This window comes from Rhodococcus sp. NPDC003318, from assembly GCF_042879035.1.
Lineage (GTDB): Bacteria > Actinomycetota > Actinomycetes > Mycobacteriales > Mycobacteriaceae > Rhodococcus_G.
Genome location: NZ_JBIAOU010000003.1, coordinates 106,212 through 221,263 on the forward strand (window position 1 = coordinate 106,212; position 115,052 = coordinate 221,263).

General features: G+C 69.5%; 103 protein-coding genes, 4 pseudogenes and 1 riboswitch (1 of these 108 only partly in view). Of the genes and pseudogenes, 70 read left to right on the forward strand and 37 right to left on the reverse strand.

The features are described 5' to 3' along the window. Positions 1–135 precede the first annotated feature (135 nt). The gene (locus ACFYVR_RS07890) at positions 136–1,233 is read right to left on the reverse strand and encodes a CaiB/BaiF CoA transferase family protein (RefSeq protein WP_387471422.1); all 1,098 of its coding nucleotides are present in this window, start codon (positions 1,231–1,233) and stop codon (positions 136–138) included. A 137-nt stretch (positions 1,234–1,370) separates the two neighbouring features. Here ACFYVR_RS07890 and ACFYVR_RS07895 point away from each other — a divergent pair, with 137 nt between their 5' ends. Then, positions 1,371–1,748 (forward strand): VOC family protein, encoded by a 378-nt coding sequence (locus ACFYVR_RS07895; protein WP_387471424.1) that lies wholly within the window; start codon positions 1,371–1,373, stop codon positions 1,746–1,748. 29 nt (positions 1,749–1,777) lie between these two features. After that, positions 1,778–2,260 carry a DUF456 domain-containing protein gene (locus tag ACFYVR_RS07900; protein ID WP_387471426.1) on the forward strand — a complete coding sequence of 161 codons (483 nt, stop codon included), beginning with the start codon at positions 1,778–1,780 and terminating at the stop codon, positions 2,258–2,260. Positions 2,261–2,275: 15 nt separating this feature from the next. Here ACFYVR_RS07900 and ACFYVR_RS07905 read toward each other — a convergent pair whose 3' ends face one another. From ACFYVR_RS07905 to ACFYVR_RS07915, 3 genes are read right to left on the reverse strand one after another with little or no spacing between them, the layout of a single operon-like run. Beyond that, the gene (locus ACFYVR_RS07905; protein ID WP_387471428.1) at positions 2,276–3,475 is read right to left on the reverse strand and encodes an MFS transporter; all 1,200 of its coding nucleotides are present in this window, start codon (positions 3,473–3,475) and stop codon (positions 2,276–2,278) included. Then, positions 3,472–4,557 carry an LLM class flavin-dependent oxidoreductase gene (locus tag ACFYVR_RS07910; RefSeq protein ID WP_387471430.1) on the reverse strand — a complete coding sequence of 362 codons (1,086 nt, stop codon included), beginning with the start codon at positions 4,555–4,557 and terminating at the stop codon, positions 3,472–3,474. Before ACFYVR_RS07910 ends, ACFYVR_RS07905 begins: the two co-directional genes overlap by 4 nt. Positions 4,558–4,616: 59 nt before the next feature. Beyond that, positions 4,617–5,726, reverse strand: a complete 1,110-nt coding sequence (locus ACFYVR_RS07915; RefSeq protein WP_387471432.1) for an acyl-CoA dehydrogenase — start codon at positions 5,724–5,726, stop codon at positions 4,617–4,619. A gap of 441 nt (positions 5,727–6,167) precedes the next feature. Here ACFYVR_RS07915 and ACFYVR_RS07920 point away from each other — a divergent pair, with 441 nt between their 5' ends. The 11 genes from ACFYVR_RS07920 to ACFYVR_RS07970 all read left to right on the forward strand — a co-directional run bounded on the left by ACFYVR_RS07920 (position 6,168) and on the right by ACFYVR_RS07970 (position 18,794). After that, positions 6,168–7,685: an ABC transporter substrate-binding protein gene (locus ACFYVR_RS07920; protein ID WP_387471434.1), complete on the forward strand. Its 1,518-nt coding sequence runs from the start codon at positions 6,168–6,170 to the stop codon at positions 7,683–7,685. Between the two features lie 36 nt (positions 7,686–7,721). Continuing rightward, complete coding sequence (locus tag ACFYVR_RS07925) at positions 7,722–8,783, forward strand: ABC transporter permease (protein WP_387471436.1); 1,062 nt, start codon at positions 7,722–7,724, stop codon at positions 8,781–8,783. A gap of 2 nt (positions 8,784–8,785) precedes the next feature. Beyond that, positions 8,786–9,706, forward strand: a complete 921-nt coding sequence (locus ACFYVR_RS07930) for an ABC transporter permease (RefSeq protein ID WP_387472008.1) — start codon at positions 8,786–8,788, stop codon at positions 9,704–9,706. Then, positions 9,703–11,316, forward strand: a complete 1,614-nt coding sequence (locus ACFYVR_RS07935) for a dipeptide ABC transporter ATP-binding protein (protein ID WP_387471438.1) — start codon at positions 9,703–9,705, stop codon at positions 11,314–11,316. The genes ACFYVR_RS07930 and ACFYVR_RS07935 overlap by 4 nt, the downstream gene beginning before the upstream one ends. Before the next feature lie 5 nt (positions 11,317–11,321). Beyond that, on the forward strand, positions 11,322–12,569 hold the full coding sequence (locus ACFYVR_RS07940) for an acyl-CoA dehydrogenase family protein (protein WP_387471440.1): 1,248 nt from the start codon (positions 11,322–11,324) through the stop codon (positions 12,567–12,569). Then, complete coding sequence (locus ACFYVR_RS07945) at positions 12,566–13,804, forward strand: LLM class flavin-dependent oxidoreductase (RefSeq protein ID WP_387471442.1); 1,239 nt, start codon at positions 12,566–12,568, stop codon at positions 13,802–13,804. The genes ACFYVR_RS07940 and ACFYVR_RS07945 overlap by 4 nt, the downstream gene beginning before the upstream one ends. 10 nt (positions 13,805–13,814) lie before the next feature. Next, on the forward strand, positions 13,815–14,741 hold the full coding sequence (locus tag ACFYVR_RS07950) for an LLM class flavin-dependent oxidoreductase (RefSeq protein ID WP_387471444.1): 927 nt from the start codon (positions 13,815–13,817) through the stop codon (positions 14,739–14,741). Then, entirely contained in the window at positions 14,738–15,988 is a 1,251-nt protein-coding gene (locus tag ACFYVR_RS07955) for an acyl-CoA dehydrogenase family protein (protein ID WP_387471446.1), read from the forward strand. The genes ACFYVR_RS07950 and ACFYVR_RS07955 overlap by 4 nt, the downstream gene beginning before the upstream one ends. Before the next feature lie 91 nt (positions 15,989–16,079). Then, positions 16,080–17,108 (forward strand): aldo/keto reductase, encoded by a 1,029-nt coding sequence (locus ACFYVR_RS07960; protein WP_387471448.1) that lies wholly within the window; start codon positions 16,080–16,082, stop codon positions 17,106–17,108. A gap of 62 nt (positions 17,109–17,170) precedes the next feature. After that, the gene (locus tag ACFYVR_RS07965) at positions 17,171–18,193 is read left to right on the forward strand and encodes an aldo/keto reductase (protein ID WP_387471450.1); all 1,023 of its coding nucleotides are present in this window, start codon (positions 17,171–17,173) and stop codon (positions 18,191–18,193) included. A gap of 136 nt (positions 18,194–18,329) precedes the next feature. Next, positions 18,330–18,794, forward strand: coding sequence for a PPOX class F420-dependent oxidoreductase (locus ACFYVR_RS07970; protein WP_387471452.1), 465 nt, complete (start codon positions 18,330–18,332; stop codon positions 18,792–18,794). Between the two features lie 22 nt (positions 18,795–18,816). Here ACFYVR_RS07970 and ACFYVR_RS07975 read toward each other — a convergent pair whose 3' ends face one another. Then, positions 18,817–19,557, reverse strand: a complete 741-nt coding sequence (locus ACFYVR_RS07975) for an amidohydrolase family protein (protein ID WP_387471454.1) — start codon at positions 19,555–19,557, stop codon at positions 18,817–18,819. An 86-nt stretch (positions 19,558–19,643) separates the two neighbouring features. Further along, positions 19,644–21,011 carry an FAD-dependent oxidoreductase gene (locus ACFYVR_RS07980; RefSeq protein WP_387471456.1) on the reverse strand — a complete coding sequence of 456 codons (1,368 nt, stop codon included), beginning with the start codon at positions 21,009–21,011 and terminating at the stop codon, positions 19,644–19,646. A gap of 362 nt (positions 21,012–21,373) precedes the next feature. On the opposite strand from ACFYVR_RS07980, the gene ACFYVR_RS07985 reads away from it, so the two are divergent. Together ACFYVR_RS07985 and ACFYVR_RS07990 are read left to right on the forward strand one after the other, a co-directional pair. Beyond that, positions 21,374–21,790 carry a rhodanese-like domain-containing protein gene (locus ACFYVR_RS07985; protein ID WP_387471458.1) on the forward strand — a complete coding sequence of 139 codons (417 nt, stop codon included), beginning with the start codon at positions 21,374–21,376 and terminating at the stop codon, positions 21,788–21,790. Further along, a complete protein-coding gene (locus tag ACFYVR_RS07990; RefSeq protein ID WP_387471460.1) occupies positions 21,787–23,010 on the forward strand; it encodes an O-succinylhomoserine sulfhydrylase in 1,224 nt (407 codons plus the stop codon). The genes ACFYVR_RS07985 and ACFYVR_RS07990 overlap by 4 nt, the downstream gene beginning before the upstream one ends. 130 nt (positions 23,011–23,140) lie before the next feature. Here ACFYVR_RS07990 and ACFYVR_RS07995 read toward each other — a convergent pair. From ACFYVR_RS07995 to ACFYVR_RS08005, 3 genes and pseudogenes are all read right to left on the reverse strand, one after another. Beyond that, a pseudogene (locus tag ACFYVR_RS07995) lies at positions 23,141–23,921 on the reverse strand (SDR family NAD(P)-dependent oxidoreductase). 75 nt (positions 23,922–23,996) lie between these two features. After that, positions 23,997–24,851 (reverse strand): LLM class F420-dependent oxidoreductase, encoded by an 855-nt coding sequence (locus ACFYVR_RS08000; RefSeq protein WP_387471462.1) that lies wholly within the window; start codon positions 24,849–24,851, stop codon positions 23,997–23,999. Between the two features lie 92 nt (positions 24,852–24,943). Further along, positions 24,944–25,747: an HAD-IIA family hydrolase gene (locus ACFYVR_RS08005; RefSeq protein ID WP_387471464.1), complete on the reverse strand. Its 804-nt coding sequence runs from the start codon at positions 25,745–25,747 to the stop codon at positions 24,944–24,946. A 195-nt stretch (positions 25,748–25,942) separates the two neighbouring features. Between ACFYVR_RS08005 and ACFYVR_RS08010 the strand changes: the two genes are divergently transcribed. The 6 genes from ACFYVR_RS08010 to ACFYVR_RS08035 all read left to right on the forward strand — a co-directional run bounded on the left by ACFYVR_RS08010 (position 25,943) and on the right by ACFYVR_RS08035 (position 34,095). Continuing rightward, complete coding sequence (locus tag ACFYVR_RS08010) at positions 25,943–26,992, forward strand: LLM class flavin-dependent oxidoreductase (RefSeq protein WP_387471466.1); 1,050 nt, start codon at positions 25,943–25,945, stop codon at positions 26,990–26,992. A 39-nt stretch (positions 26,993–27,031) separates the two neighbouring features. After that, complete coding sequence (locus tag ACFYVR_RS08015; protein ID WP_387471468.1) at positions 27,032–28,519, forward strand: FAD-dependent oxidoreductase; 1,488 nt, start codon at positions 27,032–27,034, stop codon at positions 28,517–28,519. A 341-nt stretch (positions 28,520–28,860) separates the two neighbouring features. Beyond that, on the forward strand, positions 28,861–30,000 hold the full coding sequence (locus tag ACFYVR_RS08020) for an LLM class flavin-dependent oxidoreductase (RefSeq protein WP_387471470.1): 1,140 nt from the start codon (positions 28,861–28,863) through the stop codon (positions 29,998–30,000). Continuing rightward, positions 29,990–31,375: an NtaA/DmoA family FMN-dependent monooxygenase gene (locus tag ACFYVR_RS08025; RefSeq protein ID WP_387471472.1), complete on the forward strand. Its 1,386-nt coding sequence runs from the start codon at positions 29,990–29,992 to the stop codon at positions 31,373–31,375. Before ACFYVR_RS08020 ends, ACFYVR_RS08025 begins: the two co-directional genes overlap by 11 nt. Positions 31,376–31,487: 112 nt before the next feature. Beyond that, positions 31,488–32,702, forward strand: a complete 1,215-nt coding sequence (locus ACFYVR_RS08030) for an LLM class flavin-dependent oxidoreductase (protein ID WP_387471474.1) — start codon at positions 31,488–31,490, stop codon at positions 32,700–32,702. Positions 32,703–32,736: 34 nt separating this feature from the next. Next, complete coding sequence (locus ACFYVR_RS08035) at positions 32,737–34,095, forward strand: NtaA/DmoA family FMN-dependent monooxygenase (RefSeq protein WP_387471476.1); 1,359 nt, start codon at positions 32,737–32,739, stop codon at positions 34,093–34,095. A gap of 318 nt (positions 34,096–34,413) precedes the next feature. On the opposite strand, the gene ACFYVR_RS08040 is transcribed toward ACFYVR_RS08035, so the two are convergent. From ACFYVR_RS08040 to ACFYVR_RS08050, 3 genes are all read right to left on the reverse strand, one after another. Beyond that, positions 34,414–35,226: a type II CAAX prenyl endopeptidase Rce1 family protein gene (locus tag ACFYVR_RS08040; RefSeq protein WP_387471478.1), complete on the reverse strand. Its 813-nt coding sequence runs from the start codon at positions 35,224–35,226 to the stop codon at positions 34,414–34,416. A gap of 52 nt (positions 35,227–35,278) precedes the next feature. Further along, a complete protein-coding gene (locus ACFYVR_RS08045) occupies positions 35,279–37,651 on the reverse strand; it encodes a molybdopterin-dependent oxidoreductase (protein WP_387471480.1) in 2,373 nt (790 codons plus the stop codon). A 71-nt stretch (positions 37,652–37,722) separates the two neighbouring features. After that, positions 37,723–38,838 (reverse strand): NADH:flavin oxidoreductase/NADH oxidase, encoded by a 1,116-nt coding sequence (locus ACFYVR_RS08050; RefSeq protein ID WP_387471482.1) that lies wholly within the window; start codon positions 38,836–38,838, stop codon positions 37,723–37,725. Between the two features lie 176 nt (positions 38,839–39,014). After that, positions 39,015–39,109, forward strand: a riboswitch (SAM riboswitch). A 25-nt stretch (positions 39,110–39,134) separates the two neighbouring features. On the opposite strand from ACFYVR_RS08050, the gene ACFYVR_RS08055 reads away from it, so the two are divergent. The 9 genes from ACFYVR_RS08055 (at position 39,135) to ACFYVR_RS08095 (ending at position 48,999) form a co-directional block, all read left to right on the forward strand. Continuing rightward, positions 39,135–39,200, forward strand: coding sequence for a putative leader peptide (locus tag ACFYVR_RS08055; protein ID WP_387472010.1), 66 nt, complete (start codon positions 39,135–39,137; stop codon positions 39,198–39,200). Between the two features lie 108 nt (positions 39,201–39,308). Further along, complete coding sequence (locus tag ACFYVR_RS08060; RefSeq protein WP_387471484.1) at positions 39,309–40,949, forward strand: ABC transporter substrate-binding protein; 1,641 nt, start codon at positions 39,309–39,311, stop codon at positions 40,947–40,949. 3 nt (positions 40,950–40,952) lie between these two features. Beyond that, positions 40,953–42,026 (forward strand): ABC transporter permease, encoded by a 1,074-nt coding sequence (locus ACFYVR_RS08065; RefSeq protein WP_387471486.1) that lies wholly within the window; start codon positions 40,953–40,955, stop codon positions 42,024–42,026. Continuing rightward, positions 42,019–42,915 (forward strand): ABC transporter permease, encoded by an 897-nt coding sequence (locus ACFYVR_RS08070; protein ID WP_387471488.1) that lies wholly within the window; start codon positions 42,019–42,021, stop codon positions 42,913–42,915. The genes ACFYVR_RS08065 and ACFYVR_RS08070 overlap by 8 nt, the downstream gene beginning before the upstream one ends. Then, a complete protein-coding gene (locus ACFYVR_RS08075) occupies positions 42,912–44,528 on the forward strand; it encodes a dipeptide ABC transporter ATP-binding protein (RefSeq protein ID WP_387471490.1) in 1,617 nt (538 codons plus the stop codon). The genes ACFYVR_RS08070 and ACFYVR_RS08075 overlap by 4 nt, the downstream gene beginning before the upstream one ends. Next, positions 44,518–45,666 (forward strand): LLM class flavin-dependent oxidoreductase, encoded by a 1,149-nt coding sequence (locus tag ACFYVR_RS08080; protein WP_387471492.1) that lies wholly within the window; start codon positions 44,518–44,520, stop codon positions 45,664–45,666. The genes ACFYVR_RS08075 and ACFYVR_RS08080 overlap by 11 nt, the downstream gene beginning before the upstream one ends. A gap of 14 nt (positions 45,667–45,680) precedes the next feature. Then, positions 45,681–47,066: an NtaA/DmoA family FMN-dependent monooxygenase gene (locus ACFYVR_RS08085; protein ID WP_387471494.1), complete on the forward strand. Its 1,386-nt coding sequence runs from the start codon at positions 45,681–45,683 to the stop codon at positions 47,064–47,066. Next, positions 47,063–47,872: a DUF1684 domain-containing protein gene (locus ACFYVR_RS08090; RefSeq protein ID WP_387471496.1), complete on the forward strand. Its 810-nt coding sequence runs from the start codon at positions 47,063–47,065 to the stop codon at positions 47,870–47,872. The genes ACFYVR_RS08085 and ACFYVR_RS08090 overlap by 4 nt, the downstream gene beginning before the upstream one ends. Further along, entirely contained in the window at positions 47,869–48,999 is a 1,131-nt protein-coding gene (locus ACFYVR_RS08095; RefSeq protein ID WP_387471498.1) for an LLM class flavin-dependent oxidoreductase, read from the forward strand. Before ACFYVR_RS08090 ends, ACFYVR_RS08095 begins: the two co-directional genes overlap by 4 nt. A gap of 91 nt (positions 49,000–49,090) precedes the next feature. Here ACFYVR_RS08095 and ACFYVR_RS08100 read toward each other — a convergent pair whose 3' ends face one another. Both ACFYVR_RS08100 and ACFYVR_RS08105 read right to left on the reverse strand, forming a co-directional pair. Beyond that, on the reverse strand, positions 49,091–49,567 hold the full coding sequence (locus ACFYVR_RS08100) for a VOC family protein (RefSeq protein WP_387471500.1): 477 nt from the start codon (positions 49,565–49,567) through the stop codon (positions 49,091–49,093). A gap of 150 nt (positions 49,568–49,717) precedes the next feature. Next, on the reverse strand, positions 49,718–50,182 hold the full coding sequence (locus ACFYVR_RS08105; protein WP_387471502.1) for a C40 family peptidase: 465 nt from the start codon (positions 50,180–50,182) through the stop codon (positions 49,718–49,720). 341 nt (positions 50,183–50,523) lie between these two features. Between ACFYVR_RS08105 and ACFYVR_RS08110 the strand changes: the two genes are divergently transcribed. The 18 genes from ACFYVR_RS08110 to nuoN all read left to right on the forward strand — a co-directional run bounded on the left by ACFYVR_RS08110 (position 50,524) and on the right by nuoN (position 68,712). Beyond that, complete coding sequence (locus ACFYVR_RS08110; RefSeq protein ID WP_387471504.1) at positions 50,524–50,886, forward strand: YidH family protein; 363 nt, start codon at positions 50,524–50,526, stop codon at positions 50,884–50,886. A 106-nt stretch (positions 50,887–50,992) separates the two neighbouring features. After that, on the forward strand, positions 50,993–52,000 hold the full coding sequence (gene fgd, locus ACFYVR_RS08115; protein ID WP_387471506.1) for a glucose-6-phosphate dehydrogenase (coenzyme-F420): 1,008 nt from the start codon (positions 50,993–50,995) through the stop codon (positions 51,998–52,000). An 84-nt stretch (positions 52,001–52,084) separates the two neighbouring features. Next, positions 52,085–52,384 carry a WhiB family transcriptional regulator gene (locus tag ACFYVR_RS08120; RefSeq protein WP_387471508.1) on the forward strand — a complete coding sequence of 100 codons (300 nt, stop codon included), beginning with the start codon at positions 52,085–52,087 and terminating at the stop codon, positions 52,382–52,384. A gap of 27 nt (positions 52,385–52,411) precedes the next feature. Further along, on the forward strand, positions 52,412–52,807 hold the full coding sequence (locus ACFYVR_RS08125; RefSeq protein ID WP_387471510.1) for a hypothetical protein: 396 nt from the start codon (positions 52,412–52,414) through the stop codon (positions 52,805–52,807). A gap of 333 nt (positions 52,808–53,140) precedes the next feature. Then, a complete protein-coding gene (locus tag ACFYVR_RS08130) occupies positions 53,141–53,527 on the forward strand; it encodes an NADH-quinone oxidoreductase subunit A (protein ID WP_387471512.1) in 387 nt (128 codons plus the stop codon). 81 nt (positions 53,528–53,608) lie between these two features. Then, a complete protein-coding gene (locus ACFYVR_RS08135; RefSeq protein ID WP_387471515.1) occupies positions 53,609–54,163 on the forward strand; it encodes a NuoB/complex I 20 kDa subunit family protein in 555 nt (184 codons plus the stop codon). Continuing rightward, positions 54,160–54,891 carry an NADH-quinone oxidoreductase subunit C gene (locus ACFYVR_RS08140; protein WP_387471517.1) on the forward strand — a complete coding sequence of 244 codons (732 nt, stop codon included), beginning with the start codon at positions 54,160–54,162 and terminating at the stop codon, positions 54,889–54,891. The genes ACFYVR_RS08135 and ACFYVR_RS08140 overlap by 4 nt, the downstream gene beginning before the upstream one ends. Then, on the forward strand, positions 54,891–56,183 hold the full coding sequence (gene nuoD / locus ACFYVR_RS08145) for an NADH dehydrogenase (quinone) subunit D (RefSeq protein ID WP_387471519.1): 1,293 nt from the start codon (positions 54,891–54,893) through the stop codon (positions 56,181–56,183). Before ACFYVR_RS08140 ends, nuoD begins: the two co-directional genes overlap by 1 nt. Further along, positions 56,180–56,878 (forward strand): NADH-quinone oxidoreductase subunit NuoE, encoded by a 699-nt coding sequence (gene nuoE, locus ACFYVR_RS08150; protein WP_387471521.1) that lies wholly within the window; start codon positions 56,180–56,182, stop codon positions 56,876–56,878. Before nuoD ends, nuoE begins: the two co-directional genes overlap by 4 nt. Continuing rightward, positions 56,875–58,188 (forward strand): NADH-quinone oxidoreductase subunit NuoF, encoded by a 1,314-nt coding sequence (gene nuoF / locus ACFYVR_RS08155; RefSeq protein ID WP_387471523.1) that lies wholly within the window; start codon positions 56,875–56,877, stop codon positions 58,186–58,188. Before nuoE ends, nuoF begins: the two co-directional genes overlap by 4 nt. Then, a complete protein-coding gene (locus ACFYVR_RS08160; protein ID WP_387471525.1) occupies positions 58,185–60,608 on the forward strand; it encodes an NADH-quinone oxidoreductase subunit G in 2,424 nt (807 codons plus the stop codon). The genes nuoF and ACFYVR_RS08160 overlap by 4 nt, the downstream gene beginning before the upstream one ends. Next, positions 60,605–61,900: an NADH-quinone oxidoreductase subunit NuoH gene (nuoH, locus tag ACFYVR_RS08165; protein WP_387471527.1), complete on the forward strand. Its 1,296-nt coding sequence runs from the start codon at positions 60,605–60,607 to the stop codon at positions 61,898–61,900. The genes ACFYVR_RS08160 and nuoH overlap by 4 nt, the downstream gene beginning before the upstream one ends. Further along, the gene (gene nuoI, locus ACFYVR_RS08170) at positions 61,897–62,457 is read left to right on the forward strand and encodes an NADH-quinone oxidoreductase subunit NuoI (protein WP_387471529.1); all 561 of its coding nucleotides are present in this window, start codon (positions 61,897–61,899) and stop codon (positions 62,455–62,457) included. Before nuoH ends, nuoI begins: the two co-directional genes overlap by 4 nt. A gap of 77 nt (positions 62,458–62,534) precedes the next feature. Beyond that, entirely contained in the window at positions 62,535–63,347 is an 813-nt protein-coding gene (locus ACFYVR_RS08175; RefSeq protein ID WP_387472012.1) for an NADH-quinone oxidoreductase subunit J, read from the forward strand. After that, a complete protein-coding gene (nuoK, locus tag ACFYVR_RS08180; protein WP_387471531.1) occupies positions 63,344–63,643 on the forward strand; it encodes an NADH-quinone oxidoreductase subunit NuoK in 300 nt (99 codons plus the stop codon). The genes ACFYVR_RS08175 and nuoK overlap by 4 nt, the downstream gene beginning before the upstream one ends. A gap of 1 nt (position 63,644) precedes the next feature. Beyond that, positions 63,645–65,522 carry an NADH-quinone oxidoreductase subunit L gene (gene nuoL, locus ACFYVR_RS08185; protein ID WP_387471533.1) on the forward strand — a complete coding sequence of 626 codons (1,878 nt, stop codon included), beginning with the start codon at positions 63,645–63,647 and terminating at the stop codon, positions 65,520–65,522. 2 nt (positions 65,523–65,524) lie between these two features. Beyond that, a complete protein-coding gene (locus tag ACFYVR_RS08190) occupies positions 65,525–67,120 on the forward strand; it encodes an NADH-quinone oxidoreductase subunit M (RefSeq protein WP_387471536.1) in 1,596 nt (531 codons plus the stop codon). Further along, complete coding sequence (gene nuoN, locus ACFYVR_RS08195) at positions 67,117–68,712, forward strand: NADH-quinone oxidoreductase subunit NuoN (RefSeq protein WP_387471538.1); 1,596 nt, start codon at positions 67,117–67,119, stop codon at positions 68,710–68,712. The genes ACFYVR_RS08190 and nuoN overlap by 4 nt, the downstream gene beginning before the upstream one ends. A 63-nt stretch (positions 68,713–68,775) precedes the next feature. Here nuoN and ACFYVR_RS08200 read toward each other — a convergent pair whose 3' ends face one another. Then, positions 68,776–69,162: a hypothetical protein gene (locus ACFYVR_RS08200; protein WP_387471540.1), complete on the reverse strand. Its 387-nt coding sequence runs from the start codon at positions 69,160–69,162 to the stop codon at positions 68,776–68,778. Here ACFYVR_RS08200 and ACFYVR_RS08205 point away from each other — a divergent pair. Then, a pseudogene (locus ACFYVR_RS08205) lies at positions 69,152–69,499 on the forward strand (transglycosylase family protein); the annotation flags it as partial. The gene ACFYVR_RS08200 and the pseudogene ACFYVR_RS08205 overlap by 11 nt on opposite strands. Positions 69,500–69,615: 116 nt before the next feature. Here the strand turns inward: ACFYVR_RS08205 and ACFYVR_RS08210 are convergent. After that, positions 69,616–70,929 carry an ABC transporter substrate-binding protein gene (locus ACFYVR_RS08210; protein WP_387471542.1) on the reverse strand — a complete coding sequence of 438 codons (1,314 nt, stop codon included), beginning with the start codon at positions 70,927–70,929 and terminating at the stop codon, positions 69,616–69,618. Positions 70,930–70,993: 64 nt separating this feature from the next. After that, the gene (locus ACFYVR_RS08215; protein WP_387471544.1) at positions 70,994–72,505 is read right to left on the reverse strand and encodes an acetyl-CoA hydrolase/transferase family protein; all 1,512 of its coding nucleotides are present in this window, start codon (positions 72,503–72,505) and stop codon (positions 70,994–70,996) included. 160 nt (positions 72,506–72,665) lie between these two features. Between ACFYVR_RS08215 and ACFYVR_RS08220 the strand changes: the two genes are divergently transcribed. The 4 genes from ACFYVR_RS08220 (at position 72,666) to ACFYVR_RS08235 (ending at position 76,589) form a co-directional block, all read left to right on the forward strand. Then, entirely contained in the window at positions 72,666–73,133 is a 468-nt protein-coding gene (locus tag ACFYVR_RS08220; protein ID WP_387471546.1) for an FABP family protein, read from the forward strand. A gap of 62 nt (positions 73,134–73,195) precedes the next feature. Beyond that, positions 73,196–74,086, forward strand: a complete 891-nt coding sequence (locus ACFYVR_RS08225) for a patatin-like phospholipase family protein (RefSeq protein ID WP_387471548.1) — start codon at positions 73,196–73,198, stop codon at positions 74,084–74,086. Positions 74,087–74,506: 420 nt separating this feature from the next. Then, a complete protein-coding gene (locus tag ACFYVR_RS08230) occupies positions 74,507–75,712 on the forward strand; it encodes an acyl-CoA dehydrogenase family protein (RefSeq protein ID WP_387471550.1) in 1,206 nt (401 codons plus the stop codon). Between the two features lie 43 nt (positions 75,713–75,755). Further along, positions 75,756–76,589, forward strand: a complete 834-nt coding sequence (locus ACFYVR_RS08235) for a mycofactocin-coupled SDR family oxidoreductase (RefSeq protein ID WP_387471552.1) — start codon at positions 75,756–75,758, stop codon at positions 76,587–76,589. 34 nt (positions 76,590–76,623) lie between these two features. On the opposite strand, the gene ACFYVR_RS08240 is transcribed toward ACFYVR_RS08235, so the two are convergent. Then, positions 76,624–79,293 carry an ATP-binding protein gene (locus ACFYVR_RS08240; protein ID WP_387471554.1) on the reverse strand — a complete coding sequence of 890 codons (2,670 nt, stop codon included), beginning with the start codon at positions 79,291–79,293 and terminating at the stop codon, positions 76,624–76,626. Between the two features lie 354 nt (positions 79,294–79,647). Between ACFYVR_RS08240 and ACFYVR_RS08245 the strand changes: the two genes are divergently transcribed. From ACFYVR_RS08245 to ACFYVR_RS08265, 5 genes are all read left to right on the forward strand, one after another. Continuing rightward, positions 79,648–80,043, forward strand: a complete 396-nt coding sequence (locus tag ACFYVR_RS08245) for a nuclear transport factor 2 family protein (protein WP_387471557.1) — start codon at positions 79,648–79,650, stop codon at positions 80,041–80,043. 78 nt (positions 80,044–80,121) lie between these two features. Next, positions 80,122–80,649, forward strand: a complete 528-nt coding sequence (locus ACFYVR_RS08250) for a flavin reductase family protein (protein ID WP_387472014.1) — start codon at positions 80,122–80,124, stop codon at positions 80,647–80,649. A 254-nt stretch (positions 80,650–80,903) separates the two neighbouring features. Then, a complete protein-coding gene (locus ACFYVR_RS08255) occupies positions 80,904–81,707 on the forward strand; it encodes an SDR family oxidoreductase (RefSeq protein ID WP_387471559.1) in 804 nt (267 codons plus the stop codon). 115 nt (positions 81,708–81,822) lie between these two features. Next, positions 81,823–82,227: a VOC family protein gene (locus ACFYVR_RS08260; protein ID WP_387471561.1), complete on the forward strand. Its 405-nt coding sequence runs from the start codon at positions 81,823–81,825 to the stop codon at positions 82,225–82,227. Between the two features lie 53 nt (positions 82,228–82,280). Then, on the forward strand, positions 82,281–84,398 hold the full coding sequence (locus ACFYVR_RS08265; RefSeq protein ID WP_387471563.1) for a thiamine pyrophosphate-dependent enzyme: 2,118 nt from the start codon (positions 82,281–82,283) through the stop codon (positions 84,396–84,398). Between the two features lie 77 nt (positions 84,399–84,475). Here the strand turns inward: ACFYVR_RS08265 and ACFYVR_RS08270 are convergent, their stop codons facing one another. Next, a complete protein-coding gene (locus ACFYVR_RS08270) occupies positions 84,476–85,060 on the reverse strand; it encodes a TetR/AcrR family transcriptional regulator (protein ID WP_387471565.1) in 585 nt (194 codons plus the stop codon). Between the two features lie 73 nt (positions 85,061–85,133). On the opposite strand from ACFYVR_RS08270, the gene ACFYVR_RS08275 reads away from it, so the two are divergent. After that, positions 85,134–86,150 carry a hypothetical protein gene (locus ACFYVR_RS08275; RefSeq protein WP_387471567.1) on the forward strand — a complete coding sequence of 339 codons (1,017 nt, stop codon included), beginning with the start codon at positions 85,134–85,136 and terminating at the stop codon, positions 86,148–86,150. On the opposite strand, the gene ACFYVR_RS08280 is transcribed toward ACFYVR_RS08275, so the two are convergent. Together ACFYVR_RS08280 and ACFYVR_RS08285 are read right to left on the reverse strand one after the other, a co-directional pair. Continuing rightward, positions 86,102–86,806 carry a rhomboid-like protein gene (locus ACFYVR_RS08280; RefSeq protein ID WP_387471569.1) on the reverse strand — a complete coding sequence of 235 codons (705 nt, stop codon included), beginning with the start codon at positions 86,804–86,806 and terminating at the stop codon, positions 86,102–86,104. The genes ACFYVR_RS08275 and ACFYVR_RS08280 overlap by 49 nt on opposite strands. A 32-nt stretch (positions 86,807–86,838) precedes the next feature. After that, complete coding sequence (locus tag ACFYVR_RS08285) at positions 86,839–88,173, reverse strand: ABC1 kinase family protein (RefSeq protein ID WP_387472016.1); 1,335 nt, start codon at positions 88,171–88,173, stop codon at positions 86,839–86,841. A 238-nt stretch (positions 88,174–88,411) separates the two neighbouring features. Between ACFYVR_RS08285 and ACFYVR_RS08290 the strand changes: the two genes are divergently transcribed. Together ACFYVR_RS08290 and ACFYVR_RS08295 are read left to right on the forward strand one after the other, a co-directional pair. Then, positions 88,412–89,860: a DUF4185 domain-containing protein gene (locus ACFYVR_RS08290; protein ID WP_387472018.1), complete on the forward strand. Its 1,449-nt coding sequence runs from the start codon at positions 88,412–88,414 to the stop codon at positions 89,858–89,860. A gap of 31 nt (positions 89,861–89,891) precedes the next feature. After that, positions 89,892–90,377, forward strand: coding sequence for a hypothetical protein (locus ACFYVR_RS08295; protein WP_387471571.1), 486 nt, complete (start codon positions 89,892–89,894; stop codon positions 90,375–90,377). On the opposite strand, the gene ACFYVR_RS08300 is transcribed toward ACFYVR_RS08295, so the two are convergent. The 8 genes from ACFYVR_RS08300 to ACFYVR_RS08335 form a co-directional block, all read right to left on the reverse strand. After that, on the reverse strand, positions 90,292–91,026 hold the full coding sequence (locus ACFYVR_RS08300) for a hypothetical protein (protein ID WP_387471573.1): 735 nt from the start codon (positions 91,024–91,026) through the stop codon (positions 90,292–90,294). The two genes, ACFYVR_RS08295 and ACFYVR_RS08300, sit on opposite strands and share 86 nt — an antisense overlap. Positions 91,027–91,125: 99 nt before the next feature. Continuing rightward, complete coding sequence (locus tag ACFYVR_RS08305) at positions 91,126–93,072, reverse strand: ABC transporter ATP-binding protein (RefSeq protein ID WP_387471575.1); 1,947 nt, start codon at positions 93,070–93,072, stop codon at positions 91,126–91,128. After that, entirely contained in the window at positions 93,069–94,802 is a 1,734-nt protein-coding gene (locus ACFYVR_RS08310; protein ID WP_387471577.1) for an ABC transporter ATP-binding protein, read from the reverse strand. Before ACFYVR_RS08310 ends, ACFYVR_RS08305 begins: the two co-directional genes overlap by 4 nt. A gap of 150 nt (positions 94,803–94,952) precedes the next feature. Then, positions 94,953–95,399 (reverse strand): hypothetical protein, encoded by a 447-nt coding sequence (locus ACFYVR_RS08315; RefSeq protein WP_387471579.1) that lies wholly within the window; start codon positions 95,397–95,399, stop codon positions 94,953–94,955. Positions 95,400–95,435: 36 nt separating this feature from the next. Then, the gene (locus ACFYVR_RS08320; RefSeq protein ID WP_387471581.1) at positions 95,436–95,948 is read right to left on the reverse strand and encodes an alpha-isopropylmalate synthase regulatory domain-containing protein; all 513 of its coding nucleotides are present in this window, start codon (positions 95,946–95,948) and stop codon (positions 95,436–95,438) included. Positions 95,949–96,219: 271 nt separating this feature from the next. Further along, positions 96,220–97,227: an NAD(P)H-dependent glycerol-3-phosphate dehydrogenase gene (locus ACFYVR_RS08325; RefSeq protein ID WP_387471583.1), complete on the reverse strand. Its 1,008-nt coding sequence runs from the start codon at positions 97,225–97,227 to the stop codon at positions 96,220–96,222. Positions 97,228–97,320: 93 nt separating this feature from the next. Then, positions 97,321–97,959 carry a YdcF family protein gene (locus tag ACFYVR_RS08330; RefSeq protein ID WP_387471584.1) on the reverse strand — a complete coding sequence of 213 codons (639 nt, stop codon included), beginning with the start codon at positions 97,957–97,959 and terminating at the stop codon, positions 97,321–97,323. Between the two features lie 187 nt (positions 97,960–98,146). After that, positions 98,147–100,375, reverse strand: coding sequence for an MMPL family transporter (locus ACFYVR_RS08335; RefSeq protein ID WP_387471586.1), 2,229 nt, complete (start codon positions 100,373–100,375; stop codon positions 98,147–98,149). A 128-nt stretch (positions 100,376–100,503) separates the two neighbouring features. On the opposite strand from ACFYVR_RS08335, the pseudogene ACFYVR_RS08340 reads away from it, so the two are divergent. The 3 genes and pseudogenes from ACFYVR_RS08340 to ACFYVR_RS08350 form a co-directional block, all read left to right on the forward strand. Further along, a pseudogene (locus ACFYVR_RS08340) lies at positions 100,504–100,798 on the forward strand (cholesterol oxidase substrate-binding domain-containing protein); the annotation flags it as partial. Between the two features lie 48 nt (positions 100,799–100,846). Next, positions 100,847–101,005: pseudogene (locus ACFYVR_RS08345) on the forward strand (cholesterol oxidase substrate-binding domain-containing protein); the annotation flags it as partial. Positions 101,006–101,072: 67 nt separating this feature from the next. After that, positions 101,073–101,375, forward strand: coding sequence for a cholesterol oxidase substrate-binding domain-containing protein (locus ACFYVR_RS08350; protein WP_387472020.1), 303 nt, complete (start codon positions 101,073–101,075; stop codon positions 101,373–101,375). 21 nt (positions 101,376–101,396) lie between these two features. Here the strand turns inward: ACFYVR_RS08350 and ACFYVR_RS08355 are convergent, their stop codons facing one another. Further along, positions 101,397–101,912, reverse strand: coding sequence for an Lrp/AsnC family transcriptional regulator (locus tag ACFYVR_RS08355; RefSeq protein WP_387471588.1), 516 nt, complete (start codon positions 101,910–101,912; stop codon positions 101,397–101,399). Positions 101,913–102,026: 114 nt separating this feature from the next. On the opposite strand from ACFYVR_RS08355, the gene ald reads away from it, so the two are divergent. From ald to ACFYVR_RS08370, 3 genes are all read left to right on the forward strand, one after another. After that, complete coding sequence (ald, locus tag ACFYVR_RS08360; protein WP_387471590.1) at positions 102,027–103,115, forward strand: alanine dehydrogenase; 1,089 nt, start codon at positions 102,027–102,029, stop codon at positions 103,113–103,115. 109 nt (positions 103,116–103,224) lie between these two features. After that, positions 103,225–104,025 carry a crotonase/enoyl-CoA hydratase family protein gene (locus ACFYVR_RS08365; protein WP_387471592.1) on the forward strand — a complete coding sequence of 267 codons (801 nt, stop codon included), beginning with the start codon at positions 103,225–103,227 and terminating at the stop codon, positions 104,023–104,025. A gap of 70 nt (positions 104,026–104,095) precedes the next feature. After that, a complete protein-coding gene (locus ACFYVR_RS08370; RefSeq protein WP_387471594.1) occupies positions 104,096–104,710 on the forward strand; it encodes a ribonuclease H in 615 nt (204 codons plus the stop codon). A 61-nt stretch (positions 104,711–104,771) separates the two neighbouring features. Here ACFYVR_RS08370 and ACFYVR_RS08375 read toward each other — a convergent pair whose 3' ends face one another. The 3 genes from ACFYVR_RS08375 to ACFYVR_RS08385 all read right to left on the reverse strand — a co-directional run bounded on the left by ACFYVR_RS08375 (position 104,772) and on the right by ACFYVR_RS08385 (position 107,355). After that, positions 104,772–105,686 (reverse strand): amidohydrolase family protein, encoded by a 915-nt coding sequence (locus ACFYVR_RS08375; protein ID WP_387471596.1) that lies wholly within the window; start codon positions 105,684–105,686, stop codon positions 104,772–104,774. Positions 105,687–105,991: 305 nt separating this feature from the next. Then, positions 105,992–106,993, reverse strand: coding sequence for an oxidoreductase (locus ACFYVR_RS08380; RefSeq protein WP_387471598.1), 1,002 nt, complete (start codon positions 106,991–106,993; stop codon positions 105,992–105,994). A gap of 8 nt (positions 106,994–107,001) precedes the next feature. Continuing rightward, on the reverse strand, positions 107,002–107,355 hold the full coding sequence (locus ACFYVR_RS08385) for a VOC family protein (protein ID WP_387471600.1): 354 nt from the start codon (positions 107,353–107,355) through the stop codon (positions 107,002–107,004). A 93-nt stretch (positions 107,356–107,448) separates the two neighbouring features. Between ACFYVR_RS08385 and ACFYVR_RS08390 the strand changes: the two genes are divergently transcribed. The 3 genes from ACFYVR_RS08390 (at position 107,449) to ACFYVR_RS08400 (ending at position 110,425) form a co-directional block, all read left to right on the forward strand. Continuing rightward, a complete protein-coding gene (locus tag ACFYVR_RS08390; RefSeq protein WP_387471603.1) occupies positions 107,449–107,805 on the forward strand; it encodes an HNH endonuclease in 357 nt (118 codons plus the stop codon). Between the two features lie 310 nt (positions 107,806–108,115). Beyond that, on the forward strand, positions 108,116–109,003 hold the full coding sequence (locus ACFYVR_RS08395; RefSeq protein WP_387471605.1) for a diiron oxygenase: 888 nt from the start codon (positions 108,116–108,118) through the stop codon (positions 109,001–109,003). 12 nt (positions 109,004–109,015) lie between these two features. Further along, positions 109,016–110,425, forward strand: a complete 1,410-nt coding sequence (locus tag ACFYVR_RS08400) for a 4Fe-4S binding protein (RefSeq protein WP_387471607.1) — start codon at positions 109,016–109,018, stop codon at positions 110,423–110,425. 86 nt (positions 110,426–110,511) lie between these two features. Here the strand turns inward: ACFYVR_RS08400 and ACFYVR_RS08405 are convergent, their stop codons facing one another. The 4 genes in view from ACFYVR_RS08405 to ACFYVR_RS08420 are tightly spaced (at most 50 nt apart) and all read right to left on the reverse strand, a layout consistent with a single transcriptional unit that may run on beyond the window. After that, positions 110,512–112,233 carry a CocE/NonD family hydrolase gene (locus ACFYVR_RS08405; protein WP_387471609.1) on the reverse strand — a complete coding sequence of 574 codons (1,722 nt, stop codon included), beginning with the start codon at positions 112,231–112,233 and terminating at the stop codon, positions 110,512–110,514. Positions 112,234–112,256: 23 nt separating this feature from the next. Further along, positions 112,257–113,195: an MBL fold metallo-hydrolase gene (locus ACFYVR_RS08410; protein WP_387471611.1), complete on the reverse strand. Its 939-nt coding sequence runs from the start codon at positions 113,193–113,195 to the stop codon at positions 112,257–112,259. A gap of 50 nt (positions 113,196–113,245) precedes the next feature. Next, positions 113,246–114,163, reverse strand: coding sequence for an alpha/beta hydrolase (locus ACFYVR_RS08415; RefSeq protein ID WP_387471613.1), 918 nt, complete (start codon positions 114,161–114,163; stop codon positions 113,246–113,248). Positions 114,164–114,167: 4 nt separating this feature from the next. Beyond that, on the reverse strand, positions 114,168–115,052 hold the 3' portion of the coding sequence (locus ACFYVR_RS08420) for an FAD-dependent oxidoreductase (RefSeq protein WP_387471615.1). It continues 231 nt past the right edge of the window; only the last 885 of its 1,116 coding nucleotides appear in the window; its start codon lies beyond the right edge, outside the window; its stop codon occupies positions 114,168–114,170.

A 115,052-nucleotide genomic window follows, 5' to 3' on the forward strand; every position in this document is an offset into this window, starting at 1 on the left:
GCCCACACCACCCACCCCCTCCACCACCCCCGGCGGGGCCCCGGCGTGGTGTCACCCGGGGGTTTTTTCCCCCGTGGGGGGTGGTGGGGTGGGGGGGGGGGGCCCCCCCCACCCCCCACCACTGCGCGAAGCGCATCAGCGCCAGACGGTGTCGATGTCGGTGGCGGACTTCGCGGGCGCGGTGGGCACCTCGGTCTCGGACCGGGAGAACCGCGGAGCCGGGCGGTGCTGGGTGACACCGTCGAGTTCGATCAGCGAACCGCGCGCCGCGAGGTGCGCGTTCGACGGAGCCTCGGCGAAGGTGAGCACCGGGGACACGCAGGCGTCGGTGCCCTCGAAGATCGCCGCCCACTCGTCGCGGGTCCTGCTCAGGAAGGTCTCGGTGAGTGTCTTGCGCACCTCGGGCCACCCGGCACGATCGTTCTGCCCGGGCAGCGACGCCGGATCCAGTTCGAGCAGGCGCAGCAGTTCCGCGTAGAACTGCGGCTCGATGGCGCCGACCGCCATGTACCTGCCGTCGGCGGTCTCGTAGGTGTCGTAGTACGGGGCGCCGGTGTCGAGCATGTTCACGCCGCGTTCGTCCGACCACACGCCCAGGCCGCGGAAACTCCAGATCATGTGCGACAGCGCGAGGGCACCGTCGACCATTGCCGCGTCGACGACCTGGCCCTTGCCGGACGTCTGCCGCTCGACGAGGGCGGCGAGGATGCCGAAGATCAGGAACATCGAGCCGCCGCCGAAGTCGCCGACCATGTTCAGCGGCGGAACCGGGCGCTCGCCCTGACGGCCGACGGCGTTCAGCACACCGGTCAGCGAGATGTAGTTGATGTCGTGACCGGCGGCCTGCGCGAGCGGACCCTCCTGCCCCCAGCCGGTCATCCGGCCGTACACGAGCCGCGGGTTGCGGGCGAGCGCGACGTCGGGGCCCAGGCCCATCCGCTCGGTGACGCCGGGACGGAAGCCCTCGATCAGCACGTCGGCGCGTTCGACCAGCCCGAGGACCTTCTCGATGTCCGCGGCGTCCTTGAGGTTGGCCTCGACGATGCGGCGACCGCGCAGCATCTGATCGTGCGGGGCGTCGGCGGCCGGGATCAGCCCGGCGCGCTGGACGCGGATCACGTCCGCGCCGAGGTCGGCGAGCAGGGTCGCGGCGTGTGGGCCGGGACCGATACCGGCCAGCTCCACGATGCGGATGCCCGCGAGCGGGCCCTTCTTCTGGTTCTCTGCGGACACGGTTCTCCTCGATCTGTCGGGGCGGACAGCCGCCACTGAACAACCGTTAAGCTAACCCGTGGCCGTCGCCCCGTGTGCTGCGGGTCACCACAATGTGGACACTTGCCCTTCCCGGTGCCGCCGAGGACAGTGGATCCATGACGCTTCCCGAGCGACTCGTGGCCTTCGTGCCCAGCACGGACCTGGACGTCTCGTCGATGTTCTACGTCGACACGCTGGGCCTGACCCTCACCGAACGGACACCGTTCGCACTGGTCCTCGACGGCGGTGGGGGAGTCCCGCTCCGCGTCACCCTGGTGCAGTCCACGGCCGACGCCGGCTACACGGTGCTGGGGTGGCAGGCCGACGACCTCGACTCCACCGTCGACGGCCTGCGGTCCAAGGGTGTCGAGTTCGTCGACTACCAGGGCATGGACCAGGACGGGCACGCCGCCTGGACGGCTCCCGACGGCACCCGCATCGCGTGGTTCCGCGACCCCCACGGCAACGTGCTGTCGCTGCATCAGGAACCCTGAGCGGATTCTCCTGTGGCACAGTCTTCTTCGTGAGCACGGGTGGGGAGGTCCTGGTCGGGTTGGCGATCGCCGTCGGACTCGTCGGCGTCGTCCTGCCGATCCTGCCCGGGACGTTGCTGGTGCTCGGGGCGATCGGCGTGTGGGCCGTTGTCGAGAACACCGGCACGGGCTGGGCGGTGTTCGGGGCCGCGGCGGTGCTGCTGGTGATCTCCGGCGTCGTCAAGTACACCTGGCCGGGTCGGCGCATGCGCGACGCCGGGGTGCCGAAGCGGTCGATCGTGATCGGGGCGCTGGTCGGCATCGTCGGGTTCTTCGTGATCCCGGTGATCGGCCTGCTGATCGGATTCCTGCTCGGCACCTACCTGTCCGAGGCGCAGCGGCACCGCAGCCACCGCGAGGCGTGGCGAGCGACGGTCCACGCGACCAAGGCCGTCGGCCTGTCCGTTCTGGTGGAGCTGCTCGGTGCGCTGCTCGCCGCCGCGGTGTGGCTGGGCGCCGTGCTCGTGTCCTGACGCCGGTGCGACGGGTCAGGTGCCGGCGCGCTGCCGGGTCAGGGGCAGCATCGCCAGCGCGCCGCACAGGGCCACCACTCCGCACATGACCAGGAATCGCCAGTCGCCCAACCAGGTTGCGATCAGCGGAAGACCGGCCCGCGCCAGTGCCATCGGAACCGTGATGGAGGCGAGAACGCTGGCGAAGTGCGCGACACCGAAGCTGTCGGCCAGGATCGTCGGGCGCGCAATGACACTCACGCCCTGACCCAACCCCACCGCCGCGACACACAGCAGCGTGAGCGGAATCGACAGTCCCGCAAGCGGTAACAACAACAGGCCCGCCGCCTGCACCCCGAAGGCGAACGCCGTTGCCGGTGCGATCGGCACTCGGCGGGCGACCGTCGTCAGCACCAGCCGCGACAGGATTTGCAGGGCACCGACGGCGACCGGCACCGCGGTCGCCACCGCGGTGGAGTGCCCGACGTCGACGAGGTAGGTGATCACCAGCAACAGGAAGGCGGACGCCGAACCCGTCTGGGCTACGAACGCGACCAGCAGGAGCCAGAACCGTCGTTGCCGCAGTGCGGTGCCGATCGGCACACCGGTGCGCTCCTGAACACTACTCTGATGCGCCTCCCGCGACGGGATGGCCCACAGGTGTCCGGGCACCGAGGTGACGGCCAGTGTCACCGACAGGACCATCAGCGTGGTCCGCCAACCGAACTCGCTGTTCATCCAGCCCAGCAGCGGATACACCAGATACGTGGCGAGACCGGCGATCATCGTCACGGCCAGGATCGCCCGGTCGCGTTCGTGGGGATCGGTCGCGACGACCAGCACCGCGAACGCCGACTCGTAGGTCGACATCACCAGGGACAGGCCGATCAGTGCGAACGCCACGTACAGCAGCGCCAGCGACGTCACCTGCGACCACAACAGGACCGCGACCGCACCGATCACCGATCCGCCGGTCATCACCACACGTCCGCCGTGGCGGTCGAGGATGCGGCCGACGGGGATGGCGGCGAATGCCCCGATCAGTGTCGAGATCGTGGACGCGGCGGTGACGGCGGTACGCGACGTGCCGAGGTCGTCGGTGATCGGGACCAGGATCACCGGGAGGATCTGCACCATCGCGACGTAGCCGATCGTGCTGGTCACCGAGAACACGGCGACCAGCAGGCGCCGAGGTGTGGGAGCGAGGAGAACCGGGGTGGAGGTCTCCGCCGTCATCCGCGCAGCAGCGGCAACAACTCGTTGCCCTGGCGTTCGATCTCCCGCAGGTACGGGGTGTCGGACAGCACGAAGTGGGTGATCCCGAGATCTTCGTACTTGCGGAGCGACTTCGCGACGTCCTCCGCCGAGCCGACCAGCCAGGTTGTCGCCGCACCGCCACCTCCGTACCTGCCGGGGGCGGTGTAGAGGTTGTCGTCGAGAACGTCACCACGGGTCGCCAGATCCAGGAGGCGCTGCTGCCCGACCGCGTTCCGGCGGTGCGGGTTGGCTCCCTCCGCGGGATGAGGGTTCGTCGAATTCGCCTGCCGCGCCGCCATCTGCGCGACTGCGGCCTCGGCGTCCGCCCATGCCTGCTCGGTGGTGTCCCGGACGAATGTCGTGATTCGCAGACCGAATTCGAGCGGTGGATGCTCGCGACCGAGCTGGTCACTGAGCGCGCGGAGCCGCTCGATGCGCTCAGCGACACCGTCGAGCGGCTCACCCCAGAACAGCTGGACGTCGGCCTCGGCCGCGGCGACGTGCTCGGCCGCCGAGGACGCCCCGCCGAAGTACAGCTTGGGGTGGCGGCGGCCCTCGCGGGGCACGATTCGCGGTGCCACCGTGGAGTTCTCGACCCGGAAGTGCTCGCCGCGGAACGTCACGTTCTCCTCCGTCCACAACCTGCGCACCAGCTGGAGGAACTCCCGGGTCCGGGCGTACCGATCCGCCTGATCGCCCTCGGCGTCGCCGTACGCCGCGAGATCGTCCTTGCCGGAGACGATGTTGATCCGCAACCGTCCGCCCGTGAGGTGATCGAGTGTCGCGGACGCCGCCGCGAAATTGGCCGGGCGCCAGTACCCCGGCCGGATCGCGGCGAGTGGTTCGAAGGTGGTGGTGCGGGCCGCGAGTGCGGTGGCGACGGTGAAGGTGTCCGGACGTCCCCACCCGGTTCCGATCAGAGCCCCGGTGAAGCCGTGCTCCTCCAGGGCGAGCGCATGACGAGTGAGGGTGTCCAGGCTGTTGTGACCGTCGACCGTGTCGTCACCGCGGTGGCCGGGATCGGTCTGATTGGGGATGTACCAGAGGAATTCGGAGCTCATCGGTCTTCCTGATCGGTGTGGTGCAGGACGGCAGGGCGGGGCGCTGTCGGGCGGACCCGTCACAGTGCGAGTCGGGTGAGTTGCGCGTCGCGCACGTCGGAGGTCTGTCCCTGGACGAGGACGAAGAGCGCCGATCGTGCGTACAACTGTGCGGTGTCGTCGAGTCGGATGCCGTGGCCGGCGCGGGCGACGACGAGCGCCCTGGTCAACGTGGTCAACGCTTCTCCGCTGGCGGCTTTCGTCGCGAGCCTCTCGTCGATCCGGTGGCGACCGTCGCCGGCCGCCGCGGTCTCGTCCGCCAGCGCGTACGCCTGGATGCGCAGGCGTTCGAGGCGAGGGCGCCACACCGCGGCGACCTCCCGTGCCCGCTGGTTCCTCGACTGGTCGAGTTCGCGCAGTACGGCCTCGGCGAGGCCGAAGTGGTGCGGTCGGGCGTCGCTGGCGGTGCCGAGGTCGTTGCTGCGCCACACGGACAGGGGTTCGGTGCCGATGACGTTGCCGTCGGGGACGGTGACGTCGTCGAGGACGACCCGTTCCGTGCGGCTCCCGGCCACGGCACTGAGGTCCAGATGCTCGGCCCGGGTGCGGTCACCGACCGGGACCAGTGCGGTCACCACGGTGCGGGTGGACGATTCGACGGCCGCGACGGTCAGCACGGTGTTCAGTCCCCAGCCACTGACCCAGGAGATGGCGCCGGAGAACGTCCAGCCGCCGGGGACCCGGGTCGCGGTGATGTGGTGATCGGGGAACCGGCGGACGTCACTGATCGCGGCACCGAGAAGAACCCGGCCGTGCAGGATCTCGTGGCCGATGTCGGGAAGGTCGGTGCCCTCGGCGAGCGTCTTGGCGAGTCGGCCCACGATCGGAGCGTGCTGGGCCCAGACGAGCCAGGTGTTGAAGCAGGCTCCCGAGAGGATCTCGTGTAGCCTGCGGTCGCCGTCGCGGCCGACCTCCGCGCCGCCGAAACGCGCCGGTGCCGCGTGGTTGAGTAGGCCGAGTCGGGAGAATTCCGCGACCCGCGTCGCGTCGACGCCCTCGCGATCGGTCCGCAGGGCGGTCGGACGTAGGACGGAGTCGGCATAGTGGGCGACCCGGGACACGAAGGGGTGTTCGTCCGCGGCCGTCACCGCCTCGGCCGCTGTGGGGGCTGTGACGTCGGAGACTGTCATGTGGGCCCGGGTCCTCTCGGTGCGATGGTGCGACGGTCCGACGGCGGCGTGCAGGGCCGAGATGCCTGGCCGGTGGCCGGAATGCTGCGCGGTCGGTGCGGTGGATCGGTGGTTGCCCTGGCGATCCACGATGAAAATTACTGCACTGCACCCCGGTTGAGCACCGTTGGAATCAGGGTGAACGTAAGCGGTGACGAATTCCCGTCGGGGTGGTTAGCTTTGCTCGAGTTTGGCGTGACCGCGGCGCAGCGAAGTCTGCCCATGACCGTGGTCCTCGGCTCGTCGTTCGTCGAAATCCCCGAGAGAGGTCGATTCCCCTTGTTCGCCAACAAATTCCGCCGCACAGCCATGTCCTCGGTGTCGGCTGTCGTGATAGCGGCGTCGCTCGCCGCCTGCGGCGGAGGCGCCTCCTCGTCGACCACCTCGGACTCGGGTCCCCCGGTGTCCGGCGGAACCCTGACCTTCTACGACCCCGTCGAGTACGCCGCCTGGAAACCGACGAACTCACTCTGGTCCAACAGCCAGGTCACCAACAACCTCGCCGAGCGACTGGTGTGGCAGGACCCCGAGACCGGCGAGCTGAAGCCCTGGCTGGCCGAGTCGTACCAGGTCAGCGACGACCACCTGTCCTACACCTTCACCCTGCGAGAGGGCGTCACCTTCAGTGACGGCACTCCGCTCGATTCCGAAGTGGTGAGGCTGAACTTCGACCAGCACGGCGCGGGCGACCCGGCACGGGGGATCACCAAGGATCCGTTCTGGACCGACTACGCCGGTACCGACACCCCGGACCCGCGCACCGTCGTGGTCAGGCTCTCCAAGCCGAATGCCGGCTTCCTGCAGGTCTTCTCCAACTACCGTGCGAGCTCGATCCTCGGCCGGTCCACGGTCGAACGCGACCTCAACGGTCAGAGCGACCTGCGGAACTGGGTCGGCACCGGGCCGTTCGTGGTCGAGTCGGTGAGCGGCACCAGCGGCGTCACCCTCGAGCGCCGCGAGGACTACAACTGGGCACCCGAGGGCTCGGGGCACACCGGTCCGGCGTACCTCGAGCGGATCGTCTTCAAATCCGTTCCCGAAGCCGGAACCCGGGTCGGCGCACTGCAGTCCGGTGAAGCGCAGGTGGCCCGCAACGTCGCCCCGTACGACGAGGAGACGGTGACCGCCGGGGGCGGTGCCCTGGAGGCGTTCCCCGTGCAGGGGGAGACCAACGACCTGACCGTGCAGCTCTTCGACCCCCAGTCACCGGTCCAGGACAAGAACGTTCGACTCGCCCTGCAGGCGGCGACGGACCGCCGGGCGATCAACGAGACGGTGCTCTCACCGAGCTACGGCGTCCCGACCAGTGCCCTGGTCAGCGGTACGCCGCTGCGCGGGGACGCCACCGACTACCTCACCTACGACCTGGACAAGGCCAAGTCGCTGCTGGACGACGCGGGCTGGAAGCCGGGCGCCGACGGTATCCGGGAGAAGGACGGCAAGCGGCTGTCGTTCAACCTGCGCGTCGCACCGTACTACCAGGTGTCCCAGCCGGTTCTCGAGGTACTGCAGTCGCAGTGGCGCGAGGCGGGAGTCGAGGTGGACCTGACGAGCCCGTCGTTGACCGAGTACGAGTCGCAGCTCGCTTCCGCACCCGACTTCTACTTCAGTCAGGGTCAGACGTCGACGGCCGAGCCCGGAGTGCTCCGGACCGCGTACGGCAGTGACCGGCAGAACGTGACGAGGAACGTCGTGCCCGACCGCACCCTCGACGATCTCCTCGCGGCACAGTCGGCGGAGTTCGATCCGGATCAGCGCCAGAAGGCCGTGCAGGCGGTCGAGGACCGCATCTTCTCGGAGGGCTACTCGATTCCGCTGTACGACGAGACGCAGGTCTTCGGAATCGCGTCGAACGTCCACGGCTTCGCCACCGAGTCCACCGCGAGGTCGTGGCTCTACGACACCTGGATCTCCCAGTGACACCGGGACCACACGACTAGAAAGTGATCGTCAGCGATGCAGAACTACGTCCTCAAGCGGATCGGGCAGGCGGTGCTGGTCCTGTGGGCCGCCTACACCCTGTCCTTCCTGCTGCTGAGCGCGCTGCCTGGTGACGCGGTATCCAATCGTGTTCAGAACCCCGAGGCCCAGATCTCGCCGGAATCGGCGCAGGCGCTGCTCGACTACTACGGGCTCGACCGGCCCCTGTGGGAGCAGTACCTGAGCAGTCTGACCGCCGTCCTGAGGGGTGATCTCGGATACTCGCTCACCAACGGCACATCCGTGACCGAACTCCTCGGTGACGCGCTCCCCAGCACGCTGGCGCTCACCGGGCTGGCGCTGGTGTTCGGTGTCGTCTTCGCCGCGGCCCTCGCGATCGCGATCAACTACTCCCCGTGGGCGTGGCTGCGCAGCGTCGCCGGTGCGGTGCCCGCACTGTTCGGCTCCGTACCGACGTTCGTGATCGGTATCCTTGCCCTGCAGTTCCTTTCGTTCGGTCTTCATCTGATCCCGTCGACCGACGACGGCTCGTTCGTGGCGCTGTTGGCTCCGGCGGCGACGTTGGGGATCCTGATCTCGGCGCCGATGTCCCAGGTGGCGAGCACGTCCGTCGCCAAGGTGCGCGAGTTGCCCTTCGTCCACGTGCTGCACGCCCGCGGTGCCGGCGAGGGCTACATCTTCCGGCGCGGCGTTCTGCGGAACTCGTCGCTGCCGGTGCTGACGCTGCTGGGCCTGGCCTGCGGTGAACTGATCGCCGGATCGGTGGTGACCGAAGCGGTCTACGCCCGTCCGGGACTGGGCATGCTGACGGTGAGCGCGGTCAGCACCCAGGACCTGCCGGTGCTCCAGGGCGTCGTGCTGGTCGCGACGCTGGCCTACGTCTCGGTCAACCTCCTGGTCGACCTGGCGTATCCGTTCATCGACCCGCGCATCCTCGTCGCCGGGAAGACACGGCGCGCCGGCCTCGGCCGGGTGCGTCGCAAGGCCGTCCGGCCCGCCGTCGCGGGCAACCGCGAAACCGGTGCCCTCGCAGTCCCCGTCACGCGGGGGCTCCCGATGGAGGTGTCGATGCCGTGACGATCACTCCCGAATCCCTTGCCGCCGAGACCGACACCGGAACCCGGCCGGACCTCGCGCCCGAATCGGCGCCGGGTACCCCGTCGCGCGGACGGAACGCGTTGCGCCGGCTGGCCCGACACTGGGGTCTGGTGCTGTCGGTCGCGGTCTTCACGCTCGCGCTGCTGTGGGCGATCGTCCCCGGCGTCTTCACCAGCTTCGACCCGATCGCCATCGACAACGGCAGCAAACTGCTGCCGCCGTCCGCGGACCACTGGTTCGGCACCGATCTGCTGGGACGAGACCTGTACGCGCGCACCGTGTACGGAGCCCGGGCGTCGCTGCTGGGCGCCAGCATGGCGGTCGCGGTGGCGGTCGTGGTCGGGTCGGTGCTCGGCGCCGTGGCCGGATGGTTCGGCGGTGGTACCGACAGCGTGGTCATGCGGCTGATCGACGTGGTGCTCTCGATTCCGGGATTCCTGCTCGCCATCACGATCGTCGTGCTGTACACCGCATCGGTCGGCGGCGCCGGACTCGTGCCCGCCGCGATCGCCGTCGGACTGACCTCGGCGGCCACGTTCGCCCGCCTGATCCGCTCCGAGGTGCTCAAGGTGCGCGCCAGCAACTACGTCGAGGCCGCGATCACCAGCGGCGCCACGACCGCCACCATCCTGCGCCGCCACATCGTGCCGAACTCGCTGGCCCCGACGGTGTCGCTGATCGCGGTGCAGCTGGGCATCGCGATCATCTGGATCGCGTCCCTCAGCTTCCTCGGCCTCGGCGCCCAGCCGCCGGACCCCGAATGGGGCCTGCTGGTCTCCGACGGACGCAAGTACATCGCGACCCGGGGATGGCTCACGCTCTATCCGGCGCTGACCATCGTCGCCGTGGTCCTGGCGACCAACCACATCTCCCGCCACCTCGCGAAACGGAGCACGCGATGAGTACGAATCCCGTGCTGGCCGTCAGTGGCTTGACCGTCGGCTACCGCACCGACGGGGAACTGCGGCCCGTCCTGCACGACGTCACGTTCGATGTCGGCCCCGGCCAGGTGCTCGCGCTGGTCGGGGAGTCCGGATCGGGCAAGACCACGACCGGGCACGCGATCCTCGGGCTGCTCCCCGACAACGGGGAGGTGACCGGCGGGTCGATCACCTTCCGCGGACAGGACCTGACCGCGTTGGGGCGCAAGGGATGGCTGGACCTGCGGGGCCGCTCGGTGAGCTTGATCCCGCAGGATCCGACGGTCTCCCTCGACCCGGTCCGCCGGGTCGGCCACCAGGTGGAGGACGTCCTGCGGCTGCACACCGACCTCGACGCCGACGCTCGCCGCGAGCGGGTTCTCGAACTGTTCGAACTCGTCGGGTTCACCGACGTCGAACGCCGGTACCGGCAGTACCCGCACGAGCTGTCCGGCGGTATGCGGCAACGGGTCCTGGTCGCGGCAGCGGTCGCCACCGACCCGGACCTGATCATCGCCGACGAACCGACGTCCGGCCTGGACGCAACCGTGCAGAAGCAGGTCCTGGACCTGATCGACAGCCTCCGAGCGAGGTCGTCGACGAGCATCGTGCTGGTGACCCACGACCTCGGTGTCGCCGCCGACCGGTCGGACCTGATCGGGGTCATGCAGCACGGTCGACTGGTCGAGGTCGGTGCCACCGCCGAGGTCATCGCGAACCCGCAGCACCCGTACACGCGACGACTGCTGAGCAGCGTCCCGTCGCGGATGACGGTGCGGGACAGGACCTCTGCGGCATCGTCGACCCGCGAGACCGTCATCGAGGTGTCCGGACTGCGCAAGGAGTACGGCGACGTCCCCGCGGTCGACGACATCTCGTTCCACGTGCGGCAGGGTGAGACGTTCTCGATCGTCGGCGAATCGGGCAGCGGCAAGTCCACGACGGCGCGCATCCTGACCGGACTGACCTCCGCCACCTCGGGCCGGGTGTCGCTGCTGGGCACCGACATCACCGGCCTGAGCCGCCGCCGGTTCCGGCCGCTGCGACGCGACGTGCAGATCGTCTACCAGAATCCGTACTCGTCGTTCGATCCGCGGTTCACCGTCTTCGACGTCGTCGAGGAGCCGCTGCGGTCGTTCCAGAACGGTCGGCGGGAGCGGCGGGGGAACGCCGAACGGGTGGCCGCGGCCCTGGAAGCGGCGGCACTGCCCGCCGACTTCGCGCAGCGTCATCCGCGGGAGCTCTCCGGCGGGCAGCGCCAGCGGGTGGCGATCGCCCGGGCGCTGGTCCTCGAACCGAAGGTCCTGGTGCTCGACGAGCCGATCTCGGCTCTCGACGTCTCGGTCGCCGCGCAGATCGTCGAACTTCTGCAGCGACTGCAGGACGAGCTGGGTTTGACGTACGTCTTCATCTCGCACGACCTGGCGGTCGTGGCCTCGATCTCCGACCGGGTCGCGGTGATGCGGCAGGGACGCATCGTCGAACAGGGACCGGCCGACGAGGTCTTCTCCGCACCCCGGAACGAATACACGGTCGCGCTGCTCGATGCGGTCGCCGGCCGCCACCTGACCACCACTGGAGGACTCCCATGACGGCCGTGGATACACGCACGGTGCCGCCGACGGGCGGGCAACCGTCCACGCTCGACGAGGCCCTGGCCCGGATCCGGCGGATCTTCGCCGAGCTGGCCGAGGGTGCGGGCGAGCGTGATCTGTCCGGCGAGCACCCGTACGAGCTGGTGCAGCAGCTGGCCGACGCGGGATTCGGACGGTTGCGGGTGCCGCGCGAGTACGGCGGCTTCGACGTCGACCTGCAGACGCTGTTCGCCCTGCTCGCGGAGGCCGGTCAGGCCGACTCGAACGTGCCGCAGATCTGGCGCGGGCACTTCACCACCACCGAGATCCTGCGCCTGGAAACCGATCCCGACGTGCGCCGCACGTGGTTGCGGAGGGTGTCCGAAGGGGCGGTCTTCGGGAACGCGCAGTCCGAGCCGTCGGCGCAGGTCGCCGGGCTCGGCCCGGGGGAGGGCTGGGGTTCGATCACCACCGGCGTCCGGCGGACCGACACCGGTGACCGGGTGGTGTCGGGCACCAAGTTCTACTCCACGGGTGCACGATTCGCCGACTACATCCGCGCTGCAGTCGCGGACGGCGAGGGCGGACGCAGTTTCGTCGTCATCCCGGCACGCCATCCCGGTGTGGTCCACGTCGACGACTGGGACGGCATCGGACAACGCCAGACCGGCAGTGGAACAACAGTTTTCACCGACGTCCCGGTCGAGGACCACGGTGACGTGGGCAGGGCCGAGGACGCGGTGCGGGGCCTGAACTCGTTCGTGCAGATCGTGCATCTGGCCAACCTCGTCGGCATCGTGCGCAGCGTCGTCGCCGAGACGATCGACGTGGTGCGGAGTCGCACCCGCACGAGTCTGCACGCCCTCAGCCGGGACGCCACCGCGGATCCCGACGTCCTCGCGGTGATCGGAGACCTCCACGTCCGCAGGCGGACCGCGGAGGCCCTGCTCGCCCACGCGGTGGCGGGACTGGAGGCGGCCCACGCGGCCGGGACGGAGGACGCCTACGTCGACGCCTACGTCGAGACGTCCGCCGCGCAGCGGGGAGTCGTCGACGCGGTCCTCGACGCGGCGACCCACGCGTTCGACGCGGGCGGGTCGTCGACGGTCCGCGGCAGCGTCCACCTCGACCGGCACTGGCGCAACGCCCGCACCCTCGCCTCACACAATCCCGTCGTCTACAAGCCGCGGGTGATCGGCGACTACCTCGTCAACGCACATGGCCCGGTGTCCGGCTACTACGCCGGCCGGACCGGAAGGACACCATCGTGACCAGACAACTCCACCTGAACGTCAACATCCTGAACGCGGGTGTCTTCGGAGGCTCGTGGCGTTTTCCCGGCACCGACGCCCTGGCCAGCTACGGCATCGACCACTACACGTCGATCGCGAAGAAGGCCGAGCAGGCAAAACTCGACGCGGTGTTCCTCGCCGACGGGCCCCTGCTCGACCCGAGCATCCGGCACCGCACCGGAAACAACCTCGAACCGACCACCGTGCTGGCGCGGGTCGCCGCGCAGACCGAGGCGATCGGTCTGATCGGAACACTGTCGTCCTCGTACAACGACCCCGACGAGATCGCCCGCAGGCTCGGCGATCTCGACCACATCAGCGGCGGCAGGTTCGGCTGGAACGTGGTGACGACGGCGGGCCCGATCGCGGCCCGCAACTTCGGGCGCGAGGGCGAACCCGATCACGCACTGCGGTATCGGCGCGCGGCGACCCTGGTCGAACGCGTCGTCGCCGACTGGGCCGCGCGCACCGAACAGGTGTCCCCGCAGGGACGTCCGGTGGTGGTGCAGGCCGGGGGTTCCAGCGACGGCAGGAAGCTCGCGTCCCGGGTCGGCGAGGTGATCTTCTCCGCCGACCAGGACATCGACCACGCGCGGGCCTTCCGGGCCGAACTGCGCGACGGCGCACGACAGTTCGGCCGCAATCCCGACGACATCGTGGTACTGCCGGGGTTGTCGACGGTACTGGGCAGCACCGAAGCCGAAGCCAGGGAACGTCGCGAACTTCTCGACTCCCTCCTGCCCGACGCCTACGCGCGCGCCCGCCTCGCCGGCCAGCTCGGCTTCCCCCTCGACGGCCTCTCCGACGACGAACCGATTCCGGCCGAGCTGCTGCGTGATCCGGACCTTGCGGACGGCTCGCAGACCTTCTACCGGGTGGTGCGCGAGATCATCGAGAAGGAGAATCCGACACTCGGGCAGCTGCTCAAGAAGCTCTCCGGCGGCGGCGGACACCGGATCGTCGTCGGCACCCCGGAACAGGTCGCGGACGACATCGAGCGGTGGTTCCGGTACGGGGCGGCGGACGGCTTCAACGTGATGCCGGACGTACTGCCCTCCGGCTTCGACGATTTCGCCGACCACCTGGTGCCGGAGCTGCAGCGCCGCGGACTGTTCCGCACCGACTACGAGGGCACCACGCTGCGTGGGCACCTCGGACTGGGTCTGCCGAGCGCACCCGCGCCGGCGGACCGTCATCTCGTGAGCGCAGGATGAGGAGAAGTCGATGACCGTTCTGATCGAACTCGCGGTCGGCGATCCGCGCGCAGGTACGCGGCACGTGTCGCCGGCCGATGCCGACGCGCTCGCCGCGATCGCACAGGACCTGGGCGCCACCGGGTTGCGGCTCGTCGACCGGGCCGACAACCGGATCGCCGTGGACCCGTCGGTGGCCGCCGCGTATCTCGCAGGCCGACACCACGCGCTGACCTACGTGATCGACGCGGCGACCACCCACAACGCGCCCTACAACCTCGCGCGGCGCGTCCTGTCGTTCGACCGCGCCACCGGGGGCGGCGTCGGGCTGGTGCTCCGGCCCGGCAGCGGTGACGAGGTGAGCGACGCGGTCACCCCCGATCCGCACGCCGCGGACCCGGCCGAGCGGTGGCTCGAGTACGTCGACGTCCTGGCCGGACTGTGGGTGTCGTTCCCGCGTGAGGCACTGCTCGGTGACCAGGAGCAGGGTGTGGTCGCGGACGTCGAGCGCATCCGCCCGATCGACCACGCGGGCCGGTTCTACCGGGTCGCGGGGCCACTGGACGGACCGGCGTCGGTGCACGGCCGACCCGCGGTGATCGCCGCGGACTCCGCCGCACTGGGCTGGGACCGGGTCGCGGCGGTCGCCGATGCGGTGATCGTCGACGCCGACGACATCGCCGGTGCGGACGCCGCGTTGACGACCGCGCTCGAGGCGGTGGGTCGCCGCCGGTCCGACGTCGCGCTACTGGGCCGGATCGACGGTCGTGGCGACCCGGCAGTCCTGCGGGAGTGGGCGTCGGCGGCCGGAGTCGACGGATTCGTGCTGGCGCCGACCGGCGACGCCGCGAGCATCGCCGACACGGTGCGCCGTACCGTGCCGGCCGTCGCATCGCCGGCGCGAGGATCGCTGCACTCGGTGCTGCGCCGCCGCGAGCTCGCGGGAGTGCCCGCATGACCGCCGTGCACACGGAGGACACGAGCGTGCCGGTACCGGAGAACCTGCTGCCCGGGGAGTTCGGGTCGGCCGCACCGACGGTGTCCGGCATCCGGGCGTCCATCGCCCCGATCCTCGAACGGATCGGCGCCACCGCCAGCGCCCGGGAGGACACCCGGGACTACGCATTCGACGAGGTGCGGGCACTGGCCGCGCGCCGCATCGGGCTGACCGGCATCGCGCGCAGCGACGGCGGTGCCGGCGGTTCCGTGCGTGAGGTGGCCGATCTCGTCATCGACATCGCCCGGGCCGACTCCAACATCGCACAGGCCCTGCGACCGACCTTCCTGATCGCCAACCAGATCGCCGCCCGCAGCGAGGTCCCGCATCGCGCGGTGAACCTCGAGCGACTGCGCGGCGGGGCACTGTTCGCGGGCACCGGCAACGAACGCAACGGGGGCGCGAGCGGAAGCGTCTCCACGACGGCGCGCCGCGTCGACGGGGGATGGATCGTCTCCGGCCGGAAGTACTACTCGACCGGTGGGCTGTACGCGTCGTACTTCTCCTCGCAGGCCGTCACCGACGACGGCACGATCCTGCGATTCACCGTCCCCACCGACCGTCCCGGGCTCGAGCGGCTCGACGACTTCGACGCGGTCGGACAGCGACTGACGCAGAGCGGCTCCACCCACCTGCACGAGCTGCTGGTCCGCGACGACGAGGTCGTGGTGGCCGGCGAGGACCGGCCCGACAATCCGTGGGGCGGATCCTTCGCGCAGCTCTATCTGGCAGCGGTGCAGGCCGGGATCGCGGCCCGAGCACTGGACGACGCGGTCGGGTTCGTCCGGGAGAAGGCCCGCCCGATCAAGCACAGTTCCGCGTCGAGCAGCGTCGACGACCCGTACGTCCGCGAGACGGTGGGTCAGATCGGGGCGCGGGCACGGGCCGCGCGAGCGGTGGTCCTGGTGGCGGCCGAGTCGCTGCAGGACCTGCGCGGCACGACCGGCGAGGCCGCACGGCGCGCCGGTGCCGACGCGGCGGTGGCCGTCGCCGAGGCCGGGACGATCGCGATCGAGTCGGCGCTGACGGCCACCGAGCTCCTCTTCGACGTCGGTGGCGGCTCGATCACCAACCGGGACCTCGGATTCGACCGCCACTGGCGCAACGCCCGCACCGCGGCGAACCACAATCCGCGACAGTGGAAGGCGGCCGTCGCCGGTGCCTACCACCTCACCGGCGAGGAACCTCCCACCACCGGACTCTTCTGAACCCGGGCCGTCGAGCTCCGGCCTTCCCCACTTTCCGCTCGGCTCGGGCACTTCCGGCCGGCCACCCCGCACACGATCCGAAAGGACATCCATGACCATCGAGGTCACCCGCGTACTCGGGCGCACCGGAGTTCGGCTGACGCCGCTGACCCTGGGCGCCATGAACTTCGGCCGCTGGCAGGAGGAGGACGAGAGCCTCCGCATCATCGACGCCGCACTCGATGCGGGCATCTCGTCGATCGACACCGCCGACGTGTACGAGCAGGGCGTCTCGGAGCAGATCGTCGGCAAGGCGATCAAGGGCCGTCGCGAGAGCGTGTTCCTCGCGACGAAGTTCAACGGCCAGATCGGCACCGACCCGCGGAACGCGGGACACTCGCGGCGCTGGGTGGTCCGCGCCGTCGAGGACAGTCTGCGGCGCCTCGGCACGGACTGGATCGACCTCTACCAGGCGCACCGCCCCGATCCGCACACGAGCCTGCACGAAACCCTTCAGACGCTCAACGACCTGATCCACCAGGGCAAGATCCGGTACTACGGCACCTCGGTCTTCCCCGCGCACCTGCAGGTGGAGGCGCACTGGCTCGCCGAGAAGTACGGACTGATCGCCCCGCACACCGAGCAGCTGCCGTACTCGCTGCTGGTGCGTGGTGCCGAGCGGGAAGTCTTCCCGGTGGTGCAGAAGTACGGCGTCGGCGTCATCTCGTACGGCCCCCTCGCGGCCGGCTGGCTGTCCGGCAGGTACCGGATCGGCGGCGAGCAGCCCGAATCCGCACGTGCCGACCTCATCCCGGGACGATTCGACGTTGCGGCGCAGCGCAATCAGCGCAAGCTGGCGGCGGCCGACGCCCTGGCCCGCCTTGCCGAGGAGAACGGCCTGACCCTCGTCGACCTGTCGATCGCCTTCGCGCTGAACCACCCGGCGATCAGCAGCGTCATCATCGGGCCCCGCACCCAGGAACACCTCGAGGCCTACCTGAAGGCGGCGACGGTGGAACTGAGCGCGGACGTCCTCGACCGGATCGACGAGATCGTCGATCCCGGAACCCAATTCCTCGAACGCGACACCGGCCGCGACACCCCGTCGCTGCAGCCGGCCGCGCTGCGTCGCAACCCCTGATCCACCCCTGCTTGGCCACCCACCCACCAGCACGACCCACCACCGGAAGGGCACACCCACCCATGTCGTACGAACTGAACTACACCGCGGACCCCGACCGCTACACCAAGATCCCCTACCGCCGCACCGGCAAGTCGGGACTGGACCTGTCCGCGTTCTCGTTCGGTCTGTGGCAGAAGTTCGGCACCGACTACCCGTTCGAGACGCAGCGCGAAATCATCCTGCACGCCTTCGATCTCGGTATCACGCACTTCGACAACGCCGACCGCTACGGGCCGCCGCACCGGGCCGCGCAGAAGAACTTCGGCAAGGTGCTCGCCAAGGACCTGGCGTCGTACCGCGACGAGATCATCCTGTCGACCAAGGCGGGCAACCAGATCGGCCCCAGCCCGTACCTCAAGGGCGGCTCCCGCAAGTCGCTGCTGGCGTCCCTCGACCACAGCCTGCGCGACCTGGGCACCGACTACGTCGACATCTTCTACAGCCACAGCCCGGACGAGTCGACGCCGCTGGAGGAGACCGTCGGCGCACTGGTCTCCGCGGTGCAGCAGGGCAAGGCGCTCTACGTCGGCATCTCCAACTACAAGCCGGAGCGTGCGCATCAGGCCGCCGAGCTGCTGCGTGAGGCCGGTGTGCCGCTGCTGATCCACCAGCCGCGCTACTCGATCTTCGACCGCAGCATCGAACAGAACGGCCTGCTGGACGTCGCCGAGAAGGACGGCTTCGGACTGATCACGTATTCGCCTCTCGCACAGGGCCTGCTGACGAACAAGTACCTCGAGAGCATCCCGGAGGGTGCCCGCGCGGTGAACAGCACCTTCCTCTCGCCGGACGCCATCACCGAGACCTACCGGCAGCGCGCGGCCGAGCTGAACAAGCTCGCCGAGGCCCGCGGACAGTCGCTGGCGCAGCTGGCGCTGCAGTGGGTGCTCCGCCAGCCGGCAGTCACGTCCGCGCTGGTCGGTGCGAGCTCCACCTGGCAGCTCGACCACAACCTGAAGGCACTCGAGTTCCCGCCGCTGACGGACGAGGAACTCGCGATCATCGACGAGCACGGCGTGCACGGCACCGGGCTGAACCTCTGACCCGACCGATCTCCGACAGGCCGGCGGGCGCCACGGCGCCCGACCGGCCTGTCGGGCTGTCGGGGATACGCCGACGTGTCGCGCGTATCGGGGATACTCGGCGGGCACGTGCACACCGACCCGGGAAGGTGGACCCATGGCCCGCAAGATCGCGACGACGACCCGCATCGAGCGCGAGGAGATGCTCGAGTTCCTCCGGGGCCGCAGCAATGCCGTGCTGTTGACCACGCGCTCCGACGGCTCGCCGCAGCTCAGTCCCGTCACGTACGGCGCCGACGCCGAGGGCCGGGTGCTCGTCTCGACGTATCCCGACCGCGCCAAGGCGGTGAACCTGCGCCGCCGGCCGGCGGCGTCGCTGATCTCGCTCGGCGCCGACTTCAACGACGCGTGGATCCAGGTCGACGGCACCGCGGAGGTCGTCGACCAGCCCGATTCGGTCGAGCCGCTGGTGGAGTACTACCGGTCGATCGCCGGCGAGCACCCCGACTGGGACGAGTACCGCGAGGCGATGGTGACGCAGGGCAAGTCCCTGATCCGGTTGACGATCACCCGGTGGGGTCCGATCGCGACCGGCGGGTTCCCGCCGCACCTGGCCGGGTGACCGCAGGCCACGGCACGCGCCGTCAGATGCGGTAGAAGGTACGCGCGTTGCCGCCGAGGACCGCGGCCAACCCGTCGCCGACGGCCTCGGTGACGATGTCGAGATCGTTGCGTTCGAAGGCACGACGGGCCCGGGTGCCGGGAAGGTCGGTACCGAACATCAGCGCGGACGGGTTGACGGCGTGGATAGCCCGCAGCGCGTCACCGACGTCGTCGATGGTGGCGCGGCCGAATCCGGTCGCCTTCACCTTCGCGCCGCGGTCGACGAGATTGAGCAGGTACGGCAGGCCGCGGGTCGACATGCCGAGATGATCGATGCAGACGGCGGGCAGCTTCTTGAACACCGGTTCGAGGGACAGCAGCAGCGAGGCGTCGACGTAGAACTCGGCGTGCCACCCCACGAGTTCCCACGCCCGCAGTGCCTGCGTGGTCAGCAGTTTCATGTCGGTGGCGCTGCGGCGCAGGTTGAACCGCACGGCCCGCACGCCCGCGCGGTCGAGAGCGACGATGTCCTCGTCGGTCGCGTCCGGTTCCAGATGCGTGACGCCCACCCAGCCTGGGCCGAGGTCCTTCAGTGCCGCCACCAGGTAGTCCTGGTCGGTGCCCTGATAGGACGCGGTCACGACGGCACCACCGTTGACGTCGATGCCGAATCCGGCCACCCGGGAGCGATAGTCGGCGACCGTGAACGGCTCCGGCAGGTAGCCGTGGTTCGCGACCAATGGGAACCGCGGATCGATGATGTGCACGTGGGCGTCAAACACGGGTGAAGGATGCCTTGTCGATGACACGAGCGTGGCGCCCGGGGGTCCCGGACGCCACGCTCGTCAGATGAAATGCTGCGCGGAACCTACTGCTGGGACGCGCGGAGCATGTCCTCGCGCTCGACGACCTTGATGCGCTCGCGGCCGTGCGGTTCGCCGAGGCTGCGCTCGTGGGCGTCGAGCCGGTACCAGCCGTCCCAGGTGGTGTAGGGCAGGCTCTTGGACTCGAGGAACTCGATGATCGCGTTCTCGTCGGGGGACGTCGCGCCGGCGAAGTTCGGGGCGTCGGCGAGCAGGTTCGCGACGGTCTCGTTGGCGTCGCCCTTGGTGTGGCCGATCAGGCCGACGGGTCCACGCTTGATCCAGCCGGTGACGTAGGTGGCGTCGATGTGCTTGCCGTCGTCGCCGATGACACGTCCGGCCTCGTTGGGGACGGTGCCGGCCTGGTCGTCGAACGGCAGCGTGGCGATGTTCTGCGACAGGTAGCCGACGGCGCGGTAGACGGCCTGCACGTCCCAGTCGTTGAACTTGCCGGTGCCGCGGACGTTGCCGGTGCCGTCCAGCTCGGTGCGCTCGGTGCGCAGGCCGACGACCTTGCCGTCCTCGCCGAGGACCTCGGTGGGGGACTCGAAGAAGTGCAGGAACAGCTTGTGCGGGCGGTTTCCGACGTCGCGGATGGCCCAGTCCTGCAGGGTGTTGGCGACCATGTCGACCTGCTTGGAGTTGCGGCGCGCCTGCTCCGAGCCCTCGTCGTAGTCGATGTCCTCGGGGTCGACGATGACCTCGATGGTCGGGGAGTGGTCGAGTTCACGCAGCTCGAGCGGGGTGAACTTGGCCTGCGCGGGGCCGCGGCGGCCGAAGACGTGCACCTCGACGGCCTTGTTGGCCTTGAGTCCCTCGTAGACGTTCGCGGGGATCTCGGTCGGGAGCAGCTCGTCGCCGGTCTTGGCGAGGACGCGGGCGATGTCGAGGGCGACGTTGCCGACGCCGAGGACCGCGACCTTCTCGGCGTGCAGGGGCCACTCGCGCGGGACGTCGGGGTGGCCGTCGTACCAGGAGACGAAGTCGGCGGCGCCGTAGCTGCCGTCGAGGTCGATGCCGGGGATGTCCAGGGCACGGTCGGCGTTGGCGCCGGTGGAGAAGATCACCGCGTCGTAGAAGGCGCGCAGGTCGTCGAGGGTGATGTCGGTGCCGTAGTCGAGGTTGCCGAGCAGGCGGACCTGCGGCTTGTCGAGGACCTTGTGCAGGGCGGTGATGATGCCCTTGATGCGCGGATGGTCGGGGGCGACGCCGTAGCGGATGAGTCCGAACGGGGCGGGCATGCGCTCGAAGAGGTCGATGCTGACACCGCGGCCGGCGGCGGTGTCGGACTTCATGAGGGCGTCGGCGGCGTAGATGCCGGCCGGGCCGGCACCGACGATGGCGATCCGGAGCGGACGATTCTGGTCAGTCATCTCGAACGAACTACCTTTGCGGCTAGCGGACGGACGTTTCGGGTTCCTCGGGCCGGGCCGTAGTGACAGTGGCTGGAGCGACCAGCGACCGGACTGCGACGTGCGGCGCGTCCCCAGTTTACTGAGCCGTACCTAACTTGTGTGGAGCGGCCTGTGCCGGACCCTCCTCGATCCTCCGCCCCCGTGGGGGAGTCCGCTAGGGCATCTCGCCTTGAGGGGGCACAATCCGCGTTTGTGGCCTCGATGATTCGGGCACCCGCGGTCGACCGCCACCATTGCGATCACACCGATCCGAACCCTTGACGGGTTCGCGGCACCGCGGCGGCGTGAGGCACCCCGGGAGGTTGTGAAAAACTGTGCCCATGAGCTACGCCGGTGACCTCACCCCCCAGCAGGCATGGGACCTGCTACGCGAGCATCCCCAGGCCGTCCTGGTCGATGTCCGCACCGATGCCGAATGGCGTTTCGTCGGTGTTCCCGACATCTCCGAACTCGATCGCGAACTGCACACGATCGAGTGGGTGTCGTACTCCGGCGACCGCAACACCGCGTTCGTCGACCAGCTGCAGGCGGCCGGGATCGCCGGCGGCGACGGCGCCGAGGTCATCTTCCTGTGTCGGTCGGGTCAGCGCTCGATCGGTGCCGCCGAGGCCGCGACGGCCGCCGGCATCACCCCGTCCTACAACGTCCTCGACGGGTTCGAGGGCGGTCTCGACAGTGACGGTCATCGTGGCGGCGCCGGATGGCGTGCCGTCGGACTCGCGTGGAGGCAGTCGTGAGCAACATTCCCAGCGGCGGCGCCTTCTCCAAGGCCCTGCCCGACTCGATCCGCCCGGCCACCCTCGGCGTCCGCGGCGGACTGATGCGCTCCGGCTTCGAGGAGACGTCCGAGGCGATCTACCTCAACTCCGGGTTCGTGTACGAATCCGCCGAGGCGGCCGAGCAGGCGTTCACCGGCGAGATCGACCACTTCGTCTACTCCCGCTACGGCAACCCGACCGTGAAGATGTTCGAGGAGCGGCTGCGGCTGCTCGACGGCGCGGAGGGCTGCTACGCCACCGCGTCCGGCATGTCGGCGGTGTTCACCGCGCTTGGCGCCCTGCTCGGCAAGGGCGATCGCCTCGTCGCGGCGCGGAGCCTGTTCGGTTCCTGCTTCGTGGTGTGCAACGAGATCCTGCCGCGCTGGGGTGTCGAGACGGTGTTCGTCGACGGCGAGGACCTCGACCAGTGGGAGCAGGCCCTGTCGGTGCCGACCACGGCTGTGTTCTTCGAGACCCCGTCGAACCCGATGCAGACCCTCGTCGACGTCCGCAAGGTGTCCGAGATGGCGCACGCCGCGGGCGCGAAGGTGGTGCTGGACAACGTCTTCGCCACCCCGCTGCTGCAACGCAGCCTCGACCTCGGTGCCGACGTGATCGTGTACTCGGGCACCAAGCACATCGACGGTCAGGGCCGCGTCCTCGGCGGCGCCATCCTCGGTCCGCAGGACTACATCGACGGGCCGGTGCAGCAGCTGATCCGGCACACCGGCCCGGCACTGAGCCCGTTCAACGCGCACACCCTGCTCAAGGGGCTCGAGACGATGCCGTTGCGGGTGGCGCACTCCGTCGACAGCGCCCTGCGGATCGCGCGGTTCCTCGAGGCCGACGATTCGGTGCGCTGGGTCAAGTACCCCTTCCTCGAGTCGCATCCCCAGCACGAGTTGGCCACCTCCCAGATGAGCGGCGGCGGCACCGTCGTCACCTTCGAACTGGACTCGGCCGAGGGCGAGGGCAAGAAGAAGGCGTTCGAGCTGCTCAACAAGCTGCGCGTCGTCGACATCTCCAACAACCTCGGCGACTCCAAGACGTTGATCACCCACCCGGCGACCACCACGCACCGCGCGATGGGACCCGAGGGGCGCGCCGCGATCGGCCTGTCCGACGGCGTCGTGCGGCTCTCCGTCGGTCTGGAGGATCCCGAGGATCTGCTCGAGGACCTCGCCCAGGCGCTGCGCTGACGCCACCTTCCGCCGTGGTTCCCTGATGTCGCATCGGCTGTCGCCGAGCGAGCCGGTGTGACAATCGGGGACCTGCGGGGAGGAGTTCGAGCGGCGCAGCGCTGTCGTGGCCTGCCGAGCACCGTCGTGGCTACGGACACCCGGGTGTGACGACGGTCCTGCCGCCGTCCACGGTGAGGGTCGTTCCGTTGACGAACGACGCCTCCGGTGATGCCAGGAAGGCCACCGCCGCCACCGTCTCCTCCGGGGTGCCCATCCGTCCCAGCGGGGTCAGCTCCGCCCGGCGGACGTCGGACGAGGTGGTCCCGGCAGTCAGGGTCGAGCCGCATCGCGCGACGTAGTTCACCCGGACCCCGGACCGGCCGAATTCGTGTGCCAGAACGTGCGTCAGGGTCCGCAGACCGCCCTTGGCGACCGAGTACCCGACGACCGACGGATTCGCCTGGATCCCGTCGATCGATCCGACATTGACGATGCTGGCGCCCTCGGTCTTCCGGAGCAGCGGAAACAGTGCCTTGGCCACAACCAGCGGGCCCGTCAGATTCGCGCGAAGACTCCGGGTCGAAGGTCTCGATCTCGAGATCCTCGACCGTGGACACGTTCGCCACCAACTGGGCGTTGACCAGCAGGTCGCAGCGGTCGAGACCGGCGAGTCGGTCGGAAACGAGCGCGAGTCGGTCGATGTCGTCGAGCGCAGCGGTGACGGCGATCGCGTCGGCACCCTGGCTCCGGACCTCCTCGCACACCCGGTCCACCTGTTCGGCCGCGCTGTCGACCACGACAACCGTCGCCCCCGGGACCGCGGCGCGCAGGGATATCGCCCGACCGACCTCGATCGCACCTCCGACGACGACAGTCACGTTTCCCGGTTTCATATCCCACCCGTCACTCGTAGTTCGACTCGTTCGCATCCTGTGCGGACGACATCCGGTGCCGACGACCCCTGTGCCGACGACCTCCGGTGCCCCCTGTGCCGGCGACACGACTCAGTCCAGATGCGCCGCGATCTCGTCGAGGATCGGCAGCACAACGTCCTCGGTGGCGCTGGGCACGTCGACGAGGACGCGGGGGACGTTCATCTCTCGGTACCTGTCGAGGACGGCCCCGAGGTCCGGGCGAAGTGCCTGTCGAGCGGTCACCTGGATGTCGGCGGGGTCGCGGCCCGCTCGCTCGAATTCGACGGCGAGTTGTTTCAGATCGTCCTCGTACGTGTCGACGAGATCGGGTGACATGGGCATCCAGCCGTCCGCCCATCGTGCGATCCTGCGGAATCCGATCCGACCGGCTCGAACGCCCAACAGGATCGGCGGATGCGGGCGCTGGACGGGTTTCGGCCAGACCCAGCTGGGCGACAGCCGGACGTGCTTCCCGTCGTACGACGACTCTTCCTCCGCCCACAGGCTCTTCATCAGTGCGATCTTCTCCTCGACGACGGACCGTCTGTCGCGGGCGTCGAAGCCGTGGTCTTCGAATTCGGCGTCGTTCCAACCGAATCCGACCCCGAGCACGAACCGGCCTCGAGACATGACGTCCAGCGTGGCCACGGCTTTGGCATAGGAGATCGGATCGTGGCCGCCGGGCAGTGCCACGGACGTCCCGACGACCAGACCCGTCGTCGCCGCGACGAAGGTCAGGCCCACGAGGGGATCCCACAGTCGGTAGTAGCGTTCCGGCACACCACCGGCGCCGGGGTAGGCGGTTCCGGCGCTGGGTATGTGGGAGTGCTCGGGCACGAACACCGACTCGAATCCGCGTTGCTCCGCGGCGTGCGCGAAGTCGATCAGTGGCATGGAGATGTCGGTTCCGCCGTAGTGCAGTCCGACCTTCGTCTCGGTCCCCATGTCCGCCCTTCGCGTCGTGTCGCTGCGGTGACCGCAGCATAGCTAACGACGACGACTGGGTGATCAGAGTTGGCGAGTTCGGGTGTCGCGGTTCAGGCGAAGGGGTCGGCGGTGCGGCCGACGAGATCGGCGACGGAATCGAGCACCACCGTCGGTCGGTAGGGGAATGCCTCGACACTCTCCCGGGTCGAGATGCCGGTGAGCACCAGGATCGTCTGCAGCCCCGCCTCGAGCCCGGAGACCACATCGGTGTCCATCCGGTCCCCGATCATCAGCGTGTGCTCCGAGTGCGCCCCGATCGCCCGCAGCGCCGAGCGCATCATCAGCGGGTTCGGCTTGCCGACGTAGTAGGGCTCACGACCCGTCGCCCGGGTGATCAGCGCCGCCACCGAACCTGTCGCCGGCAGCGAACCGTCGCGGGACGGGCCGGTGGCGTCCGGGTTGGTGGCGATGAAGCGGGCGCCACGCTCGACCAGGCGGATCGCCGTGGTGATCGCCTCGAACGAGTAGGTGCGGGTCTCGCCGAGCACCACGTAGTCGGGGTCGTTGTCGGTCAGCACGTACCCGATGTCGTGCAGGGCGGTGGTCAGTCCGGATTCGCCGACGACGTACGCGGTGCCCTCGGGACGCTGGTTGCGTAGGAACGTCGCGGTGGCCAGCGCCGACGTCCAGATCGAGCGCTCCGGGATGTCGAGCCCGGACTTGAGGAGTCGGGCGCGCAGGTCACGCGGTGTGCGGATCGAGTTGTTGGTGAGGACGATGAACGGGGTGCCGGACTCCTGCAGTTCCGCGAGGAACCTGTCCGCGCCGGGAATCAGGTGCTCCTCGTGCACGAGAACCCCGTCCATGTCCATCAGGTACGTCCAGCCGGGTGTCTGCTCGTCGGTGTTCGCCATGCAGCCATTGTCCGTGCCCGGACGCAGGTGAGTCGGTTCCAACCCGCGAGGTGGTGGTCACGGTGGTCGCCGCGGGCAGTTCGAGTCACCTCGACCCGAAAAAAATCACGTCGAACCCAATGGGTGACCGGAGCTGTGTGGTGAGGGACAGTACTGTCCGAGTGCCGACCGTCGAGCCCGAAAGGCCCACTCCGCGTGAAGTTTCTGCTCCTGAGTCTGATCATCCACCATCCCGATCCCGTGACGGGTGAGTGGCTCGACCCGGCCACCCGGCTGAGGGAGGTCGTCGACACCGCCGTGCTCGCGGAGCAACTCGGGTTCGAGGGGTTCGCCGTGGGGGAACGTCACGAGCGGCCGTTCCTCTCCTCGGCGCCGCCGGTGGTGCTCGGCAACATCGCCGCCCGGACCAGCACGCTCGAACTGTGGACCGGCGTGACGACGCTGAGTCTGCTCGACCCTGTTCGCGCGTTCGAGGACTACTCGACGCTGGACAACCTGTCGGGTGGACGCCTGCAGCTGATGATCGGGAAGGGTAACGGCACCGCGCAGGCGGACCTCTTCCACGTCACAACGCAGGATCAGTGGGACCGCAATCGTGAAGGCTACGAGCTGTTCCGGGCCCTGTGGGAGAACGAGACCGTCACCTGGGACGCGCAGTTCCGGCCGTCGCTGGTCGATGCGGTGACCGTGCCGCGCCCGCTGCAGCCGCGATTGACGATCTGGCACGGCAGCGCCACCAGCCGCGACTCCGTCGATCTCGCAGCGAAGTACGGCGATCCGGTGTTCTCGGCGAACGTCACCCATCCGATCGACCCGTACGCCGAGCTGATCGACCACTACCGGCAGCGGTGGGAGGCGTACGGGCACGATCCGGCGGACGCCCGCGTCGGGGCAGGCACCGCCGCGATGTACGTCGCCCGCACGTCACAGGAGGCGGTGGAACGCTACCGGCCCCTGTTCGAGCAGCGACTGGGCTTCGCCCGCGAAACCGGACTGCCGGTCGTGTTCGAGTCGATCGAGGACTTCGTCGACCGCAGCTCCGCCCTGATCGGCAGTCCGCAGCAGATCGTCGACAAGGTGCTGCGCTACCACGACCGTCTCGGCCACGAGGTCATGCACCTGACCGCCGACCGCGGCGGGCTCTCGACCGCCGAGCATCGGGCGAGCCTGGAACTGTTCCAGGCCGAGGTGGCACCGGCGCTGCGAGCAGCGGTTCCTCACCGTGCGGACCTGCCGGTCGCCTGACCGGGTTTCCGGCACGCTACGGCCGGGCACCCCGCGCCCATGGTGTCGTTGTGGCTCGACCGGACGGAGCATCCGACGACCGACGCGTGGCGCCCCGGCGCCCGGGTCGACACCCTCGTCGTCGGGGCAGGGCTGACTGGGTTGACGACGGGGCTGCTGTTCCGGCGCGCTGGCGAGTCCGTCACGGTGCTCGAAGCGCGGCATGTCGGAGCAGCGACCACCGGTAACACGACGGCGAAGGTCTCGCTCCTGCACGGCACGAAGCTCTCACGGATCCGCGGCAAGCACTCCGCAGGCCTCGCCAGGGCCTACGTGGAGGCAAATCGCGAGGGACAGCAGTGGCTGCTCCGGTACTGCGCGGACCGTGGCGTCCCCGTTCAACGTGAAACCGCATACAGCTACGCCCTTTCCGGATCCGGGATGGACACGTTGCGGCGGGAGTTCGACGCCGGCACCGCCGCGGGCCTAGACCTGGAGTGGAGCGACGGGTCGGAACTGCCGTACCGGGTCGCGGGTGCCGTCGCGCTCGAGGACCAGGCGCAGGTCGACCCGCTGGACCTGCTGGTGGCGCTCGTGTTCGACCTCCGCGAACGCGGCGGAACCGTCGTCGAAGGGGTCCGCGTCCGGTCGGTTCACTCGTCGGGGGAGACGCTGCGGGTCGACACCGACCACGGGCCTCTCGAGGCCCGACGGGTGGTCCTGGCGACCGGAGTGCCGATCCTCGATCGCGGCGGATTCTTCGCCCGCCTGCATCCGATGCGGTCGTACTCGGCGGCATTCGACAACCTCGACAACGTCCCGCGCGGGATGTACCTGTCGGTGGAATCGCCCACGCGATCGCTGCGGTCCGTGCCGACGGTCGACGGTACCCGTCTGCTGGTCGGAGGAAACGGTCACGTCGTCGGGCGCGGCGGGTCGACGCGGCTGCGGGTCGACGACCTCGTCGCCTGGACGTCCCGGCACTTCCCCGGAGCCCACCTCACCCACAGCTGGTCCGCACAGGACTACCATCCGGTCGACGAACTGCCGTACGTCGGGCCGCTGCTACCCCGCGAACACCGCGTCCTCGTCGCCACCGGATACGACAAGTGGGGGATGACCAACGCGGTGGCCGCGGCACTGTCCCTGGCCGGTGGGGCCCTCGGCGGGCACATGGAATGGGCCGGTGCCTACGACGCGTGGAACCCGCGACTTCTCGCCGGAGCGGTGAACGCGGCGAAGCTGAACGGGGAGGTCGCCGTCGAGCTCGCGGCCGGCTGGATCCGCCCGCTCCTCCAACCGTGGCACGGCACTCCGGGGAACGGCGACGGGCACGTGCGGCCGTGTCTGGGCGCTCCGGAAGCCGTGTCCACGGTGGACGGCCACCAGCGGCGGGTCTCGGCGGTCTGCACACACCTCGGAGGCGTGGTGCGGTGGAACGACGCGGAGCAGTCCTGGGACTGCCCGCTGCACGGCTCCCGCTTCGCGGCCGACGGCCGTGTGCTCGAGGGACCGGCCACCCGAGACCTCGCACCACGAGAGCGCTGATGTGCCCCCGTCACCGGGCTGCTCGACCGGATGCGCGACGCGGTGAGCCATCGGGGTACCGAGAGATGACACGACGCGGGACGGCGCGGGCAGCGAGGGTTTCGATCGCGTTGAGGGAAAGGGTGTTCCGTCCGTCGGGTGGTCACTAACGTCGGCATCGACCATCCAGAGCGACCGAGAGACCCGGATCGACGACGTCGCAGCAACCCCCCGCGCCCCGCGGGAGACGGTGCTACCGCCGGGAAACGATGGAAGTGAGCCGACATCAACGTTTCTCCCCACCCGGTGGCATCGCGAACACGCGGTGCCACCGGTGTCGTGTCCAGGCGGTGGAACCACCCGTGCCCGTAACGTCAACCTCCCTCGCGGTCGCCGTCGAACTCGACGGAACCGGAGCGCATCCCGCGTCCTGGCGGTTCGGGGACGTCGCACCGAGCGACGTCCCCTCCGTCGTCGACCTCGTCCGCCGCGTCGAACGCGCCGGATTCACGATCGCGACATTCGCGGATCCGACCACCCGCGCCGGCCATCCGACGATCCGGGGGCGACTCGACCCGGTCGAGGTCGCCGCGTTCGCCGCCGCCGTCACCGAGGTGATCGGTCTGGTGCCTGCCGTTGGTGCCGTGCACGCCGAACCGTTCCACCTCGCGAACCAGTTGGCCAGCGCCGATTTCGCCTCCCACGGGCGCACCGGATGGATCGCGGAGACCGCGGACAGTGCCGCGCGGACCGCCGCATACGGCGTCCCGCAGGTCACCGGGCCCGACGGTCTGCGGCGCGAGAACGACGAGGTGATCGCCGCCGTCCGCCGGCTCTGGGACACCTGGGAGGACGGCGTTTTCGTCGCCGACCCCGACACCGGGCACTTCCTGGATCCGCACCGACTGCACTACGCGGACTTCGACGGCGACCTGTTCTCCGTCAAGGGACCGTCCATCACTCCGCGGCCGCCGCAGGGACAGCTCGTCGTGTTCGCGCCCTTCGACGTGGCCGGATACCCGGCAGCGGTGTCCCCCGACCTGGTCGACGTGCATCTCGTCGACGGACCGACCACCGCGGAGATCGCGGCGCGCGCCGAGGCCGCACACCGGGCGAGCGGGAGTCGCGAGCACCGGGTGCTGGCGGAGATCGAGGTGCTCTTCGACACCGAACACGAGAGGGCGACACAGCGACTCGCCGAACTCGACACGCACTCCCCGTGGCCGCTGACCGACCGCCTGCGGTACACCGGGTCCGTCGACGGTCTGCTCACCGTGCTCACCGACGTGATCGGAGGGGTCGACGGTGTGCGGCTGCACCCCGCGGTGCTCGCCACGGACCTGCCGATTCTCGAACGCGACATCCTGCCGGAACTGCGCAGGCAGCGGCGTCTCGTCGTGCCCCAGCCGGCGTCGTCACTGCGCCGGACCCTCGGACTGACCCGCCCCGCCAACGTGTTCGCCGCCGCCCGCGCGGCCGGAGGGAGACACAGTGCCAGTTGACAACCCGTCCGGTGACCGCTCACGCGGCGGACCCGCGCAGCGTGGACAGCGACTGCACTTCAATCTCTTCTTCCCGTTCGCCCCCGACTACGTGTGGTCACAGCAGCCGCGAGCCGACATCTACTACGATTTCGACGCCCTCACCCACCTCGTCCGGAGCGCGGAGCGGGGACTGTTCAGCGCGGTGTTCTTCGGCGAGAGTCTGCGACTGCGTGAGCATCTCGGTGTCCTCACCACCGACGCGATCACCGGGCGACCCGACGCGCTCGTGCTGTTCGCGCACCTCGCCGCCCGCACCGACCACATCGGTCTCGTCGCGACGCTGAACACCACGTACTTCGAACCGTACGACCTGGCGCGGCGGATCGCGACACTCGACGTGCTGTCCGGAGGCCGCGCCGGATGGAACATCGTGACCACCGACAGCGCCTGGACCGGTGCCAACTTCCGCAAGGGCGGCTACCTTCCGCACTCCGAACGCTACACGCACGCAACCGAACACGTGGACGTCGTGCAGGCGCTGTGGGACGCGTGGCCGGAGTCGACCCCGCAGTCGCCGGTGCAGGCGGTCGAGTGGTTCGACACCCACTACCGGATCACGGCACGGCCGGAGTGGCCGCGCAGCCCCCAGGGGCAGCCCGTGTTCTTCCAGGCCGGCGAATCCGACGAGGGACGCGACTTCGCCGCCCGATACGCGGAGGGCATCTTCTCCCGCTACCTCGACTTCGACGCCGCCCTCGACTACGCGACGGACCTCGGCCGGCGACTGGTCAAGGCCGGCCGCCCCGCCGACGACCTGCGCATCTTCCCGGCGACCTCCATCGTCCTCGGCGACACACCGTCCGATGCGCGGGAACGCCACGACTGGTTCCGCGGACAGGTGTGGACGGATCGGCGGACCCGCGCCGTCGTCGAAAAGGTCTGGGGCCGGGACCTGTCCGACCTCGACCTGGACGGGCCGCTGCCCGACGAGCCGCCGACGATCGTGAAGCAGAGCCGCAGCCACGGCGTGATGAACAGTCGCGACCGGCCGCAGCACATCGCGCAGCAGTGGCGCGAACTGTCCCGCGAGCGGGGATTCACGGTGCGGCAGCTGGTCCGCCACCTCGCGCCCGGCGCGGGTTTCGTCGGCACCCCGGCCGCGGTCGCCGACCGGCTCGCCGAGTACGTGCACGCCGGCGCAATCGACGGACTGAACCTGACCCCCACCGCGTTTCCCGACGGACTCGACGAGATCGTGGACCGCCTGATCCCCGAACTCCAGGACCGCGGGATCTACCCGACCGAGTACGCGGGAACCACATTGCGCGAGAACCTCGGCCTCGCCCCGAACGTCGTGCGCCGCACCGACCGTGACCGGAAGTTCGCGGTGTAGCACTCACCTACGCTCCACCCTCCCCGCACTGTCCCTCCCCGCTCCAGCTCGTCCCGCTCCGGCCTCCCGGTTCCGGCCCGGTTCGGCCCCAAACCTCACAGGAGTTCCCCCGATGTCCACGCCCCGCCCTGTCCACCTCGGTGTCGCGCTCGACGGTGCCGGCTGGCACCCGGCCGCCTGGCGCGAGCCGAATTCTCGGCCCCACGAACTCTTCTCGGGTACGTACTGGACCGACCTGGCCGCGACCGCGCAGCGTGGGCTACTCGACTTCGTCACCATCGAGGACAGCCTGGCGGTGCCCGGCAACCCGTACGTCGCGGAGGACCCGGATGCGGTGGACCGGGTGCGGGCGCGACTCGACGCGCATCTGATCGCCGCTCGCCTCGCGCCCAGGACACAGCATCTCGGTCTGATCCCGACGATCACGACCACGCACACCGAACCGTTCCACGTGTCGAAGGCGTTGGCGACCCTGGACCACACGTCGCACGGACGCGCAGGTTGGCAGGTCAAGGTCTCGTCGTCGACGCGGGAGGCCGCGCACTTCGGGCGCCGTGACGTCCCGGGCCTGGACACGAGGGACCGGCAGGCGCTCGCGAAAGGCGAACTCCCCGAATTCGCCGTCGACCTGTTCGACGAGGCCGCCGACGTCGCCGAGGTCGTGCGCCGGCTGTGGGACAGCTGGGAGGACGACGCGGAGATCCGTGACGTGGAAACCCGCAGGTTCATCGACCGCGACAAGCTGCACTACGTCGACTTCGAAGGACGGTTCTTCAGCGTGCGCGGACCGTCGATCACCCCGCGGTCGCCGCAGGGGCAGCCGGTGGTCACCGCGCTGGCCCACCGGGACATCGCCTACGAACTCGCGGCGCGCGCCGCGGACCTGGTGTTCGTGACGCCGACCGAGAACGACGGTCCGACCGTGCTGTCCGAGGTCGCGTCGGCGGCCGATCGCGTCGGACGCAGCGGGGAGCCGCTTCGCGTGTACGCCGACGTCCTCGTCTTCCTCGACACGGCGGGCGAGTCCGGCGCTGACCGGCTTCGTCGCCTCGACGACCTCGCGGGCCGTGAACTGGTCTCGGACGCGACCGTGTTCACCGGCTCCGCCACCGAACTGGCGGACCTGCTGGAGTCGTGGCAGGGCTTCGACGGGTTCCGGCTGCGTCCCGGTGTCGCCGTGGACGACCTCGACGCCGTGGCCACCGCACTGGTACCGGAACTGCAGCGCCGCGGGCTGTTCCGCACCGAGTACCCGGAGACGTCGCTGCGCGGGCTGCTGGGCCTGCCCGCCGACATCCCCAGCCGCTACGGGACCCCCGCGGCCTGAGCCTCGCAGTCTGATCCCCCGGAGAGAAGGACCCATGAGCACACCCAAGAAGCAGGTCATCCTCGGCGCCTACCTGGGCGGTGTCAACCACCACACCGCCTGGTGGCACCCCGAGGCGGGCAGCCAGATCGCGTTCGACTCGTTCGAACACACCGCCCGCACCGCTGAACGCGGCAAGTTCGACTTCTTCTTCCTCGCCGAAGGTCTCGCCCTGCGTGAACGGGCGGGGCGGATCTTCGACCAGGACATCATCGGCCGCCCGGACACCTTCACGGTGCTCGCGTCGCTCGCCGCAGTCACCGAACACCTCGGCCTCGCAGGCACCATCAACGCGACGTTCAACGAGCCCTACGAGTTGGCACGTCAGTTCGCAACCCTCGACCAACTCTCCGACGGGCGCGCCGCCTGGAACGTCGTCACCTCGTTCGACGAGTTCACCGGTCGGAACTTTCGCCGCGGCGGATTCCTGCCGCACTCGCAGCGGTACGTGCGCGCGGAAGAAGCCGTCGAAGCCGTTCGGCAGCTGTGGGATTCGTGGCGCGACGACGACATCGTCGCCGACCGGGACAGCGGCCGGTTCCTGAACCGGCCCGACGCCGGGGCGTTCGAGTTCCACGGCAGCCAGTTCGACATCGGCGGCCGGTTCACCGTACCGCGGAGCCCGCAGGGCCGGCCGGTGCTCCTGCAGGCCGGAGTGTCGCCCCAGGGCCGGGACTTCGCCGCCGCGAACGCCGACGCGATCTTCTCCCCGTACGGCAAGCTGCCCGAGGCGGCCGAGTACTACCGGGACGTCAAGGCCCGGGCGGTTGCCGCCGGACGCAACCCGGAGGACCTGAAGATCCTGCCGTCCGCCAGCTTCGTGCTCGGCGACAGCGAAGCCGACGCCCGCGAGAAGTACCTCGCGATTCGCGACCAGCAGGTCACCGGACAGACCGCACTGATCCTGCTCGAGCAGCTGTGGAACCGCGACCTGTCCGCGTACGACCCGGAGGGCCCGATCCCCGACATCGAACCCGACCCGCAGGCGCCGCCGATCATCCAGGGCCGCGCCTTCACGTACCAGGACCGCTTCGAGACCGTCGCGAAACTCCGGGCCGTGTCGGAGGCGAAGAAGCTCACGTTGCGGGAGACCGTCGCCGACCAGTTCGAGCGGGGCCCGATCGTCGGCACCGCGGCGCAGGTCGCCGAGCAGATCGACACCTTCGTCCAGAACGACGGTTCCGACGGCTTCATCATCGGCTCGCACCTGGTACCCACCGGCCTCGACGAGTTCGTCGACCTGGTCGTACCGCACCTGCAGGACCGCGGCGTCCTGCGCAGCGAGTACACCGGCTCGACATTGCGTGACAACCTGGGCCTGCCGATTCCGGCGAACCCCGTCACCGTCGGGTAGGTCGGTACCGTCCGGGTGACCGTTGTCGCTCCTCACCGGGCGTCGACCCGCCGCCGCGCACCCGAGGTGTTCAGGTGCGCGGCAGCGGGATTCACGACGCTCCTCGACTCGTCCGTCCGAGGTGTATGTGCGCGTGCTGCATCCGGTCGACGACGGCCGGTTCGTCCGATGGCGTGACGCCGCCGCGGTCACCGGACGACGCAGTCATCCGCTGGTCCAGTGGTGGCGACTGATCGACTCGCCGGGATACGTGAACCCGCGAAGCGAGCTGTGGCATGGCGCCAACCCGGAGACCGGCGCTCTCGACGAGCCGGACAGTCAGGTACTCCACGAACTACTGTCGTCCGGGTGTCGGGGCTCGATGTCCCGGCGTTTGACGAGCAGGACGACGGCGAGCACGGGGTAGACCAGGATGGGTGCGAACACTCCGAGGTAGGCGCCTTGGTCCAGGAGGATTGCGCTGCCGCTGAGCAGTGTGAAGTCGAAGAGTCCGTGCAGCACGGAGTTCACCGCGTTGTTTCCGGAGACGCGTCGGGTGAGGTAGAAGAAGTAGCCTGCGAGGCTGACGAGGACCGCTTGCGGGATCGCGGATGCGCCATGCCCGAATACGTTCGTCAGGTGAACCGCGCCGAAGATGACGCTGGACCACAGGGCGACCTGGCCTTCGCGGAGGCCGTGCTGTCGCAGCGTCGTCACGCCGATGCCGCGGAACATGCCTTCCTCGCCCCAGCCGACGAACTGGGTGGCGACGAAAAGAGTGACGACGAACGGCCACCCCTTCTCGCCGAGGGCGCTGTAGTCGATGCCGACGAGGATCGCGACGAGGAACGCGATGGGCACCAGCCACACCCAGCGGTTGACGGGACGGTCGTCGCGGATCACCGGACGCCACCACCCCAGCGCCGCGACCACTCCGTAGGTGAACGCCAGTGCGAGCCCGAGGGGAATCACCATCGTGAACAGGACGCCACGGGTGGTCAGGATGTCGTCCTCGTTGCTCCAGCCGCCGACGAGTCGGCCACCGAGTTGGATGATCACCAGGTACACGACGACGATCGCGGCGAACGCGAGATACGACAGGCGGCGCCCGGTCTCGGAACGCGAAGTCACGGACTTGTTCTCGGTGGCCACTTCGCAAGACTATGGTGCCGACGGCGATCACGCTCGACTCGACGCTGGTGTGTCACGTCGGCATCGGACCGAACACCGTGACCGGGGGAACGGGGCCGTCGAACCGTTCGATCTCCACCAGAGTGGAGTGCGCGCTCGGTCCCTGCGCGAGTTTCGAGGTGCCGCGGTCCGGGGTCAGGACGTTCGGGTTGCCGTGCACGTCCAGGCCGCCCGGGGTGATCGGGTCGTACCAGGCGCCGGTGGCGAGTCTGACCACCCCGTGTCGGATCTGATCGGTGACCACCGCCCCGGCCAGGGTCTGGCCGCGGTCGTTGAAGACCCGCACGATGTCGCCGTCCCGGATCGATCGCGCCGCCGCGTCGTCGGGGTGCAGCAGGACGGGTTCGCGTCCGCCGACCTTGCCTTCCCTCGAGTACGAACCGTTGTCGAACTGGGAATGCAGTCGTCTTTCCGGTTGCCCGGACAGCATGTGCAGTGGAAAGTGTTGGGTGAGGGGGGAACCGGCCCACTCGTGCGGGGGAATCCAGGTGGGATGTCCGGGGCAGTCGTCGTACCCGAAGCCGGCGATGGTGGCGGAGTGGATCTCGATCTTCCCGGAGGGCGTGTCCAACGGATGCGCTCGAGGATCTGCCCGCAGGGCGCGGTACGGGGGAGGGGGCAGGGGGATCGCCGGGGCGGGGATCACGCCGGCGGAAACGAAGTCGTTCCAGTCCGGCAGGGATCCGCCCGCGTCGGCCACCCGCTTGCGGGTGCGGTCGTACAGTTCGACGACCCATTCGTCCGCGGTGCGGGATTCGGTGAACTCCTCCTCGAAATCCATGTGCCGGGCGACGGCGGCGAAGATGTCGTGGTCGGTGCGCACTCCGACGGGAGGCTCGGCCGCCTTGACGATCGCCGCGAGGTGCGAATCGGTGCCGGCCGCGAAATCGTTGCGTTCGAGCCAGGTCGCGGCGGGCAGCACGATGTCCGCGTGACGCGACAGCGAGTTCGCGAAATGCTCGTGCACGATGACGGTTTCGGGGCGCTGCCACGCCTCGACCAGACGATTGAGGTCCTGGTGGTGGTGGAACGGATTGCCGCCCGCCCAGTACACCAACCGGATGTCGGGGTAGCGGAGTCGCTCGCCGTCGTAGTGGTACTCGGTGCCGGGGCCGAGCAGCATGTCCGCGATCCGCGCGACCGGTATCACCGACCAGATCGACGACTCACCCTGGTCGAACGCGGCGGGACGGAAACCGTTGCGGGGTTGCCCGAGTTCGTGGAGAGCGCCGAGCGCGGCGCCGAACCCGCCACCGGGCAGCCCCAGGTTGCCGGTGAGCGCGGCGAGGGCGAGTGCGGCCCACACCGGCTGTTCACCGTGGTCGGCGCGTTGCAGCGAGTACGACGTGGTGAAGACGGTGCGGCGTCCGATGGTTCGCCGGGCGAGGTCGCGGATCTGCCGCGCCTCCAGTCCGCTGAGTGGTGCCGCCCACTCGGCGGACTTGGCGACGCCGTCGTGGCGGCCGAGCAGGTACGCCTCGAACTCGGCCCAGCCGACCGTGCAGCGGTCCAGGAACGCGGTGTCGTGCGCGCCCGCTTCGACGATGCTGTGAGCGAGGGCCAGCATGACGGCGACGTCGGACCCCGGCACGATCGGCAGCCACTCGGCGTCGAGCGCGGCGTCGGTGTCGCCGAGAAGCGGTGACAGCGAGACGAACTCCGCACCGGCGGCGCGGGCCTGCCGCTGCGCCAGCACATTCCGGTGTGCCCCGATCCCGCCGGCGTTCACCTGGGCGTTGCGCGCTGCCACCCCGCCGAACGCGACCACCAGCGATCGGTGTTCGGCGACCTCCTCCCAGGTGGGATTGGACGCGAGCGCCGCGCGGTATCCACCGGCGACGCGGCGCAGGATCACCTGCATCGCCGCCGACGAGTACGACTCCCGGGAGGCGGTGCAGCCGCCGATCATGTTGAGGAAGCGATGGATCTGCGACTGCGGATGGTGGAACCGGCCGGCCGATCCCCAACCGTACGACCCGCCGTAGATCGCCTCGTTGCCGTGTTCGGCGCGGACGCGCTCCAGTTCCCGGGCGACCAGTCCGGTCGCGGTGTCCCAGTCGACCGGCACGTAGACGTCGTCACCGCGCCTGCCGAGCCCCCGCCGGGTGTCGCCCGGCCCGTGCTCGAGATAGCCGCGCCGGACCAGCGGCTCGGTCAGCCGCGCCGGTGACGACAGGGTCGACGGCACACCCAGTCCGATCCCCGACGGATCCTCGTCGATCGGGTTGGGTCGCAGCCCGCGCACCGTGACGCCGTCGGTTTCCGCGAGATACGCGCCGAAGTGGCCGGCGGTGGGAACCACCCGTGGCCCGTCACCCGGATCGGACCCGGACGCGTCGGCGGACGCGTCGACGCCGGTGCGGACGGCGGCCGGTTGTCGTGTCATGAGTTCACGTCCCGAGAGGAGTTGGCAGACGAGATGAGTTGGCGCAGAGGTGACCGGGGGCGTCGAGGAGTTCAACTCCAGTCGCCGCGGGCGGTCTGCGGCTGCCACAGCCGTTCGCGGTCGTCGACGTCGAGTTCCTTCGCGGCGCGCAGCGGCCAGTTCGGGTCCCGCAGGGCCGCCCGACCGAGGAACACGACGTCCGCGCTGCCGTCGTCGAGGATGCGGGCGGCGTGCCGGGCGTCGTCGATCAGGCCGACCGCGCCGACCGGGACCCCGGCGCCGGATCGGATCCGCTGCGCGAGCGGCACCTGGTAGCCCGGTTCGAGCGGAATGTCCGCGGGCAGCAGGCCGCCGCTGGACACGTCGATCAGGTCGACGCCGAGCGGAACGATCCGCTCGGCGATCGCGACGATGTCGGAGGGGGTCAGTCCGCCGTCGAGCCAGTCGGTCGCGGAGAAACGGACCGACAGCGGCTTGCTCGCGGGCCACCACACCCGGACCGCCTCGACGATCGACGCGAGCAGCCGGACGCGTCCCTCGGCGGACCCACCGTAGATGTCGGTGCGGGGATTGCTCAGTGGGGACAGGAACGAGTGGATGAGGAAACCGTGCGCGGCCTGGATCTCGAGCAGGTCGAACCCGGCCTGGTCGGCTCGGCGAGCGGACTCGCCGAATGCGCCCACGATTCCGGCGATCTCGCCGGTGGTCAGTGCGCGGGGCGCCGCGAGTCCGGGGAAGGGCGACGCGTCCGGGCCGACCCCCGGCCAGCCGCCGTCGGCTTCGGGGATACTGCCCTGCGCGGCGTCCCAGGGCCGGTGGATGGATGCCTTGCGTCCCGCGTGGGTGAGTTGGATGCCGGCGCGGGTGCCGCGGCCGTGGACGAATTCGACGATCCGGGACCACGCGCGGGTGTGCTCGTCGTTCCACAGCCCGGTGTCCTGCGGGCTGATCCGCCCGTTCGGCGTCACCGCGGTGGCCTCGGCGACGACCAGCCCGAACCCGCCGGCTGCTCGTGCACCCAGGTGGGTGAGGTGCCAGTCGCCGGGGACGCCGTCGACCGCCGAGTACTGACACATCGGAGAAAGCCAGATGCGGTTCGTGAAGGTGACGTCACGCAGGGTCAACGGTTCGAACAGGTGTCGTGCGGATCGGGTTGTGTCGACCGTGGATTCGACCCGGATGGTCATGTGTGGCGCCTCGCGGTGGGGTACGGGGAAGGGGCGGCCCGGCTGCGCGCGGTGCTCCGAGCGGCGCGGGCATGGATCACCCGAGCCTAGTGACCACTGCGGCACCCGGGGGAAGGGTTCCGATCGTGATGAAGGAAAGGGTGGGTCGCGGGCGGTGCGGGCACTAACGTCGGCGACGACCATCCAGAGCGACCGAGAGACCCGGCTCGATGACGTCGCAGCAACCCCCTGCCCAAGCGGGTGCGGGTGCTACCGCCGGGAACGATGGAGGAGTGTGCGTGACCGCTGAAGGCTTCGTGACCGCGTGGGCGCGGTTGCATGTCGACCTGTGTCGCGTTTCCGCCGGCCTCTGTCGGCGCTGACCGGTCCAGGCCACAGGCCGGGCCATTTCCTTTCGCCCCCCTCTTCTTTTGTCGGCACCGGCAGCACCAGTGGTGCTGCCGGTGCCATGTCGAGATCATGGAGCCCCGGTGTTCTTTTCGTCTACTTCCTCCGCGTCGCGGCGCCGCGCAGCGCTCGCGGCCGTCGCGTCCGCGACCCTGGCCGCCGGACTGGCCGCCTGCGGCTCGGAGGGCACGTCCGACACGTCGTCGGAGGCCGGCACTCCGCAGGCCGGCGGCACCCTGCGTTACGGCCTGTCCCAGGCCCCGACGTGCGCGGACCCGGCCCAGTCCGGTTCCAACCAGACCATTTACGTGGCACGGCAGATCGTGGACTCGCTCACCGACCAGGATCCCGAGACCGGTGAACTGAAGCCGTGGCTCGCCGAGAGCTGGGATGTCAACGCCGACGCCACGTCGTTCACGTTCCACCTCCGCGACGGGGTGACGTTCAGTGACGGCACCGCCTTCACCGCCGACTCCGTGAAGAAGAACTTCGACGCCGTCCTGACCACCCTGACCCCGGCGAAGGCCGCGCTCGCCGGCAGCTACCTGTCCGGCTACACCGGCACCACCGTCATCGACCCGCGCACCGTGCAGATCGGGTTCTCGGCACCGAATTCCCAGTTCCTGCAAGCCACCTCCACCCTCCAGCTCGGATTCCTCTCCGACAAGGACGTCGTGAAGTCCGCGGAGCAGCGGTGCGCGGGCGACCTCGCCGGCACCGGCCCGTTCGTCTACGAGAGCTACGTCCAGGACAAGTCGGCGACCCTCGTCAAACGCGCCGGCTACGCGTGGGGCTCCGACGTGTTCGCGCACGACGGCGAGGCCTACCTCGACAGGATCGAATTCACCATCGTCCCCGAATCCGGTGTCCGCAGCGGTTCTCTCGCGTCCGGTCAGCTGGACGCGGTCTCCGACGCGCTGCCGCAGGACGCACCGCAGATCGAGGGTGCAGGCGGCCGTATCCTCACCACACCGAACCCCGGCATTCCGTTCGGATTCCAGCCCAACGTCGCACGCGGCGTCCTCGCCGACCCGGCCGTGCGCGCCGCGGTGATCCCGGCGATCAACAGGCAGGAGCTGGTCGACACGGTGCTCGGCCCCGACTTCCGGCCCGCCACCGGGACGCTCGCGTCCCGCACCCCCGACTACACCCCGCTCGCGGACGTCACCTACGACCCGGACGCCGCGAAGAAGATCCTCGACGACGCCGGTTGGGTGCCGGGTCCGGACGGCATCCGGACCAAGGCCGGTCAGCCACTGAGCTTCACCGTCACCTTCAGTGCCGTGTTCGCCGGCAACCAGGCGATTCTCGAACTCGTCCAGCAGGAACTGCGGGAGGTCGGTGTCGACCTGAAACTCGCGCTCGTGTCGAACGCCGAGTTCACGGCCCGGATGTCGGACAAGAACTACGACGCCGTGTACTACAACAGCACTCGGGCCGACGGTGACATCCTGCGGACCTCGTTCGGGATCGACGGGCGCAACCTGAACAACCGTGGTCCGATCCCGGATCTGGACAAGGCGCTCGCCGACCAGCTGCGGACGACGGATCCCGCTGCGCGCGGTGCGCTGCTAGACCAGGCTCAGAACCTCATTCTGGACAACGGCCTGTTCCTGCCGACGGTGGAGCTCTCCCAGGCCATCGGCGCCGCGAGCTCCGTGCAGGACTTGAAGTTCGAGGCGTCGGCTCGTCTGCAGTTCTTCGACACCTGGCTCAGCGAGTAACCGATGACTCGTTACCTCGGATCGCGCATCCTGCAGGCGCTCGGCGTGCTGTGGGCGGCGTTCACTATCTCGTTCGTCGTCCTGTTCCTGCTGCCGTCCGATCCGGTCAGCATCGCCGTCGACTCGGCCGTCAACAGCGGAGCCACGATCGACCAGGCCGCGGTCGAGCAGCTGCAGGCCCGGTACGGACTGGATCAGCCGGTGTGGGTGCAGTACTGGCACGCCCTCACCAGCGCGATTCGGGGTGACTTCGGCTCCTCCCTCGTCACCGGTCAGTCGGTGACGGATGCGATCGCGGCCGCGGTGCCGGGCACGCTGGCGTTGGCGTCCGCCGCGCTGGTCCTCGCCGTGCTGCTCGGCACCACGGTCGCGTTCCTCGCCACCTACACGCGCCTGACCTGGCTGCGCAGCCTGCTGTTCTCGCTGCCGCCGCTCGGCGTCGCTGTCCCCACCTTCTGGGTGGGACTGATTCTGCTGCAACTGTTCTCCTTCCGGCTCAAACTGTTTCCGGCGTTCGGTGACGGGGGCCTGACCCACCTGGCGCTGCCCGCGATCACCCTCGCTCTGCCCACGGGTGCGGTCATCGCGCAGGTGTTGGCGGCCAGCCTCCAGACAACCTGGCGGCAGCCGTTCATCGAAGCCGCCCGCGCCAAGGGGGCGTCCCGCTGGCAGATCCAGACGAGGCACGCGCTGCGGCTGTCCAGCATTCCCGCGTTCACCATCGCCGGTGTCCTCGTGGGCAACCTGCTCGCCGGGTCCGTCGTCGTGGAGACGGTGTTCTCCCGCGCCGGGCTCGGACGCCTGACCCAGACGTCGGTGATGGCGCAGGACATCCCGGTGGTGCAGGGCATCGTCGTGTTCAGCTCGCTGGTGTTCGTGCTCGTGAACCTCACCGTCGACCTGCTGTACCCACTGATCGATCCGCGCATCGTCGACGCGGGGCGCCGCGGCGCCCCGCGTGGCCCCACCCCGGCGGACGCACCGTCGCCGGGGCCTGACCGCTCCACGTCGGAGGGCCGAACCCGGCCGCAGGTCGAGTCCCTCGACGAGACACCGGAGGCGAAGATACATGTCTGACACGTTGATTCGGGAACCGCTCGGGACCACGAGCGCCGTCGCGGTACTCGCGCCGAGTCGTCCGGCGGCACTGCGTACCGCTGTCCGCGGGCTCCGCCGCAACTGGGTGATCGCACTCTCCGCGGTGGTGCTGCTCGTGGCGATCGGGTTCGCGCTGTTCCCGTCGGTGTTCGCGTCCGGCGATCCCCTGAAGGGTGTACCCGCAGAGAAGTTGCAGGGCCCGAGCGCCTCGCACTGGTTCGGCACCGACAACATCGGCCGCGACGTGTACACGCGGGTCGTGCACGGGGCCGGGCTCTCGCTCACCGCGACGCTCCTCGCCGTCGGCATCGCGCTGGTCGCCGGCTCGATCGTCGGCGTGCTGTCCGGTGCGACGGGTGGATCGGTCGACGCGGTCCTGATGCGCATCGTCGACGTGCTGCTGTCGATTCCCGCGCTGCTGCTCTCGCTGGCCCTGGTGACGGCACTCGGCTTCGGCACACTCAACGTCGCGATCGCCGTCGGAGTCGGCCTGGTCGCGAACTTCGCCCGCGTGATGCGTTCGGAGGTGCTGCGGGTGCGGCGGGCACTGTACGTCGAGGCCGCCCTCGCCTCCGGTGTCCGCTGGTTCACCGTCCTGTACCGGCACGTGCTGCGCAACGCCTACGCCCCGGTGATCGCCCTGGCCGCAGTCGAATTCGGTATGGCCGTGCTGGCGGTGTCGTCGCTGAGCTTCCTCGGATTCGGCGCGGTGCCACCCACACCCGAGTGGGGGTCGCTGATCGCCGAGGGGCGCAACTACCTGGCGACCGCGTGGTGGATGACGACGCTGCCCGGCCTCGTCATCATCGCCGTCGTCCTCGCGGCGCACCGTGTCGGTCACGCCATCGAAGGTCGGAGCGGACGATGAGCACACACACCTCCGACGGTCCGTTGCTCACGGTCAGTGGTCTGCACGTCGCCTACGGGGACGCGAACGACCCGGTCGCCGCCGTCGACGGTGTCGACCTCACCGTCTCGCGCGGCGAAGTGGTCGCCGTGGTCGGCGAATCCGGTTCCGGGAAGTCGACGACCGCGCACGCGATCATCGGTCTGCTCTCCGGGAGCGGCCGCGTCATCGGCGGCACCGTCACGTTCGACGGTCAGCGCCTCGACACCCTCTCCGACCGGGCCTTCGAGAAGGTACGCGGAGTCCGCATCGGGCTGGTCCCGCAGGACCCGACGACGTCCCTGAACCCGGTGATCCGCATCGGCGACCAGATCGCCGAGGTGCTGCGCATCCACGGCGTCGCGGACCGCCGCTCCGCGAAGGTGGAGGCCCTGCGGATCCTCGACGAAGCCGGCATCGACAATCCGGAACTGCGAGCCGGGCAGTACCCGCAGGACCTGTCCGGCGGACAGCGTCAGCGTGTGCTCATCGGCATCGCGCTGGCCTGCCACCCCGACCTCGTCATCGCCGACGAACCCACCAGTGCCCTCGACGTCACCGTGCAGCGGCGCATCCTCGACCATCTCGACGCCCGCATCGCCGAACGCGGCACCGCGGTCCTGCTCATCACGCACGACCTCGGTGTCGCCGCCGATCGCGCGGACCGCATCGTGGTCATGCAGCGGGGCCGGGTCGTGGAGGCGGGACCGACGCGGCAGGTCCTGGACGACCCGCAGCACGAGTACACGCGCTCGTTGCTCGCCGCGGCGCCCAGCCTCGCCGACGGGCCCGTGCGCCCCGACCGAGGCGCGGCCGCACCCCTGCTCAGCGTGTCCGCGGTGTCGAAGACGTTCCGGGTGGACCGACGCCACTCGCTCGACGCGGTCAGGAACGTCTCGTTCGAGGTGCCGCGCGGGCGGACGCTGTCGCTGGTCGGCGAATCCGGCTCCGGGAAGTCCACGGTCGCGCGGATCGCGATCCGGCTCGAGACCGCCACGTCCGGGACGGTCCGCTTCGACGGCGAGGACATCACCGGGCTGCGCGGCCGGGACCTGCGGGCCCTGCGGCGCCGGGTGCAGATCGTGCACCAGAATCCGTACGCCGCGCTGAATCCGAAGCTGCGGATCCGGGACATCGTCGCCGAACCGTTGGGAGCCTTCGGGATCGGGACCAGGAGCGAACGCGTCCGCCGGGTCGGGGAACTGCTCGACCACGTCGCGCTGTCCGCGACGCACCTCGATCGTCGACCCGCGGAACTGTCGGGTGGCCAGCGCCAGCGGGTGGAGATCGCCCGTGCCCTCGCACTGCAACCGGATCTGCTGGTCCTCGACGAGCCGGTGTCCGCACTCGACGTGTCGGTGCAGGCGCAGATCCTGGACCTGCTCACCGAACTGCAGGACGAGCTGGGACTGAGCTACCTGTTCATCTCGCACGACCTGGCGGTGGTTCGCCAGATCAGCGACAACGTCGCCGTGATGCGCGCCGGTGAGGTGGTCGAATTCGGCTCCACCGCAGATATTTTCGACAGTCCGCAACACGAGTACACCAGGGTGCTGCTCGATGCGATCCCCGGGAAGGTTCGACATGTCCGATAGTTCAGGTGTGCTGGTGGGGATCGAGTTCGTCGGAACCGGCGCGCACCCCGCATCGTGGCGACGCGGCGACTCCCGCGCCGAGGATCTCTTCACCGGCGGCTACTGGACCGACCTGGTGGGCGCCGCCGACCGTGCGGGTACGGACCTCGCCTTCCTGCCCGACGCCTTCGGGGTGTCCACCACGCCCGGCACCGTGCGCGGCCGGCTCGAGGCGGTCGGGGTGGCCGCCCGCCTGTCCGCCGTGACGTCGCGGATCGGGCTGATCCCCACCGCGACCGTCACGCACACCGAACCGTTCCACGTGGCCAAGGCGATTCAGTCCCTCGACCACACCACCCGCGGTCGGGCCGGCTGGCAGGTGGCCGTGTCCGCGGGCGACGACCAGGCGGCCCTGTTCGGGCGCAAGGACGTCCAGGACATCGCGTCGCTGTGGGCCGAGGCCGACGAGGCCGTCGAGGTTGCGGTGCGGTTGTGGGACAGTTGGGAGGACGACGCGGAGATCCGGGACCTCGCGACGGGACGCTTCGTCGACCGCGACAAGCTGCACTACATCGACTTCACCGGGGAGCACTTCTCCGTCAAGGGTCCGTCCATCACACCGCGGTCACCGCAGGGGCTGCCCGTCGTCGCGGTCGCGGCGAGCGACGAGCCGTCCCTCGCGCTGGCCGCGGCCCGCGCCGACATCGTGCGGATCACCGCCCCGGACGTGCGCAGCGCCGCCGCCCTCGCCGCGGAGGTGCGCGCCCGCGCGGAAGGGCGACCCGTGACGGTCCTGCTGGACGTCGACGTGCTCCTCGCCGCCGACACGGCGGCCGCCGCCGCGGACCTGGTCCGCCTCGACGAGTGGGCGGGGTCGGAGTACGCGTCGGATTCGCTGCGGTACCTGGGTGATCCGGACGGTCTCGTCGAGCTGCTGCGCAGTGGTGCACTTGTGGAGTCCCCGCCGTCCGAAAGTGCACCACTGCGACAGCACGGAGTCGACGGCGTCGTGCTGCGGCCGCTCGCCCTCGCGTCGACGCTCGAACTGCTCACCACCCGGGTGCTGCCCGCGCTGCGTCCCGCGCCCCGCGCCGGCACGACGGTTCGCGAGCGGCTGGGTCTGCCGCGTCCCGCCAGCCGCTACGCCACCTCTCACTGAAGGGATCGATCACGATGTCACGCACCACCGCTCGCAAGCAGGTGCACCTCGCGGCCCACTTCCCCGGCGTCAACAACACGACGGTGTGGGCGGACCCGGAGTCGAGGAGCCAGATCGACTTCGACTCGTTCCTGCACCTGGCCCGCACCGCGGAACGCGGACTGTTCGACTTCTTCTTCCTCGCCGAGGGGCTGCGTCTGCGCGAACACCGCGGCCGGATCCACGATCTCGACGTCGTCGGCAGGCCGGACACACTGACGGTGCTCGAGGCGCTCGCGGGTGCGACCACCCACCTCGGGTTGGCGGGCACGATCAACACGACGTTCAACGAGCCGTACGAACTCGCCAAGCAGTTCGCGACCCTGGACCACCTGTCCGGCGGCCGTGCCGCGTGGAACATGGTGACCTCGTCGGACGCGTTCACGGGTGAGAACTTCCGCCGCGGTGGCTATCTCGACCACTCACAGCGCTACGTGCGGGCGGGCGAGCTGATCGACGCCGCCCGGACGCTGTGGGACAGTTGGCGTCCCGGCGCGCCGGTGATCGACCGGGAGAAGGGGATCTTCGCCGCGGACGGCGACGTCGACCCGTTCGACATCCGCACCACGCAGTTCGACATCCGCGGACGCTTCGAGGTCCCGCGCAGCCCGCAGGGACACCCGGTTCTGTTGCAGGCCGGCGACTCCGACGAGGGCCGTGAGTTCGGTGCCGCCAAGGCCGACGCGATCTTCACGGGGCACGGCACCCTGGAGGAGGGCCGCGCGTTCTTCGCCGACGTCAAGGGCCGGCTCGCGAAGTACGGGCGCCGGCCCGACGAACTGAAGATCCTGCCCGCCGCGACGTTCGTGCTCGGCGACTCCGCCGAGGACGCGCAGGAGCGGGCCCGGCACATCCGGCTGCAGCAGGTGGGCCCGCAGACCGCGATCGCGTTCCTGGAACAGGTCTGGGGGCGGGATCTGTCCGGTTACGACCCCGACGGCCCGCTGCCCGCCATCGAGCCGGAGGACAACGTCACCATCACCCGCGGACGCGTCCGGCACGCCACGGACCCGCGCGCGGTCGCGCTGACGTGGCGGGAGAAGGCGGAAGCCGAGAACCTCAGCATCCGTGAGCTCATCATCGAGGTCACCGCCCGCCAGCAGTTCGTCGGGACGGCGCAGCAGGTCGCCGACGAGATCGACACCTACGTGCAGACCGATGCCAGCGACGGCTTCATCCTCGTCCCGCACCTGACGCCCGGCGGTCTGGACGAATTCGTCGACACCGTCGTTCCGCTGCTGCAGGAGAAGGGCAGCTTCCGTACGGCGTACGACGGCGGCACGCTGCGTGACCACCTCGGACTGCGCCACCCCCATGCCGACAACGTCGACATCGACATCGAAGGAGTTCGTGCCTCATGACCACCACGCCCGACCAGTTCCGCGAGAGTTGGGAGCACTGGCACTCGGCCCGCGAGGCCGCACTGTCGGAGCCGGACGGCTGGCTCGGACTGACCGCACTGCACTGGCTCGACGACCAGCCGACCGCCCTCGACGGGGTGCCCGGACTGTGGCATGTCGACGGCGACACCGTCGTGCACAGTGGCACCCCGGAGACCGGGATCCTCACGCCCGCCGAAGGGGCGCCCGGTGTCCGGGTGGCGCTGGGGGAGAGATCGGCGGAGGTCATCCGCCGCACCGGACGCTACGCGGTCCGCATCCACGACCCGAAGGCGCCCGCGCTGGCCTCGTTCGCCGGGATCCCGGTCTACGAACCGGAACCCGCGTGGGTGGTCTCGGGCCGGTTCACCGCGTTCCCGGAGCGGCGGATCGTCGTCACCGGCGCCGTGGTCGACGGACTCGAGCATCGCCACCCCGCGGTGGGGACGGTGACGTTCGAGCACGGCGGCACCGAGCACACCGTCACCGTGTTCGGCGACGGCAGTGGCCCGACCAGGCTGCTGTTCACCGACGCGACCAGCGGCGTCACCACCTATCCGGCGGCGCGCATCCTGCACATCGCGGCGCCGGCCGCCGACGGCACGGTGACCCTCGACCTCACCCGCGCGGAAAACCTGCCGTGCGCCTTCACCGACGCCGCGACGTGCCCGATCGCGCCGGCCGAGAACCGGCTGCCCTTCGCAGTCGAGGCGGGCGAGCGCAACCCTCGCCTGCCCGGCGGTGCCGTGCGCCAGGGCAGTACCGAGACTCAGGAAGTGTCCGCATGACGCGCGTGCCGTTGTCGGTGCTGGACCTGTCGCCGATCAGCGCGGGTGGCACCGCCGCCCAGGCGCTGCGCAACACCGTCGACCTCGCACGGCACGCCGAACAGTGGGGCTACCGACGCTACTGGGTCGCCGAGCACCACTTCGTCGGCGTGGCGTCGTCGTCCCCCGCCGTGTTGATCGGGGCGATCGCCGCGGCCACCGAGCACATCCGCGTCGGCTCCGCCGCCGTGCAGCTCGGCCATCACACCGCCGCCGCGGTCGTCGAGGCGTTCGGCACTCTCGACGCGCTCCACCCGGGCCGCATCGATCTCGGTCTCGGACGGTCCGGGCAACGCAGCGCCGAGGCGTTGGCCGCGGCGCAGTCCGGTCCGGTCGAGCCTCCCCGGCGCGAGACGGTGGTCCGGGACGGTGTGGTCATCCCGCCGCCGTACTCGTTCGGTGCGCTGTCACCTCGGTTCGCGGCCGGATTCGGCGTCCTGCAGCAGCCGGGTGCGCAGGCCCCGGATTTCGCCGCGCAGGTCGGCGACATCCGTGCGCTGCTCGAGGGCACCTACCGGACTCCCGACGGTGTCGACCTGCACGCCGCGCCCGGTGAGGGCGCGCAGCTCGAGACGTGGATCTTCGGGTCCAGCGCCGGCCCCTCCGCCGAACTCGCGGGGCGCCTGGGGTTGCCGTTCGGGGCGAACTACCACGTCAGTCCCGGCACCACCGTCGAGGCGGTGGCGGCCTACCGGGCCGCGTTCCGCCCGTCCGCGGTGCTCGCCGAACCGTACGTGGTGGTCTCCGCCGACGCCGTGGTCGCCGAAACCGACAGTGAAGCACGGCAACTCGCGTCCACCTTCGGTCACTGGACGTACAGCATCCGGTCCGGGCACGGTGCCGTCCCGTACCCCGACCCGGACACCGCGGAGCCCCTGACCGAGGAGCAGTTGACGCTCGTCGAGGACAGGCTCGTCACCCAGTTCGTCGGTGCGCCCGCCACCGTCGCGGACCGGCTCGCGGCACTGCAACGGGTCACCGGTGCCGACGAACTCGTCGTCACGTCCGTGACCCACCGCCACCGTGACCGGCTGCGCTCGTACGAGCTGCTGGCCAGGGAGTGGGGGCTCGGCCTGCGCGCGGCGTGACCGGCGCTCGTTCCCCGATGTCACGGCAGCGGTCGTCCGTCATACCAGCGGTCGCCGAGGCGGCCGATGTGACATCGGGGATCCCGGGCGGTTACCGGCCGGCGTAGGCCCTCTTCAGCGCGTCGATGTCGAGTTTGGTCATCTGGAGCATGGCCTGCACCGCGCGCTGCGCGCCCTCCGGGTCGGGGCCCCCGATCACCGACTGCAGCTCTCCCGGCACGATCTGCCAGGACACGCCGTACTTGTCCTTGAGCCATCCGCACTGCGACTCCTCGCCGCCGTCCGCGGTCAGTGCGGCCCAGTACTCGTCGACCTCGGCCTGGTCGGCGCAGTCGACCTGGAACGAGATCGCCTCGGTGAACGAGAACTCGGGTCCTCCGTTGAGGGCGGTGAAGGTCTGGCCGTCGAGGGTGAACTCGACGGTCATCGCGGTGCCCGCCGGCTTCGGCATGCCCTCGCCGTAACGGCTGACCTCGCCGATGGACCCGTTCTTGAAGACGGACGTGTAGAAGGCGGCCGCCTCCTCCGCCTCGGAGTCGAACCACAGGCAGGGCGTGAACTTCTGCATGATGCGCCAATCCTTTCCATCGGAGCGGTGTCATGTGTGCAGACCAGTGTGCGCGCCGGAACTCATCGGCGGGGGTCGGTCGCGTGCGTCGCGACGTGGAGCCACTCGGCTGCTTCGGCCGGGATCCGGGTGTGCCCGGCCGGCGAATCGTCAGAAGCGGCGGATCTGGTTGATCGGCGGCAGTTCCGACAGCGGCGTCAACCCGATCGGCACGCCGACCCCGTAGGCGTTGAACACCTGGCCGAAGCCCGCGTAGATACCGACGTGGTCGTTGACGGCACGGAAGGTGATGATGTCGCCGGGGGCCATGGCCGCGAACGGGATCGGTGTCCCCACCCAGGCCTGCTGCTGGCTCACCCGCGGCAGTTGCACGCCCGCCTGCCGGAACGCCCACTGCACGAGCCCCGAGCAGTCCCAGGCGTTCGGTCCCGTACCGCCCCACAGGTACGGCTTGCCGGTCTGCGTGGCCGCGGCCGCCAGGGCCGTCAGCCCCGCCGGCGACGAGATGGGCAGCGGGACGGCGGAGCTGCCGACGCTGACCGACCCGGTCGAACTGCCCGCGCTGCCGAAGGCGAATGCGGGTGCGGCGGGTGCGGTGACGGCACAGACCGTCACCGCACCGACCACCACGGCACGGCGGAGCAGGGGGGAACGTCTCTTGCGAACTGTCGATGAATGCACGGGCTTGCCTCCGGGATCGGTGTTGTTTCTGGAGCCGTGTTGTTTCTGGAGCCGTGTCGATTTCGTGAACCGTGTTCGTTCCTGAACCGTGTTGTTCACGCCGCGGAGCCGTCGACACGTCTCGTGTCGTGTCAGCGGCGTGCGATGAGCGCATGTCCTGCATCCCGTGAATCACGAAGAGATCGCGGTGTGTTACACGTCCTGATTCGGGAGCTCATCTTCCCGTGATCTGCTCCTTCGCGCTCGAAAACGGGAAGTGATGTGAGGATGGGGAGGTGGCAGAAGCTCCGATCGAACCCGAGGAACGTCCCGACGAGCGCTTCACACTCGCCAGCGAACGGACCTTCCTCGCCTGGCTCCGTACCTCGCTCGGCATGCTCGCCGGCGGGATCGCGATGGCGCACCTGGTTCCCGAGTTCAGCACCGGCTGGGTTCGCAGCAGCCTGGGCCTCGTCCTGATCCTGCTGGCCGTCGCGGCCCCTCTCGCCGGACTTCGTCGGTGGTTGCAGGTCCGGCACGCCCTCGAAACCGGCGCCCCGATGCCCGCCGAGCGCGACCTCTGGATCTTCGCGATCGGTGTCACCGCGGTCGCCGCGATCGCGGCCGTCGCGGCCGTCGTCGGTCTCGTCGCGACGTGAGGCGACCCGCCGACCCGGCAGGAGCCCGGCTCGTTTAGCGTCGCGAGGTGACGTGAAAGCGACGTCACCCCACGGGAACATCCATCCATTCACACGAGGAGGAACGGTGGCACTCAAGCTCGGGTACAAGGCGTCGGCGGAGCAGTTCGGGCCGCGGGAGCTGGTGGAGTTGGCGGTGTTGGCGGAGGAGCGGGGGATGGATTCGGCGACGGTGTCGGATCATTTCCAGCCGTGGCGGCACAGGGGGGGTCATGCGCCGTTCTCGTTGGCGTGGATGACGGCGGTGGGGGAGCGGACGTCGCGGCTCGTGTTGGGGACGTCGGTGATGACGCCGACGTTCCGGTACAACCCGGCGGTGGTGGCGCAGGCGTTCGCGACGATGGGGTGTTTGTATCCGGGGCGGGTGTTTCTGGGTGTGGGGACGGGGGAGGCGCTCAACGAGATCGCGACGGGGTATTCGGGTCAGTGGCCGGAGTTCAGGGAGCGGTTCGCGCGGTTGCGGGAGTCGGTGTCGTTGATGCGGGAGTTGTGGACCGGGGGTCGGGTCGATTTCGAGGGGGAGTTCTACCGGACGGTGGGGGCGTCGATCTACGACGTGCCCGAGGGTGGGATTCCGGTGTACATCGCGGCGGGTGGTCCGGTGGTGGCGCGGTATGCGGGTCGGGCGGGGGACGGGTTCATCTGCACGTCGGGTAAGGGGATGGAGTTGTACACGGAGAAGTTGTTGCCTGCTGTTGCGGAGGGGGCGGGGAAGGCCGAGCGTGACGTCGCCGGGATCGACAAGATGATCGAGATCAAGATTTCGTACGACACGGATCCGGTGTTGGCGTTGGAGAACACGCGGTTCTGGGCGCCGTTGTCGCTGTCGGCGGAGCAGAAGCATTCGATCGAGGATCCGATCGAGATGGAGGCGGCGGCGGATGCGTTGCCGATCGAGCAGGTGGCGAAGCGGTGGATCGTGGCGTCGGATCCGGACGAGGCGGTGGCGCAGGTGAAGGCGTATGTGGATGCGGGTTTGAATCATCTGGTGTTTCATGCGCCGGGTCATGATCAGCGGCGTTTTCTGGAGTTGTTCGAGCGGGATCTGGCGCCGCGGTTGCGTCAATTGGGCTAGCGCCCAGTGGTGCACTTTCGGACGGCGGAGCCTCCGAAAGTGCACCACTGCGGCGAAGCCGCACGACAGAAGGGACTGCAAGCGATGGCGATGGCTCGACTCGCACCGGTAAGCGCACTGCCCGCCGCGACCGCCGAGGACTGGGAATGGCAGCTGCGCGCCCGCTGCCGGGGCATGGACAGCGCGATGTTCTTCCATCCGGAGGGATCGCGCGGGTCGGCACGGACGTGGCGGATCCGCACCGCGAAGGCGGTGTGCGCGGAATGCCCCGTCATCGAGGCGTGCCGGGAGCATGCGCTGAGCGTGCCTGAGCAGTACGGGATTTGGGGTGGACTGTCGGAATCGGAACGGGACGCACGACGCGAGCGCCGGTTGCCCGGCTGAGTGGAATCCGCCGGTAGCATCAGCAGGGTGCCGTCAGATGTTCCGTGCCTGCGTGTTCTGGTGTACAGCGACGACGTGACCACGCGCAGGCAGGTCGTCACCGCTCTCGGTCCCCGTCCCCATTCGGACCTGCCGCCCGTCGAGTACGTCGAGGTCGCCACGGCGCCGGTGGTGATCGCGCATCTGGACGCCGGCGGTATCGACCTGGCGATCCTCGACGGCGAGGCCACCCCCGCCGGCGGCCTGGGTATCGCGAAGCAACTCAAGGACGAGATCGACCGGTGCCCCCCGATCCTGGTCCTGACGGGCCGCCCGGACGACGCCTGGCTGGCGAACTGGTCGCGGGCCGAAGCGGCCGTGCCGCACCCGATCGACCCGATCCGCCTCACGCAGGAGGTTGTGGCGCTGCTGCGCGCCCGCTGACACCGGCCCCGACCGCCCGCAACCAGCAGCGGGAGTGTCGTGGCTCACGCACACGGTCGGCCGGGGGTATGTTCGGCTCCTAGGAGCGGAGGTGACCGGAGTCACTGTTCGGTTGCCCCGCCCCGACGCGGTTGTAGTGACAGATGCGGTTGCAGTGACAGCTCGTGGAATGGATTCGTCGGACCAGGGAGCGGGTCGTGAGGCAGATCGGGCAGGACGGACGGCGGTGTCGGCGAGGCGCCGACCGAAGCCCGGCTGCCGTTCGGCCGCTCGCGTCCCCCTCGCCCGCTGCGACGCGATCGCACCGCCCGCCCGGAGGGGAGGCCGAACCCCGTGAACGTCTACATCCCGATCCTCGTCCTCGGCGCGATCGCGGTCGTGTTCGCCGTGTTCTCGGTGCTCGTAGCCTCGATCGTCGGGCCGCGCCGCCGCAACCGAGCGAAGCTCGAGGCGTACGAATGTGGCATCGAACCGGTGTCGCAGCCGGACCGGCACGGCAGCGGGATCGGTGGTGCGAGCGGTCAGCGCATCCCCGTGAAGTACTACCTGACCGCGATGCTGTTCATCATCTTCGACATCGAGATCGTCTTCCTCTATCCGTGGGCGGTCCACTTCGACGCGCTCGGTGCCTTCGGTCTCGCCGCGATGGCGCTGTTCATCTTCAACGTCTCCGTCGCCTACGCGTACGAGTGGCGACGCGGCGGACTCACGTGGGACTGACTCCGGCGCGGCTGCCCACCGTCGCCGGAGACTGCTGGGGCACAGACGGATCGGGACGACACCGGAACTGAGGCGAGGAACATGGGTCTCGAGGAGAAGCTGCCGAGCGGATTCCTGCTGTCCACCGTGGAGGGACTCGCGGGCTACGCACGCAAGGGATCGCTGTGGCCCGCCACCTTCGGCCTCGCGTGCTGCGCCATCGAGATGATGGCGACCAGCTCCGGGCGGTTCGACATCGCCCGGTTCGGGATGGAGGCGTTCCGCGCGTCGCCCCGGCAGGCGGACCTGATGATCGTCGCCGGCCGCGTCAGTCAGAAGATGGGGCCGGTGCTGCGTCAGGTCTACGACCAGATGGTCGAACCGAAATGGGTTCTGGCGATGGGAGTGTGCGCCTCGTCGGGCGGGATGTTCAACAACTACGCGATCGTGCAGGGCGTCGACCACCTCGTCCCCGTCGACATCTACCTGCCGGGCTGCCCGCCGCGACCCGAGATGCTGCTCAACGCAATCCTGATGCTGCACGAGAAGATTGCGCAGATGCCGCTCGGGGTGAACCGCGAGGAGGCGGTGCGGGCCGCGGAAGCCGCGGCGCTGGCGGCGACCCCGACGATCGAGATGAGGGGGCTGCTCCGGTGACATCCGAGTACGACTCCGAAGCCACGGCGGGACCCGAGGGCAGCCCGCCGCCGGACGAGGCCGCGGTCGCCGACGTCATCGACGTCCGGCACGGCATGTTCGGGGTACGCGGCACCGGCGACACCTCCGGGTACGGCCGCCTGCAGCGCCCGGTCACGTTGCCGCCCAGCACGACCCGCCCGTTCGGTGGCTGGTTCGACGAGGTCGCGGACGGACTCGACGCCGCCCTCGCCGCCGCCGGGGTGCCCGCCGCGGAGGCCATCGAGAAGGTCGTGGTGTTCCGCGACGAACTGACCTTCCACGTCCGGGCGGCGCACTTGCCCGCGGTCGCACGCGCGCTGCGGGACGACCCCGGGCTGCGGTTCGAACTGTGCCTCGGCGTCAACGGGGTGCACTATCCGCAGGACACCGGGCGGGAACTGCACGCCGTGTACCCGCTGCAGTCGATCACCTGGGGCCGGCGTGTGCGGCTCGAGGTGTCCGTCCCCGACACCGATCCGCATGTGCCGTCGCTGTATGCCGTCTATCCCACCAACGACTGGCACGAGCGGGAGACGTACGACTTCTTCGGCATCGTCTTCGACGGTCATCCGGCGCTGACCCGGATCGAGATGCCCGACGACTGGCAGGGACACCCGCAGCGCAAGGACTACCCGCTCGGCGGCGTCCCCGTCGAGTACAAGGGCGCACAGATCCCGCCACCCGACGAGCGGAGGGCCTACAACTGATGAGCAACGGCACCATCTACAGCGCCGGCGGCCAGGACTGGGACGAGATCGTCGGGGCGGCGGCGAAGGCCGGGGACGAACGCATCGTCGTCAACATGGGGCCCCAGCATCCGTCCACCCACGGGGTGCTGCGCCTGATCCTGGAGATCGAGGGGGAGACGGTCACCGAGGCCCGGTGCGGAATCGGCTACCTGCACACCGGGATCGAGAAGAACCTCGAGTACCGAAGCTGGACGCAGGGCGTCACGTTCGTCACCCGGATGGACTACCTGTCCCCGTTCTTCAACGAGACGGCGTACTGCCTGGGCCTGGAGAAGCTGCTCGGCATCACCGACCTGATCCCGGAGCGCGCGACGGTGATTCGAGTGCTGCTGATGGAACTGAACCGGATCTCCTCGCACCTGGTCGCCCTGGCGACCGGTGGCATGGAACTCGGCGCGGTCACCGCGATGCTCTTCGGGTTCCGGGAACGCGAACTGATCCTCGACGTGTTCGAGAAGTTCACCGGACTGCGGATGAACCACGCGTTCATCCGGCCCGGCGGCCTCGCGCAGGACGTCTCCGACACCGCCCTCGCCGCCGCCCGGGACCTGCTCGACATCCTGCCGAGCCGGTTGCGGGACATGGAGCGGATGCTCAACGAGAACCCGATCTGGAAGGCCCGCACCGAGGGCATCGGGTACCTCGACCTGACCGGCTGCATGGCCCTCGGGATCACCGGGCCGATCCTGCGCGCCACCGGGCTGCCGCACGACCTGCGCCGCGCCGAACCCTACTGCGGCTACGAGACATACGACTTCGACGTCGTCACCGACACCGGCAGCGACTGCTACAGCCGCTACCTGATCCGGGTCCGGGAGATGCGGGAGTCGCTCGAGATCGTCGAGCAGTGCCTCGACCGGTTGCGTCCGGGCCCGGTGATGATCGACGACCGGAAGATCGCCTGGCCCGCCGACCTGTCCGTCGGCCCCGACGGCCTCGGCAACTCGCCCGAACACATCGAGCACATCATGGGGACCTCGATGGAGGCATTGATCCACCACTTCAAGCTCGTCACCGAGGGGTTCCGCGTCCCGGCCGGGCAGGTGTACGTCGCGGTCGAATCGCCGCGCGGGGAACTGGGGGTGCACATGGTCAGCGACGGCGGCAGCCGCCCGTACCGCGTGCACTACCGGGACCCGTCGTTCACGAATCTGCAAGCGGTGTCCGCGATGTGCGAGGGCGGCATGGTCGCGGACGTGATCGCGTCGGTCGCCAGCATCGACCCCGTCATGGGCGGAGTGGACCGATGACCGCGCCGCGCAGCTACCCGCCGGACGTGCGCGGCCGGCTCGAGGTCGACGCGAAGGAGATCCTCGCGCGCTACCCGCAGCCGCGGTCGGCGCTGCTGCCCCTGCTGCACCTCGTGCAGTCCGAGGACGGCTACATCACTCCTGCCGGAGTCGAATTCTGCGCCGCACAAATCGATCTCACCGCGGCGGAGGTGTCCGCGGTCGCGACGTTCTACTCGATGTACCGGCGCACCCCGACCGGCGACTACCTCGTCGGCGTGTGCACCAACACGCTGTGCGCGGTCATGGGTGGCGACGCCATCCTCGACGCCCTGCGCACCCACCTCGGTGTCGAGCCGGGGCGGACCACCCCCGACGGTGTCGTGACCCTCGAACACGTCGAGTGCAACGCCGCCTGCGACTACGCACCCGTGGTGATGATCAACTGGGAGTTCTTCGACAACCAGACTCCCGAATCGGCGGCCGCGCTGGTCGACACGCTCCGCGCCGGTGGCACCGTGACCCCGACCCGCGGTGCGCCGCCCTGCCCGTTCCGCGACACCGAACGGATCCTCGCCGGCTTCCCCGACCCACGTCCGGCCGCCCTCGACGCCGGGTCGGCGGGGGAGGCGACACTCGCCGGGCTGCGGGTCGCGCGGGAGCGGGGGCTGACCGCTCCGCCGCCGCCGGACGAGCGGGAAGGAGAGGCGTCGTGACCCTGACCCCGGTGCTGAGCCGGTACTGGGACGAGCCCCGGTCCTGGACCCTGGAGACCTACGAGCGGCACGACGGCTACCGCGCGCTGCGGGCCGCGTTGGCGATGGACCCGGACGCCGTCATCGACACCGTCAAGGTGGCGGGGCTGCGCGGCCGCGGTGGCGCCGGCTTCCCCACCGGCGTCAAGTGGTCCTTCATCCCGCAGGACGCCGCGGGGGCCGGCGGCAAGCCGCACTATCTGGTGGTCAACGCCGACGAGTCGGAGCCAGGCACCTGCAAGGACATGCCGCTGATGCTCGCGACGCCGCACGCGCTGATCGAGGGCGTGGCGATCGCCGCGTACGCGATCCGCGCGCGGCACGCGTTCGTCTACGTGCGCGGCGAGGTGGTGCCGGTGCTGCGGCGGCTGCAGAACGCGGTCGCCGAGGCCTACGCCGCCGGGTATCTCGGCCGGAACGTCCTCGGCAGCGGACACGACATCGACGTCGTCGTGCACGCCGGCGCCGGCGCCTACATCTGCGGCGAGGAGACCGCCCTGCTGGATTCGCTCGAGGGCCGCCGCGGGCAGCCGCGGCTGCGTCCGCCGTTCCCCGCCGTCGCGGGCCTGTACGCCAGCCCGACCGTCGTCAACAACGTCGAATCCATCGCCAGCGTCCCCCCGATCCTGCTGCACGGCCCCGACTGGTTCCGGTCGATGGGCAGCGAGAAGTCACCCGGCTTCACCCTGTACTCGCTGTCCGGGCACGTCACCCGTCCGGGCCAGTACGAGGCACCACTCGGCGTGACGCTGCGCGAGCTCCTCGGCTACGCGGGCGGGGTGCGCGCGGGGCACCGGCTCAAATTCTGGACACCCGGCGGCTCGTCGACGCCGATCTTCACCGAGGAGCACCTCGACGTCCCCCTCGACTACGAGGGTGTCGCCGGAGCCGGGTCGATGCTCGGCACCAAGGCGCTGCAGATCTTCGACGACACCACCTGCGTGGTGCGGGCGGTGCTGCGGTGGACGCAGTTCTACGCCCACGAGTCCTGCGGCAAGTGCACACCGTGCCGGGAGGGCACCTACTGGCTGGTGCAGATCATGGAGCGGATGGAGGCCGGCCAGGGCGCCGCCGCCGATCTCGGGACGCTTCTCGACGTCGCCGACGGGATCGCCGGAAAGTCGTTCTGCGCGTTGGGTGATGCCGCCGCCAGCCCGATCAGTTCGTCCCTGAGGTACTTCCGGGACGAGTACCTCGCGCACTTCGAGATGGGTGGATGTCCCTTCGACCCGGCCCGCTCGGCCCTGACCGCGGGAGCGGGTGCCCGATGACCGTCAGCGAGAACGTTGCCGCGCCCGCCGACCTGGTGACCGTGACCATCGACGGCGCCGAGGTCCGGGTTCCGAAGGGCACCCTGGTGATTCGAGCCGCCGAGCTGGTCGGGATCCAGATCCCCCGGTTCTGCGACCACCCCCTCCTCGACCCCGTCGGCGCCTGTCGCCAGTGCCTCGTCGAGGTCGAGCTGCCGGGCCGGGAACCGGGAGCGCCGCCGATGCGGATGCCGAAACCGATGGCCTCGTGCACCACGACCGTCTCGGAGGGGATGGTCGTGTACACCCAGCTCACCTCGCCGGCCGCGGACCGGGCGCAGCGCGGAGTCATGGAACTGCTGCTGATCAACCACCCCCTCGACTGCCCGGTGTGCGACAAGGGTGGCGAGTGCCCGCTCCAGAACCAGGCGATGTCCAACGGCCGCAGCGACTCCCGCTTCGACGGCGTCAAACGGACCTACCCGAAGCCGATCCCGCTGTCGACCGAGGTGCTGCTCGACCGGGAACGGTGCGTGCTCTGCGCCCGCTGCACCCGTTTCTCGCAGCAGATCGCGGGCGACCCGTTCATCGATCTCCTCGAGCGTGGTGCGCTGCAGCAGGTGGGCATCGGGGAAGGCGAGCCGTTCGAGTCGTACTTCTCGGGCAACACCGTGCAGATCTGTCCCGTCGGTGCGCTGACCGGTGCGGCGTACCGGTTCCGGGCCCGGCCGTTCGATCTGGTGTCCAGTCCCAGTGTGTGCGAGCACTGCGCCTCGGGGTGTGCCCAGCGTACGGATCACCGGCGGGGCACGGTGCTGCGGCGCCTGGCCGGTGACGACCCCGAGGTCAACGAGGAGTGGAACTGCGACAAGGGCCGGTGGGCGTTCACCTACGCCACCGCCGACGACCGGTTGACCACCCCACTCGTCCGCGGGGAGGACGGCACCCTGGCCCCCGCGTCGTGGTCGGAAGCCCTGTCCGTCGCCGCACGGGGACTGCGTGAGGCCCCGGGCGTCGGGGTGCTCACCGGGGGCCGTCTCACCGTCGAGGACGCCTACGCGTACGTGAAGTTCGCCCGGATCACCCTCGGCACCAACGACATCGACTTCCGCTCCCGGCCGCACTCCGCGGAGGAGGCGAGCTTCCTCGGTGCCCGGGTCGCGGGCAGGCGCATGTCGGTGACGTACGCGGACCTCGAACGGGCACCGGTCGTGGTCCTGGTGGCCTTCGAGCCGGAGGAGGAGTCGCCGATCGTCTTCCTCCGACTGCGCAAGGCGGTCCGCAGGCACGGTCCGGCCGTGCACTCGATCGCGCCCTACGCCAGTCGCGGCCTCGAGAAGCTGTCGGGACACCTGCTGCAGGCCGTTCCGGGTGGCGAGGTCGCGGCCTTGCAGGCGCTGCGCGGCAACGAGCTGCTGCACCACCCGGACGCCCTGATCCTGGTCGGCGAGCGGGCGGCTTCGCTGCCGGGAACACTCACGGCCGCAGCGGAACTCGCGGACGTCACCGGTGCGCGGTTGGCGTGGATCCCGCGCCGCGCCGGAGAACGCGGCGCACTCGAGGCCGGCGCACTGCCCGATCTGCTGCCCGGCGGCCACCCGGTCGCCGACGCCGAGGCTCGCCGCCTGGTCGCGGCCCGCTGGAACGTGCCGGACCTGCCGGCAGCAGCGGGCCGGGACACCGACGGCATCCTCGACGCCGCCCGCTCCGGCGCGCTCGGCGCCCTGGTGGTCGCCGGTGTCGAGCTCGACGATCTGCCCGACCCGGAGGCGGCCCGCGCCGCCGTCGACGCCGCGGGTTTCGTCGTCGCGCTGGAACTGCGCCGCAGCGCCGTCACCGACCTCGCCGACGTGGTGTTCCCCGTGGCACCGGTCGCCGAGAAGGCAGGCACCTTCGTCGACTGGGAGGGCCGCGACCGACCCTTCGCCGTCGCGTTGCCCGGCGTCGGCGCGATGTCGGATCAGCGGGTGCTGCATGCACTCTCCGCCGAGATGGGTGCGCCGATCGACCTGACCGACCCGGCGCGGGCCCGCGCCGAACTTGCCGCGATCGGCCGGTGGGGCGGCGACCCGGTCGCGTCCCCCGCCACCGCTGCGGGCCATCCGCGGCTGCCCGGCCCCGGCCAGGCGGTGCTCGCCGGATGGCGGCAACTACTCGACTCCGGACGGCTGCAGGACGGTGAGCCGCACCTCGCCGGCACCGCGCACCGGCCGGTCGCCCGGATCTCGGCCGGCACCGCCACCGAGATCGGCTGTCGGGACGGCGATCCGCTGACCGTCAGCACGGACCACGGCGCGGTCACCCTGCCCGTCGTGGTGACCGACATCCCCGAGCGGGTGGTGTGGCTCCCGCTGAACTCGCCGGGCAGCGCCGTGCACCGTCAGCTCGGCGCGACGGCCGGTGCGCTGGTCAGGATCCGGCCCGCTCTGGAGGCGCGATGACGCTCGCCGCAGGTACCGACCTCTCGTCGTTCGGCAACGACCCGTGGTGGCTGGTCGTGGCGAAGGCGTTGGCCATCTTCGTGTTCCTGATCCTCACGCCACTCGTCGCGCTGCTCGTCGAACGCAAGGTGATGGCGTGGATGCAGATGCGGGTCGGCCCAAACCGGGTCGGACCGCGAGGCACCCTGCAGAGCCTCGCCGACGGCATCAAACTCGCGCTCAAGGAGGGCATCGTCCCCGCGGGCGTCGACAAGCCGGTGTACCTGCTCGCGCCGATCATTTCGATCGTCCCCGCGATCATGGCGTTCGCCGTCATCCCGTTCGGGCCGGAGGTGTCGGTCCTCGGGCACCGGACCGCGTTGCAGCTCACCGATCTTCAGGTCGCGGTCCTGTACGTCCTCGCCGTCACCTCCGTCGGCGTGTACGGCATCGTGCTCGCCGGCTGGGCGTCCGGCTCCACCTATCCGCTCCTCGGCGGGCTGCGCTCGACCGCGCAGGTGATCTCCTACGAGGTCGCGATGGGCCTGTCCTTCGCGGCGGTGTTCCTCGACGCGGGCACCATGAGCACCTCCGGCATCGTCGCGTCGCAGTTCGGCACCTGGTACGTCTTCCTGCTGCTGCCGTCGTTCCTCATCTACGTCACCTCGATGGTCGGCGAGACGAACCGGGCACCGTTCGACCTGCCCGAGGCGGAGGGCGAGCTGGTCGGCGGCTTCCACACCGAGTACTCGTCGCTCCGCTTCGCGATGTTCATGCTCGCCGAGTACATCAACATGGTCACCGTCTCCGCGTTGGCCACCACCCTGTTCCTCGGCGGCTGGCACGCGCCGTGGCCGTTGAGCATCTGGGACGGCGCCAATTCGGGCTGGTGGCCGGTGCTCTGGTTCACCGCCAAGGTGTGGTGCTTCCTGTTCGTGTTCATCTGGCTGCGGGCCACGCTGCCGCGACTGCGGTACGACCAGTTCATGAACCTCGGGTGGAAGGTGCTGATCCCCGCGTCCCTGCTGTGGATCATGCTCGTCGCCACCGCCCGCGCCCTGCGGATCGAGGGACACGACGCCGCGGCGGTCACGCTCGTCGTCGCCGGCGTGATCGTCGCCCTCGGCCTGCTCGTGCTGCTGTGGCGGTTGCTGCGGCACCGCAAGGCCCGGACCGCGGTCTCGGCCGCACCACCGGAGCCACCACCCTTCGACCCGATGGCCGGGGGGTTCCCGGTCCCACCCCTACCCGGACAGACACTGCCCGGACGGACACTGCCCGAGTTCGACAGCGCCGCGGGAGGTCCGCGATGACCAGGTTCCTCGATTCCCTCGCCGGTTTCGGCGTCACCTTCTCGACGATGTTCAAGAAACCGAACACCGAGTCGTACCCGGAGGTCCGGCCCGAGACCGCGCCGGGCTACCACGGCAGACACCAACTCAACCGCCACCCGGACGGACTGGAGAAGTGCATCGGCTGCGAGCTGTGCGCCTGGGCGTGCCCGGCCGACGCGATCTTCGTCGAGGGCGCCGACAACACGGAGGAGCAACGCTTCTCGCCCGGAGAGCGGTACGGTCGCGTCTACCAGATCAACTACCTGCGGTGCATCGGCTGCGGCCTCTGCGTCGAGGCCTGCCCCACCCGCGCACTGACCATGACCAACCAGTACGACGAGCTCGCCGACGACAACCGCGCCGACCTGATCTTCGGCAAGGACCGGCTCCTGGCCCCCCTGCAGACGGGCATGACCGCGCCGCCGCACCCGATGGCGCCCGGCACCACCGACGAGGACTACTACCGGGGCACCCTCCCCCGTGAGTCCTTTCGGCCCGCACCGGGACCGGAAGGACTCACAGGGGGAGAGGGGTGACGGCCGACGCGGCCGTCGCGGCCGCCACCACCCTCGCCGAGCCGCTGACGCGCACCGCAGCGACACTGTCGGAGCCGCTGACGCGCACCGCAGCGACACTGTCGGAGCCGCTGACGCGCACCTCCGGTGGCGAGGCGGTGCAGTTCTGGGTCCTGGGGACCCTCTGCGTGATCGGCGCCCTCGGCGTCGTGTGCGCGACGAAGGCGGTGTACTCGGCGATCTTCCTGGCGATGACGATGATCCTGCTGGCGTTCTTCTACATCGCGCAGGACGCGCTGTTCCTCGGTGTCGTGCAGATCGTCGTCTACACCGGTGCGGTGATGATGCTGTTCCTGTTCGTGCTGATGCTGGTCGGTGTCGACTCGTCCGACTCCCTCGTGGAAACCATTCGGGGGCAACGGGTCGCCGCGGTCGTCGCCGGAGTCGGATTCGGGGTGCTGCTGATCGCCGGCATCGGCAGCGTCACCGTCACCTCGTTCGTCGGCCTGCCCGACGCCAACGCCGGACCCGCCTCGTCGCCCACCGGATCCATCGGCAACGTACCCGCGCTGGCCGAGCTGATCTTCATCCGCTACGTGTGGGCATTCGAACTGACCGGAGCCCTGCTGATCACCGCGACCATCGGCGCGATGGTCCTCGCACACCGCGAACGCATCGAACCGCGGCCGAACCAGCGGGCCATGTCCGAACAGCGGTTCCGCGACGGCGGCCAGGTGACGCCACTGCCGAGCCCCGGCGTCTACGCCCGGCACAACGCCGTCGACATGGCGGCGCTGCTGCCCGACGGCACCACCGCCCCGGGGTCGGTCAGCGGCGTCCTCACTCCCCGCAGCGTGACACGGCGGGGTGAACACGAGCCGTCGCGCGGCGACAAGGAGGCGAAGCAGTGAACCCGGAGAACTACCTGTACCTGTCGGCGTTGCTGTTCACGATCGGCGCGACCGGTGTGCTGCTGCGCCGCAACGCGATCGTGGTGTTCATGTGCATCGAGTTGATGCTCAACGCCACGAACCTCGCGTTCGTCACGTTCGCGCGCATGCACGGCAACCTCGACGGGCACGTCTTCGCGTTCTTCACGATGGTGGTCGCCGCCGCGGAAGTCGTCGTCGGGCTCGCGATCATCATGGCCATCTTCCGCACCCGTCGTTCGGCCTCGGTCGACGCCGCCAACCTCCTCAAGTTCTGACATGGCCGCCGGGATCTGGCTTCTCGTCGCGCTGCCGCTCGCGGGCGCCGCCGTGCTGCTGCTCGCCGGACGGCGCAGCGACCGGTGGGGTCACCTCCTCGGATGCGCGACGGCGATCGCCTCGTTCGCGGTCGCGGCCGCCCTGTTCGTCGGCATGCTCGGCCGCGAGGGCGCCGACCGCGCGGTCACCGAGACCCTGTTCAGCTGGGTGCCCGTCGCCGGCCTCCAGGTGGACTTCGGTCTCCAACTCGACCAGCTGTCCATGTGTTTCGCGCTGCTGATCACCGGTGTCGGCTCGCTGATCCACGTCTACTCGGTCGGCTACATGGCGGCCGACCCCGACCGCCGCCGGTTCTTCGCGTATCTCAACCTCTTCCTGGCTGCGATGCTGCTGCTGGTGCTCGCCGACAACTACCTCGGGCTGTACGTCGGGTGGGAGGGCGTCGGTCTGGCGTCGTACCTGCTGATCGGGTTCTGGCACCACAAGCCGTCTGCCGCGGCCGCCGCGAAGAAGGCGTTCGTCGTCAACCGGGTCGGTGACATGGGCCTGGCGATCGCGCTGATGGTCATGTTCGCGACCTTCGGAACCGTCTCCTACGACGGGGTTTTCGCGGGTGTCGGGGAGGCCGGGGAGGGGTTGCTCACGGCGCTGGGGTTGTTGCTGCTGCTCGCCGCGTGCGGCAAGTCGGCGCAGGTGCCGCTGCAGTCGTGGCTCGGGGACGCGATGGAGGGCCCGACCCCGGTGTCGGCGCTGATCCACGCCGCGACGATGGTCACGGCGGGCGTCTACCTGATCACGCGGTCGAACCCGATCTTCGACCTGGCTCCCGGCGCTCGGCTGGGGGTGGTGATCGTCGGCGCCGTCACGCTGCTGTTCGGCGCGATCATCGGTTGCGCGAAGGACGACATCAAGAAGGCGCTCGCCGCGTCCACGATGAGCCAGATCGGCTACATGGTGCTCGCGGCCGGCCTCGGGCCCGCCGGTTACGCGTTCGCGATCATGCACCTGCTCACCCACGGATTCTTCAAGGCGGGGCTCTTCCTCGGCGCGGGCTCGGTGATGCACGCGATGAACGACGAGGTGAACATGCGCCGCTACGGCGGTCTGCGGACGCTGATGCCGATCACCTTCGTGACGTTCGGCTGCGGCTACCTGGCGATCATCGGGATCCCGCCGTTCGCGGGCTTCTTCTCCAAGGACAAGATCATCGAGGTCGCGTTCGGTGCCGGGGGTGTCGAAGGCTGGGTGCTCGGCGGCGCGACGCTGCTCGGTGCCGGGATCACCGCGTTCTACATGACGCGCGTCATGCTGATGACGTTCTTCGGTGACCGGCGCTGGGCGGACGGCACGCACCCGCACGAGGCGCCCCGGTCGATGACGTGGCCGATGATCCTCATCGCGATCGGTTCCGTCGGATCCGGCTTCCTGCTCGCCTACGGTGGGGCGCTGCAGGACTGGCTGGCGCCGGTGGTCGGTGTCCGCCACGACGAGCTGCCGGTGCCGGTGTGGACGATCACCGTCACGACACTGGTGGTCGTTCTGGCCGGCTTCGCCGTCGCGTACCGGCAGTACGTGGGCGCGACGATCCCGGTGCAGGCGCCGGTCGACGTGTCGGCACTGACCGTCGCCGCCCGCGCGGATCTCTACGGCGACGCGGTGAACGAGGCGGTGTTCATGCGACCCGGCGATCGGCTCGCGCGCGGACTGGTGACCGTCGACGATCGTGGTGTCGACGGCGCGGTCACCGGCATCGCCGCCGGGGTGGGTGTGGTGTCGACGCGAATCCGCAAGCTGCAGAACGGTTTCGTCCGCAGCTATGCGATGTACATGTTCGTGGGCGCGGCCGCCGTGGTCGCGACGCTGGCGCTGGTGAGGTGACGGTGAACGGTTTCGCGTGGCTGACTGCACTGTGGCTGACGCCGCTCGTCGGCGCGGGTGTCGTCGCCGTCGTCCCGACGCGCAGCCGCGGTGCCGCCCGGTGGACCGCGTTCGCGGTGTCGCTGGTCGTCCTCGCGCTGGCGGTCGGTGTCGCGATCGGCTACGAACCCGGCGGCGAGCGGTACCAGTTCGTCGAATCCCACGAGTGGATACCGGCTTTCGGTACCCGATACACCCTCGGCGTCGACGGGGTGGCGCTGGTGCTGGTGCTGCTCACCGCGGCGCTGGTGCCGGTGCTGCTGCTGGCGGGGTGGCGGGACGCCGACCGGGCACGGGGCCGACGACCGGTGCACACCTACGCGGCGCTGTTCCTGATCGTCGAGTCGATGGTCCTGATGTCGTTCGTCGCACTCGACATCCTGCTCTTCTACGTGTTCTTCGAGGTCATGCTGATCCCGATGTACCTGCTCATCGGCGGGTTCGGCGACGCCCGTGGACCCCGCGCCGCGGTGAAGTTCCTGCTGTACAACCTGTTCGGCGGCCTGATCATGCTGGCCGCGGTGATCGGGCTGTACGTGGTGACGGCGGGGGAGTCGAGCCCCTTCGACTCGGGCACCTTCGACTTCCGGGCCATCGCCGATGCAGTGTCGAACGGGACCCTGGCCATCGATGCTCCCGTCGCGAACGCACTGTTCCTCGGATTCCTGTTCGCGTTCGCGGTGAAGGCACCGCTGTGGCCGCTGCACACCTGGCTGCCCGACGCCGCCGTGCACTCCACCCCGTCGACGGCGGTGCTGATGATGGCGGTCGTCGACAAGGTCGGCACCTTCGGCATGCTGCGGTACTGCGTGCAGCTGTTCCCCGACGCCACCGCCACCTTCGCGCCGCTGGTCCTGACCCTCGCGGTGATCGGTGTGGTCTACGGCGCCCTGGTCGCGATCGGCCAGACCGACATCATGCGGCTGATCGCGTACACGTCCATCTCGCACTTCGGGTTCATCGTTCTCGGCGTCTTCGCGCTGACCAGCCAGTCGCAGGGCGGATCCGCGCTGTACATGGTCAACCACGGCATCTCCACGGCGGCGCTGATGCTGATCGCCGGCTTCCTGGTGGCCCGCCGCGGCAGTCGCGCGATCGGTGACTACGGCGGGGTGCAGTCGAGCGCACCCGTGCTGGCCGGAACGTTCCTCGTCGCCGGTCTCGCGACGCTGTCGCTGCCGGGTCTGGCCCCGTTCGTCAGCGAATTCCTGGTGCTGATCGGTACCTTCACTCGCTACCCGGCCGCGGCGGTCGTGGCGACCGGCGCTCTGGTGCTGTCGGCGCTCTACGTGCTGTGGCTGTACCAGCGGGTGATGACCGGGCCCGCCCGCGCCGACGGTGGCCGCGTCCGTGACCTGGTGCCCCGCGAGATCGCGGTGGTTGCGCCGCTGATCGCGCTGCTGCTGATGCTGGGTCTGTATCCGAAACCCGCGCTCGACGCGATCACGCCGACGATCACCGCCACCCTGACCTCGATCCACCAGGAGGATCCGGCGCCGACCGTCGGAACCGGGTCGGTGGCGGCGGACAGCGACGGCCAGGGAGGTGGGCACCGGTGAGTTCCTTCGACGTTGCGATCCTCGCCCAGGGCGCGCTGCCCGCTCCCGACCTCGAGTACGGCAAGCTGGCGCCGATGCTGATCGTCTTCGGTGCCGCGGTGCTCGGGGTGCTCGTGGAGTCGTTCGCGCCCAGCCGGTTCCGGTACGGCAGCCACCTCGTCCTCGGGATCGGGGGACTCGCCGCGGCGTTCGTCGCGGTGGTGCTGCTGCGGGACACCCGCGGAGTCGCGGTCGGTGGTGCGGTGGTCGTCGACGGGCCGACGCTGTTCCTGCAGGGGTCCGTCCTGCTGGTCTCCCTGCTGTCGATGCTGTTGATCGCCGAACGAGGACGCGTCGGGGCCAGGTCCACCACGGTCACGGCCATGGGCAGGGTGGTCGCCGACGCGTTCACGCCGCAGGCGTCGGTGGTGCCCGGCAGCGTCGCCGAGAAGGAGGCCACCGCGGCGGGGGTGACCCGCACCGAGGTGTTCCCGTTGACCCTGTTCGCGGTCGGCGGGATGCTGCTGTTCCCGGCGTCGGGCGACCTGCTGACGATGTTCGTCGCGCTCGAGGTGCTGTCGCTGCCGCTGTATCTGCTGTGCGGGCTGGCCCGTCGCCAGCGTGTGCTGTCCCAGGAAGCCGCGCTGAAGTACTTCCTGCTCGGCGCGTTCTCGTCGGCCTTCTTCCTGTTCGGTGTCGCCTTCCTCTACGGACAGGCGGGCACCGTCGAACTGTCGGGCATCGCGGAGTCGACCGCGTCGGGCGGGACGACGTTCGCGTTGATCGGCACCGGCCTGCTGTCGGTGGGGCTGCTGTTCAAGGTCGGGGCGGTGCCGTTCCACACCTGGATCCCGGACGTCTACCAGGGGGCTCCGACGCCGATCACCGCGTTCATGGCGTCGGCGACCAAGATCGCGGCGTTCGGGGCGATGCTGCGGATCTTCTACGTGGCGCTGCCCGGCCTGCGGGACGACTGGCGGCCGATGCTGTGGGCGGTCGCGATCCTGACGATGGTGTTCGGCTCCGTGCTGGCCGTCACGCAGACCGACGTCAAGCGGATGCTCGCGTACTCGTCGATCGCGCATGCAGGCTTCCTGCTGACCGGGCTCGTCGCGGCGGACCGGGACGGCCTGTCGTCGACGATGTTCTACCTCGTGGCGTACGGGTTCAGCACCGTCGCGGCGTTCGCCGTCGTCGGACTGGTCCGCGGCCCCGCCGGGGAGGCCACGCACCTGTCGCACTGGACCGGACTCGGTCGCCGGTCGCCGCTGGTGGCGGCCACCTTCGCCCTGCTGCTGCTGTCGTTCGCAGGCATCCCCCTGACGGCCGGTTTCGTCAGCAAGTTCGCCGTGTTCCAGGCCGCCGCCGGGGCCGGTGGCGCCGCCCTGGTGGTCGTCGGTGTGGTGTGCAGCGCGATCGCGGCCTACTTCTACGTGCGGGTGATCGTGCTCATGTTCTTCGCCGAGCCCGGGTCCGACGCCCCCGAGGTGGTCGTGCCCGGCCCGCTGACCACCGCTGCGATCGCCGTCGGCGCCGTGGTCACGATCGTGCTCGGTGTCGCGCCTGCGCCGCTGCTGGACCTCGCGGCACGGGCCGCGGAGTTCCTGCAGTAGATCCCGGGCGGTTCGAGACCTTTCCGAGATCGGAACACCCCCTGTGCTTGCGCTCGCACGCCTTCATTCGTCCCGAACCCCCGATTCGCCTGTGATCTGGCTCACAATCACGTAACGATAACGAACGGTGTAGCGAAAGGTCACAATTGCCTCCTGCCAGCGCGAATCAACTGTAAGAATCGCCGATTCCGGACGCCCGTCGGGGTGCGGTGTTCCGAAATCCCATGGTTTCCAACGACCCTGGCTCTCCGTATCGTCGGTGACGGCTTCGAGACCACGAGCCACAGCCGGACCGCCACCGAGCCTGCCCCGCGGATCCGGACCCGAGACCCAACCCAGGGGCAGCGACGAGGCCATCGCGAATCGATCGCGGTGCCAACCCCCACCCCGCGTGACTCGCGCACCGGCCCCGTATGCGGCCTTCGAAAGGAACATCTCGATGATCACCACCCGTATCCAGACCACCTCCACCGCGGCGAAGAAGGCCCTCGGCTGGGTGGCCGTGACGGGCGCGCTCGTCGCAGTCCCCATGGGACTCGCCGCCGGCACCGCGAATGCCCAGGGTCACAACTGGGATGCAGTCGCCCAGTGCGAATCCGGCGGCGACTGGAGCATCAACACCGGCAACGGCTTCTCCGGCGGACTGCAGTTCACCCCCAGCACCTGGGCGGCTTACGGCGGCACCGGGGCTGCCCAGAACGCCTCGCGCGCCGAGCAGATCGCCGTGGCGGAGAACGTCCTCGCCGACCAGGGCCCCGGCGCCTGGCCGGTGTGCGGTCAGTACCTCTGATTCGCACACCGACTGTCCGACAACCGAACCCGTGAGGCTCCGCGGGTGTCGGTGCAGCGCGGCCGCCGCATCCACAGGATGCGGCGGCCGCGTTCGTCACCGGGCGCCGACGGTCACGGCACGCGTGACACCGCTGTGACCAGTGCGTCGGCGACGCGGTCCGCGCCCCACGGGAGCGAGAGCGGCGACGGGAAGCCGAGCGCGTTCGGCACCCCCGAATTGCGGGCGATGGACACGATCGCCCCGCGTTGGACCGTCGACAGGTTGTTCCACTGGGCATTTCCGCGCATGTAGTCGATGTCCCCGGCGGGTGAAACGACGACGGCGATGTCGGTGTCCAGGTTGTTGACCAGCTCGTAGCTGACCTTGCCTCGTCCGTCGGCGTCCGTCGGCACCGTCTGCGCCCAGTCGGACAACTGGAAGCCGAGCTCCTTCATGAACATGCCGATCCCGCGGTCCTCCCCGGAGAGGATGTAGAGCTCTCCCGCGAGGTCGCCGATCACGGCGTTGAATCGCACGCCCTCGAATTCGGGGTGCGCGGCGCGGATCCCGGCCAGTGCCTCCTCGGCCGAGTCGACAGCGGCCCGGGCCTCGTCCTCTCGGCCGAGTGCCCTGCCGATCTTGAGGGTCGAGTCCTGCCACGGCTCGACGTTCGCCTGCTCGTCGAAGTGCACGACCGGGGCGATGTTCGAGAGTTCCTGGTACACCTGCTCGGTCAGGCTCCACTGGCCGGTGGCGACGATGACGTCGGGATCGAGGGCGACGATCTGCTCGACGTAGGCCTGCGGATCGCCGTCGAACAGCAGGGTCGGGATCTCGTGGTCCCCCGTCGAGGTCAGCGCGTCGATTCCGCCGCCGGGATTGGGCGGGAGGACCCGGTACCCTATGTCCGTCAGGGCGTCGACCTGCCAGTCCCACACCCCCACCCCGTCCGTGGCGACGAGGGTGCTCGTGTCCGACGGCAGCGCGATCGGTGCGACACCCGTCGAGATCACCATGTCCGCGTCCTGAGGTGACAGCGGCAGCACCCGCTCGGCGTCGGGCGGAACCTGTGCTTCGCCGAACTTGCCTGTGACGGTGACGGTTTCGTCGCCGCTCGAGGTGAGGGAGTTTCCGCCGCACGCGGTCAGGAGCAGTGCGAGAAGTGCTGCCAACGCAGCTACCGGTGCGCGCCTCACAGCGGACGTCCGTTCGGCCCACCGGGATTGCCGGGAACGGTGCACGTGGCCATGGCGCGATACGCCATGAAGCAGACTGTCGTTGCTGAGCTTCCACTGCCCGTCGATCCAGTGCCACTTGAGGGTGGCCTCGCTCGGGGTGTTGCCCGCGATCGAGGTCGTGATCTGAGCGCGCGCAACGTCACCGGTCACCGTGACCGGGCGAGTGAGGTCCCAGTGGTAGATGCCGGACGCGACGGGCTCTACCATGCAGTAAGTACTGTTAGCCTAAGCTAACCTTTCGGCCGGTCGGACCTCCCCGGGGTCGGGAAACCTACGGCAGCATCGAACCGGTCGCGGTGAACCGCTCGTGGAACGAGAACGCCTCCCCGAGCAGGTGTGGGGTGTGCCCGACGTTCGGCAGGGCCTGGGCCCGCGCGACGTAGTCGTGCAGCAGCGGCCGGAACTCGGGGTGGGCGCAGCGGTCGATGACCACCTGCGACCGCTTGCGCGGGGAGAGCCCCCGCAGGTCGGCCAGGCCCTGTTCGGTGACCAGCACCTGGACGTCGTGCTCGGTGTGGTCGACGTGCGGAACCATCGGCACGATCGAGGAGATCGCACCACCCTTCGCGGTGGACGGGCTCAGGAACATCGACAGGTAGCCGTTGCGGGCGAAGTCGCCCGAGCCGCCGATGCCGTTCATGATCCTGGTGCCCATCACGTGGGTCGAGTTGACGTTGCCGTAGATGTCGGCCTCGAGCATCCCGTTCATCGCGATGATCCCGAGCCGGCGCACCACCTCCGGATGGTTGCTGATCTCCTGCGGACGCAGCGTGATGTGGTCGCGGTAGAAGTCGATGTTATCCGTCAGTTCCGTCAGGCCCGTCGCGGACAGGGCCAGCGACGTCGCCGACGCGTGCGCGACCACGCCGTCCTTGATGAGCCGGAGCATCGAGTCCTGGATGACCTCCGAGTAGCAGGTCAGGTCGCGGTAGCCACCCCGGTCCAGGCCGCCGAGAACCGCGTTCGCGACGTTCCCGATGCCGGCCTGCAGCGGCAGCAGCGAGTCGGCGGGCAGGCGTCCGGCCTTGACCTCGTGCGCGAAGAAGTCGAGGACGTGTCCGGCGATCGCGAGGCTCACGTCGTCGGGGTCGGTCAGTTCGCTGGCGCTGTCCGGGACGTCGGTCTCGACGACCGCGACCACCTTCGCCGGGTCGACCCGGAAGGTGGGCTGCCCGATCCGGTCCTCGACGCGGGTCAGTTCGATCGGCGTGCGGTGCGGGGGCAGCGCGGTGCCGTAGTAGACGTCGTGCATGCCCGCCATCGCCTCGGGAACCCACGAGTTCACCTCGAGGACGATACGGTCTGCGACGTCGAGCCACGTCTTGTTGTTGCCGATGGACGCGGACGGGATCAGTTCGCCGGACTCGGTGATGCCGGAGACCTCGACGATCGCGACGTCGACCTTGCCGTAGTAGCCTTCCCACACCTGCTGCGCGACGTGCGACAAGTGGATGTCGACGTAGTCCATCCGGCCGTGGTTGATCTTGCGGCGCGCGGTCGGTTCGGACTGGTACGGCATGCGCAGCGCGATGCCGTCGATCTCGGCGAGCACCCGCTCGGTTTCCGCCGACACGGACGCGCCGGTCAGCAGGTTGATCGTGAAGTTCGATCCTGCGCCGCGGACCGCGTGGATCCGCTCGGCGAGGGCGGGAACGACCACCTTCGGGGTGCCTGCGGACGCGAAACCGCTGATCGCGACGGTGTCGCCGGGGTTGATCGCTGCCGCGGCCTCGGCGGCGGAGGTCACCTTCGCGGCGAAGGTGGGGTTGTGGATCCTGCTCACGTCTGCTCGCTCCCGCTCGATCGGACTCGTTAGCAGAAGTAAATGCTATCCGCCATGCGAACACCGTGACGAGGTGGCCCACCTCACTCGGCTCGGCGGCGTCGGGCACAATGCCGATGTCGGCGGGCGATCGACCCGCGATGCGACGGGGAGGTGTCGGATGGATGCACAGCTCGATCCGTTGGGGGAACTGGGCGTGTTCACCGGCACCTGGATCGGCGGCGGCGACGGGCACTACCCGACCATCGACGACTTCTCCTACGAGGAGGAGATCGAGTTCACCGCCACCCCGGGCAAACCGTTCCTCGCCTATCGCTCCCGCACCTGGTCACCGGGTCGTGAACGCCCGATGCACACCGAGAACGGCTACCTCCGCCACGCGGGCGACACCCTCGAACTGCTGGTGAGCCAGCCGACCGGATTCGTCGAGATCCAGCGCGGCGACCTGCACGCCGGGGTTCTCGACCTGACGCTCGTCTCGCTGAACCGGTCGCCCGACGCCAAACCCGTGCACGACATCCGCCGCCGGATCACCGTCGACGGCGACGTCCTGTCCTACGACATGTGGATGGCCCACGCCTCCACCCCGCTCACGCATCACCTGACCGCCCGGCTGCAGCGTGCCTGAACGGGCCTCGGCGCGGCGACAGCGGTAGTTTCGGCAGGGGAGACGCACGGAAGGGTCGGACGATGGCGGGACTGGCACTGGTACTCGCCGGCGGCGGGTTGGCCGGAATCGCCTGGGAAACCGGATTCCTGCTCGGGCTGGCCGACGAGAACCCGGACGCCGCCGCCGAGTTGCGCGGAGCCGCCCTGCTGCTCGGGACGTCCGCGGGCTCGACGGTCGCGGCGCAACTCTCCAGCGGAGTGCCGCTGCCGGAACTCTTCGAACGGCAGCTGTCGCCGCACCACCACGAGATCGCTCCGGACGGCGCCCCACAGCGGATGAGCGTCATGTTCGCCGACGTCGCCACCGCACCGGGGGTCACCACCGCCCAGCGGCTGCAGCGCGTCGGTACCGCAGCGGTCGCCGCCCGCACCGTCGACGCACCGCAGCGCCGCGCCGTCATCGAGTCGCGCCTGCCGTCGCACCGGTGGCCGGAGCGGGCCCTGGCGATCCCCGCGATCGACGTCGAGTCCGGTGCGACCGTCGTCTTCGACCGCGAGTCGGGCGTGGACCTGGTCGACGCCGTCGCCGCGAGCTGCGCCGTCCCCGGAGTCTGGCCGCCCGTCACGATCGCCGGACGCCGCTACATGGACGGTGGCGTCGCAACGTCGACGAACCTGCAGCTGGCCCGCGGGTACGACCGGGTGGTGGTGCTGACGCCGAGCCCCGACCCGGCGCCCTACCTGTTCGGTGGCAGCCTCGCCGACGACGTTGCGACCTTCCCGCCGGGGACGGTGTTCGTCGCCTACGCCGACACGGCGTCCGTCGCGGCGTTCGGCCGCGGCCCCCTCGACCCCGCGTGCCGGCCACCGGCCGCACTCGCCGGGCGCGAGCAGGGGCGCAGGCAGGCCGCCGACGTGGCCACCTTCCTGTCCGTCCCGCGCCCGACCCACGGTGCGGCGCAAGCGAGTTGACCGTGACGTGGACGGCGATCCGTATTTCGGCATCGACATCTCACGGTGGTGGACAGCACCCGAACCGCCCGTCAATGTCTGCGATCGGTACCTGTGCCGGATCTGCAGTGGTCGTCGGTGACGAGCAGGTCCGTCAGGCGGCGAATCTCTCCCACCCCGATTCCGTGGTTGTCGAGTAGGCACGTACACCGCCCCACCGTTGCGTCTCGAAACCCGAGAAGTCCTGTGTAGGTGGCACTCATGACTGCGTGGACAGGATGGTCACGACGCGGGCGTCGTCGTTCTCGGCCACGTAGTGGACCACGTAGGTCTCCGGCTGTGGACACCCGACGCCGGCAGGCACTGTGACTCACGTCATGAGAATGCACGCCGTCCGGCAGTGGGCGGCCCGAATTCTTCTCTGCGAGAAAGGTCATCAGGGTGTCGGACACAATCGAACTTCCTGCCCACTTCGCCGACAGTGTCGCAGTCGCCGTCGACTACGTCGCACGCGCCCGGTCGGTCGCTCCGCTGATCGTGCGGGAATCGGATGCCATCGAGCGCGACGCGACCGTCACGCGCCCGGTCTACGAGGCACTCGCGAAAGAGGAGCTGTTCTGGATGCTGGTGCCGACGGAGTTCGGCGGCGGCGGGGTCGGAATCGTCGAGGCGCTCCGGGTCATCGAGGAGATCTCCTACGCCGACGGGTCGACGGGATGGGCGTTGATGGCGAACGCCTTCAGCACCGGAATCGCGGCCGGGTACCTGGGCGACGTGGGCGCCCGTGAGATGTTCGCCGGTGCGAATCGCGGAATCACTGCGGGCATGATCATGCCGACGGGGAAGGCGACGAGGGTGGACGGGGGTTACCGCGTGAGCGGCCGCTATCAGTTCGCCAGCGGATCCGCCCACGCGAGCTGGATCGGCGCCGGATTCGTCGTGCATTCCGAGGGCGGCACTCCTCTGCTCGACGACAACGGCGGGCCCCAGTGCCGCGTCGGGTTCCTGCCCCGCGAGGAGGTCGAGTTCCTCGGCAACTGGAACGTCATGGGAATGGTGGGCACCGGCAGCTACGACTACGCGGTCGAGGACCGGTTCATCCCGGACAAGTACACGATGGACACCTTCTCGACCACACCGGTGCGTCCCGAACCGGTCTACGCCCTCGGGCTCTTGGGAATTGGTGTCGGCGGCCACGCCCCGGTCGCGCTCGGGCTGGCACGCCGCGCGCTCGCGGAGATCGCACGAATCGTGGACGGAAAGGCCCGTCCGGGCTACTCGACCGTGGTCGGCGACTCCGACCTCTTCCGCCGCGACTTCGCGAAGTACGAGGCCCTCTACCAGGCGACCCGTCGGTACGTCTACGACGCGCACGCCGACGCCGAGGCGACCGCCCAGGCGGGTTCGGACATCACCGACGAGCAGCGTGCGCGACTGCGACAGGTCACGACGTGGTCGCAGGAGGTGGCCGGCGAGATCGTCGGATTCGCCCACCGCTGGGCGGGAAGCCAGTCGATTCGCAACCCGAGCGCGCTGGGCCGCTGCGTGCGTGACGCCGCCGTGGCGACCCAGCACCTGCTGGTGGACCAGATGACTCTCGTCGAGGCCGCCGGGCCGATCATGCGTCGCTACCTGCAGCCGAACTGACTTCGACCACGGATCAACCTCTTTCACACCGAGGAGAACTTACATGGGAATGCTTGACGGGAAGGTGGCATTGGTCACCGGCGCTGCACGCGGGCAGGGTCGATCACACGCCGTCCGCCTGGCCGAGGAGGGTGCGGACGTCATCATCGTCGACCTGTGCAGCAAGCCGGACACCACGACCTACCGCGGTGCCACCGAGGCAGAGCTGAAGGAAACGGCGTCGATGATCGAATCCGCGGGCAGGCGAGCACATGTCGCCGTCGCGGACGTCCGGTCCCTCGACGAGCTCGAGCGGGCCGTCGCCGGCGGTGTCGCCGAGCTCGGACGGCTGGACACGGTGGTGGCCAACGCAGGCATCTTCACATCCGGTGCGCTGCACGAGCTGTCGGAAGCACAGTGGGACGAGATGATCGACGTCAACCTGTCCGGCGTGTGGAAGACGTTGAGGGTGACAATCCCACGGCTGATCGAGCAGGGTGACGGCGGGTCGATCACGCTGATCAGCTCGACCGGCGGGATCAAGGGCTTCGCGAACTTCGGTCACTACGTCGCGGCCAAGCACGGTGTGACGGGACTCGCGCGGACCGCGGCGAACGAGCTGGGCCAGTACCGGATCCGGTGCAACTCGATCCATCCGACGTCGGTTCTGACGGACATGATCGATCATTCGGACATGTACCGGCTGTTCCGCCCGGATCTGGAAAACCCGACGCACGAGGACTTCCGTGAGGCCTGCCAGGCGTCGATGGCAGTGCTGCCGGTTCCGTGGGTCGAGCCCGTGGACATCAGCAACGCGGTGGTGTGGCTGGCGTCGGATGCTGCTCGGTACGTCACGGGCATCACGTTGCCAGTCGATGCGGGCTTCCTCAACAAGTAGTTCCGCTCCCGCGCGGACGGCCACGGCGGCAGGACTACACCCGAACTCGTCCCGGTGACGTCCTGCCGGCGTGTGCCAGTGCGGTCGCCACCTCACTGCGGCGACCGACACCCAGCTTCCGGAGGGTGCGTTCGACGTGACCCTCGACGGTGCGGGTCGACAGGACCAGCTTTGCCGCGATCTCCTTGTTCGTCATCCCGGCGGCGAGATGTCGTGCCACTTCCTGTTCCCGAGGCGAGAGCGTGAGTTCCGGTGTCGGGACATCGGTGTCGTCGATAGTCGGTGTCGGCGCAGTCTCACCGCGCGCGAACCGAATCAACTCGGCGACGGACATGTCCGCCCCTCGCCGACGGTACTTCTCGTACGCCTCGTCACCGAGAGCCGCTCGGGCCTTGCGCTCGAATTCGGCTCGCTTGTCGACCCATTGGACCGATCCGTAGAGCTGTTGCCCGAAGGCGGACCACATCGCGGACGCGGCGCCGAGGAGAACCGCCGATCGTTCGGCCGTGCCGACCTCGGCCTCCGCCCAGGCCAGAAGGTCGGTAACCAGTGTGGTGCCCACCTGGTCGTCGAACCCGGACCGCAGTGAGAGGCTTTCGGATCCCAACTCGAGCGCCGACGCGTGGTCGCCCGCCGTCAGCGCGACCAGCCCACGCCCGTACACGGCATACGATCGCAGCCACGTCTCTCCGGCGTTCTCCGACAGGCGGAGAACGGTGGTGAACAGTTCCTCCGCTTCTGCTGTGTTCCCCGTGAAGCAGTAGAGCATTCCCAAGTGGATCCGCACCATGCACGCGAGGTCGGTGACGCCGGGGACGCCCTCGTACGCAGCCAGCGCACGGAGCAACTGCGCTTCGGCGGTGGTGAACTCGCCGGCGAAGTAGTCCATCAGCCCCATGCCGTTCTCGGCGAACGCCGCGGTGACCTCGTCCGACCCGGACCGTGCGAGGACCTGCGCCTCCCGCAGCGCCTCATCGGCGGACTCGCGGTCCCCCTGCAGGGTCTGAACCAGACCGAGGACGGTGAGGGTCCGCCCGCGTTCCACGGGAGCGACGCGGTCGAATTCGAGGACCCGTTCGAGCCACATACGGTGCTCGCGGATCGATATGCCACACGCCCACAGGAATCTCGACGACGACAGCAACGCAGCGGCGGTGTCGAGACGGGGGTCGTCGGCGGTCGCGTCGTCCAGCGCGATCTGCAGCGCGGAGCGAATGTTGGCGTGATTGGCCCGGATCCGGGCGCAGTTGCCGGTCTGGTCGGCGCTGAACCAGTCCGCCGTGGTCCGTGACACCAGCGACGCGCACCAGCGCAGGTGTCGCTCCTGCAGTCGGGTGAGCTCGGCTCGGGCGAGTCTGCTCAGCCCGTACTCGCGGATCGACTCCAGCATGCGGAACCGGACTCGGCCGTCGCCGCAGTCCTCGCGATGGAGAACGGACTTGCCGACGAGCGCCGAGATCGCGTCGAGCACCGCCGCCCTGGGCACGGCGTCGTCGTCGCTGCACACCTCCTCGGCCATGTCCAGGTCGAAGCCGCCCGCGAACACCGACAGCCGCGCCCAGAGCAGCCTCTGCTCCGCGGTGCACAGGTCGTAACTCCAGTCCATGGTGGCTTGCAGGCTCCGATGACGTTGTGGTGCAGTGCGATTACCCAGCGTGAGCAGGTCGAGCCGATGGTCGAGGCGGGTCGCCAACTCCTGGACGGACAGGACGGGGAGGCGAGCGCACGCGAGTTCGATGGCGAGGGGGAGTCCGTCCAGTCGCTCGCACACTCGAACCACGGCGTCGCGGTTGTCGTCGGTGAGGGAGAATCCGCTCAACACGCTGTTGGCTCGGCTCACGAAAAGCTCGACGGCCGTGTCGGTGTCGCCGCACGGTGTCGAGGTGGGCAGCGACGAGAGTGCGAAGGCGAACTCCTCCGGAATGCCCAGGACCTCGCGGCTCGTCGCGATGACGCGCAAGTGCGTTGTGGTGCGCATGAGTTGGGACGTCAGTTGTGCGCACGCGTCGAGGAGGTGCTCGCAGTTGTCGAGGACGAGCAGGGTGTGCCGGGTTCGGAGGTGTTCGATGAGCAACTCGTCGGTCGAGGCGCCGTGGCTGTCGCGGTGACCGATGGCCAGCGCGTCGGCGACTGTCTGGGTGAGCAACTCGGGACTGCCCAGTGCGCCCAGCTCGACCACCCGTACGCCGTCTTCGAAGGCCCGATGAAACTCCTGTGCGGCACGGAGGGCGAGCCGCGTCTTCCCCATTCCCCCGGGCCCCGAGATGGTGACGAGCCGGTGGCTGCCGAGCAGTCGGCGGAGTTCGAACAATTCGGTGCGCCGGCCGACGAATGTCGTGGCGTACGAGGGAATCCTGGTCGCGGTCTGCGTGTCGTGGTCGAGGCAGCTGTCGACGCTCACCGCGAGGTCGTCGCGGATCTGCGCGACTCGACGACTGAGCGTGGTCCGGGACCGGGTCCAGCCGATGCGTTCCGAGATCTCCGAGACTCGGATGTCGGGCGAAGCTGCCATCAGCTCGCGGATGGTGGAGTCCACGTCGTCGACCGACGATCCCCGCCGGCGTCGATGATCGGTGGGGGCCTCCTCGAGTGTCAGTGCCCGACGCACGGTGTTCCGTGACATCTCCAATTGCACAGCGATGCGTTTGATCGGCGTTCCCTCGTCGTGCAGGCGCCGAATCTCCTGCCATTCGTCTGCGTTCACCCGAGCTCCTGACGGTGTGGGAATGGTGTCTGTTCGGTCACCGGTGGCCGGTCCGAATCGGTCGCTGCCAGGGGCGGGCGAGCGCGTTGCATCACTGTGATCCAGGACACGTTCCTATGTCAATCCGTCGGGGTCAAGATGTGTCACGCGGGGCGCGGACGGTTCGTGCCCGGGCCTCCGTCCGGATCGATCAGACGGCTCCGACCTGCCATTTTCCGGTGTCGAGTGCGTGGTGGAGTGAACACGTGGTGGACCACGTATCCGGACGGTATCGAGCCCCCGGCCACCGGAGCACAGTGACTCACGCCACAAGATCCGGGTTGCCGACCCGGCCCGAGCGAAGGACGAACACGAATGACGAATGACAACGCCCAGGCCCTGCTGGCTGCCTTCGCTGCGGCGGAGGAGGGGAACCCCGTGCCGCTCGTCGAGCTGTACTCCGACGACATGACCTGGGCCGGGTTCACCCTCGACGGGACACTGCGGTTGTACACCAAGGCCGAGTTCCTCGAGGCCTTCGGTGTGCTGGCGAAGCTCGACGAATCCCGCAACGAGGTCACCGACACCGAAGTCGTGGGCGACGATCTCGTCGTGGCGAAGATCCGCGCCTACCGCCGACTCGGAGACCTCGAACTCGACACGGTCATGGTCATGACGCACCGGTTCACCGACGGCAAGGTCACCCGCGGCACGGACATGTGCTCGGCGACCTTCGAGGAGTTCTGGGCGAAGACGGGCCTGTCGATCTGACGACGGCGACGCGAATCCGCCCCAGGACATCAACCGATCCGACAGGGATCACGACGGAGAAGGTGAGCTGTGAAGACCATCAGCGACGATGCGGACGCGAGGCGCGACGGCCCCACGATCGACGACATCGGCGCCGCGTACCGAGGCATCCTGAGTCGGTTCTGCACCGGCGTCGTGGTGATCACGGCTCGAGACGAGGCGGACGGGCCGGTCGGCATGACCGTCGGCTCGTTCTCCTCGGTCTCGATGGACCCTCCACTCGTCGCGTTCTACGCCACCCACACCTCGACCACCTTCCCCAAGATCGCGGCATCGGGTCGATTCTGCGCGAACATCCTCGCGGCCGACCAGCACACACTGGGACGCAGCTTCGCCCGCAGCGGCGCAGACAAATTCGCCGGCGTGCAGTGGACGCCGACGCGTTGGGGAGTCCCCCGACTGGACGGTGTCGAGGCGTGGATCGACTGCGAGGTCGACCTGATCCAGACGATCGGCGACCACGACCTCGTCGTCGGACGCGTCGTCGACCTCGGCGCGGAGACCGACCGGGATCCACTGCTGTTCTACTCCTCGGGTTTCCACCGGCTCGGGGTCGCAACCCGGTAGTCCGAAGTCGAAATCAGTTGCAATGCTGGTGAAGACATGATCGCGTGGACACAGGATGTCGGTTTGGCCAGGTTGGGCTCCGACCCAGCGTGGCTGCCGGCTGGGCTGTCTGCACCAGCCCGGCGTCACTGGGCTCCCGGTGAGTGGGAGAGATGGGGCGAATCTGTAGATCCAGCCACCGCCGGGAATGAGCCGGCGCTACCTTCGGTTGTCGGCCGTGCGCGATCGGCTGTCAATCTCATGAAGGGAACGCCATGGCAACCTATGTCCTCACGGGCGCCGCGTCGGGGATCGGCGCGGCGACCAAGGCCCGGCTCGAGTCCGACGGCCACCGGGTGATCGGCGTCGACGTCCGGGCCGCGGACGTCACGGCCGACCTGCGGACCGCCGCGGGGCGGGCGGAGGCGATCGAGCGGGTCAAGGATCTGGCGGGTGGCACGATCGACGGCTTCGTCCCGTTCGCCGGACTCGCCCCCGCCGCCGGCCGGCCCGCCGCGGACCTCGTCGCGGTCAACTACTTCGGGGCTGTCGACCTGCTCGAGGGGCTGCGGCCGCTGCTCGCGGCGAACGGGACGTCGTCGGTGGTGCTGGTCAGTTCGAACTCGACGACCACGCAGCCCGGCTGGCCGGTTGAGGTGGCCGAGGCCTGCCTCGCCGGGGACGAGGCCAAGGCGAGCGAGCTGGCGTCGGCGTTCGGTGAGCTCTCCACCGTCCAGACGTACCCGGCCACCAAGGCGGCGCTGGCCTGGTACGCGCGGACCCGGTCCGCCGAGCACATCGCGGACGGCATCCGGCTCAACGCGATCGCCCCGGGGATCATCGAGACCCCGATGACGGCGGAAGGGCGGGAGGATCCGCTGATCGGCGAGGCGATGAAGGGCTTCGTCGGTGCCGTGCCCGCGGGCCGTGGGGGTCGCCCCGACGAGGTCGCGGCGCTGGTCGCGTTCCTGCTCGGCCCGGAGTCCACCTACATGGTCGGGTCGGTGGTCTTCGTCGACGGCGGCATCGACGCTGCGTTCCGCGGCCGGGACTGGCCGAAGATGTGGGAGGTCGGCTGACCCGGGGTGCGTCTCCCGCCCCGGAGATGAGTTTTCGTGACCGTGTCGGTCTGTACATGCGACAGCCTCACACCGAGGATGGAAACCAGTCGTCCGCACGGAAACGGAGCCAACGATGTCCCGCATGATGTTCCCCAACCTCCCGGTCAGCGACGTCACCGCCACCAGGAAGTTCTTCGGAGGCCTGGGCTTCGAGTTCAACGAGCAGTTCTGCGACGCCCAGACCGCGTGCATGGTGATCAACGAGAAGACCATGGTGATGCTGCTGGAGACGCCGCGGTTCAAGGACTTCATCGCCGACGACATCTGTGACACCGCGACGGCCCGCGAGGTGCTGCTGTGCGTGTCCGCCGAGAGCCGCGAGGAGGTGGACAGCCTCGTCGACGCCGCCATCGACGCCGGCGGCACGAAGTGGATGGAGGCGCAGGACCACGGCTTCATGTACGGCCGGGCGTTCCGTGACCTCGACGGTCACGTCTGGGAGGTCATGTGGATGGACCCGTCGGTTCCGCAGGGCTGAACGGAGGCGGTTCCGACCCCACTGAAGCCCACTTCGTCGCCGCCGTCCGAGACATGACGGCGGCGACTGCGGGTGCTCCGGGACCGTGGACGACCGAGCGGTACCTGGAACTGTTCGACGCGCAGCTGGCCAGCCGGCACCTCGACCTCGCCGCGCGACGGTTGCGGGCCTCCGGACACGGCTACTACACGATCGGCTCGGCCGGGCACGAGGGCAATGCAGCGGTCGCGGCGGCTCTGCGGCCGACGGATCCGGCTCTGCTGCACTACCGTTCGGGTGCCTTCTTCGTGGAACGGGCGCGCCAGGCCGGTGGCTCCGATCCGATCCGGGACGTTCTGCTCGGGGTGGTGGCCTCCGCGCACGACCCGATCTCCGGCGGCAGGCACAAGGTGTTCGGCCGCCACGACCTCGCGGTGATCCCGCAAACCTCCACGGTGGCCTCGCATCTGCCGCGGGCGGTCGGTCTCGCGTTCGCGATCGAGCGGGCCCGTCGCCTCGGCGTGGAGTCGGGTTGGCCCGACGACGCGGTCACGGTCTGCAGCTTCGGCGACGCGTCCGCGAATCACTCGACCGCGGTCGGAGCGATCAACACCGCCGCCAACCTCGCTTTCCGCGGGCTGCCGCTGGCGCTGCTGCTCGTCTGCGAGGACAACGGCATCGGCATCAGCGTGCCCACCGCGCCGGGCTGGATCGCCGCCGCGTACTCCGGCCGTGCCGGGCTCGCGTACTTCGCCGCAGACGGGTGCGACCTCGCCGACACCGCCGGGGTCGCGGTCGATGCGGTGAACTGGGTTCGGGCACAACGGCGTCCGGCGTTCCTGCACCTGCGGACGGTGCGGTTGATGGGTCACGCCGGCTCCGACGTCGAGTCGGCGTACCGGTCCCAGGCGGCGATCGCCGACGACCTGGCCCGGGACCCGCTCGTCGGCACGGCGAGGCTGCTCGTCGCGTCCGGCACCCTGACCCCGGACGAGGTGCTGACGCGGTACCGCGACATGGGGGAGCGGGTCGCCGCGACCGCGCGGGAGGTGGCCGAATCCGCGCCGCTGCGCACCCGCGCCGAGGTTGTGGCGCCCCTCGCCGGGCCCGCCCCGGCGGTGGTCTCCGGCCACATGGGTCACATCCGCGAACTCGGTTTCCCCGCACCGGAATCGGAGGAACCTCTCACCCTGGCGCGGGCGGTGAACCGGGCGCTCGCCGACGTCCTGGCCGCCGAGCCCGGCGCCGTCGTGTTCGGGGAGGACGTCGGCCGCAAGGGCGGCGTCTACGGGGTGACCCGCGGTTTGACCGACAGGTTCGGGTCCGCTCGGGTCTTCGACACCCTCCTCGACGAGCAGGCGATCCTCGGCCTCGCCGCGGGCTCGGGACCGGCGGGGCTGCTGCCGATCCCCGAGATCCAGTACCTCGCCTACCTGCACAACGCGGAGGACCAGATCCGCGGTGAGGCAGCCACACTGGGCTTCTTCTCGGCGGGGCAGTACCGCAACCCGATGGTGGTGCGGGTCGCCGGCTACGGCTACCAGGAGGGATTCGGCGGGCACTTCCACAACGACGACGCCGTCGCGGTGCTGCGCGACATCCCCGGCATCGTGGTCGCGTCCCCGTCCCGTCCCGACGACGCCGCCGCGATGCTGCACACCTGCGCCGCGGCCGCCCTCACCTCCGGCGTGGTGTGCGTGTTCCTCGAACCGATCGCCCGGTACCACACCCGCGACCTCCACGAGCCCGGGGACGGTGCCTGGATGGCGCGGTATCCCGCTGCGGACGAGCATGTTCCGATCGGCCGGGCCCGCACCTACGGCGCCGGCACCGACCTGACCGTCGTCACCTTCGGGAACGGGCTGTGGCTGAGCCTGCGGGCCGCACGGAACCTAGAGCGCAGGGGGGTCCACGTCCGCGTCGTCGACCTGCGCTGGCTGGCGCCGCTACCGGTCGACGACCTGCTGCGCGAGGCCGCCGCCACGGGACGCGTCCTCGTCGCCGACGAGACCCGTGCCTCCGGCGGGGTGTCGGAAGGGGTGCTCACCGCGCTCGTGGACGCCGGCTTCACCGGGCCGATGGCACGCGTCACCAGCGCCGACAGCTTCGTCCCGCTCGGTGACGCAGCGAAGCTGGTGCTGCTGTCGCAGCACGAGATCGAGGTGGCCGCGCTCGCGTTGGTGCGTCGATAGTCCAACTGGTGGGGTCCGCGATTCCCTTGTCGCCCTTCAGGTTCTGTCGACCGGTGTGGGCCGGACGCGAGGGTGGCTCAGCCGAGCGCGTCGGCGATCCCCTCCGCGAGGGTCGTGGGATCGACCTCGGGATCGATGGAGAGCCGGACGACGTACCCCTGAATCGCCGCGAGGATGGCGTCGGCGGTGCGATCGGCGATCTTGTTCTCGTTCGCACCCCGCAGCTGCGCGCGAGCCCACGGCAGCAACGCGGTGACCAGCAACCGATGCAGCCGGTCGAGGTTGTGGCGGGCGACCGCGGCGAGCTCGTCGTCGCGGGGAACCTCCGCCCAGATCTGGATCAGGATCTTCGCCTGTGTTCGGTCGACGAGGTCCGTGACGATCCGTGCGAACACCTGTCCGGGGGTGAGCTCGGCCTGCGCGGCCGTGATGTCCTCGGCGAACCGGCGCGTCCGCGATTCGAGCAGGCTCGTCGCGGTGAATCGGACGAGTTCGGACTTGTTGGCGAAGTGCGAGTAGATGGCTCCGTTGGACAGGCCGGATTCCTTGATGATGTCCGCCATCGACGTGTTCGTGAATCCGTACCGGGCGAAGCAGCGCATGGCGGCCGCGGCGATCTGCTCCCGTCGGCTCCGGCTCGTGGCTTCACTCAGGCGGGGCATGTAAACAGAGTACCTGCTCTGTTAGTGTGAAACCCACAAACAGATCAAATGCTCCCTTTGCATCGGAGGCATCATGCCCACGAAACCGCACACCAAGTGGCCGGTAGCGGCCCTGTTCGGGGTTCTCGGTTCCCTGGCCGTCTGCCTCGTGGTCCTCGCATTCCTCTGGCCGACCAAGACTGCGGAGCCGAAGAACCTGCCCGTGGGAATCAGCGGTCCCGCGGCCGTGGTCGCCGCCTTCGAGGCGCACGCGCCGGACGCGTTCGACTTCGTCGGAGCCGCCGATCGAAATGACGCGATCGAGCAGATCCGGACGAGGGAGACCTACGGCGCGATCATCCTCGCCGACGCACCCCGGCTGCCCGAGGTGCTCACCGCGCCCGCGGGCAGCGCTGTCGCGACCCAGATGCTGACCGGTGTGGCAACCGGCCTGCAAGCGCAACTCGCGCAACAGATCACGGCTGCGGGTGGCTCCGCGAGCGCGGTGGTGGTCCCGGTGACCGCGGTGGTCCCACTGGGGGACGGTGATGCGGCGGGATCGGGCCTCGCCGCGGCAGCCTTCCCCCTCGTCATGGGCGGAATGATCGGCGGCATCGTCATTTCCCTGCTCGTGGTCGGCGTCATCCGGCGCCTCGTCGCGCTCGCCGGCTTCGCGGTGTCCGCGGGCATCCTGCTCACCCTCGTTCTGCAGACCTGGTTCGAGTACCTGCCGGGGAGTTTCGCGCTCACCGCGCTGGTGATCGGTGTGTCGGTCCTCGCCACGTCGGCGTTCATCGTCGGCTGCACGTCGCTGCTCGGGCCGCGCGGCGTCGGACTCGGCGCGATCGTCACCATGCTCGTCGCCAACCCGCTGTCGGCGGCGGCGATACCGTGGCAGTTCCTCGCCGCACCGTGGGGAGCCGTCGGCCAGTACATGGTTCCCGGAGCCTCGAACGCGCTCATCCGGTCCACGAGTTACTTCCCCGATGCGGACACCGCTCGGCAGTGGTGGGTCCTCGTCGCCTGGACCGTTTTCGGCGTCGTGCTGGCCCTCGCCGGCCACTACCGGGACCGGGCGACGATGCGGGTGGCCGCGACCACCCTCGAATAGCCCGAGCGCAGTGCCGCCACCGGGTCCCACACGCCGGTCCGACCGCGGGTGAGGGGCCAGCAGGCGAACCCGATCAGCGCCGCGGTCAGGTGCCCGACATCGGTGAAGGTCTGATTCGTCAGGACCGGAATCACGAAGAACACGACCACGCCCCCCGCGTACAGGTACCGCCACGGCGACACGATCCGGTACGTCAACACCGCCGCGACCCCGGCGAGGGCGTAGCTGACCCCGACGTCGAGCGTGTTCACGGCCCGCGCGGGGGCGTCGCCGTGCCGGATCGCCCAGTACAGCACGCCCTCGCTGAGGTAGGTGGCGCCGACGTGCGCGACCACGCACACCGCCAGCCAGCGCACCGTCCCCAGCCAACGCTCGGCGGGCACGTGAAAGATGTTGTACAGCAGGAGATACGAGATCCACGGTCCTCCGGCGAGCCAGAACGCGCTGGTCACCAGCACGCGGAGCGGATCCTCCCGCAGGTGGTGCAGGTTCGTCGACCGGTCACCGAGCACGTGCCGCAGCACGGCGTCGGACAGGTCGTGGGCGATGATCGTCGTGACCAGCAGAATGGCCAGCCAGACGAACGTGCCCGGCGCACGTCGGATGTACGTCCACACCGCGGACGCTGCCAGGTGGAGCCGATCCCGGACCGCCATGGACTCCAGTGTGAACCCCCGGTCCGGGTTCGTCAGTCCGCCGGGAGTTCGACCCCCAGCTCGGCGACGCGCGCCGCGACCTCCTCCCGGAAGACGTTGCGGAACAGGTAGAGGTCGGTGCCCATCACCCAGCCGGGGGCCATCCGCGTCGCGTACCGCTCGAAGTAGCCGAGCTGCTTGCCGAACAGCACCAGTTCCTCCGGGCTCGCGACTCCCCACTGCTTGCCGATCGTCACCAGCGCCATGATCAGCGAGCTCAACTTCAACTCGCCGAGATCGTTCGCGAACACCGGCGCGAGGACCGCACCGACCTGGGCGCCGATCTCCGCGTCGGTGGCGTCGAGATCCGCGGTGTACCCGAGTTCCCGGATGCCGCGGGCGACGCGCGAGTAGTCGCCGTCGAGCAGGGTGGCGTGGAACATGTCGCGCAGGATGGACCGCCACACCTCCGGCAGCTCGCCGACGATGCCGAAGTCGAGCAGCGCGATGCGCCCGTCGTCGAGCAGCCACAGGTTCCCGGCGTGCACGTCGCCGTGGAACGGGCCGTGCAGTGTGATCGCCTCGATCCACGCCTTCACCCCGCGCCGGATCAGCAGCTGGGTGTCGACGTCCCCGTCTCCGTCGATGCGGTCGATCGGGATGCCGTGCATCCGTTCCATGCAGATGACGTGCGGGCCGCAGTACGGCCAGTACACCTCCGGCGCCGTCACCCACCGGTTGTCGCCGAACGCCCACAGGGCGTCGCGGAACCGGGTCTGCCGATCCGCCTCCACCGCGCTGTTGAGTTCCGTCATCGTCGCGTTGTGCAGGTCGCGGATGATCGCGGTGGCGTTCGCGATCCGGAAGAACTCGTGCAGCCGCTCCAGTTGCCGCGCACCCCAGTACGCGGTGCGCAGGTCGAGGAGCATCCGGTGGCCGATGTTCGGGCGCTGCACCTTGATCACGGCCTCGCGGCCGTCGGGCAGGACGCACGCGTGCACCTGGGCGACCGACGCCGCGGCGAGGGGCCGGTCGTCGAACTCCGCGAACAACTCGTCGATCGGGCGGCCCAGGTCCGCCTCGACCACGGCGCGAGCCGCGGCGGCGGGAACGGGCGGCACGTCGTCCAGGCAGCGCAGGCACGCGTTCGCGAGCGGCGGCGGGAACATCCCGGACGACGACGCCATCAACTGGCCGAGCTTGACGAACGTCGGGCCGAGGAACTCGAAGCCGTTGACGACGCCTTCCGACGCCGCGTCGGCCCAGCCCATCGAGCGCCTCGTGAACGGTTTGGTGACCACCGCGAACAGCGCGCAGCCGAGGAGGACGGCCCCGACGACGATCGCCCGCCACAACTGCGCCGGCCCGAACCGGTCCAGTTCGGGCATGTGCACGCTCAGGGCGTCCGGCGGCGGGCCGGACGAGTAGGGGCCGACCTGTTCCGGCAGTTGCTCGGGCACGAACTGTTCACCTCGCTTCGGGCTCAGCCCGACAGACTAGGAGACCGATGCGCATCCGTCGATCCCCGTGCGTTGCGATTCCGGCAGACACGGCGCGTCCGATTGTGCGGTGTACAGCGTCATCGGGCACGCTGTCCGCAGCGGAGGAGGTGGTGCGGCGATGCGGATGACGGCGTTGGCGGTGGCTGCGGTGGTCGCGGTGGTCGCGGCGGGTGGGGTGATCGGCGGTGCACCGGCGGCTGGTGCGGATCCCGTGGTCGGGACGGGCCCTTGCGCCACCGATCCGCCGGTCGAGCACGAGTCGATCGTCCCGGAGAAGGTGAACATCCCGGTCCCGTATCCGTGGGTGGAGCCGGTGCCGTTCCCGGCGCCCGAACCGGAGCCGGTGCGGGTCGCGCAGGACCCGCTGCCCGCGGACCCGTGCCGGAACCCGTGCCCCGACCTGACCGACGGCCCCGACCTGTCGCCGAGCGGCCTGTCGTCGACCCTCGGCATTCCGCAGATCGGGCTCGACTTCAACCCGTTCGTCTTCGGCATCCCGGTGGCCGGGCCGCCGGAGGACCTGCCTGATCCGCCGGAACAGGCCGACCCGCCGACCGAGACCGCACCGACGGCGCCGAAGCGCGCCACCCCGCAGGTCGGGGCGGTGGACATGGTCGGAAAGGTGACCGGCGCGAGCTCGACGAACCGGACGGACAAGCGCTGGCAGGTCAACGGCACCGACCTCGGGATCATGTGGGAATCCGAGCCGGGGAAGGTCGCGGTCGCGTTCGGCGACACCGTCGGACGCGGCTTCCAACCGCCGGGTGGGCAGGGTGAGGACTGGCGGAGCAACGTGCTCGGGTTCAGCACGGACCGCGACCTCGCCGACGGGCTGACGATCGACACGTTCGTCCAGGACAGCCGCTGCCACGCCGCGGAGGTGCTCGGCAGCCGCAAGATCGACAACGTCGAGATCACCACCATCCCGACGTCCGGTTTCGCGATCGGGTCGCGGCAGTACATGAGCTACATGTCGATCCGCACCTGGTTCAGCATCCCCGCGACCTGGTACACCAACCACGGCGGCATCGCCTACTCCGACGACGGCGGCCAGACCTGGACGAAGGACCCGTACGCCCGCTGGGACAACATCTTCGGGCTCGGCAAGTTCCAGGTTGCGTCGATGGTGCCGCAGGGCGGGTACGTGTACATGTTCGGCACACCCAACACGCGGCTCGGTGAGGTCGCGCTCGCGCGGGTGCCGCAGGACCAGGTCCTCAACAAGTCGGCCTACCAGTACTGGAGCGACGGCGAGTGGACGCCCGTCGGCGGCGCGCGATCGGCGTCCCCGATCGTCTGGGGCACCGCGGCGGAGGCGTCCGTGCGGTACGACGCGGCCCGCGACGTCTGGCAGATGACGTACCTCGACACCCTGCGGACCGGGATCACCCTGCGCGAGTCCGACACGCCGCAGGGACTGTGGTCGGAGCCGGCGCGTCTCGTCGGCGTCGAGTCGTACCCGGAGCTGTACGGTGGGTTCATCCATCCGTGGTCGACCCCCGACGAGCTGTACTTCACGTTGTCGACGTGGTCCGACTACAACGTTTTCCTGATGCGCGCCGAGCTCGACTGACGGGCCGGCGCCAGACCCGAGGAGTCGAATCGTGGCGCAGTGGCCCGCGCAGTGGCCGCACCCGGCGAAGGCGATCGCCACCGGCACCGTCGACGCGGTGACCGCCGCGGCCGCCGCCGACGCGGACACCTTCGCCGACGCGACCGACCGCCTGCTCGCCGCCGAACCCGACCAGGTGCGCGCCGTGCACTCGGCGATGGTCCGGGAACTGCTCGAGGGCACGCACCCCGACGGACTGTCGGGGGAGGCGGTGCAGGAGGTTCTCGAGCGCACCGCCCGAGCGGCCGCAGTCTGGCTGCCGACCCTCGACGTCGCCGCACTCGCCGTCGTGCTGACCGGATCGCTCGGGCTCACCGACTACGACGAGGACACCGCACGCGTCGGATGGCCCGTGGTCCTGCGGCACGCGCTGCTGGTGATCGCGGACCTGCTCACCGTCGCGCAGTCGCCGGCCGACGGCTACCTGCTGCGCGCGATCGGCGAGATCGCCCGCGCCGAGACCGTCGAGATGCCCTGAACGGACGTCCGCCGCGCTCCGCGAGGTCGCGGATCCCGAGCAGCATCTTCCGGCACATCACGAACGAGATCGGTTCCAGCAACGTCGGTCCGAAACCCAGGCGGCTGGCCAGCGTGGGCCCGTGCGCGTAGCGTCCGCGTTCGAGCAGTCGCGTCGCGGCACCCGGTCCCGGCACCACATGGAACGACCACAGCGCGCTGTCCCCGGTTTCCGCCGAACCGTTGTGCAGGACGAGACGGCTGTTCGTCTCGATCGCCACGACCGGTAGCCCCGGCGCGGACGGATGCATCGCGACGACGTCCCCCACCTGAAGGTGCTGGAAGTCGTCGAGAATGCGGTCGGTGTTCCGGATGCGGCAGCCGATCAGGTTTTCGAGGCCCTGATAGCTGTAGAAGCCGCCGCGTCCCTGCCCGATCTGGACGATCCACCGCCACACCGCGTCCGGCGGGGCGTGCACGGTGACCTCGTGTGTGTAGGTCCAGTCGGCGTCCGGAACCAGTTCGTCACCGGGCAGTGTTGCCTTCCGCTCGTCATCGGTGGCACCCCACGCGGTGCGCCACCGGCGCAGGGGTGCCGATGTTGCGAGGTTCGCTGCAATCAGCACTGCTCCGGACACCGAGTCGAGCACGGTGCCCGCCCGCGAGGTCACTGCCGCACGCCCATCGGACTACCGCCCTTTCGTATCGCGCGGAACCGGACTGCGGAGGAGCGAGGCATCCCGGTGGCCGGCCGGTGGGTGGTGTTCGAGTCAGCCGCCGTGAACGGAGACCGTCTCCGGGTCCTCCTCGGCGGGGCCGGTGAACTGGCTGACGTAGAGGTCGCGGTAGGCGCCGCGCGCGGCGAGCAGTTCCTCGTGAGTGCCCTGTTCGACGATGTGCCCCTCCTCCATGACGATGATGACGTCGGCGTCCCGGATGGTCGAAAGCCGGTGCGCGATGACGAAACTCGTCCGGTCGGTGCGCAGGTTCGCCATGGCCTGCTGGATCAGCAGTTCGGTGCGGGTGTCGACGGAACTCGTCGCCTCGTCGAGGATGAGGATCACCGGCTTGGCGAGGAAGGCGCGGGCGATGGTGATCAGTTGTCGCTCTCCGGCACTGACCCCGCCGCCCTCCTCGTCGAGGACGGTGTCGTAGCCGTCCGGCAGTGCGCGGACGAAGTGGTCGACGTGGCTGAGCTCGGCGGCCGCCATGACCTCCTCCCGCGACGCCGTCGGGTCGCCGTAGGCGATGTTCTCGTAGATGGTGCCGCCGAAGAGCCACGAATCCTGCAGCACCATGCCGGTCCGCTCGCGCAGGTCGTCACGCGTCATGGTCCGGGAGTCCACACCGTCGACCCGGATGGTGCCGGAATCGACGTCGTAGAAGCGCATGATCAGGTTCACCAGCGTCGTCTTGCCCGCCCCCGTCGGCCCGACGATCGCCACCATGTGTCCGGGTTCGGCGACCAGTGTCAGGTTCTCGATGAGCGGCTTGTCGGGAACGTACCGGAACGACACGTCGTCGAAGCCGATGCGCCCGGAGTTCGTCTGCGGCGTCCGCGGATCCGCCGGGTCGGGGCTCTGTTCGTCGGCGTCGAGAATGTCGAAGATGCGTTCGGCGGACGCGACACCGCTCTGGAGGAGGTTGAACATCGCGCCGATCTGCGTGAGCGGCATGGTGAACTGGCGCGAGTACTGGATGAAGGCCTGCACCGACCCGAGACTGAGCGAGCCGGACGCCACCTGCAGCCCGCCGACGACGGCGACGGCGACGTAGTTGAGGTTTCCGAGGAACATGATCGCCGGCTGCACCATGCCCGAGATGAACTGGGCCCGCCAACTCGAGTGGTAGAGCTTGTCGTTGCGGGTGTCGAACTCGTCCTCGACCTCCGCCTGGCGTCCGAACGCCTGCACCAGTTCGTGGCCGGTGAACGCCTCCTCCACCTGCGCGTTGAGTTTGCCGGTCGACGACCACTGCGCCACGAAGTGCGGCTTCGACCTCTTGGCGATCTGTGCGGTCGCGACGAGTGCCAAGGGGACCGTCGCGACGGAGATGAGCGCGAGCAGCGGGGAGATCGAGACCATCATCACGAGGATCGCGACCACGGTGAGCGCCGAGTACAGGAACTGGGAGACGGTCTGCTGCAGGCTCTGTGACAGGTTGTCGAGGTCGTTGGTGACGCGGCTGAGCAGATCACCTCGCGGGACGGTGTCGAAGTAGCGCAGCGGCAGGCGGTGCAGTTTGGCCTCGACGTCGGCGCGCAGCCGTCGAATGGTCCCGACGACAACGATGTTGAGCAGATAGGCGCCGAGCCACGACAGCAGCGCCGACCCCACGTAGAGCCCGAGGACGACCAGCAGCACCTTCCCGACCGCGGTGAAGTCGACACCCACGCCGGGGGTGACGTCCATCGAACTCACCATGTCCGCGAACGTGTCCTGGCCCTGCGCGCGGAGTTCCGCCACGGCCTGGTCCTTGCTGTCCCCCGGGAGCATCCGGCCGATGACACCGTTGAAGACCAGGTCGGTGGCATGACCGAGCACCCGCGGCGCGAGCGCGGTGAGGATCACCGCGCACACGGTCGCGGTCAGGATGGTCACCACGAAACCGCGATAGGCGAGCAACAGGCGCACGAGCCGCTTCACGGACGGCCCGAAGGACCGGGCCTTCTGCTGCGCCGGCGCTCCCATCGGCCCCCGGCCGCCGGGGCCCGTCACGACGCGTCCTGGACTGCGAGCTGGGATTCGACGATCTCCGTGTAGGTGGGGCAGGTGCCGACCAGGTCGTCGTGTCTGCCCAGGCCGACGATGCGCCCGCGGTCGAGGACGACGATCTGGTCGGCGTCCATGATCGTCGACACCCGCTGGGCGACGATGATCACCGCGGACGCCATCGTCTCGGGGCGCAGCGCGGAGCGCAGTCGCGCGTCGGTGGACAGGTCCAGTGCGGAGAACGCGTCGTCGAACACGTACACGGCCGGTCTTCGGACCAGCGCCCGGGCGATGGCCAGGCGCTGACGTTGACCGCCGGAGACGGTGGTGCCGCCCTGCGTGATCGGTGTGTCCAGTCCCTGGGGCATGGCGCGGACGAAACCGTCGGCCTGGGCGATGCGCAGGGCCTCCCACACCTCGTCGTCGGTGGCGTCCGGCTTGCCGTGCCGCACGTTGGACGCGATCGTTCCGGAGAACAGGTACGCGCGCTGCGGCACCAGGCCGATCGCCGAGCGCAGCGTCGCGGGGTCGAGGTTCCGGACGTCCGTGCCGCCCACGAGGACCGACCCGGCGGTGGCGTCGATGAGCCGGGGCACCAGGCCGACCAGCGTCGTCTTACCGGACCCGGTCGACCCGACGATCGCCGTGGTGGTTCCCGGTTCCACGCGAAACGTGATGCCCTGCAGCACCGGAGTGTCCGCACCGGGGTAACGGAACTCGGCGTCACGGAACTCGACCGTGGCCGGAGTGTCCGCGAAGCCGACGGGATCGGCGGGTCGCGCAACCGAAGTCTCCGTGCCGAGGACGTCGGAGATCCGCTCCGCGCACACCGCCGCGCGTGGGGCCATCATCGCGAGGAACGACGCCATCATCACCGACATCATGATCTGCATGACGTAGGTGAGCATCGCGGTGAGCGCGCCGATCTCGACGCTGCCGTCGGACACCTCGTGTCCGCCGACCCAGATGATCGCGACGATGGTGACGTTCGTGATCAACATGACCGTGGGAAACATCAGCGCCATCATCCGGCCGACCCGCAGGCTGGCGTCGGCAAGGGAGTCGTTGGCGCCTGCGAACCGCTCCATCTCGTGGCGTTCGCGAACGAAGGCGCGCACCACCCGGATACCCGTGATCTGCTCGCGCATGATCCGGTTCACGTTGTCCAGGCGGGCCTGCATCGCCCGGAAACCGGGGATCATCACGCGGATGATCAGGGCCATCACGATTCCCAGGACGGGCACCGCCACCACCAGGATCCACGCCAGACCCGGCGCGACGTGCACCCCCATCACGACGCCACCGATGCACATGATCGGCGCCATCACCAGGATCGCCGCGCTCATCACCAGCAGCAGCTGAATCTGCTGGACGTCGTTGGTGGCTCGCGTGATCAACGAGGGCGCGCCGAAGGTGCCGACCTCGCGCGCCGAGAACGTGTTGACCCGGTGCAGCAGGTCGTGGCGGATGTCGCGTCCAACCCCGAGCGCACCGCGAGCACCGAAGTACTGTCCGATGACGGTGCACACCACCTGCACCAGGGCCACGACGAGCATCCAGCCACCGATCCGCAGGATGTACGCGGTGTCGCCCTTCGCGACGCCGTTGTCGATGATGGCGGCGTTGAGGGTCGGCAGGTACAGCATCGCGGCCGTCGCCACGAACTGCAGCACCACCACCGCGGCGATGTACCCGCGATAGCGCGACAGGTACGTCAGGACGAGGCGGGTCAACATGGCCGGCTCGTGACGATGAGCTCCGGATGGTGCTGGGCAGTCACAGTCACGTGGGCGTCCCCCGAGTTCGCGTCGGACAGTTCGGTTGTCGTTCTTCGGTGAGTTCTTACCTTAGGACGTCGACCGATCCGGGGGCATCTCGGTTTTTCGTCAGCCGACGGCCTTCGTGACGAGGGCGCGGAGCCTCTCCTCCACGGCGTCCGTCATGTTCACGACGGCGAACGACGTCGGCCACATGTCGCCGTCGTCGAGGGCGGCGTGCTCGTCGAAGTTGACGGTCGGATACCTCGTGTCGAACTTCGACTTTGGCTGAACGAACATGACCACCTTGCCGTCGGCGTTCGCGTAGGCGGGAAACCCGTACATCGTCTTCGGATGCAGGCCGGGGGCCAGCTCGGTGACGATCCGGTGGAAGGTCGTGGCAACCTCGCTGTCGATCCCCGTGAGCACGTCGATCGCGCCGACGCACGCTTCGAGTTCCCTGGCGAGTTTCGCCGCGCCCTTGAGCCCCTTCGTCGACCGCAGCTCCTCGGCCCGCTGCTTCATCGCGGCCTTCTCGTCGGCGGAGAAGCCGGCTCCCTCACTGGTGTCGTCCACGATGACACGGTACGTCGTGTTGTCGGTGCGCGCGTCTCAATTCCCGGCGGTCCGCCGGAGGCCCGGTCCGTCGCCGTGCAGCAGGTTGGCGCCGGCGATCATCGCCTCGATCGACGACGCGGTGGCGTCGTCGCCCAGACCCATCGCCCAGTGCCTGCGGCCGTCGTGCTCGCACAGCACGAACGTCGCGGTCCGGTCACCGGCGATGCGCATCTGGTGGAACGACAGGATCTCCAGTTGGAACCCACCCTCGTAGAGGATCGCGGTCAACGCGGACACCGGGCCGGACGCGGTCGCGGTTGCCTGCGTGATGGTGTCGCCGATGCCGAGGCGGGCCCGGAACTCGCTGCGTCCGGCGCCCAACGGCGTCACGGACCAACTGCCGAAGCGGATGGGACCGCCGCCGGGAGAGTAGGTGGCGAGGAAGGTCCGCCAGCTCATGCCCGCGCAGTCGCTGCGCATCTCGCGCGGCAGCGGCATGCCGAAGCGAGCCGAGAACGGGTCGGCGGGGGAGGAGAAGGTGTGCTGGGTGTTCCGGATGGCGTTCATGGGGGTGGTCTTCCTGGAATGAAACGGAGGACCAACGCGTAGCTCGACGACCCGCAGCGGGGGGTCGGTCCGAATCAGACCCCGCTACGGCGGCGAACTACGAGGATGCGCGTCATAGCGACCCACGATAGGGACAGAAGTTCGCATGCGCAACCATTTTGTCGAGCATCCCCAGGCTGAGGGTCCGGTTCCCACCGTCCCTCCCCGGCTGAAGGTCACCTTTGTGTCGCTGACGCGCATGAAGGTGGCCTTCAGCCGGGAGGGGTGGCGATCAGACCGCGTCGTCCTCGTCGCCGGGCGCGATCCGGCGCAGACCGCGGTACGCCTCCGCGGGTGTCCGGCGGCCCGCGATGACGGCCTCGACCTCGGCGGCGATCGGCATCTCGACGCCCTGGTCGCGGGCCAGATCCATCACCGTCGGCGCGGTCTTCACCCCCTCCGCCACCTGACCGAGCTCGGCGACGGCCTGCTCGACGGTCAGCCCTTTGGCGAGGAACTCGCCGACACGCCGGTTCCGGGAACTCGGGCTGATGCAGGTGGCGATCAGGTCGCCGACACCGGTCAGCCCGGCGAACGTCCGCGGATGCGCCCCCATCGCCTCACCGAGCCGGGTCATCTCGGCGAGGCCGCGCGCCAGGATCATCGCGCGGGTGTTGTCGCCGACACCGAGACCGTCGGCCATCCCGGACGCGATCGCGACGATGTTCTTCAGGATGCCGCCGAGCTCGCAGCCGAGCACGTCGGTGTTGCGGTACACGCGGAACACCGACGACGCGAACAGCGGTTGCAGCGCGGAGGCGACCCGTTCGTCCTGCATCGCGACGACCGTCGCCGCGGCCATGCCGTCGAGGATCTCCTTCGCGAGGTTCGGACCCGCCATCAGCCCGACCGGATGACCGTGAAGGCATTCGGCGATCACCTCGGTCGGCCGGAGCCGGGTCCCCGGCTCCAGCCCCTTTGCCAACGACAGCACCGGCACCCAGGCGCGGACCTCGTTGGTGATCTGCCCGAGCGCCGACCGCACCGCGTGCGACGGCACCCCGACGACGAGGACGTCGGCCTCGTGCGCGGCCTCGACGATGTCGGCGGTGGCCCGCAGATCCTTCGGCAGTGCGCGGTCGCCGAGGTAACGGCTGTTGCGGTGTTCGGCGTTGATCTCGTCCGCGGTGTCGGTCTCCCGCGCCCACAACAGGGTGGGGGTGTTCCGCACGGCGAGGGACGCCACCGTCGTTCCCCACGACCCCGCGCCGAGCACCACCACACGCACCGGCCGGGCCATCAGTGATCACCCCGGAGCTTGTCGGCCTCCATTGCTTCAGGCTTCCACGCGGCGGTCGCGACGGTGGAAATTTCGCCGAATCGTTGCGGAAGGTCAGTACGGCGCGACCACGCCCGCGATCGGGATCCGGCCCGCGACGGCGGTGCGGAAGTCGACCATGGCCCGCTGCAGGTGGTCCGGTGAGGTGACGACGACGGCGCCCGCGGCGCTGCGGGCCGCGAGGATGCCGTTGGTGTTGACCGCGTTCTCGACGGTGGACCGGGAGGTGTTCTCCTCGGTGATCCGGAAGAAGGGAATTCCGTTCGCCACCAGCCATTCCCGCATCGCCCGCGCCTCGGTGACCCCGTTGCGGGGTACGCCACCGCTGACGATGATCGGCGACAGCGGATACCGCCGGGCCACCTGTAGTGCGGCCTGCAGACGAGAGACCAGCACCGGCTGCATCGTCCCGTCCGGGTAGAGCCCTGCACCGAGGACCACGATGTTGGTGCCGAGCTGGTTGAGGTCGAGGTTGACCGGGAACTGCGTGGTGAGCGTTTCCATCTCGGTGCAGCCGACGATGGCGTCCCGGATCGGTGTCTGGCACCCACCGACGGTGGAGAGGACGCCGTTGACGAGGGTGGTCGGGGTGATGTCGGCCTGAGCGGTGGCCGGGGCGACGAGGGCCGCGGTGGCGGCAGTAGCGGAAACGGCGAGGCGACGGACGCGGGACGTGCGTGAACGCGGCGGCATGACACTCCTTTTCGTGTGGAATTTCCCCGACAGGTGGTGATGACCGTCAACGAGTGTGCCGCAATGCCGCCGATCCCGCAGGGACTTCGATCGGCGGGCGGGTCGTGATCGGGGTGTCCGGGACCGCGGAAACCGCAGGGTGACGCGGCTTTCCGGGCGCCGACCGGGACGCGAAGTTCGTGGCGGATCAGGACTCGCCGCGGGACAATTCGGACGGCCACCAGATTCGGCGGCCGATGTCGTGGGCGAGCGCGGGCACCAGGATGCTGCGCACGACGATGGTGTCGAGCAGGACACCGAACGCGACGGCGAACCCCACCTCGGCGAGGAACACCAGCGGCAGAACGCCGAGGACCGCGAAGGTCGCGGCCAGGACGATGCCCGCGGAGGTGATGACGCCGCCGGTGACGGCCAGCCCGCGCAGGACACCCGACCGGGTGCCGTGCCGCTGCGCCTCCTCCCGGACCCGCGTCATCAGGAAGATGTTGTAGTCGATGCCGAGCGCGACGAGGAACACGAACGCGAACAGGGGGAACGACGGGTCGGCACCGGCGAAGTGGAAGACGTGGGTGAAGAAGAACCCGCACACGCCGAGAGTCGCCGCGAACGAGAGCACGACGGTGGCGATCAGGATCACCGGTGCCAGCAGCGCGCGCAGCAGGATCGCGAGCACGACGAAGATGACGGCCAGCACGATCGGGATGATGACGTTGCGGTCGCGCACCGAGGCGGCCTGCACGTCGACGGTGGCGGCGGTGCTGCCGCCGACGAGGGCGTCGGCGTCCGGGACGGCGTGTACTGCGTCGCGCAGCCGACCGATCGTCGCGAGCGCTTCGGGGGAGTCGTACGCATCGGCGAGAGTCGCGTTGACGACGGTGCGGCCGTCGATCGGCTGGACCGTGAGCAGCGGTGGGGGACACCCGGACTGCGCTGCCGCCCCGGGCGTGGCACCGAGCCGGGCGAGGTCGGCGACCTTGGCGTAGTCGATCTGCAGGCACACCGAGCCGGGTGCGGTGGCGACACCGGGGGTGGCGGCCGCCGCGGCCGTCACCGCGTCCACCTGGTCCGCATTGGTGACGATGACGGCGGGTGCGCCGGTGCCGGGGTCGAAGTGGGTTTCGTAGAGCGCCTGCCCGGCGACCGCGTCGGGGGTGGTGGTGAAGTTCTCGCTGGACGTCAGGCCGTCCGTGTTCAGACTCCCGATGCCGACGGCGAACAGCACGACGAGCAGCGCGCTGGCGCCGATCCAGGCCGGCCGGTCGCGGCGGCCCACCAGCGCGGCGATCCGTCCCCACCAGCCGTGCGTCGCGAGGTCGGCGGCGTGGTCGACGTGCGGGACGCGCGGCCAGAACACCCAGCGTCCGGCGACCGCGAGGAACACCGGAAGGAACGTCATCATCACCAGGTAGGTGCACGCGATGCCGATCGCGGCGACCGGGCCGAGGCCCTTGTTCGAGTTCAGCTCGGAGAAGCCGAGGCAGAGCAGACCGAGGACGACCGTGATCGCGGATGCGGTGATGGCGGGGGCGGATTCGCGCCAGGCCCGGATCATCGCGTCGAACCGGCTGGGGAAGTGGTGCAACTCCTCGCGGTAGCGGGAGATCAGCAGCAGTGCGTAGTCGGTGCCCGCGCCGAGCACGAGGACCATCAGGATGCCCTGACTCTGACCGGTGAGCGTCAGGATCTCCGCCTTGGCGAGGAAGTAGACCAGCATCGACGACAGCCCGAGGGCCAAACCCGCCGACAGCAGCGGGAAGAACCACAGGACGGGCGACCGGTACACGACGAGCAGGATGACGATCACCACGAGGACCGCGGCGCCGAGCAGGGTGCTGTCGAGGCCCTGGAACGCGTCGATGAACGCGACCAGCAGCCCTCCGGGGCCGGCGGGCAGCACCTCGAGTTCGGCGGTCGCGGCCGCCTTCGCGGCGTCCATCACCTGCTGCTCGGTGGCCGCCAGTTCGTCGCCGGTGACGCTGGCGCCGTCGGACTTCGCGACGAGGGGGACGTACTGGGCGGCGGTCGTCCCGTCGGCCGAGTACTGCGTCGGCGTCATCGCGGTGGCGTCGACACCGTCGACGGCGGCGACGGCCTTCGCCGCTTCGGCGATCGCGGCACGGTCGGCGTCGGTCAGTGGGCCGTCCCGGTGGAAGACGACGAAACCGGGGATGGTTTCGACGGTGACGAACCGTGCGGCCTCGTTCGCGGCCTCCGTGGACTCGGCGGATTCCGGCAGGAAAGCGGCGTTGTCGTTCTTCTGGACCTCGGTCAGCTTGCTCTGGTAGGAGCCGCCGAGACCGCCGGCGAGGAAGGCGAACACCGCCAGCAGCAGCACCACGCCGACCGGCCAGCCGCGGCGAGGCGGTTGTGGCGGCGCGGCGGGGGCCGGCTCGGTGTCGAGGTCCACGTCGGGCATGGGGTCTCCTCGAATCCACGGTTCGGGCAACACCAGTGCGGTCCAGTACACCACGCGCGCGGGTTCACGGCCGAGTGGAAATCGATTTTCGATGCCACTGGTACCGTAAGTGGTCCAGGTTGTGCCGCATGACTGCTCAGGCCCTGTCCCGGCGCGGATTCCTCACCTGGTCACGGCGCTCACCGCGGTCGTCTCGGAGGGCGGTCGCGGCGAGTACGTGCTGCGCGAGTTCACCCGCGCGTACCCGGAGATCCGGCCACTGCCGACCCACCTCGGCCACCTTCGTCACCAAGGTGACGCTCCAGGTCGGCGCCGACTACCGGCTCCGGTGCGAATCGTTCACCGACATCGACTGGCGGGAACTGTTCGCTCCGGCCGCGTCGCCTGGACGCACCTTCGAGAGCTACGTGGCCCGCTCGGGGCGCGTCGAGGCCTCTGGTTTCCGTTCACCGACACTCCGTGGCTGAAGGTGTGGACCCCGACACCGCCTGCGTCGTACACGAGTTCGCGACCTGGCACCACACGCGGCAACAGGAGCTGGCCGCGCAGGGCCGCTACCCGATCAACGGTCCCTTCGAGGTCCGGCTGTGCGGACTCGACGACCAGTCGGAGGTCACGGTGGAAACGTCGGGGCCGCCGACGATCTCGGCGCTGCGGCCCCGTCCCGACCACCCGGAGTGGCCCACGGCCCGTCTGGATGAACGTCGTCGGCGTCCCGGGCACGCCCGGACAGGCCGCGTACTTCCGGGAGATGGAGCGGTTCATGCGGGCCAACTACAGCGGCGCCTACGCCACCTTCCGGCCGGAATGGGCGAAGGGATGGGCGTTCACCGACGAATCCGGATTCCTCGATGCGGAGACGATCGAGACCATCGTCCCCGAGACCTATCGCGCCGGCATGCCGGCCGGGGACGACTGGGACACGGCGGCGGCCGCATACAACGCCCATGATCCGCACCGGGTCTTCTCGAACCCCTTGCTGGACAGGCTGCTTCCCTAGGTTGAGCTACCGAGGTTTCGCCTACCGCCGCTCCCGCGGCCGGATGTGTTCGAAGATCAGGATCGTCTCCGTCGCCGCGACCTCGGGTCGCGCCGAGAGCTGGTCGACGACGAAGTCGCGGAGGGTGGCGGTGTCGCGCATCGCGACGTGCAGCAGGTAGTCGTCGGCGCCGGCGACGAAGTACACGTCGAGCACGTCCGGTGCGGCCGCCATCCGGTCGGCGAACTCGGCCATGTGGTGGCGGGCGTCGGCGTGCAGCCGCACCGCGATCATCGCCTCGAGGTCGCGGCCGAGCGCGGCGGGGTCGACCTCGGCGTGGAAGCCGCGGATCACGCCCCGGTCCACGAGGGAGCGCACCCGGGCCAGGCACGTCGAGGGCGCGATGCCCGCGAGTTCGGCCAGCGCGTTGTTGGGGGTGCGCGCGTCGCGGGTCAGCTGGGCGAGGATCACGTGGTCGATCTCGTCGAGCCGGACGGCCCGAACATCGTTCGGCGCAAGGTCCGCTCCCACCCGCCGAGTCGAATTGTCGGCTGCCATATGGAGAGTCTAGAGAATCTTCTTCAGCAACCTGGGCGTATGGCTGCGGAAAATTCATAATGGTGGCAGCGCACCGATCGTGCGCATCGCCCAGCCGAACCCCGAGGAACCCAGATGAGGATCGGAATCCCCCGCGAACTCAAGAACCACGAGTACCGCGTCGCCATGACCCCCGGCGGCGTCCACGAGCTCGTCACCCACGGGCATCAGGTGCTCGTCGAGACCGGCGCCGGCGCCGGATCGTCGATGACCGACGACGACTACCGCGCCGCGGGCGCGCGAATCGTGGCCGACGCCGACACCGTCTGGCACGAGGCCGATCTGCTGCTGAAGGTGAAAGAGCCGGTCCCCGAGGAGTATCCGAGACTCCGTGCGGACCAGGTGCTGTTCACCTACCTGCACCTCGCCGCGTCGCGGGACTGCACGGACGCGCTGCTCGCCGCCGGGACCACCGCGGTCGCCTACGAGACGGTGCGGGGCGCCGACGGATCGCTGCCCCTGCTCGCGCCGATGAGCGAGGTCGCCGGACGGCTCGCGCCCCAGGTCGGCGCCTACCACCTGATGGCCAGCTCAGGGGGTCGCGGCGTGCTCATGGGTGGGGTGCCGGGCACACCCCCGGCGGACGTGGTCGTCCTCGGCGGCGGCGTCGCCGGACAGAACGCGATCGCGATCGCCGTGGGGATGCACGCGGACGTCACCGTTCTCGACGTCAACCCGGCCCGGCTGCGCGAGATCGACGCGCGGTACCGGGGTCGCGTGCACACCATCGCGTCCACCGCCTACGAGCTCGAGCGGGCGGTGCTCGGCGCCGACCTGGTGATCGGTGCGGTCCTGATCCCCGGAGCCCGAGCGCCGAAGCTGGTGTCGACGGAACTGGTGGCGCGGATGCGTCCCGGCTCGGTGCTCGTCGACATCGCCGTCGACCAGGGCGGATGCTTCGCCGACACCCGCCCGACGACGCACGCCGATCCCACGTTCCGGGTGCACGACTCGGTGTTCTACTGCGTCGCGAACATGCCCGGCGCGGTGCCGCGTACCTCGACGTTCGCGCTGACCAACGCGACGCTTCCGTACGTCCTCGCGCTGGCCGACCAGGGCTGGCGCCGCGCGACCGCCGCCGACGCGGGCCTGGCCGCCGGTCTCACCACCCACGACGGCGCCCTGCTCTCCTCGGCGGTCGCCGAGGCCCACCAGGCGGCGTGAGGGCCTGTCTCCGCCCCTGAGGGGAATCGGGAGACAGGCCCGTGTGCGAGTTCGGCAGCCGGGACCACCGAACGCACGCACAGGCACCGGAGGTGCCTATGGTGGGCGGATGAGCGACGCGATCGAAATTCGGCGGGACGGCGACATCGTCACCTGGACCCTCAACCGGCCCGGTACCCGCAACGTGATCTCCGAGCCAGACATGGTGCAGGCGTTCGAGAACGCCATCGCGGCGGTCAACGCCGACGTCACGGTGCGGGTGGTGGTGCTCGCGGCCAACGGCCCGGCCTTCTCCTCCGGCGGCAACGTCAAGCACATGCGGGACCGGGTCGGCATGTTCGGCGGCTCCCCGGCGCAGCTGCGTGACGGCTACCGGCACGGTATCCAGCGCATCCCGAAGGCGCTGTACCACTGCGAGGTTCCGGTCATCGCCGCGGTCGGTGGTCCCGCGATCGGCGCGGGCTGCGACCTGGCGCTGATGTGTGACATGCGGGTCGCGTCCACCGCGGCGAGGTTCGCGGAGAGCTTCGTCAAGCTCGGCATCATCCCCGGCGACGGTGGCGCCTGGCTGCTGCCGCGCGCGGTCGGGCTGGCCCGCGCCGCGGAGATGGCGTTCACCGGCGACGCGATCGACGCCGCCACCGCCCTCGAGTGGGGACTGGTGTCGCGGGTCGTCGATCCGGACGAGTTGCTGCCCACCGCGCAGGCGCTCGCGGCCCGGGTCGCGGCCAACCCGCCGCAGGCGCTGCGGATGACGAAGAAGCTGATCCGCGAGGGACAGCACCAGAGCCTCGAGTCGCTGCTCGAACTGTCGGCGGCGATGCAGTCGCTCGCCCACCACTCGCGCGACCACCACGAGGCGGTCGCGGCGATGCTCGAGAAGCGGGAGCCTGTCTTCCGCGGCGAGTGACCGCCGCGCAGAGTGGGAGATCCGCCACGTAGGCGTCATTTGTCGGCCCGTCATCGTAGAGTGTCCAACCGTGATCATCGTCAGCACGGACGGCTCCTGCCTGCGGAATCCCGGTGGTGCGATCGGGTGGGCGTGGGTGAATCATCACGGCCCGAGCGGTTCGGGCGGTGAGCGGTCGGGAACCAACCAGATCGCCGAACTGCGGGCGTTGCTCGAGGCGATCCGGGCGCATCCGGGCGACGAGCCGATGCTGATCGAATCCGACTCCCAGTACGCCATCAAGTGCGCGTCGGAGTGGGTCGCCGGGTGGAAGCGGAAGGGGTGGCGCACCTCGTCCGGTGATCCGGTCAAGAACGTCGACCTGATCCGCGCCATCGACGACGCGCTGACGGAGCGGCCCGGACCGGTGCGGTTCCGCTGGGTCCGCGGTCACGTCGGGAACCACTACAACGAGGAAGCCGATCGGCTGGCAGGGGAGGCCGCCCGTGCCGTCGCCGCGACGGCGACGGCCGGCCACCAGTCGGCTCCCTCACCTGAATCGCGCCCCGTCGCGGCCACGAGCGGTTCGCCGGCGAAGAAGACCAGGCAGGTGCGGCGACGGGCGGCGGCGCCCGCGGCCGTCGCGGAACCCGAGCCCGGACTGTTCGAGCTCCCGGCCGACGCGAAGGAACTCACCCTCTTCTGACGCCGCAGCCCTTCTGACGCCGCAGCCCTTCTGACGCCGCAGCCCTTCTGACGCCGCAGCCTCAGAGACCGAACACGCGGGTGGCGTTGCCGTGGCACACACCGCGCACCCACTCGTCGCCGAGGCCGAGCCGGGCGACGGCGTCGAGGGCGTGCACGTACGGGTACGGGATGTTCGGGAAGTCGCTGCCGAACAGGATGCGGTCGCCGAGGTTGCGCAGCCGCTGCGAGTCCGCCGGGTCGGCCGGGGCCATCTCGCCGATGAAGTCGGTGAACGCCATCGTCGTGTCGAGCAGGACGGACTCGTAGCGGTCGGCGAGGTCCAGGAACGCCGAGTACTCGGGCATTCCCATGTGCGCGATGATCAGCGGGAGCCGCGGGAACCGGGCCATCAGCGACTCGATCCGGTCGGGGCCGGTGAAGCGCCCCGGCGCCGGGCCGGACCCGCAGTGGATGACCACCGGGACACCCGCGTCCTGGATCTGGCCCCACACCGCGTCGAGCAGCGGATCGCCCGGATCGTAGTCGCCAACCTGGATGTGCGACTTGAACACTCGGGTCCCAGCCGCGAGGGCTTCGGCGACGTAGCCGGGTGCGCTCGTCTCGGGATAGAACGTGCTGGTGTGCAGGCAGTCGGGGTTGCGGGCCGCGAACTCGACGGCCCACTGGTTCAGCCACGCCGCCATGTCCGGTTTATGTGGATAGATCATCGAGGTGAAGGCGTGCACCCCGTACGACCGCAGCCGGTCCAACCGGACGTCCTCGTCGTGCCGGTACTGGATCGGCCACACCGTGCCCGTCAACGGTCCGGCCGAGTCGAAGTAGGCCCACACCTTGTCCATCACACGTTTCGGCATGAAGTGGGTGTGGACGTCGACGATGTGGGTCAGGCCGTGGTCCTCGCGGAACCGGGTGACCGCCTCGACGTCCGCATGCCGATCGTCGTCCGGGTTCGCCGCCTCGGGGATGTCACACATGTCTCCACCCTGTCATGTCGCTGGGAGTGTTCCTCCGATGGTCGACAGCGGGGCACCGAGGTGAATACCGTGACAAACGGTCCTGTTGTTTCGGACCACCGTCTCGACGAGAGGATTGTGCATGCTCACCAACGCGATCAACTGGGTTCTCAACGCATGGGGAACCGTTGCCGCAGGCAGCAGCGGCTACCAGATCCCGCCGGGGACCCTTCCGTTCGGAAGCTGACGATCGTCGAACGAACGGCCGGCACGCACCCGATTCGATCGGGGGCGTGCCGGCCGTTCGCGTGTTCGGACCGTGAGGGTCAGAAGCCCCCGGCCACGCGCACGACGGCACGTCCGGACTGTCCGCCACCGCGGATGCGGTCCAGGACCGCCGCGACGTCCCGCACCGCGACCTCGTCGGTCAGCGCGTCGAGATGTCGGGGACGCAGGTCGGTGGCGATCCGCTGCCACAGGGCGCGGCGGCGCTCGATCGGCAGTTGCACCGAGTCGATGCCCAGCAGGTCGACGCCCCGCAGGATGAACGGCATCACCGTCGTGTGCAGGGCGGCTCCGCCGGTGAGCCCGCTGGCCGCGACCGCGCCGCCGTACTCGATCGTGCTCAGCACGTCCGCCAGCGTCGCGCCGCCGACGCAATCCACGGCGGCCGCCCACTGCGCCTTCCCGAGCGGCCGCGGCTTGGCGTCGGGGTCGGCGGGCAGCCGCCCGATGATCCGGGCCGCCCCGAGTGCGGTGAGCAGCTCGTGTGCCTCCGCCTTGCCGGTCGAGGCCACCACCTCGAAGCCCGCCGCGGCGAGCAAGTCGACGCTGACGCTGCCGACGCCGCCCGACGCGCCGGTAACCAGGACGGGCCCGTCGGCGGGGGTGAGGCCGCGGTCGAGGAGTGCCAGCACGCTCATCGCGGCGGTGAAGCCCGCGGTCCCGACCGTGGCCGCCTCGCGGGGCGTGAGCCCGGACAGCTTCACCGCCCACTCGGCGGGGATCCGCGCGTACTCGGCGTAGCCGCCGTGCCGGGCGGTGCCGATGTCGTAGCCGTGCGCGACGATCGCGTCTCCGACGGCGAAGTCGGGGGACTCCGACGCCACGACCTCACCGGCGACGTCGATGCCCGGCACGATCGGATACTCGCGCACCACGCCGCCGCGCGGGGTCACGGCCAGCGCGTCCTTGTAGTTGACGCTCGACCAGTGGACCTTCACGGTCACCTCACCGGGCGGCAGCGCCGAGTCGTCGAGGGTCTCGGGGTTCAGGGTGACCGCCCCGTCGGCTTCGCGCGCGACGAGGGCGGAGAAGTGGGGAGTCATCGCGCCGGTCAGCGCGCGAGGGGGCTGTAGAAGACCAACCCGTTGCCCTTGTTGTCGTACACCACGGCGCGGCGTTCGTGCGCGTCGTCGTACGGGCCCGTCACGATCCCGCCACCGGCTTCCTCCACGGCTTTCGCCGCGGCGTCGACGTCGGCGGTCTTGATGCCGACGACGACCTGGCCGTGGATCGGGTGGTCGACCGCTGTCGCGAGCGCGATGGTGACCGGGCCGCCGTCGACGGCGGCGAAGTGCGCACCGTCGCGGAACTTGAGGGACATGCCCAGGGTCTCGGTATAGAACTGGATCGACTCGTCGAGGTTGTCGGTCGACAGGACGATCATCTTCACTTCGTGGTCGCTCAAGGATGCCTCCGTCGGTGAAAGTGCCTACGGTGCCCCATTCAACACGACGAGCACCCGCACGACGAGCACTCGCGGGAGGGGCACGATCGACGAATGGACCGCACCGCCCGACTCGCACTGGCCGTCGACCGGCAGGGTGGCCGATGCCTGTGGTGCGGTCGCTCCTTCGGGCCGCTGATCCGGCCGACCACCGACCATCTGGTACCGCGGATCAAGGGCGGCCCCAGCATCGCTGCGAACGAGGCCGCCGCGTGCCCGCGGTGCAACGCGGACCGCGGGCACAGCAGTCCCGTCGACTGGCTCACGCGGTGCCGTGACCGCGACGGCTGGGCACCCCAGGCGGACCTGCTCGTCGCGCTCCTGCACGCGTTGGACACCGAACTCGACACCGTCGGGGGGCATCGTCGCGCGAAGCGTTACCTGTCCGGCCAACTGCGGCGCTGCCGTTGACGTATCCGGGCATATCAGAAATATTTGGGGCCACCGGGATTGACGTTCGAGACTCGACCAAGTGGTCGCTTTGCGCGGCGCGGCGGCCGCGGACCGGCCTGAACGTCACGTCGGCCGAGAGGCGGCTATGATTCGGGCACGCTCGGGATGTCGACAACGAAGCGCCCACGCCAGTGTTCGAGGCAGCCGCCGTGACGGCACGCGAACATGTCTCCCATACTCGGACGAGTCCGGGCCGGAACCCAATCACCCATATCGACACCGTGATCGAATGGAATTCGATCACAACCGAACTGAGGAGTAAGGAAGGATGACAGCTTCCGAAAGCGACGCGATATTCGAGACCCTTTTGGAATCTGCCAAGCGGTTGTCCTTCGATTCGAGAAGTCCCCTCGTCTACCAGTCCGAGCCCGGCGACGACGAACGTCACGGCATGACACCGCAGTGGTCACCCCTGTACGGCACCCCGTTGTGGGAGAGCATGTCCGAGTCGGAGCGCATCCGACTCACCAGAAGCGAAGTGGCCCAGTTCCTGGGTGTCGGCATCTGGCTCGAGGTGGGCTTGCAGGTGGCGCTGCTGCGCGCCGGCCACAGTGCGAATCCGGCCAGGTCGGACATCAAGTTCCTCTTCAACGAATGTGCGGACGAGAACCTGCATTCGCTGATGTTCGCCAACGCCATCGACAGCATCGGGTCGAAGTTCTATCCGCGCGACCGCATGCTGGACTTCTTCGGCTGGGTGTTCCGCCACGTCATCTGGGACGAGGTGGCGTACGGCATCGTCCTCGCCGGTGAAGAGATCTTCGACGTCATGCAGCGTGACTGGATGACCAGCGACGACGTCGCCGCGCCCATCCGCCGCGCCGCCTACATTCATGTCGTCGAGGAGTCCCGGCACATGGCGTATGCGCGTCGCAAGATCCGTGACCGATTGACCGGACTGTCCCGGTTCAGGCGGTCGGCGAGCACCCTGATCATCGCGTTGGGCACGCACCTCATCGCGCGGAGCCTGATCAACCGCCGGGTGTACGAGGACCTCGGCCTCGATTGGGAGGCCGTGAAGTCGAACATCGACGGGAACGAACACCATCGGATGATGTTCCGCAAGGCAGCGGAACCGTTCATCGAATTCCTGAGCAAAGAAGGATTGCTGAATTTCGGCGCTCGATGGATCTACCGGAAATCGAACCTTCTCTGAGTAGGAGCCGTCGTGGCCCACGTCATCCTGGGACATTGCTGTAAGGATGCCTCGTGCGTGCGGGTGTGCCCGCAGAACTGCATTCATCCCGCCCCCGGCGAGGAGGGTTTCGCCTCCGCCGAGACGCTCTACATCGACCCCAACTCGTGCATCGACTGCACCGCGTGCGTCGAGGCGTGCCCTGCCTCGGCCATCAAACCCGAGTACGCGCTGACCCCGACCGAGCACTCGTACGCCGCCCGCAACCGGGAGTTCTTCGAGCAGGCCCGTACCGCGCCGCGCTCCCGACCGCGCGCCGTCTTCGAGCTGCCCCTGGCGAGCCCGAGCGACCGACTCGGGGTCGCCGTGGTGGGGTCGGGACCGGCTGCCATGTACACCGTTCGTGAACTGTTGCGGCGATCGACGTCGATCAGCGTCACGGTCTACGAGCAGTACGACACGATCGGCGGCCTGCTGCACCGGGGCGTGTCCCTCGACCACGTCGGTGTGCGCGAGATGATCCGCCTCTTCGACGTCCCGTTCCGCGACGACCGCGTCACGATCGTTCACGACACGGAGGTCGGCGTCGACATCTCGATCGACGAACTCCGGACGAGGTTCGACGCCGTGATCCTCGCCTGCGGAGCGTCGCAGCCGCGTCGGGTCGGCACCACCGTCGGTCGCGACATCCACCAGGCCATCGACATCCTGGTCGCCGAGAACTCCGGGCCCCCTGATGCCCGCCCCTCCGTGCCCGCGGGGCCCGCGTGCGTCGTGATCGGCGCGGGAAACGTCGCCTTCGACGTCGTCCGGTGGATCGCGAAGAACCGCCGCCGAACCGTGGGCGGACCGGTCGAGGAACTGGTGGTCCTGTCGCGTTCGGCGGCGGAGGACGCGTCGTTCACACCGTCCGCGCTCCACGAGCTTCTCGACCTCGAGGACACCGAGGTGCTGATCGACCGTGCCGGTCGCGCACCCCGCGGCGACGCGGACGGCGCGCTGCTGCGGGTGCTCGCGGATCTGCCCTCCACCGATGTCCAGGGCATGCACGCCCGGTCGGCCGACCGGGCGGGTCGCCTGCGGATCGTGCTGTCGTTCGGGCAGGAGGTGGCCGAGCTCGAGAGGACCGACCTCGGCGCCCTCGCGGTCACCACGACCGCCGGCCGGGTCTTCCACGCGAATTCCGCGATCTGCGCCACCGGATTCACCACCAAACGGATCGACGGTGTCCCGCTCGACGACCGCGGGGTCGTGCCCAACAGCGGGGGACAGGTGATCTGCGACGAGACCGGTGAACCGCTCGAGGGACTGTACGTCGTCGGCTGGGCGAAACGAGGCGCGTCCGGCGGCGTCGGCGACAACCGCTCCTGCGCGGCCGAAACCGTGGAACTGCTCGCCACGGACCTGCGTTCGCGGCGCCTCGCGCGTTCGTCCCGATCCTGAGTTGACGACTCGCCGGCTACGACGGCACGGACGACGATGGTCACCCGCGGCTGCGGGTGACCATCGTCGTCCGTGTGCAGGGGTTGCTACGCCGTGCACGTGGTGAACGGCAGCACGAGCCGGGACGGGTGCGCGGCGTCCCGGTAGATCTTGTGCGTGACCGGCCGACCGACCGGCAGGTGGAACGCATCCGGTGGTAGCAGCGAGTTGTGCTCGTCGACAAGGGGTTCGGCGTTGGAGAGCTGGACCACCAGCCGGTGACCGGGCAGGAACGTCGCCGCGAACGGATAGACCCGCAGGACGTACTCCTCGATCGTGCCGGGCTCGACGGGCACCGCGCGGGTGTGCGGGTGGACCGGGTTGCCCTCGGTGCTGCGCTCGTCGAGTTCGCGGTGCGACGCCTTGAGGTACGCGCTCGTGATCAGCTGCCGCCTGCCGCCGGGCGCCTCGTCCCAGAACCTGAGGATGAAATTGGTGTCCGGCTGGTCGATTTCGGCGAACAGGTGGGCGGCGCCGGTGCCCATGAGCTCGGTCGGCTCCTCGAACGGCGCGGTGGTCCAGGTGAGCATCTCCACCCTGTCGGTGACCGTGAGCGGCGCCTGGTAAAAGCCTTCCGGTGCAGCGTATTCGGCGCCCATCGGCTCCGGCTCCGTCGACAGCTTGCCGAGGGGCCGCAGGTACAGCGACCGGTGCTCGACGTCCTTCGGTGGCCACTGGTCGCCGGTGACGTGCTCGCGGGTGCCCTCGACGAAGACGGACACGGCGGGCTCGTCCATCACGCCGTTGTCGATGCCCTTGATCCAGTAGTCGTACCAGCGGAACATCTTGTCGTGCTCCTCGATGAAGGGGCGCGACTGCATCGGCGGGTACGGGCCGATGTCCAGCTTCTTCGGGCCCTTCAGCTGGTGGTACAGCTCGAGGGTGCCGTCGAGGGTCCAACCCCGACCCTGGTCGATCTGCAGGTAGACCGGGATGTCGATGTTCGGGGCCAGGGTGACGGGGTTGCGTTCCTCGTACCAGTCGCCGTCCACCTCGTTCATGACGATGTCGAACCACGCCTCGTGGTGCTTGGGGTAGTTCAGGACGTGGACGAGGTTCGGCCAGGCGGCCACGTCCGGGTCCGCGAGGCGCTCGGCGACGCGCTCGCGGATCTCCTCCGGTGAGTACCTCTCGAGCATGCGGGACTTGACGTTGTCGGTGAACGCCCAGCCGGAGTCGCCTCCGCGTCCTTCGCGCGCGGCCCGCGGCATGAACCACATGACGCCGCCGTGGTAGGTGGTCTCGTAGAAGTCGTAGTGGCCGCCGGAGACGAAGATCGCCTTCAGGTGCGGCGGACGCTCGGCTGCGGCGAGCACCTGCATCGAGCCGAAGTACGAGATGCCGATCATGCCGACGTTGCCGTCGCACCACGGTTGCGCCGCAACCCATTCGATGAAGTCGTACGCGTCCTGGCCGAGGGAGACGCCGCCGGCGTTGTAGTTGCCGATGTGCTCGCCGTCGGAGGCGCCGGAACCGCGCAGGTCGCCGATGACGTGGACGTAGCCTTCCGCGACGACGCGGGCGATGTCGCCGGCCTCGATGCAGCCGTCCCACATCGGGCTGGGGCGGCGCTGCGGGGGCGTGGTGAGGGCGAGCGCCTGCAGCTCCTTGCCGTACGGGCTCAGCGCGACCAGCGCCGGGCGGGGCTTGTCACCGACACCCTGGTAGGTGTCCGCCGCCAGCTCGACGCCGTCCCGCATCGGGATGCGGAGGTCCTTACGGATGTGGATGGTCTGCCCGCCCGCGTCGAATGTGTCGAACTCGGCCATGAGTCTGCGACTCCTTTTCTCTGTCAGGACTTCTGGTTGAACTGTGTGCGGTACCCGTGCATCGAGGTGAAGAACGGCGACGGCTCGAGGGTGGGGTCGTTCTCGTAGCCGATCGCGTCGGCGACCGCGGCGAACGGGGAGTACGGCGAGGCTGTCTCCGGCAGTCCCGCGCACAGGCACCGGTGTGCGGCCGTGCCGACCCGGCCCTCGATGTCGAGGCTCTCGTGGAGCGCCTCCCGGGCCTGGGCGGCGTCGAGTTCGACCCCGTACGGGGTGCCGTCGGTCCGGCGGTAGGGGTGCCCGAGGTAGAGGTGGCGGGGAGCGATCTCGTTCCGCAGGTACTCGAGGCTCGCGCGGTAGGCGGTCGGGTCCTCGAAGCCGGGGAATCCGTTGGCCGCGCCGTGGACCTGGACGGCGTCGCCGACGAACACGTCGTTCTGGCCGTCGACGACGTAGGCGACCGAGCCGGGAGTGTGGCCGGGGATCGAGTGGACGGAGACCGTGAGGCCACCGCCGAGGGGCAGTGTCTCCCCACCCCGGACCAGCATCGTCGGTTCCATCTCGTCGGAGATGACGGCGCGGGCCGCCGCGATCTGCTTCGCCTCGCCCTCGGGGTCGTTCAGGTACTGCGCCCGCCCGGCGAGGTACTCGTCGACGTGCGCCCGGCGTGAGCGCAGCATCGGCGCGTCGGCCTCGTGGATGACGACCTGCGCCTTGCGGTCGGTCATCTCCCACAGCGCGTACGCGCCACCCACGTGGTCGATGTGCCCGTGGGTCAACAGGATCCAGCGGACGTCCTCGATCCGGCGTCCGATGGCCGCCAGCGCCGGTGCCATGCCCTCGGCAGGAGAGGACGCGATTCCCGTGTCGACGATCGCCGGCTCGGGTGCGTCGATGTAGAAGCTGTAGAGGCCGAACCGGCCCCACGGCGAGACCAGCGGATGGATGTTCACTGCTGTCATGGTTCTTCTTTCGGGTCTGGTCTCGTCCGTGGGGCGGTGCGGACGCTGGGTCAGCGGGCGAGGAAGTCGCGCGTCTCCTCGAAGGCCCGGTAGTAGTCCGGGATCCACGAGAAGTGCTGGACGAACCCGTGACCGGCGCCGGCGTAGCGGCTCACGGTCACGTGCACGCCGGCCTCGGTGAGGCGTCGGCCGTAGAGTTCGCCCTCGTCACGCAGGGGATCGTGCTCGCCGGTGACGATCAGTGCCGGCGGCAGCCCGGTCAGGTCGGCCCGCTTGATCGGGGAGACCCGCGGGTCCGCGGGGTCGGCTCCGCTGCCCAAGTAGAAGGCGTTGAACGGTTTCAGGCCCGCGGTCTCGAGCCCGTAGCCGACGGCGTTCTCGCGCAGCGACGGGTACCGGTCGACGTCGAAGTCGAGGTCCAGCGACGGGTAGTAGAGGACCTGGTGGGTGATCGCGTCGAAGCCGTCGTCGTGCGCGGCCGCCGCGACCGCCGCCGCGAAGGTGCCGCCGGAGCTGTCGCCGGCGACGGCCAGCGTTCCGCCGTTCCAGCGCAGGTCCTCGCGGTGCTCCGCGACCCACCGGACCACCGCGTAGCTGTCGTCGAGACCGGCGGGGAAGGCGGACTCGGGAGCCAGACGGTAGCCCACCGAGACGACCTTCAGCCCGATCTCCTTCGCGAGGGAGCGCGCCACGTGGTCGTGCGTGTTCAGGCTGCCGAGGAAGAACGCGCCGCCGTGGAAGTACACGAGCACCCCGTACGAGTCGGCCTCGGCCGGCGTGTAGATCCGCACCGGCACGTCACCCGACGCGGTGTGGGCGACGGTGTCCTCCACGGAATGCAGCGGGGTCCGCTCCTCGCGCGGCGGCACCTGCGCCTCGTCGCCGGCGCGCATCGCGGCCGGGTCGAGCGAGTCCGGCGGCGCGGGCAGTGTGGCGAGGACCCTGGCGATCTCGGGATGCAGGGGCATGACGTCAGGCCTCCACCGGTGCGGTCTTCTGGCCGGGGAAGACGTCGTCGACCTCGTCCTCGGTCCAGCCTTGACGCGAAATACGCTGCAGCTCATCGGTGACCGGCTTGCGCGTGGCCTGGTACAGGGCCAGCGCCTGCGCGACGGAGCCGGCCTCGACCAGGGCGTCGGCGAGTGCGCCGGCGTCCAGGATGGCCGAGTTCGCGCCCTGCCCCTGGTGGTGCAGCATCGAATGCGCGGCGTCGCCGACGAGGACGACGGCGTCGGAGTGCCAGGTGTCGACGGGGTCGATGTCGTAGACCGCGCGCACGTTCACCGTGTCCAGGTCGAGGTCGCGGGTGATGTCGACGATGCGCTCGTCGAAGCCCTCCACGGTTGCCAGGATGTCGTCCTTCGTCACGCTCGGCGACCAGGTGCCGTCGGAGCGCAGCGCGGTGATGTCGAACGAGACCTGGCCGCGGTGGCGCAGCGGCAGCAGGTAGACCTTGGTGCCCCGGCCGATGTACATCCGCAGGTTGTCGTCGACGACCATCCCGTGCGCGTCGTCGACCGAGATCACGGCGCGGTACGCGTGCTCACCGGAGAAGACGGGTTCGTTGTCGCTGAACAGCTTTCGCACGACCGACTTGATGCCGTCGGCGCCGATGACGAGGTCGGCCTCGACGGTGGTGCCGTTGGTGAAGGTGAGGGCCGCCCGGTCGCCGCGGTCCTCGACGCTCTCCAGTTTGTGACCGAGACGGACCATGCCCCCGGGGAGCACGCTCAGCAGCGCGTCGATGAAGTCGCCGCGGTGGATCAGGTGGGTCTTGGTCACCTCGGCGTAGTCGCCGCTGCCGGGCCACTCCTCCTGAATGATCCGCTCGCCGGTGCCGGTGAGGATCTCGAAGTA

Excerpts from the sequence above, each read along its gene's own strand:
- ACFYVR_RS08080 (WP_387471492.1), top strand. The coding sequence starts at position 44,518 with ATGTCCGATAGTTCAGGTGTGCTGGTGGGGATCGAGTTCGTCGGAACC.
- ACFYVR_RS07960 (WP_387471448.1), top strand. The coding sequence starts at position 16,080 with ATGACCATCGAGGTCACCCGCGTACTCGGGCGCACCGGAGTTCGGCTG.
- ACFYVR_RS08220 (WP_387471546.1), top strand. The coding sequence starts at position 72,666 with ATGGATGCACAGCTCGATCCGTTGGGGGAACTGGGCGTGTTCACCGGC.
- ACFYVR_RS08335 (WP_387471586.1), bottom strand. The coding sequence starts at position 100,375 with ATGCCCGACGTGGACCTCGACACCGAGCCGGCCCCCGCCGCGCCGCCA.
- ACFYVR_RS07895 (WP_387471424.1), top strand. The coding sequence starts at position 1,371 with ATGACGCTTCCCGAGCGACTCGTGGCCTTCGTGCCCAGCACGGACCTG.
- ACFYVR_RS08160 (WP_387471525.1), top strand. The coding sequence starts at position 58,185 with ATGACCGTCAGCGAGAACGTTGCCGCGCCCGCCGACCTGGTGACCGTG.
- ACFYVR_RS08280 (WP_387471569.1), bottom strand. The coding sequence starts at position 86,806 with ATGGCGGTCCGGGATCGGCTCCACCTGGCAGCGTCCGCGGTGTGGACG.
- ACFYVR_RS07915 (WP_387471432.1), bottom strand. The coding sequence starts at position 5,726 with ATGACAGTCTCCGACGTCACAGCCCCCACAGCGGCCGAGGCGGTGACG.
- ACFYVR_RS08265 (WP_387471563.1), top strand. The coding sequence starts at position 82,281 with ATGACGGCGGCGACTGCGGGTGCTCCGGGACCGTGGACGACCGAGCGG.
- ACFYVR_RS08045 (WP_387471480.1), bottom strand. The coding sequence starts at position 37,651 with ATGACACGACAACCGGCCGCCGTCCGCACCGGCGTCGACGCGTCCGCC.
- ACFYVR_RS08310 (WP_387471577.1), bottom strand. The coding sequence starts at position 94,802 with ATGTTGACCCGCCTCGTCCTGACGTACCTGTCGCGCTATCGCGGGTAC.
- ACFYVR_RS08015 (WP_387471468.1), top strand. The coding sequence starts at position 27,032 with ATGGTGTCGTTGTGGCTCGACCGGACGGAGCATCCGACGACCGACGCG.
- ACFYVR_RS07950 (WP_387471444.1), top strand. The coding sequence starts at position 13,815 with ATGACCGTTCTGATCGAACTCGCGGTCGGCGATCCGCGCGCAGGTACG.
- ACFYVR_RS07965 (WP_387471450.1), top strand. The coding sequence starts at position 17,171 with ATGTCGTACGAACTGAACTACACCGCGGACCCCGACCGCTACACCAAG.
- ACFYVR_RS08365 (WP_387471592.1), top strand. The coding sequence starts at position 103,225 with ATGAGCGACGCGATCGAAATTCGGCGGGACGGCGACATCGTCACCTGG.
- nuoE (WP_387471521.1), top strand. The coding sequence starts at position 56,180 with ATGACCGCGCCGCGCAGCTACCCGCCGGACGTGCGCGGCCGGCTCGAG.
- ACFYVR_RS08085 (WP_387471494.1), top strand. The coding sequence starts at position 45,681 with ATGTCACGCACCACCGCTCGCAAGCAGGTGCACCTCGCGGCCCACTTC.
- ACFYVR_RS08380 (WP_387471598.1), bottom strand. The coding sequence starts at position 106,993 with ATGACTCCCCACTTCTCCGCCCTCGTCGCGCGCGAAGCCGACGGGGCG.
- ald (WP_387471590.1), top strand. The coding sequence starts at position 102,027 with ATGAGGATCGGAATCCCCCGCGAACTCAAGAACCACGAGTACCGCGTC.
- ACFYVR_RS08275 (WP_387471567.1), top strand. The coding sequence starts at position 85,134 with ATGCCCACGAAACCGCACACCAAGTGGCCGGTAGCGGCCCTGTTCGGG.
- ACFYVR_RS08050 (WP_387471482.1), bottom strand. The coding sequence starts at position 38,838 with ATGACCATCCGGGTCGAATCCACGGTCGACACAACCCGATCCGCACGA.
- ACFYVR_RS08255 (WP_387471559.1), top strand. The coding sequence starts at position 80,904 with ATGGCAACCTATGTCCTCACGGGCGCCGCGTCGGGGATCGGCGCGGCG.
- ACFYVR_RS08065 (WP_387471486.1), top strand. The coding sequence starts at position 40,953 with ATGACTCGTTACCTCGGATCGCGCATCCTGCAGGCGCTCGGCGTGCTG.
- ACFYVR_RS08225 (WP_387471548.1), top strand. The coding sequence starts at position 73,196 with ATGGCGGGACTGGCACTGGTACTCGCCGGCGGCGGGTTGGCCGGAATC.
- ACFYVR_RS08245 (WP_387471557.1), top strand. The coding sequence starts at position 79,648 with ATGACGAATGACAACGCCCAGGCCCTGCTGGCTGCCTTCGCTGCGGCG.
- ACFYVR_RS08350 (WP_387472020.1), top strand. The coding sequence starts at position 101,073 with ATGAACGTCGTCGGCGTCCCGGGCACGCCCGGACAGGCCGCGTACTTC.
- nuoD (WP_387471519.1), top strand. The coding sequence starts at position 54,891 with ATGAGCAACGGCACCATCTACAGCGCCGGCGGCCAGGACTGGGACGAG.
- ACFYVR_RS08070 (WP_387471488.1), top strand. The coding sequence starts at position 42,019 with ATGTCTGACACGTTGATTCGGGAACCGCTCGGGACCACGAGCGCCGTC.
- ACFYVR_RS07955 (WP_387471446.1), top strand. The coding sequence starts at position 14,738 with ATGACCGCCGTGCACACGGAGGACACGAGCGTGCCGGTACCGGAGAAC.
- ACFYVR_RS08270 (WP_387471565.1), bottom strand. The coding sequence starts at position 85,060 with ATGCCCCGCCTGAGTGAAGCCACGAGCCGGAGCCGACGGGAGCAGATC.
- ACFYVR_RS08390 (WP_387471603.1), top strand. The coding sequence starts at position 107,449 with ATGGACCGCACCGCCCGACTCGCACTGGCCGTCGACCGGCAGGGTGGC.
- ACFYVR_RS07910 (WP_387471430.1), bottom strand. The coding sequence starts at position 4,557 with ATGAGCTCCGAATTCCTCTGGTACATCCCCAATCAGACCGATCCCGGC.
- ACFYVR_RS08120 (WP_387471508.1), top strand. The coding sequence starts at position 52,085 with ATGGCGATGGCTCGACTCGCACCGGTAAGCGCACTGCCCGCCGCGACC.
- ACFYVR_RS07935 (WP_387471438.1), top strand. The coding sequence starts at position 9,703 with ATGAGTACGAATCCCGTGCTGGCCGTCAGTGGCTTGACCGTCGGCTAC.
- ACFYVR_RS08375 (WP_387471596.1), bottom strand. The coding sequence starts at position 105,686 with ATGTGTGACATCCCCGAGGCGGCGAACCCGGACGACGATCGGCATGCG.
- ACFYVR_RS08100 (WP_387471500.1), bottom strand. The coding sequence starts at position 49,567 with ATGCAGAAGTTCACGCCCTGCCTGTGGTTCGACTCCGAGGCGGAGGAG.
- ACFYVR_RS07925 (WP_387471436.1), top strand. The coding sequence starts at position 7,722 with ATGCAGAACTACGTCCTCAAGCGGATCGGGCAGGCGGTGCTGGTCCTG.
- nuoL (WP_387471533.1), top strand. The coding sequence starts at position 63,645 with ATGGCCGCCGGGATCTGGCTTCTCGTCGCGCTGCCGCTCGCGGGCGCC.
- ACFYVR_RS07980 (WP_387471456.1), bottom strand. The coding sequence starts at position 21,011 with ATGACTGACCAGAATCGTCCGCTCCGGATCGCCATCGTCGGTGCCGGC.
- ACFYVR_RS08030 (WP_387471474.1), top strand. The coding sequence starts at position 31,488 with ATGTCCACGCCCCGCCCTGTCCACCTCGGTGTCGCGCTCGACGGTGCC.
- ACFYVR_RS08005 (WP_387471464.1), bottom strand. The coding sequence starts at position 25,747 with ATGGCGAACACCGACGAGCAGACACCCGGCTGGACGTACCTGATGGAC.
- ACFYVR_RS07970 (WP_387471452.1), top strand. The coding sequence starts at position 18,330 with ATGGCCCGCAAGATCGCGACGACGACCCGCATCGAGCGCGAGGAGATG.
- ACFYVR_RS08355 (WP_387471588.1), bottom strand. The coding sequence starts at position 101,912 with ATGGCAGCCGACAATTCGACTCGGCGGGTGGGAGCGGACCTTGCGCCG.
- ACFYVR_RS08000 (WP_387471462.1), bottom strand. The coding sequence starts at position 24,851 with ATGGGGACCGAGACGAAGGTCGGACTGCACTACGGCGGAACCGACATC.
- ACFYVR_RS08095 (WP_387471498.1), top strand. The coding sequence starts at position 47,869 with ATGACGCGCGTGCCGTTGTCGGTGCTGGACCTGTCGCCGATCAGCGCG.
- ACFYVR_RS08320 (WP_387471581.1), bottom strand. The coding sequence starts at position 95,948 with ATGAACGCCATCCGGAACACCCAGCACACCTTCTCCTCCCCCGCCGAC.
- ACFYVR_RS08330 (WP_387471584.1), bottom strand. The coding sequence starts at position 97,959 with ATGCCGCCGCGTTCACGCACGTCCCGCGTCCGTCGCCTCGCCGTTTCC.
- ACFYVR_RS08285 (WP_387472016.1), bottom strand. The coding sequence starts at position 88,173 with ATGCCCGAACTGGACCGGTTCGGGCCGGCGCAGTTGTGGCGGGCGATC.
- nuoH (WP_387471527.1), top strand. The coding sequence starts at position 60,605 with ATGACGCTCGCCGCAGGTACCGACCTCTCGTCGTTCGGCAACGACCCG.
- ACFYVR_RS08415 (WP_387471613.1), bottom strand. The coding sequence starts at position 114,163 with ATGCCCCTGCATCCCGAGATCGCCAGGGTCCTCGCCACACTGCCCGCG.
- ACFYVR_RS07905 (WP_387471428.1), bottom strand. The coding sequence starts at position 3,475 with ATGACGGCGGAGACCTCCACCCCGGTTCTCCTCGCTCCCACACCTCGG.
- ACFYVR_RS08260 (WP_387471561.1), top strand. The coding sequence starts at position 81,823 with ATGTCCCGCATGATGTTCCCCAACCTCCCGGTCAGCGACGTCACCGCC.
- ACFYVR_RS08290 (WP_387472018.1), top strand. The coding sequence starts at position 88,412 with ATGACGGCGTTGGCGGTGGCTGCGGTGGTCGCGGTGGTCGCGGCGGGT.
- ACFYVR_RS08075 (WP_387471490.1), top strand. The coding sequence starts at position 42,912 with ATGAGCACACACACCTCCGACGGTCCGTTGCTCACGGTCAGTGGTCTG.
- ACFYVR_RS08325 (WP_387471583.1), bottom strand. The coding sequence starts at position 97,227 with ATGGCCCGGCCGGTGCGTGTGGTGGTGCTCGGCGCGGGGTCGTGGGGA.
- ACFYVR_RS08090 (WP_387471496.1), top strand. The coding sequence starts at position 47,063 with ATGACCACCACGCCCGACCAGTTCCGCGAGAGTTGGGAGCACTGGCAC.
- ACFYVR_RS08405 (WP_387471609.1), bottom strand. The coding sequence starts at position 112,233 with ATGGCCGAGTTCGACACATTCGACGCGGGCGGGCAGACCATCCACATC.
- nuoI (WP_387471529.1), top strand. The coding sequence starts at position 61,897 with ATGACCAGGTTCCTCGATTCCCTCGCCGGTTTCGGCGTCACCTTCTCG.
- ACFYVR_RS08035 (WP_387471476.1), top strand. The coding sequence starts at position 32,737 with ATGAGCACACCCAAGAAGCAGGTCATCCTCGGCGCCTACCTGGGCGGT.
- ACFYVR_RS08210 (WP_387471542.1), bottom strand. The coding sequence starts at position 70,929 with ATGGTAGAGCCCGTCGCGTCCGGCATCTACCACTGGGACCTCACTCGC.
- ACFYVR_RS08135 (WP_387471515.1), top strand. The coding sequence starts at position 53,609 with ATGGGTCTCGAGGAGAAGCTGCCGAGCGGATTCCTGCTGTCCACCGTG.
- ACFYVR_RS08395 (WP_387471605.1), top strand. The coding sequence starts at position 108,116 with ATGACAGCTTCCGAAAGCGACGCGATATTCGAGACCCTTTTGGAATCT.
- ACFYVR_RS08235 (WP_387471552.1), top strand. The coding sequence starts at position 75,756 with ATGGGAATGCTTGACGGGAAGGTGGCATTGGTCACCGGCGCTGCACGC.
- ACFYVR_RS08410 (WP_387471611.1), bottom strand. The coding sequence starts at position 113,195 with ATGACAGCAGTGAACATCCATCCGCTGGTCTCGCCGTGGGGCCGGTTC.
- ACFYVR_RS07985 (WP_387471458.1), top strand. The coding sequence starts at position 21,374 with ATGAGCTACGCCGGTGACCTCACCCCCCAGCAGGCATGGGACCTGCTA.